81 protein-coding genes, 1 other RNA gene and 1 riboswitch (1 of these 83 only partly in view) are annotated in these 88,674 nt (G+C 72.0%); of the genes, 48 read left to right on the top strand and 34 right to left on the bottom strand.

The features are described 5' to 3' along the window. Positions 1 to 228 precede the first annotated feature (228 nt). The 3 genes from ACIRPT_RS09565 (at position 229) to ACIRPT_RS09555 (ending at position 3,288) form a co-directional block, all read left to right on the top strand. Positions 229 to 996: an SDR family oxidoreductase gene (locus tag ACIRPT_RS09565; protein WP_403824593.1), complete on the top strand. Its 768-nt coding sequence runs from the start codon at positions 229 to 231 to the stop codon at positions 994 to 996. 54 nt (positions 997 to 1,050) lie between these two features. Further along, positions 1,051 to 1,956 carry a PhzF family phenazine biosynthesis protein gene (locus ACIRPT_RS09560; protein ID WP_403824589.1) on the top strand — a complete coding sequence of 302 codons (906 nt, stop codon included), beginning with the start codon at positions 1,051 to 1,053 and terminating at the stop codon, positions 1,954 to 1,956. A gap of 318 nt (positions 1,957 to 2,274) precedes the next feature. Next, positions 2,275 to 3,288: a trypsin-like serine peptidase gene (locus tag ACIRPT_RS09555; RefSeq protein WP_403824586.1), complete on the top strand. Its 1,014-nt coding sequence runs from the start codon at positions 2,275 to 2,277 to the stop codon at positions 3,286 to 3,288. A gap of 84 nt (positions 3,289 to 3,372) precedes the next feature. On the opposite strand, the gene ACIRPT_RS09550 is transcribed toward ACIRPT_RS09555, so the two are convergent. Together ACIRPT_RS09550 and ACIRPT_RS09545 are read right to left on the bottom strand one after the other, a co-directional pair. Further along, positions 3,373 to 3,612, bottom strand: a complete 240-nt coding sequence (locus ACIRPT_RS09550) for a hypothetical protein (protein WP_403824583.1) — start codon at positions 3,610 to 3,612, stop codon at positions 3,373 to 3,375. A gap of 174 nt (positions 3,613 to 3,786) precedes the next feature. Next, positions 3,787 to 4,050: a hypothetical protein gene (locus tag ACIRPT_RS09545; RefSeq protein WP_403824581.1), complete on the bottom strand. Its 264-nt coding sequence runs from the start codon at positions 4,048 to 4,050 to the stop codon at positions 3,787 to 3,789. 710 nt (positions 4,051 to 4,760) lie between these two features. Between ACIRPT_RS09545 and ACIRPT_RS09540 the strand changes: the two genes are divergently transcribed. Beyond that, positions 4,761 to 4,916, top strand: a complete 156-nt coding sequence (locus tag ACIRPT_RS09540) for a hypothetical protein (protein ID WP_403824578.1) — start codon at positions 4,761 to 4,763, stop codon at positions 4,914 to 4,916. An 81-nt stretch (positions 4,917 to 4,997) separates the two neighbouring features. Here the strand turns inward: ACIRPT_RS09540 and ACIRPT_RS09535 are convergent, their stop codons facing one another. After that, positions 4,998 to 5,966, bottom strand: a complete 969-nt coding sequence (locus ACIRPT_RS09535) for an NADP-dependent oxidoreductase (protein ID WP_403824575.1) — start codon at positions 5,964 to 5,966, stop codon at positions 4,998 to 5,000. Between the two features lie 128 nt (positions 5,967 to 6,094). On the opposite strand from ACIRPT_RS09535, the gene ACIRPT_RS09530 reads away from it, so the two are divergent. After that, positions 6,095 to 7,075: a GlxA family transcriptional regulator gene (locus ACIRPT_RS09530; RefSeq protein ID WP_403824572.1), complete on the top strand. Its 981-nt coding sequence runs from the start codon at positions 6,095 to 6,097 to the stop codon at positions 7,073 to 7,075. 145 nt (positions 7,076 to 7,220) lie between these two features. On the opposite strand, the gene rnpB is transcribed toward ACIRPT_RS09530, so the two are convergent. Beyond that, positions 7,221 to 7,632: RNase P RNA component class A (rnpB, locus tag ACIRPT_RS09525), an RNA gene on the bottom strand. A 78-nt stretch (positions 7,633 to 7,710) separates the two neighbouring features. Here rnpB and ACIRPT_RS09520 point away from each other — a divergent pair. Further along, the gene (locus ACIRPT_RS09520) at positions 7,711 to 8,535 is read left to right on the top strand and encodes a MerR family transcriptional regulator (RefSeq protein WP_403824569.1); all 825 of its coding nucleotides are present in this window, start codon (positions 7,711 to 7,713) and stop codon (positions 8,533 to 8,535) included. Then, complete coding sequence (locus ACIRPT_RS09515) at positions 8,532 to 9,164, top strand: hypothetical protein (protein WP_403824566.1); 633 nt, start codon at positions 8,532 to 8,534, stop codon at positions 9,162 to 9,164. Before ACIRPT_RS09520 ends, ACIRPT_RS09515 begins: the two co-directional genes overlap by 4 nt. Here ACIRPT_RS09515 and ACIRPT_RS09510 read toward each other — a convergent pair. After that, complete coding sequence (locus ACIRPT_RS09510) at positions 9,151 to 10,635, bottom strand: RNB domain-containing ribonuclease (protein ID WP_403824563.1); 1,485 nt, start codon at positions 10,633 to 10,635, stop codon at positions 9,151 to 9,153. The genes ACIRPT_RS09515 and ACIRPT_RS09510 overlap by 14 nt on opposite strands. A gap of 235 nt (positions 10,636 to 10,870) precedes the next feature. Between ACIRPT_RS09510 and yaaA the strand changes: the two genes are divergently transcribed. Then, positions 10,871 to 11,668 (top strand): peroxide stress protein YaaA, encoded by a 798-nt coding sequence (gene yaaA, locus ACIRPT_RS09505; RefSeq protein ID WP_403824561.1) that lies wholly within the window; start codon positions 10,871 to 10,873, stop codon positions 11,666 to 11,668. Between the two features lie 80 nt (positions 11,669 to 11,748). Next, on the top strand, positions 11,749 to 12,450 hold the full coding sequence (gene eda, locus ACIRPT_RS09500; protein WP_403824666.1) for a bifunctional 4-hydroxy-2-oxoglutarate aldolase/2-dehydro-3-deoxy-phosphogluconate aldolase: 702 nt from the start codon (positions 11,749 to 11,751) through the stop codon (positions 12,448 to 12,450). A gap of 86 nt (positions 12,451 to 12,536) precedes the next feature. Here the strand turns inward: eda and ACIRPT_RS09495 are convergent, their stop codons facing one another. From ACIRPT_RS09495 to ACIRPT_RS09485, 3 genes are read right to left on the bottom strand one after another with little or no spacing between them, the layout of a single operon-like run. Continuing rightward, the gene (locus tag ACIRPT_RS09495) at positions 12,537 to 13,727 is read right to left on the bottom strand and encodes a bifunctional RNase H/acid phosphatase (protein ID WP_403824558.1); all 1,191 of its coding nucleotides are present in this window, start codon (positions 13,725 to 13,727) and stop codon (positions 12,537 to 12,539) included. Positions 13,728 to 13,730: 3 nt separating this feature from the next. After that, the gene (locus ACIRPT_RS09490; RefSeq protein WP_403824663.1) at positions 13,731 to 14,474 is read right to left on the bottom strand and encodes a zinc ribbon domain-containing protein; all 744 of its coding nucleotides are present in this window, start codon (positions 14,472 to 14,474) and stop codon (positions 13,731 to 13,733) included. Beyond that, a complete protein-coding gene (locus tag ACIRPT_RS09485) occupies positions 14,471 to 15,337 on the bottom strand; it encodes a Nif3-like dinuclear metal center hexameric protein (protein ID WP_403509231.1) in 867 nt (288 codons plus the stop codon). The genes ACIRPT_RS09490 and ACIRPT_RS09485 overlap by 4 nt, the downstream gene beginning before the upstream one ends. A 210-nt stretch (positions 15,338 to 15,547) precedes the next feature. Between ACIRPT_RS09485 and ACIRPT_RS09480 the strand changes: the two genes are divergently transcribed. Together ACIRPT_RS09480 and ACIRPT_RS09475 are read left to right on the top strand one after the other, a co-directional pair. Then, complete coding sequence (locus ACIRPT_RS09480; RefSeq protein ID WP_403824555.1) at positions 15,548 to 16,993, top strand: hypothetical protein; 1,446 nt, start codon at positions 15,548 to 15,550, stop codon at positions 16,991 to 16,993. An 8-nt stretch (positions 16,994 to 17,001) separates the two neighbouring features. Then, on the top strand, positions 17,002 to 17,169 hold the full coding sequence (locus ACIRPT_RS09475; RefSeq protein ID WP_403509226.1) for a hypothetical protein: 168 nt from the start codon (positions 17,002 to 17,004) through the stop codon (positions 17,167 to 17,169). 99 nt (positions 17,170 to 17,268) lie between these two features. Here the strand turns inward: ACIRPT_RS09475 and ACIRPT_RS09470 are convergent, their stop codons facing one another. From ACIRPT_RS09470 to ACIRPT_RS09460, 3 genes are all read right to left on the bottom strand, one after another. Continuing rightward, positions 17,269 to 18,240, bottom strand: a complete 972-nt coding sequence (locus ACIRPT_RS09470) for a 3-oxoacyl-ACP reductase (protein WP_403509224.1) — start codon at positions 18,238 to 18,240, stop codon at positions 17,269 to 17,271. A gap of 107 nt (positions 18,241 to 18,347) precedes the next feature. After that, complete coding sequence (locus ACIRPT_RS09465) at positions 18,348 to 19,433, bottom strand: Zn-dependent alcohol dehydrogenase (protein WP_403824552.1); 1,086 nt, start codon at positions 19,431 to 19,433, stop codon at positions 18,348 to 18,350. A gap of 78 nt (positions 19,434 to 19,511) precedes the next feature. After that, positions 19,512 to 20,387: a MaoC/PaaZ C-terminal domain-containing protein gene (locus tag ACIRPT_RS09460; protein ID WP_403824549.1), complete on the bottom strand. Its 876-nt coding sequence runs from the start codon at positions 20,385 to 20,387 to the stop codon at positions 19,512 to 19,514. Between the two features lie 577 nt (positions 20,388 to 20,964). Between ACIRPT_RS09460 and ACIRPT_RS09455 the strand changes: the two genes are divergently transcribed. The 4 genes from ACIRPT_RS09455 to ACIRPT_RS09440 are packed head-to-tail and all read left to right on the top strand — an operon-like array spanning position 20,965 to position 24,661. Beyond that, positions 20,965 to 21,906 carry an ABC transporter ATP-binding protein gene (locus ACIRPT_RS09455; protein ID WP_403824546.1) on the top strand — a complete coding sequence of 314 codons (942 nt, stop codon included), beginning with the start codon at positions 20,965 to 20,967 and terminating at the stop codon, positions 21,904 to 21,906. Further along, positions 21,906 to 22,634: an ABC transporter permease gene (locus ACIRPT_RS09450; RefSeq protein WP_403824544.1), complete on the top strand. Its 729-nt coding sequence runs from the start codon at positions 21,906 to 21,908 to the stop codon at positions 22,632 to 22,634. Before ACIRPT_RS09455 ends, ACIRPT_RS09450 begins: the two co-directional genes overlap by 1 nt. Positions 22,635 to 22,640: 6 nt before the next feature. Then, positions 22,641 to 24,059, top strand: a complete 1,419-nt coding sequence (locus tag ACIRPT_RS09445) for a sensor histidine kinase (protein ID WP_403824541.1) — start codon at positions 22,641 to 22,643, stop codon at positions 24,057 to 24,059. Further along, positions 24,056 to 24,661 (top strand): response regulator, encoded by a 606-nt coding sequence (locus ACIRPT_RS09440; RefSeq protein ID WP_403824538.1) that lies wholly within the window; start codon positions 24,056 to 24,058, stop codon positions 24,659 to 24,661. Before ACIRPT_RS09445 ends, ACIRPT_RS09440 begins: the two co-directional genes overlap by 4 nt. A gap of 33 nt (positions 24,662 to 24,694) precedes the next feature. Here the strand turns inward: ACIRPT_RS09440 and ACIRPT_RS09435 are convergent, their stop codons facing one another. The 3 genes from ACIRPT_RS09435 to ACIRPT_RS09425 form a co-directional block, all read right to left on the bottom strand. Continuing rightward, positions 24,695 to 26,140: an MFS transporter gene (locus ACIRPT_RS09435; RefSeq protein WP_403824535.1), complete on the bottom strand. Its 1,446-nt coding sequence runs from the start codon at positions 26,138 to 26,140 to the stop codon at positions 24,695 to 24,697. A gap of 325 nt (positions 26,141 to 26,465) precedes the next feature. Then, on the bottom strand, positions 26,466 to 27,659 hold the full coding sequence (locus ACIRPT_RS09430) for a lipid-transfer protein (RefSeq protein WP_403824531.1): 1,194 nt from the start codon (positions 27,657 to 27,659) through the stop codon (positions 26,466 to 26,468). An 86-nt stretch (positions 27,660 to 27,745) separates the two neighbouring features. Beyond that, positions 27,746 to 29,929: an acyl-CoA dehydrogenase gene (locus ACIRPT_RS09425; protein WP_403824528.1), complete on the bottom strand. Its 2,184-nt coding sequence runs from the start codon at positions 29,927 to 29,929 to the stop codon at positions 27,746 to 27,748. 391 nt (positions 29,930 to 30,320) lie between these two features. Here ACIRPT_RS09425 and ACIRPT_RS09420 point away from each other — a divergent pair, with 391 nt between their 5' ends. The 4 genes from ACIRPT_RS09420 (at position 30,321) to ACIRPT_RS09405 (ending at position 34,373) form a co-directional block, all read left to right on the top strand. Next, positions 30,321 to 30,980, top strand: a complete 660-nt coding sequence (locus ACIRPT_RS09420; RefSeq protein WP_403509195.1) for a class I SAM-dependent methyltransferase — start codon at positions 30,321 to 30,323, stop codon at positions 30,978 to 30,980. Between the two features lie 57 nt (positions 30,981 to 31,037). Next, entirely contained in the window at positions 31,038 to 32,018 is a 981-nt protein-coding gene (locus tag ACIRPT_RS09415; RefSeq protein ID WP_403824525.1) for an N-acetylmuramoyl-L-alanine amidase, read from the top strand. A gap of 209 nt (positions 32,019 to 32,227) precedes the next feature. Next, the gene (locus ACIRPT_RS09410) at positions 32,228 to 33,148 is read left to right on the top strand and encodes a hypothetical protein (protein ID WP_403824522.1); all 921 of its coding nucleotides are present in this window, start codon (positions 32,228 to 32,230) and stop codon (positions 33,146 to 33,148) included. 214 nt (positions 33,149 to 33,362) lie between these two features. Then, the gene (locus ACIRPT_RS09405) at positions 33,363 to 34,373 is read left to right on the top strand and encodes an LLM class F420-dependent oxidoreductase (RefSeq protein WP_403824519.1); all 1,011 of its coding nucleotides are present in this window, start codon (positions 33,363 to 33,365) and stop codon (positions 34,371 to 34,373) included. Positions 34,374 to 34,391: 18 nt separating this feature from the next. Here ACIRPT_RS09405 and ACIRPT_RS09400 read toward each other — a convergent pair whose 3' ends face one another. The 5 genes from ACIRPT_RS09400 to ACIRPT_RS09380 form a co-directional block, all read right to left on the bottom strand. Then, positions 34,392 to 35,189 carry a maleylpyruvate isomerase family mycothiol-dependent enzyme gene (locus tag ACIRPT_RS09400; protein WP_403824516.1) on the bottom strand — a complete coding sequence of 266 codons (798 nt, stop codon included), beginning with the start codon at positions 35,187 to 35,189 and terminating at the stop codon, positions 34,392 to 34,394. A 29-nt stretch (positions 35,190 to 35,218) separates the two neighbouring features. Continuing rightward, a complete protein-coding gene (locus ACIRPT_RS09395; RefSeq protein WP_403824660.1) occupies positions 35,219 to 35,785 on the bottom strand; it encodes a hypothetical protein in 567 nt (188 codons plus the stop codon). A 124-nt stretch (positions 35,786 to 35,909) separates the two neighbouring features. Next, positions 35,910 to 36,980 (bottom strand): prenyltransferase/squalene oxidase repeat-containing protein, encoded by a 1,071-nt coding sequence (locus ACIRPT_RS09390; RefSeq protein ID WP_403824514.1) that lies wholly within the window; start codon positions 36,978 to 36,980, stop codon positions 35,910 to 35,912. Then, positions 36,977 to 37,876, bottom strand: a complete 900-nt coding sequence (locus ACIRPT_RS09385; RefSeq protein ID WP_403824511.1) for a class I SAM-dependent methyltransferase — start codon at positions 37,874 to 37,876, stop codon at positions 36,977 to 36,979. The genes ACIRPT_RS09390 and ACIRPT_RS09385 overlap by 4 nt, the downstream gene beginning before the upstream one ends. A 155-nt stretch (positions 37,877 to 38,031) precedes the next feature. Continuing rightward, entirely contained in the window at positions 38,032 to 39,384 is a 1,353-nt protein-coding gene (locus tag ACIRPT_RS09380) for a glycosyltransferase family 4 protein (protein WP_403824508.1), read from the bottom strand. 294 nt (positions 39,385 to 39,678) lie between these two features. Here ACIRPT_RS09380 and ACIRPT_RS09375 point away from each other — a divergent pair, with 294 nt between their 5' ends. Next, positions 39,679 to 40,314, top strand: coding sequence for a TetR family transcriptional regulator (locus ACIRPT_RS09375; RefSeq protein ID WP_403824506.1), 636 nt, complete (start codon positions 39,679 to 39,681; stop codon positions 40,312 to 40,314). 173 nt (positions 40,315 to 40,487) lie between these two features. On the opposite strand, the gene ACIRPT_RS09370 is transcribed toward ACIRPT_RS09375, so the two are convergent. Further along, entirely contained in the window at positions 40,488 to 40,721 is a 234-nt protein-coding gene (locus ACIRPT_RS09370; RefSeq protein ID WP_403509168.1) for a ferredoxin, read from the bottom strand. Beyond that, positions 40,721 to 42,175, bottom strand: a complete 1,455-nt coding sequence (locus tag ACIRPT_RS09365; RefSeq protein WP_403509165.1) for an aldehyde dehydrogenase — start codon at positions 42,173 to 42,175, stop codon at positions 40,721 to 40,723. The genes ACIRPT_RS09370 and ACIRPT_RS09365 overlap by 1 nt, the downstream gene beginning before the upstream one ends. 317 nt (positions 42,176 to 42,492) lie before the next feature. On the opposite strand from ACIRPT_RS09365, the gene ACIRPT_RS09360 reads away from it, so the two are divergent. The 6 genes from ACIRPT_RS09360 (at position 42,493) to ACIRPT_RS09335 (ending at position 50,014) form a co-directional block, all read left to right on the top strand. After that, positions 42,493 to 43,566 carry an MBL fold metallo-hydrolase gene (locus ACIRPT_RS09360; RefSeq protein WP_403824502.1) on the top strand — a complete coding sequence of 358 codons (1,074 nt, stop codon included), beginning with the start codon at positions 42,493 to 42,495 and terminating at the stop codon, positions 43,564 to 43,566. Positions 43,567 to 44,120: 554 nt separating this feature from the next. Beyond that, positions 44,121 to 45,407, top strand: coding sequence for a prenyltransferase/squalene oxidase repeat-containing protein (locus tag ACIRPT_RS09355; RefSeq protein WP_403824500.1), 1,287 nt, complete (start codon positions 44,121 to 44,123; stop codon positions 45,405 to 45,407). A gap of 17 nt (positions 45,408 to 45,424) precedes the next feature. Then, complete coding sequence (locus ACIRPT_RS09350; protein WP_403824657.1) at positions 45,425 to 46,087, top strand: SCO2322 family protein; 663 nt, start codon at positions 45,425 to 45,427, stop codon at positions 46,085 to 46,087. Further along, positions 46,084 to 47,280, top strand: a complete 1,197-nt coding sequence (locus ACIRPT_RS09345) for a CbiQ family ECF transporter T component (RefSeq protein ID WP_403824497.1) — start codon at positions 46,084 to 46,086, stop codon at positions 47,278 to 47,280. The genes ACIRPT_RS09350 and ACIRPT_RS09345 overlap by 4 nt, the downstream gene beginning before the upstream one ends. Then, positions 47,277 to 49,037 carry an ABC transporter ATP-binding protein gene (locus tag ACIRPT_RS09340; protein WP_403824493.1) on the top strand — a complete coding sequence of 587 codons (1,761 nt, stop codon included), beginning with the start codon at positions 47,277 to 47,279 and terminating at the stop codon, positions 49,035 to 49,037. The genes ACIRPT_RS09345 and ACIRPT_RS09340 overlap by 4 nt, the downstream gene beginning before the upstream one ends. Then, positions 49,034 to 50,014: an ECF transporter S component gene (locus ACIRPT_RS09335; protein WP_403824490.1), complete on the top strand. Its 981-nt coding sequence runs from the start codon at positions 49,034 to 49,036 to the stop codon at positions 50,012 to 50,014. Before ACIRPT_RS09340 ends, ACIRPT_RS09335 begins: the two co-directional genes overlap by 4 nt. Positions 50,015 to 50,308: 294 nt before the next feature. Here the strand turns inward: ACIRPT_RS09335 and ACIRPT_RS09330 are convergent, their stop codons facing one another. Beyond that, a complete protein-coding gene (locus ACIRPT_RS09330; protein WP_403824487.1) occupies positions 50,309 to 51,571 on the bottom strand; it encodes an alpha/beta hydrolase family protein in 1,263 nt (420 codons plus the stop codon). Positions 51,572 to 51,847: 276 nt separating this feature from the next. After that, the gene (locus ACIRPT_RS09325) at positions 51,848 to 53,017 is read right to left on the bottom strand and encodes a steroid 3-ketoacyl-CoA thiolase (protein ID WP_403824484.1); all 1,170 of its coding nucleotides are present in this window, start codon (positions 53,015 to 53,017) and stop codon (positions 51,848 to 51,850) included. Positions 53,018 to 53,327: 310 nt separating this feature from the next. Between ACIRPT_RS09325 and ACIRPT_RS09320 the strand changes: the two genes are divergently transcribed. Further along, positions 53,328 to 54,560 (top strand): cytochrome P450, encoded by a 1,233-nt coding sequence (locus ACIRPT_RS09320; protein WP_403824481.1) that lies wholly within the window; start codon positions 53,328 to 53,330, stop codon positions 54,558 to 54,560. 71 nt (positions 54,561 to 54,631) lie between these two features. Here ACIRPT_RS09320 and ACIRPT_RS09315 read toward each other — a convergent pair whose 3' ends face one another. Both ACIRPT_RS09315 and ctaD read right to left on the bottom strand, forming a co-directional pair. After that, positions 54,632 to 54,970: a hypothetical protein gene (locus tag ACIRPT_RS09315; RefSeq protein WP_403824478.1), complete on the bottom strand. Its 339-nt coding sequence runs from the start codon at positions 54,968 to 54,970 to the stop codon at positions 54,632 to 54,634. A gap of 91 nt (positions 54,971 to 55,061) precedes the next feature. Then, positions 55,062 to 56,732 carry a cytochrome c oxidase subunit I gene (gene ctaD / locus ACIRPT_RS09310; RefSeq protein ID WP_403824476.1) on the bottom strand — a complete coding sequence of 557 codons (1,671 nt, stop codon included), beginning with the start codon at positions 56,730 to 56,732 and terminating at the stop codon, positions 55,062 to 55,064. Positions 56,733 to 56,813: 81 nt separating this feature from the next. On the opposite strand from ctaD, the gene ACIRPT_RS09305 reads away from it, so the two are divergent. The 7 genes from ACIRPT_RS09305 (at position 56,814) to ACIRPT_RS09275 (ending at position 65,742) form a co-directional block, all read left to right on the top strand. Beyond that, positions 56,814 to 57,353, top strand: a complete 540-nt coding sequence (locus ACIRPT_RS09305) for an RNA polymerase sigma factor (protein WP_403824473.1) — start codon at positions 56,814 to 56,816, stop codon at positions 57,351 to 57,353. Continuing rightward, positions 57,346 to 58,356, top strand: a complete 1,011-nt coding sequence (locus ACIRPT_RS09300; RefSeq protein WP_403824471.1) for a CU044_5270 family protein — start codon at positions 57,346 to 57,348, stop codon at positions 58,354 to 58,356. The genes ACIRPT_RS09305 and ACIRPT_RS09300 overlap by 8 nt, the downstream gene beginning before the upstream one ends. Positions 58,357 to 58,944: 588 nt before the next feature. Then, positions 58,945 to 60,429, top strand: a complete 1,485-nt coding sequence (gene proP / locus ACIRPT_RS09295) for a glycine betaine/L-proline transporter ProP (RefSeq protein ID WP_403824468.1) — start codon at positions 58,945 to 58,947, stop codon at positions 60,427 to 60,429. 281 nt (positions 60,430 to 60,710) lie between these two features. Further along, positions 60,711 to 61,874, top strand: a complete 1,164-nt coding sequence (locus tag ACIRPT_RS09290; RefSeq protein ID WP_403824465.1) for a DUF2330 domain-containing protein — start codon at positions 60,711 to 60,713, stop codon at positions 61,872 to 61,874. Between the two features lie 77 nt (positions 61,875 to 61,951). Continuing rightward, positions 61,952 to 62,269 carry an antibiotic biosynthesis monooxygenase family protein gene (locus ACIRPT_RS09285; protein WP_403824462.1) on the top strand — a complete coding sequence of 106 codons (318 nt, stop codon included), beginning with the start codon at positions 61,952 to 61,954 and terminating at the stop codon, positions 62,267 to 62,269. Positions 62,270 to 62,840: 571 nt separating this feature from the next. Then, positions 62,841 to 65,075 carry a hemopexin repeat-containing protein gene (locus tag ACIRPT_RS09280; RefSeq protein ID WP_403824459.1) on the top strand — a complete coding sequence of 745 codons (2,235 nt, stop codon included), beginning with the start codon at positions 62,841 to 62,843 and terminating at the stop codon, positions 65,073 to 65,075. Between the two features lie 124 nt (positions 65,076 to 65,199). Continuing rightward, positions 65,200 to 65,742 carry a GNAT family N-acetyltransferase gene (locus tag ACIRPT_RS09275; protein WP_403824457.1) on the top strand — a complete coding sequence of 181 codons (543 nt, stop codon included), beginning with the start codon at positions 65,200 to 65,202 and terminating at the stop codon, positions 65,740 to 65,742. 7 nt (positions 65,743 to 65,749) lie between these two features. On the opposite strand, the gene ACIRPT_RS09270 is transcribed toward ACIRPT_RS09275, so the two are convergent. Beyond that, on the bottom strand, positions 65,750 to 67,825 hold the full coding sequence (locus ACIRPT_RS09270; protein ID WP_403824454.1) for a DHA2 family efflux MFS transporter permease subunit: 2,076 nt from the start codon (positions 67,823 to 67,825) through the stop codon (positions 65,750 to 65,752). A 256-nt stretch (positions 67,826 to 68,081) separates the two neighbouring features. Here ACIRPT_RS09270 and ACIRPT_RS09265 point away from each other — a divergent pair, with 256 nt between their 5' ends. Then, positions 68,082 to 69,044 carry a peptidoglycan-binding protein gene (locus tag ACIRPT_RS09265; RefSeq protein WP_403824451.1) on the top strand — a complete coding sequence of 321 codons (963 nt, stop codon included), beginning with the start codon at positions 68,082 to 68,084 and terminating at the stop codon, positions 69,042 to 69,044. A 241-nt stretch (positions 69,045 to 69,285) separates the two neighbouring features. Continuing rightward, complete coding sequence (locus tag ACIRPT_RS09260; RefSeq protein ID WP_403824448.1) at positions 69,286 to 69,948, top strand: HAD-IA family hydrolase; 663 nt, start codon at positions 69,286 to 69,288, stop codon at positions 69,946 to 69,948. 55 nt (positions 69,949 to 70,003) lie between these two features. On the opposite strand, the gene ACIRPT_RS09255 is transcribed toward ACIRPT_RS09260, so the two are convergent. After that, positions 70,004 to 70,585: a TMEM165/GDT1 family protein gene (locus ACIRPT_RS09255; RefSeq protein ID WP_403511839.1), complete on the bottom strand. Its 582-nt coding sequence runs from the start codon at positions 70,583 to 70,585 to the stop codon at positions 70,004 to 70,006. Between the two features lie 231 nt (positions 70,586 to 70,816). After that, entirely contained in the window at positions 70,817 to 71,575 is a 759-nt protein-coding gene (locus ACIRPT_RS09250; RefSeq protein WP_403512224.1) for an ABC transporter permease, read from the bottom strand. Positions 71,576 to 71,785: 210 nt separating this feature from the next. Between ACIRPT_RS09250 and ACIRPT_RS09245 the strand changes: the two genes are divergently transcribed. From ACIRPT_RS09245 to ACIRPT_RS09225, 5 genes are all read left to right on the top strand, one after another. Further along, positions 71,786 to 72,430 (top strand): HNH endonuclease family protein, encoded by a 645-nt coding sequence (locus ACIRPT_RS09245; protein WP_403824445.1) that lies wholly within the window; start codon positions 71,786 to 71,788, stop codon positions 72,428 to 72,430. Positions 72,431 to 72,681: 251 nt separating this feature from the next. Further along, the gene (locus ACIRPT_RS09240) at positions 72,682 to 74,670 is read left to right on the top strand and encodes an FAD/NAD(P)-binding protein (RefSeq protein ID WP_403824442.1); all 1,989 of its coding nucleotides are present in this window, start codon (positions 72,682 to 72,684) and stop codon (positions 74,668 to 74,670) included. 61 nt (positions 74,671 to 74,731) lie between these two features. After that, positions 74,732 to 75,196, top strand: a complete 465-nt coding sequence (locus ACIRPT_RS09235) for a DoxX family protein (RefSeq protein WP_403824440.1) — start codon at positions 74,732 to 74,734, stop codon at positions 75,194 to 75,196. 235 nt (positions 75,197 to 75,431) lie between these two features. Continuing rightward, positions 75,432 to 76,088 carry a DedA family protein gene (locus tag ACIRPT_RS09230; RefSeq protein WP_403824437.1) on the top strand — a complete coding sequence of 219 codons (657 nt, stop codon included), beginning with the start codon at positions 75,432 to 75,434 and terminating at the stop codon, positions 76,086 to 76,088. Between the two features lie 137 nt (positions 76,089 to 76,225). Further along, entirely contained in the window at positions 76,226 to 76,774 is a 549-nt protein-coding gene (locus tag ACIRPT_RS09225) for a GNAT family N-acetyltransferase (protein ID WP_403824654.1), read from the top strand. A gap of 158 nt (positions 76,775 to 76,932) precedes the next feature. Here ACIRPT_RS09225 and ACIRPT_RS09220 read toward each other — a convergent pair whose 3' ends face one another. Beyond that, positions 76,933 to 77,835, bottom strand: coding sequence for a universal stress protein (locus ACIRPT_RS09220; protein ID WP_403824435.1), 903 nt, complete (start codon positions 77,833 to 77,835; stop codon positions 76,933 to 76,935). Positions 77,836 to 78,029: 194 nt separating this feature from the next. Between ACIRPT_RS09220 and ACIRPT_RS09215 the strand changes: the two genes are divergently transcribed. Beyond that, a complete protein-coding gene (locus ACIRPT_RS09215) occupies positions 78,030 to 79,193 on the top strand; it encodes a methyltransferase (protein ID WP_403824432.1) in 1,164 nt (387 codons plus the stop codon). Positions 79,194 to 79,223: 30 nt separating this feature from the next. On the opposite strand, the gene ACIRPT_RS09210 is transcribed toward ACIRPT_RS09215, so the two are convergent. Continuing rightward, positions 79,224 to 79,817, bottom strand: coding sequence for a TetR/AcrR family transcriptional regulator (locus tag ACIRPT_RS09210; RefSeq protein WP_403824429.1), 594 nt, complete (start codon positions 79,815 to 79,817; stop codon positions 79,224 to 79,226). Between the two features lie 163 nt (positions 79,818 to 79,980). Here ACIRPT_RS09210 and ACIRPT_RS09205 point away from each other — a divergent pair, with 163 nt between their 5' ends. Next, positions 79,981 to 80,466, top strand: coding sequence for a cupin domain-containing protein (locus ACIRPT_RS09205; RefSeq protein ID WP_403824426.1), 486 nt, complete (start codon positions 79,981 to 79,983; stop codon positions 80,464 to 80,466). Between the two features lie 44 nt (positions 80,467 to 80,510). Then, on the top strand, positions 80,511 to 81,167 hold the full coding sequence (locus ACIRPT_RS09200) for a nucleoside/nucleotide kinase family protein (RefSeq protein WP_403824423.1): 657 nt from the start codon (positions 80,511 to 80,513) through the stop codon (positions 81,165 to 81,167). On the opposite strand, the gene ACIRPT_RS09195 is transcribed toward ACIRPT_RS09200, so the two are convergent. Beyond that, positions 81,124 to 81,531, bottom strand: a complete 408-nt coding sequence (locus ACIRPT_RS09195) for a hypothetical protein (protein ID WP_403824420.1) — start codon at positions 81,529 to 81,531, stop codon at positions 81,124 to 81,126. The two genes, ACIRPT_RS09200 and ACIRPT_RS09195, sit on opposite strands and share 44 nt — an antisense overlap. 98 nt (positions 81,532 to 81,629) lie before the next feature. On the opposite strand from ACIRPT_RS09195, the gene ACIRPT_RS09190 reads away from it, so the two are divergent. From ACIRPT_RS09190 to ACIRPT_RS09180, 3 genes are all read left to right on the top strand, one after another. Continuing rightward, on the top strand, positions 81,630 to 82,169 hold the full coding sequence (locus ACIRPT_RS09190) for a MarR family winged helix-turn-helix transcriptional regulator (RefSeq protein ID WP_403824417.1): 540 nt from the start codon (positions 81,630 to 81,632) through the stop codon (positions 82,167 to 82,169). Between the two features lie 106 nt (positions 82,170 to 82,275). Further along, positions 82,276 to 83,124 carry an alpha/beta fold hydrolase gene (locus ACIRPT_RS09185; RefSeq protein WP_403824414.1) on the top strand — a complete coding sequence of 283 codons (849 nt, stop codon included), beginning with the start codon at positions 82,276 to 82,278 and terminating at the stop codon, positions 83,122 to 83,124. Positions 83,125 to 83,173: 49 nt separating this feature from the next. Further along, positions 83,174 to 83,388, top strand: a riboswitch (cobalamin riboswitch). Positions 83,389 to 83,418: 30 nt separating this feature from the next. After that, positions 83,419 to 84,528, top strand: coding sequence for a HoxN/HupN/NixA family nickel/cobalt transporter (locus ACIRPT_RS09180; RefSeq protein WP_403824652.1), 1,110 nt, complete (start codon positions 83,419 to 83,421; stop codon positions 84,526 to 84,528). Between the two features lie 31 nt (positions 84,529 to 84,559). Here ACIRPT_RS09180 and ACIRPT_RS09175 read toward each other — a convergent pair whose 3' ends face one another. From ACIRPT_RS09175 to ACIRPT_RS09165, 3 genes are all read right to left on the bottom strand, one after another. After that, on the bottom strand, positions 84,560 to 85,060 hold the full coding sequence (locus ACIRPT_RS09175) for a VOC family protein (protein ID WP_403824411.1): 501 nt from the start codon (positions 85,058 to 85,060) through the stop codon (positions 84,560 to 84,562). A 154-nt stretch (positions 85,061 to 85,214) separates the two neighbouring features. Beyond that, on the bottom strand, positions 85,215 to 85,766 hold the full coding sequence (locus ACIRPT_RS09170) for a DoxX family membrane protein (protein WP_403824409.1): 552 nt from the start codon (positions 85,764 to 85,766) through the stop codon (positions 85,215 to 85,217). Between the two features lie 222 nt (positions 85,767 to 85,988). Then, entirely contained in the window at positions 85,989 to 86,519 is a 531-nt protein-coding gene (locus ACIRPT_RS09165; RefSeq protein WP_403824406.1) for a hypothetical protein, read from the bottom strand. A gap of 799 nt (positions 86,520 to 87,318) precedes the next feature. Between ACIRPT_RS09165 and ACIRPT_RS09160 the strand changes: the two genes are divergently transcribed. Continuing rightward, a protein-coding gene (locus ACIRPT_RS09160; RefSeq protein ID WP_403824403.1) for a hypothetical protein crosses the window boundary here: on the top strand, positions 87,319 to 88,674 show its 5' portion. It continues 81 nt past the right edge of the window; the window shows 1,356 of its 1,437 coding nt (coding positions 1-1,356); it begins with the start codon at positions 87,319 to 87,321; its stop codon lies beyond the right edge, outside the window.

Raw genomic sequence — 88,674 nt, 5'->3', positions numbered from 1 at the left:
CCCCCACCCACGGGAGGGGACGGACCGTAGCGGCGAAGCCGTGTAGGGCCGTCACCGCACCCGACAAACCCACGCCCGCCGCAGGCGCAACGGCGCACAACCACCCACGGCGGGAAAGCCAAAGACGCGGCCCAGGCAAAGCGCAGCGGAGAGGCGAGACACCACCCGCGACGGGTCAGCCAACGACGTTCGGCCCAGGCCAAGCGCCAGCGATTACGCTGCGGGGCTATGTCACATCACACCCACAACGGCAAGGTGGCCGTTGTCACCGGCGCCGGTTCCGGTATTGGACGGGCGGTTGCGCGGGAACTGATCGCCGCGGGCTGGCATGTCGTTCTGGCCGGGCGGCGACTGGAGGCCCTGAACGCGACGGCCCGGCAGTCCGGGTCCGACGGCCCCGCGGTCGTGCCGGTGCCCACCGACGTCACCCGGCCCGACGAGGTCGACGCCCTTTTCGCCGCCGTCCGCGACCGCTTCGGCCGTCTGGACCTGCTCTTCAACAACGCGGGCACGTTCGGCAAGGCCGGCCCCCTGGAGGAGCTGTCGTACGACGACTGGCGCGCGGTGGTCGACGTCAACCTCACCGGTTCCTTCCTCTGCGCCCAGGCCGCGTTCCGTGCCATGAAGGAGCAGGACCCGCAGGGCGGCCGGATCATCAACAACGGGTCCATCTCGGCCCATGTCCCGCGTCCGCACTCCATCGCCTACACCGCCACCAAGCACGCCATGACGGGCCTGACCAAGTCCCTTTCCCTGGACGGCCGCCCGTACCGGATCGCCTGCGGCCAGATCGACATCGGCAACGCCGCGACCGAGATGACCGGCCGGATGCAGACCGGCATCCTCCAGGCGAACGGCACAACGGCGGTCGAGCCGGTGATGGACGCCGCGGATGTCGCCCGTACGGTGCGGCACATGGCCGAGCTGCCGCTGGAGGCGAATGTCCAGTTCGCGACGGTAATGGCGACCAACATGCCGTACATCGGGCGTGGCTGAGTCCGCCTCCGCCGACGGCGGGAATAGCCGGGCGGAGCGTCGCGTTCCCCCGGCATGACAGAGGACAACGCCACCCAGCACGCCGCCCGGACCGCCCCGGAGGTCCTGCGCTACACCGCCTTCTCGACCAGCCCCGAGGGCGGCAATCCGGCCGGCGTCGTCCTCGACGCCACCGGCCTGGACGACGCCGCGCAGCTCGCCATAGCGGCCGGGCTGGGCTACTCGGAGACGGCGTTCCTCACCCCGCCGCCCGAGGGTCTGGGCGGCGAGCCGGGCCGTGCCTTCACCATTCGCTACTTCAGCCCGCTCGCCGAGGTGGCGTTCTGCGGTCATGCGACGGTCGCCACCGCCGTCGCCCTCGCCGAGCGGATCGGCCCCGGCGACCTGATCTTCGCGACCCAGGCGGGCCCGGTCCCGGTCACCGTCCGCGAGGAGTCCGGCGTCCTCCAGGCCACCCTCACCAGCGTCGAACCCCACGTCAAGGACGTCACCGACGCCGACCTCACCGAGGCCCTGGACGCCCTCGACTGGCCCGCCTCCGACCTCGATGCGGCCCTGCCGCCCCGGATCGCCTTCGCCGGCAACAACCACCTGGTCCTCGCCGCCGCCACCCGCGACCGCCTCGCCAAGCTCGACTACGACTTCGACCGCCTGGCCGCCCTGATGCACCGCCTCGATCTGACCACCCTCCAGTTGGTCTGGCGCGAGTCGGAGTCGGTCTTCCACGTCCGCGACCCGTTCCCGGTGGGCGGCGTCATCGAGGACCCGGCAACGGGCGCCGCCGCGGCCGCGTTCGGCGCGTACGCCAGGGAGTTGGGCCTGGTCGAGGAGCCCGCCACGCTGACGCTGCACCAGGGGCACGACCTGGGACGGCCGGGCCTGCTGACGGTGGAGCTGCGGGCGGGGGACCCGCGGTCGCACGTCAGCGGGACGGCGACGGTTCTCGGGGAGGACGACTGAACGGGGAGCGGGGAGGCGGCCGGAAGCCTTTCGGCCCACGTCCGGACCTGCCCGCCGACCGCATCGCGTAGGGCCGCTCATCACGCCGTCGGGCTCGCCGCGGAGGCCACTGGCTTCCGCGGCGGGCCCGGCCCCCTTCACGGCGCCGGTAACGGCCCTCGCGCGGCCCCTTACCTCACGCGCCTTCCGGTGACACCCTTCTGCATGCGCATGCCATGACTCGGTCGTGGCGGCTGTGCCTGTCGTGCCTCGCATGGCTGCCGTGCCTGTCATGCCCTTCCCTTCCCTTCCCTTCCCTTCCGGCAGAAGGAGTCACGCGTGAGCCGCGCCCCCGGAAACGCCCCCGTCCCCGGAACCCCCCGCAGCCGCCGTATCGCCCGCCCCGCCACCGGCGCCCTGATAGCCCTCGGCACCCTGTTCGCCTCGGGCCTCCAGACCGGTGCCGCCGGCGCCTCCGCGCAGCCCTCCCCCGGCGCCTCCCGGTCCGGCCTCGCCTCCTACTGGACGCCGCAACGGATGCGCGCGGCAACCCCGTTGGACCTGCCACCGCTCACCCCGGGCGCCCTCACCAAGGCCGTGCGCCACGGCGCCGAGCGGCTGGTGAAGCCCACCCGGCCCGCGCCGCCCGGGCTCGAGGCGCTCAAGGGCGTCCTCCCGGGGACCGGCGGGCCCTGGACCGGCGGCGGCGCGCACGTCAAGACCACCGGGCGGGTGTTCTTCACCTACCAGGGCCGCCAGGCTTCCTGCTCCGGCGACGCCGTCACCAGCGCGAACAAGAGCACGGTGATCACGGCGGGGCACTGCGTGAAGCTGGACGGTGCCTGGCACACCAACTGGGTCTTCGTCCCCGGCTACCACGACGGCCAGGCCCCCTACGGGAAATGGGCGGCCGCCAACACGCTCTCCACTCCCCAGTGGACGAAGAGCGAGGACATCAACTACGACGTCGGCGCCGCGGTCGTCGCCCCGCTGGACGGCAAAAAGCTCACCGATGTCGTCGGCGGCCAAGGACTCGCCTTCAACTCCGGCTACCACAAGACGATGTACGCCTTCGGCTTCCCGGCCGCCGCGCCGTACGACGGCAGCAAGCTCATCTACTGCAGCGGCATCACCCTCCAGGACCCGCTGCTGTCCAAGGACCACGGCCTGCCCTGCAACATGACCGGCGGCTCCAGCGGCGGCCCCTGGTTCACCTCGTTCAACGAGTCCACCGGCACCGGTCTGCAGTCCTCGGTGAACAGCTTCACCTACCAGTTCCTGCCGGACACCATGTTCGGCCCGTACTTCGGCGACGACGCCAAGGACCTCTACACCAAGGCCCAGTCGGCCTGATCCGCGGCCGTCGCGCGCGGGGCCGTACGACGCCCGTCGGACCGGGGACCGACCGGCCCGACGCCGGACGGCCCCGCGCCCCGCTCATCCCAGCGGGGCATCCACCCACGCGATCAGCGCCGACAGCGTGACGACGATCGCCACCAGCATGCCGAACACCAGCAACGGCCGCGCGTGGTGGACGAATTGCCGTCCGCGCCCGGCACCCCGCCCGGACGCCCGCGGATGCGCGCGCAGGCCCGCGCCCCGGCCGCCGCTCCGCAGCCCCAGCGCCCAAGCGATCCGCCGTTTCCAATAGACCAGCCGGTAGTAGTGCTTGAGCACCGCATCCCCCGCACGTTTTTTCGAATGAAATCCGTACGAGGGTACTGGCGCCCCCGGACCCGCGGGCCCGACGACGGCAAGCCTGAGCCCGCCGGCGGCCGGTACGGCCATCGGCGGGCTCGACCGCGAGGGAACGGGGCCGCGGCCGTCGGGGCCCGGCCGCGGGCGGGCCGCCTACCAGCCGCCGCCCTGCTCCCCCTGGTCCTCCCACCAGCCGTCGCGGCAGACGCGGCCCTCGGGGTCGCGGTCGCCCTCCGCGTAATCCCCGTACCCCGTCGTCTCACCGTTGGGGCCCTGACCCCAGCTGGTGTAGTAGTACCGGCACCCCTGACCCTGCACCTGCGCCTGCGCCTGCGCCGCCTGAGCGGCGGGCACCGCCGCCAGCCCGGCCCCCAGCACCATCAGCCCGGCAATCGCGGCACGCGTCAGCTTTCCCATGAACCAGCCTTTCCCTGCACCGGTGGCCGGACTTTTCCGTCCGGCGCGAAGAAATTCCGGAGAGGCCGTAAAATCCACCCCACAGAGGGCGGGCACAAGAAATTCATCACCCCCCGCGCGGAAAACCGGACCCCTCCGGAACGCCGTCAGATTAGCCCGCGGCGCGGACGGCGCAGCATTACCCGATCGGACGAGTTTGACCGGCGGCAACATGGAGCATAAAGGGACAAACTAGGCCGTGACCAGGGGCGATGCAGACCGGAAACATCGAGACGAGCGAGCCCCGACGTCGCACTTCCCCCACCCCACCGCCCATTTCACGCCTTTTCTCTCGACGCCGGAACGCACCCCTTCCGCGCCGCGGCCGATATCCCGGGCACCGACACAATTTCCGGTCGCCTCGCTTTCCCGCAACGGCCCGCAACTCCGAAGGAAGGAATGGCGAGGACCCGCAAGGCATCACACGCAGAAAACCCGTCAGCCGACGGAAGCCGAGAACGGACCGGCCCAACACCGCAGCCCCCGCGCGGCAGTTGAGACCACCCCGCGGTGCGGACACCACCCCGGGTGATTTCACAAACGCACAATCACGTAGGGTGGTCCGGTGCGAGGGAGCCCACACCGGCCTTCCGGCGACCAACCTCCGGCCGGTGAGGGCTTCCTGCGTGGAACCCGCTGTCGCTTCTCGCGCTCACGAAAGGGGACTCCCCATGCAGTCTACGGAAGCTCACCCGCCACCCCCGCCCCACGCCGGCCGGTGGCGCGGCTACCGCCGGCTCGCGGCCACCAACTTCGTCCGCGGCGCCTCGTACGCCTGCGGCACGGCGGTCATCGGCCTCGTGACGTGGTGGGTGCAGAACCGCTGACCCACGGGCCCGGCCGCTCCGCTCCCACGACGCGGCCGGGCGCCACCGACGGCACTCCGGCCGCGCCTCCGCGATGGCGGGTCAAGGGGTGACCGAGAGGACGATCTTGCCGGTGGTGCGGCCGGTCTCACCCGACGCATGGGCCCGGTCGGCCTCTTCGAGGGGGAAGACCTCGTCGACGATCACGCGCAGGCGGCCGGCCTCGACCAGGGCGGCGATCTCGCGCAACCCGGCATGGTCGGGCTCGACGAGCATGAACACCGCCCGTACTCCGGCCGCTTCGGCCTCCTTCACGGGGAAGGTGTCGTCCGGCGGCACGATCGAGATCAGCGTGCCGCCCGGCCGCAGCGTGCGCAGGGAGCGGGCCCAGATGGGGCCGCCGAGGGAGTCCAGGACGACATCGACGTCGCGGAGGGTCTCGGCAAAGTCCTGGGTGCGGTAGTCGATCAGCTCGTCGGCGCCCAGCGAGCGCAACAGCTCGTGCTTGGCGGCGCGGGCCGTGCCGATGACGTAGGCGCCGCGGGCCTTGGCGATCTGCACGGCCAGATGGCCGACTCCCCCGGCGGCCGCGTGGATCACCACGCGCTGGCCGGGCCGGACGTTCGCGGTGTCCACCAGGGCCTGCCAGGCGGTCAGCGAGGCCAGCGGCAGGGCGCCGGCCTCGATGTGGGTGAGCCCCTGGGGGCGCGGGGCGAAGTGCCGGGCGGGGGCGGCGACATACTCGGCATAGGCACCCGCCGGGTGCGGGAAGCGCGGCATCCCGAACACCGCGTCGCCGGCCTGAAAGAGCGTCACCCCCTCGCCGGCCGCCTCGACCACCCCGGCGACATCGAAGCCCAGCGTGAACGGCGGCCGGGCGCCATTGGCGAACACGCCCCGCTCGCGGATCTTCCAGTCGGCCGGGTTCACGCCCGCCGCATGCACCCGGACCAGGATCTCGCCCCGGCCCGGGACCGGACGCCGCGCCTTGATGACCTTGAGGACGTCCGGTGCTCCGGCAGCGTCCTGAGAGAGGGCGCGCATGATCGCGGGGGTGGTGGCCTGATCCATGGTGACGTGCTCTTTTCTGCCGATTGTTCCGTGTGGTGTGCGCCCATTTCCTTGGCACGTCCTCACGATGCTCGGGCGGAGGGACCCTCAGTAGTGGCCCGATGGTCAAAGGATGAAAGGATCGGGTCATGCACCGTGTGGGCGTTCTGGCGCTGGATGGCGTGGTCCCCTTCGAACTCGGCATCCCCGCGCGGATCTTCGGCGCCGCCCGCGACACCACGGGCAACCAGCTCTACTCCGTGGCCACATGCAGCGTCGACGGCCGTCCCGTCCGCGCCGAGGCCGACTACCAGCTCACCGTCTCCCACGACGCCTCCCTGCTGGCCACCGTCGACACCGTCGTCATCCCGCCCTCCCATGCGCTGGGCCCCATCCGCGAAGCGGGGCGCCTGCCCGAGACCTTGCGCAAGGCTCTGGCTGCCATCCGCCCCGGAACCCGGATGGTGGCGATCTGCACCGGCACTTACGTGCTGGCCGCTGCCGGACTGCTCGACGGCCGCCCCGCCACCACACACTGGCGCGAAGCCGACCGCCTGCAGCGCATGTTCACCACCGCGCGCATCGACCCCGACGTCCTCTTCGTCGACGACGGCGACATCCTCACCTCCGCCGGGGTGGCCGCCGGCATCGACCTGTGCCTGCACATCGTCCGCCGCGACCACGGCAGCGACATCGCCAACGAGGTCTCCCGCTCCTGCGTCGTGCCGCCCTGGCGCGACGGCGGCCAGGCCCAGTACATCCGGCGCCCCGTCCCCGACCCCACCGCCGCCGGCACCGCCCCCACACAGGCCTGGGTCATGGAACGCCTCGCCGAACCCGTCACCCTGGCCGACATGGCCGCCCACGCCAACGTCAGTGTCCGTACCTTCACCCGCCGCTTCCGGGACGAGGTCGGCACCAGCCCCGGCCAGTGGCTCATCCGCCGGCGCGTCGACCGGGCCCGGCATCTGCTGGAGACCACCGACTGGCCCGTCGACCTGGTCGCCCACCGCGCCGGATTCGGCACCGGCGTCTCCCTGCGCCAGCACCTTCATGCCGCCCTCAAGGTCACACCCCAGGCATACCGCCGCACCTTCCGCCCCACAGCCGCCGACGGTTCGGCGCGCTAGCGCGAGCGGTGCAGTGGCACGCAGCGCCTGCACGGCCGTGCAGGGAAAGGGAAGGTGATGGGGAAGGCGAGAGGAAGGCGAAGAGACCCCGGCGATTCCGGATCATGAAAATGGCCTCCTCCCCGCAGGTCAGAGGCTCAGGCGGCGGACGAGTCGGCCTGTACGCCGGGTTCTGTCTCCCCCGGTCCTTGCGGGCCGAGGGGAGGCGGCCATCCATCTAGGGCTGCCGTTGCCGACAGCCTCGTGCGGTCTACCCGCGGACTCGGGCGGGCAGCCCTCGGTCGTCCGCGCAGAGTCGTCATGCCTTCCGGAATGACGGCCCCTCTTGACCTTGCTCCGGGTGGGGTTTACCTAGCCCTCCGAGTCACCTCGGAGGCTGGTGGTCTCTTACACCACCGTTTCACCCTTACCGGAGGCCGAAGCCTCCGGCGGTCTGTTTTCTGTGGCACTGTCCCGCGGGTCACCCCGGGTGGGCGTTACCCACCACCCTGCCGTGTGGAGCCCGGACGTTCCTCGGGGAGACCAGAAGGTCTCCACGCGGCCGCCCGGCCGGCTCGTCCGCCGTGCCGACCATGCTACCCGGCGCACCGGGACGGCTTGACCTTGTCGCGACGGCAACGTTTCTACTGGGTCCCATGAGGATCGGAGAACTCGCAGGTCTGGTCGGCGTCAGCACCCGCGCCGTGCGGCACTACCACCACCTCGGGCTGCTGCCCGAGCCCGAACGCCGCGCCAACGGCTACCGGGATTACGGGCTGCGGGACGCGGTCGCGCTCGCGCGGCTGCGGCGGCTGACGGAGCTGGGTCTCGGGCTGGACGAGGTGCGGGACGTACTCGCCGACGATTCGGGGCGCGAGCTGCACGAGGTGCTGGCCGAGCTGGATGCGGACCTGGCCCGCCAGGAGGCGGAGATCGGGGCGCGGCGGGCCCGGCTGGCCGCGCTGCGACGGCAGGCGGAGGAGCACGGCGGGCTGCCCGCGGAGGGCCCGGTGTCGGACGAACTGGCCGCGCTCTTCGGGGAGATGGCACGTACGTCGGCCGCGCGTCCGGGTCCGGAGCCCGCGATGGCGGCGAAGGAACGGGAGGTGCTGGCGCTGCTCGAGTCCACAGCGGGCGGCGCGGCGGACGGCGCGGCGGGCAAGCGGATGGTGGAGCTGCTCGGGGAGGCGAGCGCGGCGCCGGGGGCGATGGAGCGGACGTACGAGGTGTACGGGCTGCTCGATGCGCTGGCGGAGGCCGCGCCGGACGATCCCCGGGTGGCAGGGGCCGCGCAGGCGCTCGCCGGCTGCATCCCGGACGCGGTGATCGCCGGGATCGGCGAACAGCAGTGGGTGCGGGCGGGCGGGGAGGGCGCGGCGGCGGCGGAGGGGTTCCTCGCGGCGTACTACGCGCACTTCGCGCCCGCGCAGGCGGAGGCCGTGCGGCAGGCGATCCGGCTGCTGGCGGAGCGTGCGCGGTGAGCCGGGGCGGGGCGCTGCACCGGATGGCCGCCCATGAGGCCCGGTGGCTGGCCGGCCTGGTGTGGTGGGCGGCGCGGCGGCGGATCGGGGTGGGTGCGGGCGAGCGGGCCCTGGCGTACGCGGCGGGGCAGTCGGCGTTCGTGTACGCGCTGACGTTCGTGTGCGGGGTGGAGACCGCCGGGGTGAGCGTGCTGCTCGCGGACCATCCGGTGCCGCATGCGGTGATGCTGGTCGTCGATGTCTACACGGTGCTGATGATGCTGGGGTTCCAGGCGGCGGCGGTCACCCGGCCGCATGTGCTCGGGGCGGACACCGTGCTGCTGCGGGCCGGTGCCCGGATGGAGATACGGGTCCCGCTGGCGGCGATCGTCTCGGTGCGTCAGGAGCTGCGGTCCGCCCACGACGGCAAGGGCGCGGACGGGGCCGTGGCGATGTCCGTCGGCGGGCAGACGTCCGTGACGCTGGAGCTGGCCGAACCGGTCGTTGCCGTACGGCTGTCGGGGCGGCGGGAAGCGGTGCGTACGGTGCGGTTCCACGCCGATGATGCGCGGGGCGCGGCGGCGGCCATCCGGGCGGCGGTCCGGGACCGGTCCGCCGCCGGGGATCCGGCCGCGGTCAGGCAGGGGTGAAGCGGACCGGGGCGCGGCCCGGGTCGGCGGCGGTCAGACGGACCTGGATGCGGTGGCCGAGGGGCAGGTCCGGGCCGTCGGGGGCGGATTCGATGCGGCCGATGACGGCCGGGTCGTAGAGGTGGACGGTGCCCTGGGTGGCGTCCTCCTGCTCGGTCTCGACCACCAGGCCGTCGAAGATCTCGCCCACCCGGTCGTGCAGCAGCGCCGCCTCCACCAGGTCGACGCAGGCCCGCTCGACCCGGTTGGCGTGCTGGGTGCCGGTCTCCATCTCGCGCGGCAGGACGTCCAGCGCGCCGCGGACCCAGTCGGCCGGTGCGGTGCCGGCCGAGGCGGCCAGGCACAGCTCGGAGGTGTAGCGGTCGACGAGTCGTCGCAGCGGCGCGGTGGCGTGCGCGTAGGGGGCGGCGACGGCGGCGTGCTGCGCGGCGGCGGCGGTCGGCGGGGCGCCGTCGAAGGCGGTGTAACCGGCGCCGCGCAGCAGGGTGGTGCACTCCTGGAGGAAGGCCGCGTGGGTGGCGCGGCGCGGGTCGAGGGTGCGGATCAGGGCGGCGTAGGACGTGTGGTGGGGCCAGTCGACACCGAGGGCGCGGGCGGTCAGCCGGAGGCGGGCCACGGAGCCGTCGGGGGCGAGGGGCAGCGTACGGAGGATGCCGGTGCCGGCGGCGAGCATCAGCTCGGCCGCGGCCATGCCGGTGAGCAGGGAGATCTGGGCGTTCCAGCCGTCCGCCGGGAGGGGCGCGCGGTAGGCGAGGGTGTAGCGGCCGCCTCGTTCGACGATCTGCTGCTCGGGGACGTTGAGGGAGATCGCGCCGCGGGCGGTCTCCAGTTCCTCCCGCAGCAGGCCGATCTCGCGGAGCAGGGCGAGCGGTTCCTCGGCGGTCTTGTCGTCGATGACCCGCTGGACTCCCGCGTAGTCGAGCCGGGCGCGGGAGCGGACCAGGGCGCGGCGTACGGAGGTGGCGGTCAGGGCGCCCTGCGCGTCGAGGTCGTGCTGCCACAGGACGGCCGGGCGGTCCTGGTCGGGCAGCAGGCTGGCGGCGCCTTCGCTGAGGGTGTGCGGGTGCAGCGGGACCCGTTCGTCGGGGAAGTAGAGGGTGGCCACGCGGTGGTGCGCCTCGGCGTCGAGGGCGCCGCCGGGGGTGACGAAGGAGGCCACGTCGGCGATGGCGTAGTGGATGCGGAAGCCGCCGCCGGGCCGCCGGGCCAGGAACATGGCCTGGTCGAGGTCGAGGGAGCCGGGCGGGTCGATGGTGAAGAGGGGGAGGTCGGTGGCGTCCTCGAGGGTGTGCTCGGTCGCCACTGCGCCGTCGGCGGCCGGGATGCGCGGGGCACGGGCGGCGCTCTCCGCCTCGGCCTGGGCCGTGGGCGGGAAGTGGTCCGGGATCTCCAGCTGTGCACGCAGGTCATGCAGCGCGGCGCGCAGCGGGGCCTCGGCAGCGTCGGTCACATGCATATGGCGACGGGGCATATAACCGAGCGTATGGCGGCCCGGCGCCCGTGGCGCGGTGTGATCGTCCGCCCAGCGCTCGGGGGCTGCCGGCGCCGTGTGGTCGTCCGCCGTGGGCGGGCGCGTTTCCCGGGTGGGTCCCTTCTCGCCGGTGAGGCCTTTCTCGCCGCTTGAGCGCGTTCTCCGGCCGCGGGCCGCAGGCCATACGCTTTCCCGGGGCCGCACCCCCGCCCGTACCGCCGTGAAGGAGAACACCGTGCTCGTGCTGTTGCCGCCGTCCGAGGGGAAGGCCGCGGGGGATACCGGGCCGACGCTGGACGTGGGATCGCTGTCGCTGCCGGGGCTGAACGCGGCGCGTGAGGCGGTGCTGGAGGAGCTCGTCGAGCTGTGCGCGGCGGATGAGGCCAAGGCCCAGGAAGTGCTCGGGCTCAGCCAGGGACTCAAGGGCGAGATCGCCAAGAACGCCGGGTTGCGGGCGGCGGGGACGCGGCCGGCCGGGGAGATCTACACCGGGGTGCTCTACGACGCCCTGGGGCTGGCTTCCTTGGACGGGCGGGCGCGGCAGCTGGCCGAGGAGTCGCTGCTGGTGTTCTCGGGGCTGTGGGGCGCCGTACGGATCGGCGACCGGATTCCGTCCTACCGCTGCTCTATGGGCGTGAAGCTGCCGGCGCTGGGTGCGCTGGGCGCGTACTGGCGGGCGCCGATGGCCGAGGCGATGCCGGAGGCTGCCGGGGACGGCCTGGTGCTCGATCTGCGGTCGGCGGCGTATGCGACGGCGTGGAAGCCCAAGGGCGAGGTCGCGGGGCGGACCGCCACGGTGCGGGTGCTGCAGTCGAAGATCGTGGACGGGGTCGAGAAGCGCTCGGTGGTCAGCCACTTCAACAAGGCGACCAAGGGCCGGCTGGTCCGGGACCTGCTGAGCGCGGGGCTGCGGCCGGCGGGTCCGGCGGAGCTGGTGGAGGCGCTGCGCGGGCTCGGTTATGCGGTGGAGGCCGAGGCCCCGGCCAAGGGCGGCAAGGCGTGGGCCATCGATGTGATCGTGACGGAGCTGTAGGACGGCCCTATCGCGGCGGCCCACCTCCGAGATTGCAACATGCGCAACGCTCGTTGCGAGGAATGGTCGATGGGCGCACCATGGGCGGCGTGACCAGCGCCGCCTCCACACCCGTGCCCGCCTCCTCCCCCAAGCTCTCCACTCCGGTCGGGCAGGGGGGAATCCCGTCCTCGGTTCTCGGGCTCGCCCCCGTCATCCCGGTCGTCGTGCTGGAGGACGCCGCCGATGCCGTACCGCTCGCCCGCGCGCTCGTCGCGGGCGGGCTGCCGGCGATCGAGGTGACCCTGCGGACGCCCGCCGCGCTGGATGCCGTCCGGGCCATCGCCGACGAGGTCCCGGACGCGGTGGTCGGTGCCGGCACCCTGCTCGCGCCCGAGCATGTCGAGGCGGCCCGCGCGGCCGGTGCCCGCTTCCTGGTCAGTCCCGGCTGGTCGCCGCGGCTGCTGGGTGCGATGAAGGACTCCGGGGTGCCGTTCCTGCCGGGCGTCTCGACGGTCTCGGAGGTGGTGACCCTGCTCGACGAGGGCATCACCGAGCTGAAGTTCTTCCCGGCCGAGGCGGCGGGCGGGGCGCCCTACCTCAAGTCGCTGGCCTCCCCGCTGCCCCGGGCCCGCTTCTGCCCGACGGGCGGGATCACCCTGGCCTCGGCGCCCTCGTACCTGGCCCTGCCGAACGTGGGCTGCGTCGGCGGCACGTGGATGCTCCCGGCCGATGCGCTGGCCGCGAAGGACTGGGGCCGGGTCCGGCAACTCGCCCGGGAGGCGGCACGGTTGGCGGCCTGAGCCGGCAGCGACAGGCGGCCCGTACGGATAAGGGCCCGGGGTGTCGGACGTCCGATACCCCAGGCCCCTTCCCGTATGCGGGACGCCTACCGCAGATGCGCCGTCTCGTTCAGCAGCCGCAACGACGCGTTGCCGTCCGCGTAGTACGCCACCGCCGACAGCGACGCCGCCGACAGCTCCATACGGAACAGCGACTCGGGCGGGGCGCCCAGCGCCAGCCGGACCAGGGTCTTGATCGGCGTGACATGGGTGACCAGCAGGACGGTCTTGCCCGTGTACCGGGCGATCAGCTTGTCGCGGGCGACCGAGACCCGGCGGGCGACCGTGGCGAACGACTCGCCGCCACCGGTGGGTGCCGCCTTGGCGGAGCCGAGCCAGGCGTCGAGGTCCTCGGGGAAGCGCTCGCGCACCTCGGCGAAGGTCAGCCCCTCCCACGCCCCGAAGTCCGTTTCGCGCAGGCCCTCTTCGATACGGACCTCCAGGCCGAGCCGGGCGGCGACCGCCCCGGCCGTCTCCCGGCAGCGCCGCAGCGGGGAGCTGACGACGGCCTGGACCGTGCCCCGGGCGGCGAGCGCGGCGGCGGTGGCCTCGGCCTGGCGGCGGCCGACGGCGGAGAGTTCGGGATCGCCGCCGCCGCTGCCGGAGAACCGCTTCTCGGGGGTCAGCGCGGTCTCGCCGTGCCGGAGCAGGACGAAGGTGGCGGGCACACCGAGGTCGGGGGCGCCCCAGCCGGCCTGCGGGCCCGCCGCCTCTGTCGCCTCGGCGGCCTCAGCGGCCTCCGCGGCTTCGTCGGCGGCCCGCGCGGCGGCGCTGCGGGCGGGCGCGGCGAGCGCCGCCGTGGAGTCGCGGGGCTCCCACTGCTTGCCGTTCTTGCCCGCGTCCATCGCCTCGTTGGCGAGCCGGTCGGCGTGCTTGTTCTTCGCCCGGGGGATCCACTCGTAGGTGACCCGGTCGGGCGGGAAGACCTTTTGCGCCGCGGCGGCCAGCGGCTTCATGTCCGGGTGCTTGATCTTCCAGCGGCCCGACATCTGCTCGACGACGAGCTTGGAGTCCATCCGTACGTGGACGGTGGCCTCGGGGTCCAGGGCGTGCGCGGCGCGCAGCCCGGCCACCAGGCCCTTGTACTCGGCGACGTTGTTGGTCGCCGTGCCGATGAACTCGGCGGCCTCGGCCAGCGCCTCGCCGGTCGCCGGGTCGAGGACCACCGCGCCGTAGCCGGCGGGCCCCGGGTTGCCCCGGGAGCCGCCGTCCGCCTCGACGATGAACTCCGACGCCATGGCCTACAGGCCCGAGTCGGGCGTGCGGACCAGGATGCGGGTGCAGTTCTCACACCGCAGGACGGTGTCGGGGGCGGCCGCCCGCACGTCGTTGACCTCGGTGATGTTGAGCTCCAGGCGGCAGCCCTCGCAGCGGCGCTGGAAGAGGCGGGCCGCGCCGACGCCGCCCTCCTTGGCGCGGATCTTGTCGTAGAGCTTGAGGAGGTCGGCCGGGATGTCGGCGACGGTCAGCTCGCGCTCCTTGGTGACCGTGTCGCGCTCGGCGTCGATCTCGGCGTTTGCGGCGTCCCGGCGGGCGGCGGCGTCATCGACCTTGGCCTGGATGGCCTCGACCCGCGCGGTGAGCTCGGTGACCCGCTCCTGGGCGGCCTCGCGGCGCTCCATGACCTCGAGGACGACGTCCTCCAGGTCGCCCTGCCGCTTGGCGAGCGAGGTCAGTTCGTGCTGGAGGTTCTCCAGGTCCTTGGGGGAGGTGACGGCTCCGGAGTCCAGGCGCTTCTGGTCGCGGGCGGCGCGCTGGCGCACCTGGTCCACGTCCTGCTCGGCCTTGGTCTGCTCGCGGCTGGTGTCGCTCTCCTCGGTCTGCGCGGCGACGAGCAGGTCGCGCTGCTGGGTGAGGTCGGCCTCCAGGGTCTGCAGCTCGGCGAGCTCGGGCAGGTTGTTGCGCCGGTGCGCGAGCTGGGTGAGCCTCACGTCCAGGGCCTGGATGTCGAGGAGGCGGATCTGGTCGGCGGGCGCGGCGTTCAGCGGGGGGCTCCTGTGGTGTTCGTCGGGGCGGTGAAGGGGGCGGACGCCGCGTGGGCGGTCCAGGGGTCGGTGACCGTACGGGAGACATGCGTGCGCAGGCCCCAGCCGTTCCGGTCGGAGACCGCGTCGAGCTGTGCCGCGGCCTGCTCGCACCACGGCCATTCGGTGGCCCAGTGGGCGGCGTCGAGCAGTGCCAGCGGAGTCTGCTGGGTGGCCTCGGAGGCCGGGTGGTGGCGCAGGTCGGCGGTGAGGAAGGCATCCACACCGGCCGCCCGTACGTCGTCGAAGAGGCTGTCGCCGGAGCCGCCGGAGACGGCGACCGTCCGGATCTCGCGGTCCGGGTCGCCGGCCGCCCGGATGCCCTGCGCGGTGGCCGGCAGCCGGGCCGCGGCGTACGAGGCGAAGTCGGCCAGCGTCATCGGGTGCGCCAGCTCGCAGATCCGGCCCAGGCCGCGACGGCCGGCCGGGTCGCTCGCGTCCGGCACCAGCGGGCCGAGGATGCGCAGGTCCAGGGCGCCGGCCAGGGCGTCGGAGACACCGGGGTCGGCGGTGTCGGCGTTGGTGTGCGCGACATGCAGCGCGATGTCGTTCTTGATCAGGGTGTGCACGGCCTTGCCCTTGAAGGTCGAGGCCGCGACCGTCGTCGTACCGCGCAGATAGAGCGGGTGGTGGGTGACGAGGAGGTCGGCGCCGAGCTGCACCGCCTCTTCGACGATTTCCTGGACCGGGTCGACGGCGAACAGCACGCGGCGGACCTCCGCGGAGGGGTCTCCGCAGACCGTGCCGACGGCGTCCCACCCTTCGGCCCGCTCGGGGGGCCAGAGGGCGTCGAGCGCGGTGAGGACTTCAGACAGTACGGGCACGGGTGGAAGGTTACCTCCCGGCTGTGACAGGGCGCGGGGCCGCGGCCCCGGCGGGCACATCATCGGGCCGTCGCCCACGAAGCACAACCACCCCGCCCATGACCGGCGAACCGGACAACCGCCACCCTTATGCGTGAAGTGTGGCAACTCGCGTTGATCGGCCGGAAGTGCGAAAACTACCGTCGCTTCCTGACTGGAGGTGACCACTCGATGACGATCTGTGCCACTGAGGGTGCCACGGCGCTCGGAAGCCCGCACCGCGCGGCGCTGACGATCGCCGCCGACGGCTCGTACGCCGCCCGGCTCGCCCGTCACGACGACGCCGCCGGGAGCCGGTTTCCGGAGCGCTGGACGCTGAGCGGACCCGAGCCGTACGCCGTACCACTGCCCGGCAGCCAGCCGGAGGAGCCGGACAGCGAACTGCTCCCGCTCGCCGACGGCCGGGTACTGATCCTGCGCCGGATCGCCGACCGCTTCGCGCTCTCCCTGCTCTACCCGACGGGCCCCGGGACCGGCGAGCTCCTGCTGGGCACCGTGACGGCACCGGAGCTGACCCTGCTGCCGCCCGCGCCGGGCGGCATGCTCGGCTACGCCCTGGCGCCCGGCGAACGCGGCACCGAGCTGTGGCGGGTGCACGGCGGAGCGCACGGCCCCGAGCGGGTCACCGAGATCCCGGGCCGCTGCACGGGCGGCGTCTGGCTGGATCGCGACGGTCGGCTGCTGGCCCTGGACCAGGAGCTGACGGGCCGGACGAAGACCGTGGTACTCGACCTGGCGCGGGGCGGCGGGGCCAGCCCGCTGCTGCAGATCACCGAGGACAGCAACGACCGCCTCCTGATGGCCGATCCGGACAGCGGACTGCTGCTGCTGAGGTCGGACGCCCCCGGGCACGACCGGATGGGCTGGGGCGTGCTCGGCAGCAGCCTGCCGGTGCGCTTCCCCGAATGCCTGCGTCCGGCGGAAGGTTTCGTCACGCCGTTCGCCGTGCAGCCGGGCCGGATGCCGATGCCGGAGAGCTGCGCGGTGGCGTTCCGGATCGACACCGCGCACGGGCCGCGGCTGGGCGTGTGGCAGCCGTCGGGGCGGCGGTTGCGGCAGCTTCCGGCGCCGGAGGGGTGGCTGGCGGGGACGGGTCTGTGGACGGCGGGCGGCGAGCTTCTGCTGCCCTGCGAGACGGCTGCGCGGCCGTGCGGGGTGGCACGGATGGCCGTACCGCTGGAGCCCGTACCGGGCAGGGTTTCGGCAACAGGGGCTGCGGGGGCGGTCCCGGCCCCACGGACGGCGGAGGACCCGGGTGCGGGTACGGGGCCGGGGTCCGGCTACCCCGTGGAGATCGCGGCGGGGAGCGAGGGCGGGATTGTCCCGGATGCTGGGGATGCCGACATCGGCTCCACACCATCTGCACAACTTCCCGACGGCGGCGCGGAACCGCCCGGCATCCCCGCGCATCCCCACATGTGCAGGCCAGTACCCCTGCAGCAGGCACCCCTGGCGGCCCCGGAGGCCCGGTGGAGCGCTATTTCCCGCCAAGTTAGAATTCCGTCGGGGGCTACGCAGCCGGTTGACCCGGCCACCGACAGTTCCGCTTGGGGCAATCCCCTGCGGTTTCTGGGGGAGGTCCCGACGCGTACAGCTGTAAGCGATCTGACGGAGTGACTCTTTTCATGTCCGAAGCCCGAACCGACACGACCGAAGCGCGCCCCCACGAGGGGTCCGCCCAGGCCGCCGAGGCGGCAAGCTCCGGCAGGCACCGTGGCCCGGCCGCCACGGAGGACAGCCAGGCCGATGTGCATGGCCGGCATCGCCGGGAGAAGCAGATCCAGGGCGCGTGATCGCGCCCGGTCCGGACCGGCGATTTTCCGCCACTCGGACGGACAACGGCAGTGGCCGCCGCCCCTCTTCACGGGGACGGCGGCCACTGCCGTTATGGGTCACCCGTGTTTGAGGCCCAGCACCTCGGCCGCCGCGAACGTCTCGTTCGGCGGGCGCTCCGCGTAGTACGGCGTGAGCACCCCGTCGAGCTCCTCGAAGCTGAAGACGTCCTTCGCGGTGTCGAACTTCGCGGCGATCCTGGGGCGTTCGGCGATGGCCACCATGCCGCCGTGGACGACCAGCAGCTGGCCGTTGACCTTGGCCGCGGCCGGTGAGGCCAGATAGCCGACGAGCGGCGAGACATGCTCGGGGGCGAGCGCGTCCAGCGTGCTCTCCCCCGGCTCCCCGCCGCCCTGGAATGCCGGGATGCCGGCGAAGACGTCCTCGGTCATCCGCGTGCGGGCGCGCGGGCAGATGACATTGGCGGTCACGCCGTACTTGGCCAGCGCCAGCGCCGTGGAGGTGGTGAGCCCGACGATGCCTCCCTTGGCCGCGGCGTAGTTGGGCTGGCCCGCCGAGCCCGCGAGGAATGCCTCTGACGAGGTGTTGACGATCCGCCCGTAGACCGGACCGCCGGCCGCCTTGGAACGTGCGCGCCAGTGGACGGCGGCGAAGTGGGTGGTGTTGAAGTGCCCCTTGAGGTGGACGCGGATGACCGAATCCCATTCGTCCTCGCTCATGGAGAACACCATCCGATCGCGGAGAATGCCCGCGTTATTGACCAGGATGTCCAGTTTCCCGTAGCGGTCGACGGCCAGTTGGACCAGCGCACGGGCCTGCTCGAAGTCGGCGACATCGCCGAGGTGAGCCTCGGCCCGGCCGCCCGCCGCCCGGATCTCGGCGGCCACCTCCTCGGCGGGGGCGGCGGATGCCTCGCCGGTGCCGTCCCGGCCCGGCTGCCCGAAGTCGTTGACGACTACGGCGGCACCGAGACGGGCGAGTTCGAGGGCCTCCGCGCGTCCCAGGCCGCGGCCGGCACCGGTGACGATCGCGGTCAGGCCGTCAAGCGGCAGTGGCAGTGGCTGTGCCATTACTGTCCTCTCCTTGGCAAACGGGGTGCGTCGGATCTCTGGGCTGGTGAGCGGCGTTCCGGTGAGCTGCGGGCCGGCGGCTCAGGGGGCGGCCGGCCCTTCCGGCGTCAGATCTCTATGCAGGTGCGCAGCGCGGTGCCGGAGCGCATCTGGTCGAGGGCGTCGTTGATCTCGGCGAGCTGGACGCGGTGGGTGATCATGCCCTCGAGGTCGATGCGGCCGGCCCGCCACAGGGCGATGGCCCGCTCGTAGGAGCGCAGCACGTCCCCGCCCCCGTAGAGCGAGGGCAGGATCCGCTTCTCGTCGAAGAACAACTCGAACATGTTGACCTGGAAGGTGTCGTCCATCGCGCCCGCGCCGACCACGCACAGGGTGCCGCCGCGCCGGGTCATCTCGTAGGCGGTGCGGGCGGTGGCGGACTTGCCGACCACCTCGAAGACGTAGTCGAAGCCCTCCCCCGCGGTGACGCGCTGCTTGGCGTCGGCGAGTTCGTCGGGGGCGACGGCCTCGGTGGCGCCGAAGCGGAGTGCCGCCTCGCGGCGTGCGGCGACCGGGTCGACGGCGATGATCTGCGCCGCACCGCAGGCCTTCGCGCCCTGGATGGCAGAGATGCCGACGCCGCCGCAGCCGATCACGGCGACGGAGGAAGCGGCCGCCACCTCGGCCGTGTTGATGGCGGCGCCGAGCCCGGTGGTGACGCCGCAGCCGATCAGCGCGGCGATCTCGTACGGGACGTCGTCCGGGATCGGGACCGCGCAGTTGGCGGCGACCACGACCTCCTCGGCGAAGGTGCCGGTCCCGGCGAAGCCGAAGACGTCGGAGGGGCTGCCTCCGGCGCGCTTGAAGTTGGGGGTACCGGCGTTCATGAATCCGGCCAGGCACAGATGCGTCTGGCCGCGCTTGCAGGACGCACAGGTGCCGCAGGCGGGCAGCCAGCACATCAGGACGCGGTCGCCCTGGCTCAGGCCCGTGACGCCGTCGCCGACGTCGAGGATCTCCCCGGCGCCCTCGTGCCCGGGGACGAAGGGCGCGGGCTGCGGCAGGACTCCGTTCATCGCGGAGAGGTCGGAGTGGCACAGCCCGGTGGCCCGCACCCGCATCCTGACCTTGCCGGGGCCGAACCCCACGGCCTCGATGTCGTCGAGGACTTCGAGCTTGTCCTGTCCTGTCTCGTGCTGTACGGCTGCGCGCATGTCACGGCTCCTTCCGGGTTGCGGGCTGCCCCCTGGGGCCGCGGGTCGTCCCCAGGGGTGCGCGGGTTGTCCCCTGGGCTAGCTGTGCTCGACGACCGTGTCCGCCAGGACCGGCGCATCGTCCCGGTCGGCCGCCGTGACCGACACCTGCGTCCGGCCCTCGCCCTCCCACATGCGGATGCGCAGCGTCTCGCCCGGGAAGACGACGCCCGCGAAGCGCGTGGTGTACGAGCGGACGCGCCCGACATCGCCGCCGAGCACGGTGTCCACGACGGCCTTGAGGGTGACGCCGTACGAGCACAGCCCGTGCAGGATCGGCCGGTCGAAGCCGGCGAGCTTGGCGAACTCGGGGTCGGCGTGCAGCGGGTTCCAGTCGCCGGAGAGGCGGTAGAGCAGGGCCTGGTCCTCTCGGATGAGCCGTTCGGTGGTGCGGTCGGGGGCGCGGTCGGGGAGTTCGAGGCGGACGGAGGGGCCGCGGTCGCCGCCGAAGCCGCCCTCGCCACGGACGAAGATCTGGGTGTCGCAGGTCCACAACGGGCCTTCGTCGTCGGCCACTTCGGAGCGCAGCACGATGACGGCCGCTTTCTGCTTGTCGTAGACCGCCGGGACGGTGGAGGTCTGGGTGGCGCGGCCGCGCACCGGGATGGCGCGGTGGACGGTGACGGTCTGGCCGCCGTGCAGGACGGCGGCGAGGTCGACGTCGATACCGGGGGCGGACAGTCCGCCCGCGACCGCCATGCCGCCGCCGGCGACGGTGGCGAAGCTGGGCAGGACCTGCAGGGCGCTCTCGAGGGTGTAGCGCAGTTCGTCGGGGTCGGTGGCGGGATGGGGCTTGTCGGGGGTGGCGGCGCCGGCGCCGATGCCGAGGTGGTAGAGCTGGATGTCCTTGTGGTCCCAGGCGAGTTCGGTGGTCCGCGGCTCGGCGGAAGTGGCCTTGGCGGCGTCGATGGGCATGGGGCGGTCGCTCCTTCACCACGGGGGTGCACGGTGGGAAGACCCCGGCCCGGCCGTCCGCACCGTCGGCCGTGCCGGGGTCGTTTCGGGTCGGCCCGGCGGCGTTCGGCCGGTGTGCCGCCGGGGTGCCGACGACGCCCCGGCAGTGCGCCGACGGCGGGCCGGCGGGCTTCCGCCGGGCGCGGTCGGAGTCCCGTCGGGGTCCGTCGGGCTCCGTCGGAGTCCCGTCGCAGGCCCGTCAGGCTTCCGGCGGGCTTCCGCCCGGCCGGTGCCGGATTGCGGCGGACTCCCGTCGGCACACTTCTAGAACGCGTTCTAGCCGATGGCCTCATATATAGCCCATCCACCCGGCACTCGGAAGACCCCTGACGCGTTGTCAGGCCGGGGGTGGCTGACCAGTGCCCCTGACACGCATTCGGATGCCCCCGACGCGCATCGGGGTGCCCCCGACACGCACTCCGCCCACCGATGACATTTGTCAGGGCCGATCCCACACATTCGAATCTGCCGCCCCGTCGCGACTCTCCGTAATGTCGGGGACAGGAAAACGACGGGGAGGTCGGACATGACGTCGGGCATGACACGAACGGCAGGACCGGTGAACGCGGCACGGGCGACGGGCGCCGCCGCGGCGGTGGGATTCACGGGGGTGACCCGGAGTTACGGCGCGGTCCGTGCCGTTCAGGGGATGGACCTGGAGATCGGCACGGGCGAGACGGTGGCGCTCCTCGGGCGCAACGGCGCCGGGAAGTCCACCGCCATCAATATGCTGCTGGGTCTGCTGCCGCCCAGCTCGGGAACGGTACGGCTGTTCGGCGCCGAGCCCGAAGCGGCGGTGCGGGCGGGCAGAGTGGGCGCGATGCTCCAGGACGGGAAGCCCATTCCAAGGGTCACCGTCCGCGAACTGATCGGCTTCGTCGCCTCGACGTACCCGCACCCCATGGACGTCACCGAGGCCCTGGAGCTGGCGGGCCTGGGCGAATTCGCGGGGCGGCGCGTGGACAAGCTGTCCGGCGGGCAGGCCCAGCGGGTCCGCTTCGCGGTGGCGCTGGCCGGCAATCCGGAGCTGCTGGTGCTCGACGAGCCGACCGCGGCGCTGGACGTCGAGGCGCGCCGCGCCTTCTGGCGCTCGATGCGGGCCTATGCGCGGCGCGGCAACACCATCCTCTTCTCCACGCACTATCTGGAGGAGGCGGACGACAACGCCGACCGGATCGTGGTGATCGACGGCGGCCGGGTGGTGGCCGACGGCAGCGGCGAGGCGATCAAGCGGCGGGCCGGCGGATCGCTGGTGTCGTTCGACCTCGCGGGCGCGCCGTCCGAGCCCCTGCCTGGCCTGCCCGGTGTGAGCTCCGTGGAGATACGGGGCGACCGCGCGCTGCTGCGTACGGCGGACTCCGACGCGACGGTCGTGGCGCTGGCCGGGCTCGGTCTCGTACGCGGCCTGCAGGTCGCCCCCGCCAGCCTGGAGGACGCCTTCCTCACCCTCACGGCCCCGTCCCAGAAGGAGATCGCGTAATGCTCGGCTACATCCGCCTCGAAGTCCGCCGCACGCTCCGCGACAAGAGCTTTGTCATCTTCGGCATCGGGATGCCGGTGCTGATGTATCTGCTGATGACCAACATCGGCGCGGGCCCGGGCGGCGCGGGCATGGAATGGAAGATCGCCTCGATGGTCGGGATGGCCGCGTACGGCGCGCTGGGCGCTTCGATCGGCACGGGTACCGGCGTCGCAGAGGACAAGCACCTGGGCTGGCTGCGGCAGCTGCGCATCACCCCGCTCAGCCCGATACGGGTCGTGGTGGCCCGGGGGCTGACCAGCACGGTGACGGTGCTGCCCGCGATCGCCTCCGTGCTGCTGGTGGGCGCGCTGGTCAACGGCGTCCGGATGCCCGGCTGGCAGTGGGCCGCCCTGACCGTACTGCTGTGGGTGGGCACCGCGCCCTTCACCCTGCTCGGCCTCGGCAACGGCTACCGCCTCTCCTCGCAGTCCACCGGAGTGGTCAACACCGGCTGCATGCTGCTGCTCTCGATCATCGGCGGCCTCTGGTTCCCCGCCGAGCTGTTCCCCGGCTGGCTGCGCTCCCTGTCCTCCTGGACACCGGGCAACCGCTTTGCCGAGCTCGGCCAGAGCGTCACCCAGGGCGGCGCCCCGGGCCTGGACACGGTGGCGGTCCTGGCCGCCTGGCTGGCACTCTTCGGCGGATACGCGGTGTACGCGTACCGTCGGGCCGCACGGACGGTGTGACCGACGATGGCGCAGACCTGGGAAACGACAGTGCACGACACCAAGCAGCAGGCCCCCGGCGGCCAGGACCGAGGCGAGGACGCCGCCGACGGCGCCCCGTCCGTCACGAGAGGCGCGGAGAAGAAGCCGGACAGGGGGCCCGGCAAGTACGCCTTCCTGCCCTGGCTGCTGATGGGCATGGGCGCCTTCTCCAACATCATCCAGGGCAAGTCGGACCACCCCTGGCTGGCGGGCCTGGGCCTGCTCGCCTTCAACTCCCTCTACATCAGCGTCGTCTGGTCGTCGTTCAACCCCCGGCTGCGCGACTCCCGGCGCCCGCTCATCGCCCTGGGTGCGCTGGCCGCCGTCACCTTCGCCATCGCCCTCGGGTTCGGCGGCGACTGGTTCCTGTTCTTCCCGCTGCTGTCGCTGGCCTCCGGCACGGTCCGCGCCCTGCGCGGCAAGAAGCTCGCCGTGTGGCTGATCACGCTCAGCGGTACGGCCGGGTATCTGACCGGCTGGCACGACAGCGGCCAGAGCGCGTTCGGCGTCGGCTACGGCACGTTCCTGTCCGGCATGGTCACCGCCACGGTCCTCAGCCTCTTCGACACCATCCAGGAGCTGAACACCACCCGCCAGGAACTGGCGCGTAGCGCCGTGGAGAAGGAGCGGCTGCGCTTCTCCCGCGATCTGCACGACCTGCTGGGGCACACCCTTTCGGTGGTGGTGGTCAAGGCCGAGGCGGTCCGCCGGCTGGCGCCGCGCAATCTGGAGGCGGCGCTCGGCCAGGCCGCCGATATCGAGGCGGTCGGCCGCCAGGCGCTGACCGAGATCCGCGAGGCGGTCACCGGCTACCGCGAGGGCAGCCTGACCACCGAGCTGGACCGGGCCCGCTCGGTGCTGGAGGCGGCCGGCATCGAGCCCGTCGTACGGCAGGCGGGGCCGCCGCTGCCCACACAGGCCGAAGCGCTGCTGGGCTGGGTGGTCCGCGAGGGCGTCACCAACGCCGTCCGGCACAGCCGCGCCACCCGCTGCGAGATCGACGTACACGCCGACGAGGACCGCGTACGGCTGACGATCACGGACGACGGCCGCGGTCCCGTAAGCTCCGGTGCTGCCCCGGCACACGGCCTGGCCTGGCTGTGGGACCGGGCCGCGGGGCACGGCGGCGAGGCCGGCGGTAACGGCGAGGACGGTATCACCGACGGCGTGGACGGTACGGGCGGCCTCTCCGGCACGGACGGCACCCGCCCCATGAACGAGGCGGCGGGTCCCGGTCGTTCCGGTCCGGTGGGCGGTACGGGCCTGAAGGGGCTGGCCGAGCGGCTGGCCGCGGCGGGCGGCACGCTGCAGAGCGGGTCCGACGGCCGGCGCGGCTTCAAGGTCACGGCCGAACTGCCGGTCGGCACGGGCGATATGGCGGATGCGGAGGAGTTGACCAGGTGATCAAGGTCCTGCTGGCCGAGGACCAGGGAATGATGCGGGGCGCGCTGGCGCTGCTGCTCGACCTGGAGGAGGACATGAAGGTCGTGGCCCAGGTGGCGGCGGGCGATCAGATCGTCCCCGCCGCCCTGGATGCCCGTCCCGACATCGCGCTCCTGGACATCGAACTCCCGGGCTGCAGCGGCCTGGACGCCGCGGCCGACCTGCGCGTTCAGCTGCCGTCCTGCAAGGTGCTGATCGTGACGACCTTCGGCCGCCCCGGCTATCTGCGCCGCGCCATGGAGGCCGGGGCGTCCGGCTTCCTGGTCAAGGACGGCCCCGTGGAGGATCTGGCCGCGGCGATCCGGCGCGTACTGGCCGGGGAACGGGTCATCGACCCCGGCCTCGCCGCGGCGGCCCTGAGCGCCGGGCCCAGCCCGCTCACTCCGCGCGAACGCGATGTTCTCACCGCGGCCGTGGACGGCGCCACGGTCGCCGACATCGCCGGCAAACTCCATCTGTCCCAGGCCACGGTCCGCAACTACCTCTCGGCGGCCATCGGGAAGACCGGGACCCGCAATCGTATGGAGGCGGTACGGGCGGCGCGGCGCAACGGCTGGCTGTAGGGCGGGACCGAGGCCGGGCCGGGGCCGCGCCGCTCAGTTCTGCGCGGCGCCCGCCTGGCGTCGCGGCAGGGCGAGGACCATCAGCAGGATGCTGCCCAGCAGCACCACCGCCCCGACGTGGAAGGCGAGTCCGTAGCCGGCCGCCAGCGCCTCCCGGCCGTGGCCCTCGGCGATCCGGGAAGCGGCGATCGTGGAGAGGACCGAGAGGCCGAGCGCGCCGCCCATCTGCCGGGAGGTGTTGATCAGTCCGGAGACCAGTCCCTGGTCGGCGGGATCGGCGCCGGAGGTGGCGATGGAGGCGACCGGGGTGGCGGTCAGTCCCGCGCCGAGGGCCATCAGGATGCCGGGGCCCAGGATGGTGCCGAGGTAGGTGCCGTCGGCGTCCATGGTGCCCTGCCAGGCCATGCCGCACACGGAGATCACCGCGCCGGTGACGGCCAGGCTCTTGGCGCTCAGCCGCTTCATCAGCCGCGGCCCGATCTTCGAGCCCAGGACGATGGACAGCGAGTGCGGGATGAAGGAGAGCCCCGCTTCGAGCGGCGAATAGGCCAGCACGTTCTGCGCGTAGAGGGAGAGGAAGTACCACATCGAGAACATCGCGGCGCCGGCCAGCATCATCGCCGCGTTCGCGGAGGAGACCGAACGCAGCCGGAAGAGCCCCAGCGGCATCAGCGGGGCCTTGGCGCGCGCCTCGACGGCGATGAAGACGGCGATCACGACGAGCCCGGCGGCCAGCGGCAGCAGCGCGGACGCCGAGGTCCAGCCGTACGTCTCGGTCTGCACGATGCCGTACGCCACGAGGCCGAGGCCGCCGGTCACCAGGAGCGCGCCGGGCACGTCCAGCCGCCGCCCGGAGCCCTGCCGGCTCTCGGTGAGCCACAGCACCGCGCCGATCAGCACCAGCGCCCCGACCGGCACATTGATCAGCAGCACCCAGCGCCACGACAGATATTGGGTGAGCACGCCGCCGACCAGACCGCCCACCGCCCCGCCGCCCGCGCCGACCGCCGTCCAGGTGGCTATGGCCTTCGTACGGGCCGGGCCCGCCGGGAACGACGTCGTCAGAATGGTGAGAGTGGCCGGGGAGAGCACCGCCGCGCCGACACCCTGGATCGTACGGGCCGCGATCAGCTGCCAGGGCTCCTGGGCCAGCCCGCCGGCCAGGCTGGCGATGGTGAAGAGCGCCAGCCCCAGAACGAAGATCCGCTTACGCCCGAAGAGGTCGGCGGCCCGTCCGCCGAGGAGCATGAAGCCCGCGAAGGTGATGACGTAGGCGTTGACGATCCACTGCAGGCCCAGTTCGCTCAGGCCGAGACCGGTCCGCATGGCGGGCAGCGCCACGTTCACTACGGAGACGTCCAGGATGACGATGAACTGCCCGGCGCAGACCAGCAGCATCACCAGCCAGGGCGGTGCGGCCGTGCGGCGCTCGGTTCTGGACAGCGTGGTGGGGGCGGCTATCGGGGGCATGCGGACCATGCTCGCATTCGACGCGTGCACCCTGCATCGGCATATCGGCGCATCCGGCAGCTGCCCGGAGACCTAGGCCGTGAGGCGTAGGCGGGGCGGGCGGCCGGGGTGCGGGGCGGGAGCCCCGTAGGGGGTGGGGGCGGCGGTCCCCTAAGGGTACGGAGGGCCCCTTGCAGACCAACTACCCGCTTCGGCGGCTGAGTTAACGCCATTCGCGGCCCGCTGCACCGACCCCGCGGCGCCCGCCCGCGGCCTCTCAGCCGCCCCCGCGGCCCCGCCGCCGCAGGGGCCCGCGCCCCTCAGCCGCCCCGCCGCGCCCCCGCCGTCCCGCCCCTCACCTCCGGAGCAGCGTCACCACCGCCGCGCCTCCCAGACCGATGTTGTGCGCCAGTCCCACCCGCGCCCCCGGTACCTGGCGCTCCCCCGCCGTCCCCCGTAGCTGCCACGCCAGCTCGGCGGCCTGGGCGAGACCGGTCGCGCCCAGCGGGTGGCCCTTGGAGATCAGGCCGCCGGAGGGGTTGACCACCCAGCGCCCGCCGTACGTCGTGGCGCCGTCGGCGACCAGCTTCCCCGAGTCCCCGTCCGCGCACATGCCCAGCGCCTCGTACGTCAGCAGCTCGTTGATGGAGAAGCAGTCGTGCAGCTCGATGACGTCCACGTCCTCGATGCCCAGTCCGCTCGCCGCGTAGACCTGCCGGGCGGCGGCCCGCGACATCGGCTTGCCGACGACGTCGATGCAGGAGCCGGAGGCGAAGCTGTCGCCGGTGTCGGTGGTCATGGCCTGGGCGACGATCTCCACCGCACGGTCCTCCAGGCCGTGTTCGCGTACGAAGCGCTCGGAGGCGATGACGGCCGCGGCCGCGCCGTCGGAGGTCGGGGAGCACTGGAGTTTGGTCAGCGGCCGGTGGATGGTCTTGGCGGCGAGGATCTCCTCGACCGTGTAGACGTCCTGGAACTGGGCGTGGGGATTGTGCGCGGAGTGCCGGTGGTTCTTGGCGCCGACCGCGGCGAGCTGTTCGGCGGTGGTGCCGTGGCGCTCCATGTGCTCGCGGGCCGCATTGCCGAAGATCTGGGCGGTGGGCGGGGTCATCTCGAAGCCGTGAGCGGCCGCCATCACCCCGTAGTGGCGGGCGACCGGAGACGTGGCGAAGTCACCGCCGTCCGCGCCGCCGCCGAGCGCGCCGCGCTTCATCTTCTCGAAGCCGAGGGCCAGGACGCAGTCGTTGATGCCCGCCTCGACGAACTGGCGCGCCATCATCAGCGCGGTCGAGGCGGTCGCGCAGTTGTTGTTGACGTTGTAGACGGGGATGCCGGTCAGGCCGAGTTCGTACGCGGCGCGCTGCCCGGCCGTCGAGGCCTGGTAGCAGTAGCCGACCGGCACCTGCTCGATGGCCTCGTAGCCGATCCCGGCGTCGGCGAGCGCCTTGCCGCCCGCCTCCTTCGCCATGTCCCAGTACTGCCAGTCGCGGGTCTCGGGCTTCTCGAACTTGGTCATCCCGACACCGACGATGTACGCCTTGCCAGCCATGCAGGTCCTCCTGGAGAGTCACCAATGAGCTGCCGGAGAGAGGGTCACCGGGCGGTCGGAGCAGGGGCGCCCGGAGCGGAAAGCGGTCAGATCAGCGGGCGGGGCTCGGGATCGCGGGGCAGGCCCAGCAGCCGCTCCGCGACGACGTTCAGCTGCACCTGGGTGGTGCCGCCCGCGATGGTCAGACAGCGCGACATCAGGAAGCCGTGCAGCGCCCGCTCGCCGGCTCCCTCGCGCGCCGCGCCGTCCGGGCCGAGGAGCTCCAGCGCCAGCTCGGCGACCTTCTGCTGGTGCGGGGTCTGCACCAGTTTGCGGATGCTGGCGCCGGCGCCCGGTTCCAGGCCCGACACCTGCTGGAGCGTGGTGCGCAGCCCGATGCAGCCCAGGGCGTGCGCCTCGGCGGCCAGTGCGCCCACTCGCGCCCGTACGGCTCCGTCGAGTTCGGCGGAGCGGTCGATGAGCGCCTCCAGCCCGGTGTCGAAGGTCAACTGGTCGGCCATGTGAACGCGTTCGTTGTCGAGGGTGGTGCGGGCGACCTTCCAGCCGTTGTCGACCTCGCCGACCACCGCGTCGGCGGGCAGCAGCACATCGTCGAAATAGACCTCGTTGAAGAGCGCGTCGCCGGTGATCTCCTTCAGCGGGCGGACGTCGATCCCGGGGGTCTTCATGTCGACGAGGAAGAAGGTCAGCCCCTGGTGCTTGGGCGCGTCGGGGTTGGTGCGGGCGAGGAGGATGCCGTGGCTCGACCACTGCGCGGCGGACGTCCACACCTTCTGGCCGTTGATCCGCCAGCCGCCGCCGTCCGTCTTCTCGGCGCGGGTGCGCAGCGAGGCCAGGTCCGAGCCGGCCTCGGGTTCGGAGAACAGCTGGCACCAGAGCAGATCGCCGCGCAGGGAGGGCAGCAGGTAGCGGTCTTTTTGTTCGTCGGTGCCGTGGGCGATGAGCGAGGGGACGACCCAGGTGGCGATGCCCAGGTCGCTGATCCTGACTCCGGCTTCCGCCAGCTCCTGCTGGATGGCCAGTTGCCGGACGGGGGCGGCGCCGAGCCCGTAGGGCTCGGGCAGGTGGGGGGCGGCGTATCCGGTGGGGGCGAGTGCGCGGCGGGCGGCGGCGGGGTCGAGGCCGCGTGCGGCGTCGATGGCGGTACGGGCCTCGGCTCGGTAAGTCGCCGCCTCGGCCGGGAGTTCCAGGCGCAGGGCCCGGCGGGCGCCGTCCGCTCCGTAGCGGGCGGCCCGCAGCCGGTGGGTGTCGCCGCTGCCGAGCAGCTGGCGGGTCACGGTGGCCCGGCGCAGATGGAGATGGGCGTCGTGTTCCCAGGTGAAGCCGATGCCGCCGAGGATCTGGATGCAGTCCTTGGCGCAGGTGAAGGCGGCGTCGAGTGCGGTGGCGGTGGCGAGCGCGGCGACCAGGCCGCGGACCTCGGGGGCCTCGTCCACGGCGCGGGCGGCGTCCCAGACCAGGGCGCGGGCCTGTTCGCCGCGTACGAGCATGTCGGCGCAGAGGTGTTTGACGGCCTGGAACTGGCCGATCGGGCGGCCGAACTGTTCGCGCACGGCGGCGTGTTCGGTGGCGGTGGTCAGCGCCCAGGCGGCGGTGCCGCAGCCCTCGGCGGCGAACAGGATCCCCGCCAGATCGCGGACCAGTGCGCCGTCGAGCGCCAGGAGGCGTTCGGCGGGGACCGTGACGCCGTCCGCGGTCACCTCGGCGGTCGGCCGGGTCGGGTCGGCGCTTTCCTGGACGCGTACGGACAGCGTCGCGGCGTCGACCGCGAGCCAGACCGTGCCCGTGGAGGCCTCCGCGGCCAGCACGATCAGGTCCGCGTCGCCGCCGGCCAGGACCGGGGGCGCGGCGCCGTCCAGGACGTAGCCGTCGGCGCCTTCGACGGCGGTGAGGGAGCCCGCGCCGAGCGCGACGGCGCCGAGGAGGTCACCGGCCGCGAGGGGCCGCACGAGGTCGCGGTGTCCGCCGCGGCGGAGCAGTTCGGCGGTGAGGGTGGTGGGCAGATAGGGGCCCGGGAGTCCGGCGCGGCCCATCTCCTCCAGGACGACGGCGAGGTCGAGGAGTTCGCCGCCGCCTCCTCCGTCCGCCTCGGGCAGATGCAGTCCGAGCAGGCCCTGCGCGGCGAGCCGGTCCCAGTAGGCCGGCCTGCCGTGCCGCCCCGGCGGGGCGTCGAGCAGCTTGCGGATCTCCTCGGGCGGCATGGCCCGCGCGGCCCAGCCGCGCGCCGCCTCGGCCAGGTCACGTTGCTCTTGCGTGATTCCGATGCCCATGGCCGCAGACTAGAACACGTTCCATTCTGACGGAAGGTCAGCTGCACCGCCGTCGGCCGCGCCGTCCGGTTCCCGCAGCCGTTCGCATTCATCAGGAAACGGTCCGGATCCGAACGGGAAACGGTTCGGTGAATTTCCGCCGCGGGCCGCCAATAGCCCCTCCCGCCCCCACGCTCACCCCGCACGCCGCCCGCCCCGAATTTCCGGCATTCGGACATCCGCTAATCGGCCGGCAGGAAATGCGGGCCGCATGCCGATATCCAGAATCGGAATACGACGTTCCGGGTGGGCCTCGATATGCCCGTCCGCCGGGTACCCGCACACGGCGCGCCCCGCCCCGTACGGCAGCATGAGCCACCCGACCCCCGACCGCACCACCAGGAGGAAGCCCATGGCCGCTCCCACGGCTCCGACAGCTCCGCAGCCGGAGATTCTCGCCGCGTTCGAGGCGGCGAAGGGCTTCATGCCCGTGGACGAGGGGCTCGCCCTCTACGCGGCGGCGGCCGAGGCGGCGGCGCTCGGACTGCCGCTGGTGGAGGTCGGCACCTACTGCGGCCGGTCCACGCTCCTGCTCGCGGACGCGGCGCGCGCCGCCGGCGTGGTGGCCGTCACCGTCGACCACCACCGTGGCAGCGAGGAGCAGCAGCCGGGCTGGGAGTACCACGACGCGACGGTCGTCGACCCGGAGGTCGGCCGGATGGACACGCTGCCCACCTTCCGCCGCACCCTGCACGCCGCCGGCCTGGAGGAGCATGTGATCGCCGTGGTGGGCCGGTCCCCGCAGGCCGCGGCCGTCTGGCAGGCGCCGGTCGGCCTGGTGTTCATCGACGGCGGACACACCGACGAGCACGCCACCGCCGACTACGAGGGCTGGGCGCCGCATGTCGCGCCCGACGGCCTGCTGGTCATCCACGACGTCTTCGCGGACCCGGCGGACGGCGGCCAGGCCCCGTACCGCATCTACCGCAGGGCCCTGGAGTCCGGCGCCTTCACCGAGGTCGCGGCGCACCGGTCGCTGCATGTGCTGCGGCGTACCGGTTCCGGCATCTGAGCAGGCCGGAGGGGCGACGGAGGAGCGGCGGGTGCCACGCGGGCTACGATCGCGGACGTGTCGAACGGCAGTACATTCCCCCCGCGCCGCCGCCTGCGCGGCACCACCGCCCTCCTCGTGCTGGCCGCCGTCCTGGTGGTTGCCGGCGCGGGCTATCTCGTCCTCCGGTCGCACAGAGGCGGCGGTGAGCCACCGCGAGCCGCACACCCCGCCCCGAGCACGTCCACCGACGGCAGCGGGACCGGCCATGACGGCGGGAAGGGCGGCAAGGGGGCAGGCAAGGGTGACGGCTCCCATGGCTCCGGCGCCGGCAGCGGCCAGGACAAGGGCCGGGACAAGGGCCGGGGCAAGGGCGATCCGCACGGCAGCCTCAAGGGGAAGACCGTAGTGCTCGACCCCGGCCACAATCCGCGCAACCGCGATCACGGCGGGGAGATCGCCCGGCTGGTGAACATCGGCAACGACCGCAAGGAATGCGACACCACCGGCACCTCCACCGACGCCGGTTACGCCGAGGCATCCTTCACCCTGGACGTCGCCCGCCGGGCCCGCGCGCTCCTCCAGCGCCAGGGCGCCAAGGTCGTCTTCACCCAGGACGGCGACCGCCCCTACGGCCCCTGTGTGAACGAGCGCGCCGCCACCGGCAACACCGCGCACGCCGACGCCGCGGTCTCCATCCACGCGGACGGCGCGGCCGCCGGCGACCGCGGCTTCCATGTCATCCTGCCCGCGCGCGTCACGGCGGGCGCGGCCGACACCTCGGCGATCGTCGCGCCCTCGCGGCAGCTGGGCGAGCGGCTGGCCGGACGGTTCGTTGCGGTCACCGGAAGCGCGCCGTCCAATTACATCGGCGGCGGCACGGGCCTCGACGTACGCTCCGATCTCGGCGGCCTGAACCTCTCCACGGTTCCGAAGGTGTTCATCGAGTGCGGCAATATGCGCGACCCGAAGGACGCCGCGCATTTGACCGACGCCGCCTGGCGGCAAAAGGCGGCGCGCGGGATCACCGAGGGCATTACGGACTTCCTGACAAGCTGACCGGACCCGCGATACCGCCCGCGCGCGGCGCCCCATACGACGCTCATACGGCACCTCATACCGCATTCCGTACAGGAACCGATACCAAGAAGACGGCCCGGCGGATTCGGCGATAGGTTCCCCTTTACGATGGGTCCCTGCCGTGCCTCGCACCGCGCGCGCCAGCGACAGCGTCGACCAGATCCACGAAAACGACAAAGGACCCTTACGTGAACATCCGCTCCCTCACTCGAGGCGACGGCGTGGTGATCGGAGCAGCGGTGTTGCTGTTCATCGCCTCGTTCCTCAAGTTCTACTCCGTGAGCTGCCCCGGAACGTGCAGCTCCGAAGACGACAGGATGCCCAACGGCTGGGAATCCGGCATCTTCCCGGTCCTCCCCTCGATCTTCCTCGCCGGCATCTTCGCCGCCGCGCTGATCGTCTTCGGCCGCGCGCTGGGTGACCGCAAGGTCCTCGGCCTGGAGCTCGGCCAGCTGGGCACCGGGTTCGCCGTGTTCGCCGCCTGGTCCTCGCTGTGGACGCTCTTCGACGGCCCGTTCAGCGGCAGCAGCGGCGGCTACAGCGGCGGCATCGGCATCGGCGGCATCCTCGCCTTCATCGCCCTGCTGGCGATGGCCGGCGCCGCGGTGGCCACCAACCAGGTGCCGGCCCTCAAGGCCGCGCTGGTCCCGGACAAGCCGGCCGGCGGTCCGTCCCCGTACGGCGTGAACCCCAACCCCGGCTACGGCTACCCGGGCGCCCAGCAGCAGGCCCAGCCCGGCCAGGGTTACGGCTACCCGGGCGGCCAGCAGCCGCAGCCCGGCCAGCCCCAGCCCGGCCAGCCCTACGGCCAGCAGCCCCCGGCCGACGCCACGGCGGGCGGCCCGCAGGGCGCGGCCGCTCCCGCGGCCGCCGCTCCGGCGGGTGCCGCCCCCGCGGCCGGCGCCCCGGCCGACTTCGCGCCGTTCTGGTTCGCGGTGCCCGTCGCCCGCCCGCTCTACGGCGAGGACGGCTCCCCGGCGCCGATCGCCGAACTGGCGCCCGGCACCTGGTACCTCGCGGTCGAGCAGCGCGGCCAGGCCCTGATCGCGCAGACCCAGGACGGCCGGCGCGGCGTCCTCCAGGACACCACCGGCATCCAGCGCGGCTGAGACCGGCCACCACCGGACGTACAGCCGGACGCGCAGCGGTCCTTCAGCGGCCCCCCGCCCTTCACGGGCGGGGGGCCGCTGCCGTCTCCGGCGTCCGTCCGACCCGGCCGCCGCCCGTCCGTTGCCATGTCCACGGCCCGGCCGTACAGTTCGCCGGACGCCGCTTTCCTGACGAGCCGTCAGGAAAGCCGGGACCCGGGGAGGGGCGGCCGTTATGCGACTGGGACTGGCGCTGGGCTACTGGGGACGCGGCCCCGACCCCCGGCATCTCGAACTCGCCCGCGAGGCCGAGCGCCTGGGCTATGGCTCGGTGTGGACCGCGGAGGCCTGGGGCTCGGACGCCTTCACCGCGCTGACCTGGATCGCCGCCCACACCTCCCGTATCGAACTCGGCACCGGCATCGCCCAGATGGCCGCCCGCACCCCCACCGCCACCGCCATGCACGCCCTCACCCTCGACCATCTCTCCGGTGGCCGCATGCTGCTGGGCCTGGGGCTGTCGGGGCCACAGGTCGTCGAGGGGTGGTACGGGCGGCCGTTCCCCAAGAGCCCACTGACCGCGACCCGCGAATACGTCGAGGTCATCCGCCAGGCCCTGCGCCGCGAGGGCCCGGTGGAGGTGGACGGCCTCTTCCACGCGCACCCCTACCGCGGCGCGGACGGCACCGGCCTCGGCAAGCCCCTCAAGCCCATCACCCACCCCTTGCGCGCCGATCTGCCGGTCTTCCTGGGCGCGGAGGGCCCCAAGAACATCGCCCAGACGACCCGGATCGCGGACGGCTGGCTGCCGCTGTACTGGTCGCCGCTGCGCACCGACGTCTACCAGGCGTCGCTGGCGGACGCCCCGGACGGCTTCCGTATCGCCCCCATGGCGCGCGCCGTGGTCTGTGACGATGTCGCCGAGGGGCTGCTGCCGGTCAAGGCGATGCTCGGCTTCTACATCGGCGGGATGGGGCACTCCGCCAAGAACTTCCACGCCGACCTGATGGCCCGCATGGGGTACGAGGAGGAGGCGCGGCGGATTCAGCGGCTGTTCCTCGAAGGCCGCAAGGAGGAGGCGGTGCTGGCCGTACCGGATGCCTTCGCGGACGAGATCTCGCTGGTCGGACCGCGCGAACGGATCGCGGAACGACTGGAGTTGTGGCGCCGGGGACCGGTCACCGATCTGCTGGTGACCGCCCCGGATCCGCGGACGCTACGGGTCCTGGCCGAACTCACCTCCTGAGCTGCCGGGTGGGGCGGCTCAGAGCGTCGCCCAGTTCAGCCAACGGTCGAGCAGGCCGCGGTCGCCCAGTACCTCCACGCGGTCGCTGCCGGCGGGCAGCCGGCGGTAGGCCACGCGCAGGACGTCGGTGAGGGGGCCGCGCAGCGCCACGGTCGCCTTTTCGTGGGTGCGGCGGTGGGTGAGCGGATCGCCGGTGAGGTCGACGAACCATTCGGCGTTCAGCTCGGGCGGGGTGTCGGTGGCGTGGAAGTGGATGCTGCGGCCGGGCCCGAACACCTCCGCCGCGCGGTCGGCGCGGCGCTCGGCGAGCACCGGCAGGGCGCACAGCTGGAGCCACTCCTCCAGGCAGTCGGCGGCGACGTCCTGGGGGACCTCGAAGGCGGCGCCGGTGGTGGCCGCGGCGTCGGCCCGGTGCATCAGCGTCTCATGGGTCATCCGGCGGGCCCAGAAGCCCGAACGCTGCACCGGCGCCCAGGTCCATACCTCGGCGTCGGGCCCGGCCTCGCGCAGCGCCGCCACGGTCCGCTCGGCGCCCTCGGCGAACCAGACGGCCAGGGCTTCGCGGTCGGTGCCCCCGGGCCCCTGCCGCACATGGGACTTGAGGCTGACGAACTCGGTGGAGCGGGTGGCGACGATGGTGCCGGCCCAGCGGTGCGCACCGCCGACATGCCGGACGAGGTCGGCCAGCGTCCAGTCGGGGCAGGTCGGCACGGTCGCGGAGAGGTCGGCGTCGCGCAGATGGGACCGGAACCGCTCGGCCTCGGCCAGGAGTTGGTCGCAGTAGCGCTCGTGGGTGAGCGATCCCTGGAGAGTCATGGGCGCACGGTAATGCGCGGCGACCGCCGTCAGCCTCCCAGCTGCATGGCGGACGGGATCTTGTCCGCCACCTCCGCGCCCACGCTCCTGCCCGCTCCCTTGACGTCGTTGATGACGTTCCGGAACGAGCCGACATCGGCGCCGCTCACCTGACCCTTGCGCAGTTTGGTGCCCAGGTTCTTGAGGGAGTCGATACCGCTGGAGAGCGGGGCGACGGCCCTGGAGAGCGACGGGTCGCCCTTGGCGTTGGCCACCGCGGCCTTGAGCCTGTTGTACGTGAACACGCCCGCCAGGCCCGCCTTGACCAGGGCGAAGGTCCGCCCGTTCGCGCCCTTCTTGAACTTTCCGGCCCGGTACGGCTTGACGATCCACCGGTAGGTGGCGCCCGCGGCCAGGCCCGCGTTGGTGAGGAACCGGGCCTTGGCGAACTTCTGGCGCTCGGCGGAGCCGGTGCCGCCCGGCACCTCGGAGGATCCGGTGGTCTTGTTGGGGCCGCAGCCGACCGCACCCAGCGTCAGGGTGCCGGCCAGCAGCAGGGCGAGGGCGGCCCGGCGCAGGGGCGATGGGGCGGAGCTGTGAGGCGGGAAGAGGGACACGGAACGGCCTCCGGCGGGCTCGGTCGACTGCGGACGCACGTCCGCAGCGTGACCCGCCCGCCGGGGGCCCGCCACCTGGAGCCCGCCGAATGGGACGCCGCCCCCAGGGCCCTGGGGGCTGTCCCTAGCGGCAGCAGTCGGGGTCGAGGCCGGCCGGCAGCCGTTCCCCGCCGAAGACCGTGGTGGTCGCCTCGTCGCCGCCCAGGGCGGCCACCGCGAGCAGCAGCGAACCGGCCGTCCAGGAGGTCAGCTCCCGTGGCCAGATCGCATCGTCGTCGAAGACATAGCCCGTCCAGTACATGCCGTCCTCGGCGCGCAGGTGCTGGATCCACTTGAGGATCTGCACCGCCCGGTCCGACTCCCCCATCGCCCACAGCGCCAGCGCCAGTTCGGCGCTCTCGCCGCCGGTGACCCAGGGGTTGGGCAGCACACAGCGCACGCCCAGGCCGGGCACGACGAAGCGTTCCCAGTCCGCGTCGATGCGCTCCTGGGCCTGGGCGCCGCGCAGCGCACCGCCCAGGACGGGGTAGTACCAGTCCATGGAGTAGCGGGCCTTGTCCAGGAACCGTTCGGGGTGGCTGCGTATGGCATGCCCCAGCCGGCCGACGGCCAGTTCCCAGTCGGGCTGCGGCTCCTCGCGCTGTTCGGCGAGCGCGAGCGCGCAGCGCAGCGCCTGGAAGACGGAGGACGAGCCGGTCAGCAGCGCGTCCGTGACCGGGGTGCCGTCGTCCTCGCGCTTCCAGCCGATCTCGCCGCCGGGCTGCTGGAGCTCGAGGACGTACTCGATGGCGGCGTAGACGGCGGGCCACATGCGGTCGAGGAAGGTCTCGTCGCCGGTGGACAGGTAGTGGTGCCAGACACCGACCGCGATGTACGCGCAGAAGTTGGTCTCCCGGCCGCGGTCGGTGGGTGCGTCGGCGTCGCCGTCGGCGTAGGCCGCGTACCAGGAACCGTCCGGGTTCTGATGCCGTACCAGCCAGTCGTACGCCGCCTCGGCGCGCTCGTGCTCGCCGGCCGCGTCCAGGGCCATGGCGGCCTCGGTGTGGTCCCACGGGTCGAGGTGATGGCCGCGGAACCAGGGGATCGCGCCGTCCTCGCGCTGGGTCGCCAGGATGCCCGCGACCGTACGCGCCGCCTGTTCGGCGGTGAGTACCCCCGGCAGCACCAGCCGTTCGGTACGCCCGGGGCTCGTCACTTGGCGGCTCCGGAGGCGGGCTTGGCGGACGGGGCGGCGGCCTTGGCGGGCTTCTTGACGGCGGGCTTGGCCGACTTCGTGGCGGCGGGCTTGGTGGCGGCGGGCTTCGTGGACCTGGCCGCCTTCCTGGCCTTGGGGACCGGCGCGCCGGCGGCCTCGGTGGCCGCGGCGGGCTCCTCGGGCAGATGGGGCTTGGTCGCATAGGCGACGAAGCTCTTGCCGATGACGGGGTTGAGCGCCTGCTCGGCGAGCCGGGTGGCCAGCGGCTTCTTCATGATGTCCCAGACCAGCAGCTTGTGGTACGCCTTCACCGGCAGCGCCTTGTCGTTGTCGACCCCGAAGGCGCACTTGAGCCACCAGTACGGGCTGTGCAGGCCGTGCGCGTGGTGGGTCCCGTACGGCTCGAGCCCCGCCTCCCGCATTTTGCCGAGCAGTTCGTCGCCGCGGTAGATGCGGATATGGCCACCCTCGACCTCGTGGTAGGCGTCGCTGAGCGCCCAGCAGATCTTCTCGGGGCCGTAACGGGGGACGGTGACGGCGATCCGGCCGCCGGGCCGCAGCACGCGGACCATCTCGGCGAGCACGCCCTTGTCGTCCGGGATGTGCTCCATCACCTCGGAGATGATCACGACGTCGAAGCTCTCGTCGGGGAAGGGCAGGGCCAGCGCGTCGCCCTCCATGGCGGTGGCGGAGGCGCCGGCCGGGGCCTCACCGGCCTCCTTCATCGCGGCGAACCACTTGGCGACCTCGCGGATCTCCTCGCCGTTCTGGTCGAGGGCGACGACCTGCGCGCCGCGCCGGTAGCACTCGAAGGCGTGCCGGCCGGCGCCGCAGCCCAGGTCGAGTACGCGGTCGCCCGGGGCGAGCGGGAAACGGGAAAAGTCGACGGTCAGCACGGCGTTCTGCTTTCGTCCGGCGGTAGTTGGGCTGTCGGCGCGTAGCGCCGTCTTCTGGGGGTGGAGGTCGGGCGACGGGCGGGCTGTCGGCGCGTAGCGCCGTCTTCTGGGGGTGGAGGTCGGGCGACGGGCGGGAAGGGCGAGAAGGGGCGGTGTCAGGTGCGGCGGACGGCGGCGGCCCGGCCGCCCTGGAGGGCCATGGCCTCGCGGTAGCGTTCGGCGGTGCCGAGGGCGGCCTGCCGCCAGGTGAAGCGGGCCAGTACGCGTTCCCGGCCGGCCGCGCCGAGGCGGCGGCGCAGGGCGTCGTCGCCCAGGAGGCGCAGCAGCCCTGCGGCGAGCGCGCCGGCGTCGCCCGGCGGCACCGCCAGGCAGGTCTCGCCGTCGGGCCCGGCGACCTCGGGGATGGCGCCGCCGGTGGTGGCCAGCAGGGGCGTCCCGGTGGCCATCGCCTCGGCGGCGGGCAGCGAGAAGCCCTCGTAGAGGGAGGGGACGCAGGCGATCTGGGCGCCGCGCACCAGGTCGACGAGCTCGGCGTCGCTGATGCCCTTGACGAACTCGATGGCGCCGGACAGTCCGAGCCGCTCGATGGCGGCGGCGACCGGCCCGTCGTCGGCGCGCTTGCCGACGACCACGAGGTGCGCCTCGGGGTTCTCGGTACGGACCTTGGCGAGCGCCTCGACGAGGTGGATCAGGCCCTTGAGGGGGACGTCCGCGCTGGAGGTCGTGACGATCCGGCCCGGCACCTCGGGGACGGCCGGGTCGGGCGAGAAGAGGTCGGTGTCGGCGCCGATGTGGACGACGTGGATCCGGCCGGGGTGCACGCCGAGGTCGTCGACGATCTCCTGGCGGGAGGAGCCGGAGACGGTCAGCACGGACGGCAGCCGCCGGGCGACGCGCTTCTGCATCCGGGTGAAGCCGTACCAGCGGCGGACGGAGGCGCGGCGCTTCCAGTCGGCGGCGGCGTTCAGGTCGAGGCGGCGGTCGACGGTGATGGGGTGGTGGATCGTGGTGACCAGCGGGGCGCCGAGCGCGCCGGGGCCGCCGAGCAGGCCGTAGCCGAGGGTCTGGTTGTCGTGGACGACATCGAAGTGGCCGCGGCGGGCGGCGAGATGGCGCCGGGCGCGGAGCGAGAAGGTCAGCGGTTCGGGGAAGCCGCCGGTCCACATCGTGCCGACCTCTAGGGCGTCGATCCAGTCGCGGTACTCGCCGCGCTTCGGCGTGCGGAACGGGTCGGGCTGACGGTAGAGGTCGAGGCTGGGCAGCTCGGTCAGCGTCACCCCGTCGTCGAGGACGGGGTAGGGCTGGGCGCCGATGACCTCGACGGTGTGGCCCAGCCGCGCCAGCTCGCGCGAGAGGTGCCGTACATAGACGCCCTGTCCGCCGCAGAACGGGTTCCCCTTATACGTGAGCATCGCGATGCTCAGGGGGCGGTCGCCGCCCGTCGGGGCGGAGGCCGAGGGGGCCTCTGCCGGGCGGGGCGCGGCTGCCTGGACGGCCTCTGCGGTCACGCTCGGCCCCCTTCTCACTGGACTTTCGCCGGAGCGTAACCGCTGGCGGTAATCTAGAACAAGTTTCAGAACTGTTCGGCCGACCGTCGGCCGGTCGTCGACGGACGAATCGGCCGGTTGCCGCCCGGCAGCCGGTTACCGATCAGTTCAGAAGCTTTGAATCTACCGGCCGAGAACGAAGCCAACAGAGGCGCACCAGGTGATTCGCGCCACGACCCGACCCCCTGCCATGCTGTGCCGATCACAGCACCGGCACTCACCGCATAGCGGACGGAAAGCCACGGAATGGGACACATGACTACGGAATCCAAGGCGGCCGGGGCGGCCGGGCCGACGCTTCCCGCGAGTCCTCCCCTGACCGAGCGTCAGGAGGCCCGGCGCCGCCGCATCCTGCACACCAGCGCCAAGCTGGCCGGCCGTGGCGGCTTCGACGCCGTACAGATGCGGGAGGTCGCCGAGCTCTCGGGCGTCGCGCTCGGCACCCTCTACCGCTACTTCCCCTCCAAGGTGCATCTGCTGGTCGCCACCATGCAGGACCAGCTCCAGCACATGCACGAAACGCTGCGCAAGCGCCCCCCGTCGGAGGAGGACCCGGGCGCGCGGGTCGCCCAGACCCTGATGCGGGCCTTCCGCGCCCTGCAGCGCGAACCGCACCTGGCGGACGCCATGGTGCGCGCCCTGACCTTCGCCGACCGCTCCGTCAGCCCCGAGGTGGACACCGTCTCCCGGCTGACCACCGCGATCATCCTCGACGCGATGGGCCTGGACGGACCGCCCACCCCCGAACAGCTCTCGGCGGTCCGGGTCATCGAGCACACCTGGCACTCGGCGCTGATCACCTGGCTGTCCGGCCGCGCCTCCATCGCCCAGGTCAAGATCGACATCGAGACGGTGTGCCGGCTGATCGGGGTGACGACGCCGGAGGGGTGAGCCGCACCGGAAGGACGAGCGGGAGGCGCCGCCGGGGGGCCGGGGCGTCCCGACGTCCCTCCGCGCGTTCGCCCCGCCGACCGCCCGGGTAGTGGGTCCCGCAAGGGGCCCTCCGTACCCTTACGGGTCCGCCGCCCCCGCCCCCTAGGGGCTCCCGCCCCGCCCCGCGCCCCTCACTCCTCCGGTGGGAACACCGCTTCCCCCGTCTCCGCGACCGTGATCAGGATCGCCTCGACCGGGCATCCCTCCGCCGCCGCCAGCACGCCCTCGGAGGCATCCCCCTCCGGCGCCACCGGATGCGACTGCCGCGCCGAGTCCAGCCAGAAACCGTCCGGCGACGCGCCGACGCACATCCCGGACCCGATGCATACGCTCCGGTCCACCTCCACCCGCCAGCGGTCCCCCATCACGCACCCGCCGGCAGATGGATCATCTTGTGCTCCAGATACTCGCCGAAGCCCTCGGGGCCGAACTCCCGCCCGACCCCGGAGTTCTTGTAGCCGCCGAACGGGCCGAGCATGTCGATGCTGAAGGTGTTCACCGAGTACGTACCGGTGCGCACCCGCCGCGCGATGTCGATGCCGTGCTCGACGTCGGCCGTCCACACCGAGCCGGAGAGCCCGTAGTCGGAGTCGTTGGCGATCCGCACCGCCTCCGCCTCGTCGTCGTACGGCAGCAGGCAGATGACCGGGCCGAAGATCTCCTCGCGGGCGATCCGCATGGAGTTGGCCACCTCGCCGAAGAGGGTCGGCTCGACGTACCAGCCCGTGGCCTGCTCCTTCGGCCGGCCGCCGCCGGTGAGGACCTTGGCGCCCTCCTGCTGGCCGAGCGCGATGTAGTCCAGCGAGCGCTGCTGCTGGCGGCGGGCGACCAGCGGGCCCAGTTCGGTGGCCGGATCCAGCGGGTCGCCGACCTTCAGCGCGGCCGCCGCCGCGGTGAACCGTTCGGCGATCTCGTCGTACCGGCTGCGCGGCGCGAGGATCCGGGTCTGGGCCACACAGGCCTGCCCGTTGATCATCCAGGCGAACGGCACGATGCCGGCCACCGCCGCGTCCAGATCCGCGTCCGGCAGGATGACGGCGGCGGACTTGCCGCCCAGCTCCAGCGTGACGCGGCTGAGGTTGCGGGCCGCGACCTCCATGACGCGCTTGCCCGCCGCCACCGAGCCGGTGAACGACACCTTGTCGACGCCCGGGTGCCCGACCAGGTACTCGCTCACCTCGCGGTCCGCGGGCAGGATCGACAGCACGCCCTCCGGCAGCCCGGCCTCGGTCGCGATCTCCGCGAGGAGGTACGCGTCGAGCGGGGTCTCCGGCGACACCTTCAGCACCGCCGAACAGCCGGCCAGCAGCGCCGGGGCGAGCTTGGCGGCGGCGGTGAACTGCGGGACGTTCCACGGCACCACGGCCGCGACCACCCCGACCGGCTCGCGCCGTACGAGGATCGGGCCCAGCGCCCCGGCCCGCCGCTCCTCGAAGGGGAAGTCGCGGGCCACGGTCAGCGCCGAGTCCCACGCCATCATCGCGGCCAGCGACTGCACCATGACACCGGAGGTCACCGGGGTGCCGTTCTCCGAGCTGATGACCTTGGCGATCTCCTCGCTGCGTACCGCGATGGCGTCCTTGATGCGGGTCACCACCGCGATCCGGTCCTCCAGAGGGGCGTTCGCCCAGACCCCGGACTCGAAGGACGTACGGGCCGCGGCCACCGCACGGTCCACATCGGCCCGCGAGGCGTGCGGGACGCGGCCGATGACCCGTTCGGTGTGCGGCGAGACGACCTCGATCGTGTCGCGGCCGGCCGGGTCGACCAACTCACCGCCTATATAGAGCTTTCCGTGCTCGACGAGGTCGTCGCTCATCGCTGCCGCCTCCCGACGGTTCTGACGGTTGCTGCCCTGATTCCTGCGCCGGTCCTTGGGGTGGTTCTTGGGTTCTTGGCCTGGTTCGTGTGCGGGTTCTTGCGTTGCTCGCTGACGGGGCGGTTTCCGGTCCGAGGTCTCCGTTCCTGACGCCTCATCAGGATTACGGTACGCACAGGAACTGATACCAGTTCTAGTTGACGGAGTCCACGGGGCGGACAGAATCCCAACCCCGGCACCACAAGGGCCACTTCGGGATGCCTTGAAACCAGTTCTAGTTATAGTGAAGTTGTACGGCACACCGAGAGGGGACCGGGATGACGACGCAGGTGACCGACCACCAGGGCGGGGTGTGGAGCATCGCCGTGCCCATCCCGGACAACCCGCTCGGCCACACCCTCGTACACCTCTTGGAGACGGATCGCGGGCCGGTGCTGATCGACACCGGCTGGGACGACCCGGACTCGTGGGACACGCTCGTCGCCGGGGTCACCGCGTGCGGGTTCGCCCTCGCCGACATCCATGGCGTGCTGATCACCCATCACCACCCCGATCACCACGGGCTGTCGGCCAAGGTGCGGGAGGCGTCCGGCGCCTGGATCGCGATGCATGCGGCGGATACGGCCGTGGTCCGGCGCACCCGGGAGGCCGTACCGGGGCAGTGGCTCGACTATCTGCTCGTCAAGCTGACGACGGCGGGCGCACCGGAAGCCCATCTGGCGCCGCTGCGGGAGGCTCGCGCGGGAGGGCGCGGCCGGAAGCTGCCCGGCCGGCGGGCCGCGCTGCCGGACCGGGAGATCGCACCCGGTGAGCTGCTCGATCTGCCGGGGAGGCGAGTGCGCGCCATCTGGACGCCGGGGCATACGCCGGGGCATGTGTGCCTGCATCTGGAGGAGGAGCATCCGGGGGTGGGGGCCTCGTCGGGGGCCGGGGCCTCGGGGCGGGCCGGCGGCTTCGGGCGGCTCTTCTCCGGCGATCATCTTCTGCCCGGCATCACGCCGCACATCGGCCTGTACGAGGACCCGGAGGAAACCTCAGCCACCGACCCCCTGGGCGACTACCTCGACTCCCTGGAGCGGATCGGGCGGCTGGCGCCGGCGGAGGTGCTGCCCGCGCATCAGCATGCGTTCACCGATGCGGAGGGGCGCGTACGCGAGCTCATCGCTCACCATGAGGAGCGGCTGTCCGGATTGAGAGCTCTGCTCCGCGAACCGCGTACCGCCTGGGAACTCGCCGAGTCCATCGAGTGGAACCGCCCCTGGGAACAGATCCCCTACGGCTCCCGCAACATCGCCGTCTCGGAGGCCGAGGCACATCTGCGACGCCTGGTGAAGCTGGGACATGCCGAGATGGTGCCGGGGTCGGACCCCGCGACGTACCTCGCGGTGTAGAGGCAGAGAAGGCAGGCGCGTCACGGCGGTCGGTGCGTCCCGGGTCGCCGGTGACTTCCGTAACAGGCCGAGGGCGCCGGGAGGCCGCGTGCTGCCGTCGGTGCAGCCGTGTGCAGCCGTGTGCAGCCGTGTGCAGCCGCGTGCTGCCGTAGGCGCAAGGGGACGGGCCGGGCGGCGGGGCGTTCGCCGGCGCCGTACGGGAGGCGGGGGCGGCGCGGCCGCCGGTTAGGGTGTGCGGGACAACTTCATCCGTGCCCGATCGGGGGAAGCCGGTGGAAATCCGGCGCTGACCCTCCCCCAAGCTCTCGGCTTCGCCGTCCGAGCCGGAGCACCCGCTGGGGCACGACCAAGGCTCCGCCACCAAGCCGTACTCGACGGCCGGTGCGCGGCACCGTCGAGGTATACGGAGCTGAGCCCGGTGCCACCCCCGCGATCCGCCCTCCGGAGCGCGGGGGCCGGCCGAGCGCGGCTGCGTACCACGTCAGTACCACCACTGCGTACCAGCGCTGCAATCCGACCCGAGAGGCACCGACCCGATGGCCACCATGGCTCCCATGACGCATTCCCTCGCTGTCCTGGCACGCCGCGCCGCCCCGGCGCTGGCCACCGTGGCCCTGCTGGGCGCGGCCGCTGCCCCCGCCGCCTACGCCGCCGACGCCGCCCCGTCCCCGTCGCCGAAGAAGCTGCCGGCCGGGCTGTACGGGACCAAGGACCCGCAGTACGACGGCGTCTGGCGGCAGTCGCTGGCGCTGCTGGCGCAGGACACGATGGGCGTGCGGCCCGCGGCGTCCGGCATCGACTGGCTCACCGGGCAGCAGTGCGCCGACGGTTCGTTCACGGGCTTCCGCGCCGATCCGGGCAAGGCCTGCGACGCGAAGACGATGCGGGACACCAACCAGACCGGCGCCGCGGTGCAGGCGCTGGCCGCGCTCGGCGGGCACGACGACACCGTGAAAAAGGCCGTGAAGTGGCTGAAGTCGGTGCAGAACGAGGACGGCGGCTGGAGCTCGATGCCCGGTTCGCCCAGCGACGCCAACTCCACCTCGGTGGTCATCGGCGCGCTCGTCTCCGTGGACGAGAAGCCCGCGTCCGTGACGGCGAAGAAGAGCGGCAAGAGCCCCTACGATGCGCTGCGGGCCTTCCAGCTGGGCTGTGACGCCAAGGAGGGCGAGCGGGGCGCGTTCGCCTTCCAGCCCAAGGACGGCGAGCTGGCCCCGAACGCCGATGCCACCGCGGCCGCCGCGCTGGGCGCGCTGGGCAAGGGCTTCGTCGTGGCGCCCGCGGGCAAGGACGTCGACGAGCCGGTCGAGGCGTTGGCCTGCAAGGACGGCAAGCCCGGCGCGAAGAGCAGCCCGGCGCGGGCCGCGTCGGCCGCGAGCGCCTACCTCGTCGCGCAGCTGGACAAGAACGGGCAGCACCTGATGTCCGCGATGCCGGGCGCGGAGGCGCAGCCCGACGTCGGCAACACCGCGGATGCGGTCGTCGCGCTGGCGGCCGGTTCGCACGGTGCCGCCGCGCAGAAGCCCCTGAAGTGGCTGGAGAAGAACTCGGCGGACTGGGCCAAGCAGAACGGCCCCGCCGCCTACGCCCAGTTGGTGCTCGCCGCGCGCGCCGCCGGCGCCGACCCGCGATCCTTCGGCGGCACGGACCTGGTGGCCGCACTGAACGCCACCGGCCCCAAGCCTGCGGGCAGCGCGGCGCCGTCGACCGCCCCTGAGAAGGACGCCAAGGGCAGCGACAGCAACGGCATCCCCTGGTGGATCATCGGGGTCGGGCTCGCCTTCGGCGCCGGGATCGGCTTCCTGATCAGCGGCCGTAACAAGAAGAAGAACGAGCTGTGAGACGGGGAAGGAGTCCCCTGCGGCGCGGCAGGTCGGCCGGCGCGCTGCTGCTGGCCGGTGCGGTCACCGGGCTGGCGGCCGCGCCCGCGCAGGCGCAGGAATACCGCTACTGGTCGTTCTGGGACAGCAAGGGCGGCGCCTGGTCGTACGCCTCCGAGGGCCCGGCCACCGCGCGCCCGGCCGACGGCAGCGTCCAGGGGTTCCGGTTCACCGTCAGCGCCGACTCCGCCGCGGCAGGCAAGCCGCGCACGGCCGCCGATTTCGATGCGCTGTGCCAGGGCACGCCCGCCAAGTCCGGCAGCAAGCGGATCGGCATCGTCATCGACTTCGGCACCGCGGCGGACGCGCCCGACGGCGAGACGCCGCCCAAGGCCCGTACGGAGTGCGCCCGGGTGCCCGAGGACGCCTCGGCCGGCGAGGCGCTGGCCGCGGTCGCCAAGCAACTGCGCTACGACCCCAACGCGCTGCTGTGCGCCATCGCCGGCTATCCGAAGTCGGGGTGCGCGGACCAGGTGAGCGGGGCGAAGAAACCCTCCGCGGCGCCGTCTTCGCAGGCGGCGGGGGACGCGCAGGGTGACGGGGACGGCGGCGGCCCGTCCGCCGGGCTGCTCGGCGGCATCGCGGCCGTCGTCGTACTGGGCGCGGCCGCCGTGTGGCAGGCACGCCGCCGGCGCGGATGAGCGCCCCGCAGGCGACCCGCAGCAACGCGCTGCACGCCGGCGCTTGGTGGCTGTGGGCGCTCGGCCTGGCGACCGCGGCCTCGCGTACCACCAATCCGCTGCTGCTCGGGCTGCTGGTCGGGGTGGCCGGCTATGTCGTCGCGGCCCGCCGGACGGACGCGCCCTGGGCCCGCTCCTACGGGGCGTTCGTCAAGCTCGGTCTGCTGGTGATCGTCATCCGGCTGGTCTTCGCCGTGGTCCTCGGCTCGCCGATCCCCGGTACGCACACCCTGGTCACGCTGCCGGAAGTGCCGCTTCCCGACTGGGCGAAGGGGGTGCGGGTCGGTGGCCGGGTCACCGCGGAGGGCCTGGCCTTCGCCTTCTACGACGGGCTGAAGCTGGCCACCCTGCTGATCTGCGTCGGCGCCGCCAACGCGCTCGCCAACCCCGCCCGGCTGCTGAAGTCCCTGCCCGGTGCGCTGTACGAGGCGGGTGTGGCGGTCGTCGTGGCGATGACCTTCGCGCCGAATCTGGTGGCCGACGTCCAGCGGCTGCGGGCTGCCCGGCGGCTGCGCGGGCGGCCCGACCGCGGGTTCAAGGCGCTGCTGCAGGTGGGGCTGCCGGTGCTGGAGGGCGCGCTGGAGCGGTCGGTGGCGCTGGCCGCGGCGATGGATGCGCGCGGTTACGGGCGCAGCGCCCAGGTACCGCCCGCCGTGCGGCACACCACTTCCGTCCTCACGCTCGGCGGGCTGCTCGGTGTTTGCGCCGGCACGTACGGGCTGCTGTCGGACGCCGGCGCCGGGTACGGGCTGCCGCTGCTGCTCGCCGGGCTCGCGGCGGCGCTCGGGGGGCTGTGGCTCGGCGGCCGCCGCTCCGTCCGCACCCGCTACCGGCCCGAACGCTGGGGCCCGCGCGCCTGCCTGGTCGCCGGCTCGGGTATCGCCGTGGCCGCCCTGATGCTCTGGGCGAACGCCTACGCCCCCGCCGCCCTCCATCCGCCCGCCGTCCCCCTGACCGCCCCGGTCCTCCCCCTCTGGCCGGCCGCCTCCCTCCTGCTCGGCCTGCTGCCCGCCTTCGTCGCCCCGATGCCGCCCGGCGCGGGAAGCGGGGCGCGGCTCCGGGGGCGGACGCAACCGCCGCGCGCCGCGGAAACCGGGTCCGTGACCGGGGCGCCGCGCCCCTCCGCCCCGCTCAAGAAGGAGCCCACCCAGTGATCCGGTTCGAGCAGGTCTCGGTCACCTACGGGGACGCCGCCGCGCCCGCCGTCCAGGGCATCGACCTGACCGTCCCCGAGGGCGAACTGTGCCTCCTGGTCGGCCCGTCCGGCGTCGGCAAGTCCACCGTTCTGAACGCCGTCTGCGGGCTCGTACCGCATTTCACCGGCGGCACCCTGCGCGGCCGCGTCACCGTCGACGGCCGTGACACCCGCACCCACAAGCCGCGCGAACTGGCCGATGTCGTCGGCACGGTGGGCCAGGACCCGCTGTCCCACTTCGTCACCGACACCGTCGAGGACGAGCTCGCCTACGGCATGGAATCGCTCGGCCTCGCCCCGGACGTGATGCGCCGCCGCGTCGAGGAAACGCTGGACCTGCTGGGCCTGGCCGATCTGCGCGACCGCGCCATCGCCACGCTCTCCGGCGGCCAGATGCAGCGGGTGGCGATCGGCTCGGTGCTCACCACCCACCCCAAGGTCCTGGTCCTGGACGAGCCGACCTCCGCCCTCGACCCGGCCGCCGCCGAGGAGGTCCTCGCCGTACTCCAGCGGCTGGTCCATGACCTCGGGACGACGGTCCTGCTGGCCGAACACCGGCTGGAACGCGTCGTCCAGTACGCGGACCAGGTCATTCTGCTGCCCGCCCCCGGCGCGGCCCCCGTGATGGGCGATCCCGCCGAGATCATGGCCGTCTCTCCCGTACACCCTCCGGTGGTAGCCCTCGGACGGCTCGCCCACTGGTCCCCTCTGCCGCTGTCCGTACGCGACGCCCGGCGCAAGGCGGCCTCGCTCCGCGAGCGGCTGGCGGGGGTGGCGCCGGAGGGGGTGGCGGGGGCTGGCGGTTCTGGCGGTTCTGCTGACTCTGGAAGTCCTGCCGGTTTTGCCGGTCCTGTGGGGTCTGCCGGTGGGTCCGGGGGTGGGGGCGCGAGGGGGGACGCGGGCGCTGTCGGCTCCTCCGGGGGGCCCTCCCCCCTCCCCCTCCCCACCCCCGCCGCTTCCTCTGTGGTTGTCTCGGGGCTCGGTGTCCGGCGCGGGCGGGTTGATGCCCTGCACCGGGTGGACCTCACGGTTCAACCGGGCGAGACCATCGCGCTGATGGGCCGCAATGGCGCGGGCAAGTCCACGCTTTTGACCACCCTCGTCGGCATGCACGAACCGTCCGCCGGCACGGTCCGCATCGGCGACGTCACCCCGCATCGCACCGGCCCCCGCACGCTCCTCAAGCACGTCGGCCTCGTCCCCCAGGAACCCCGCGACCTCCTCTACGCCGACACCGTCGCCGCCGAATGCACCGCCGCCGACCACGACGCGGCCGCCCCCGCCGGCACCTGCCGCGACCTCGTCACCCGGCTGCTGCCGGACGTTCCGGACTCCGTCCACCCCCGCGACCTGTCCGAAGGCCAACGCCTCGCCCTCGCCCTGGCGGTCGTCCTGACCGCCCGCCCGCCTCTCCTCCTTCTCGACGAGCCCACCCGCGGCCTGGATTACGCCGCGAAGGCCCGCCTGATCGACGTGCTTCGCGCCCTTGCCGCCGAAGGGCACGCCATCGTCCTGGCCACCCATGACGTGGAACTGGCCGCCGAACTCTCCCATCGCGTCGTCATCCTGGCCGACGGCGAAATCGTCGCCGACGGCCCCACCAGCGAGGTCGTGGTCTCCTCCCCCTCCTTCGCCCCTCAGGTCGCCAAGGTCCTCGCCCCCCTCCCCTGGCTGACCGTCCCCCAGGTCGCCCGCGCCCTGGAGGCCACGCCATGACTCCGGCCGCCCCCGACTCCCCCGCCGGACGCGAGCCCCGGGCCGGCTCACCGGACCCCGGACAAAGGCCCGTTGGGCGGGCCGCCGCCGGCCGCCAGACCCGGGCCATACGCCTTGGGCCCCGCTCCGTCGCCGCCCTGGCGCTCACCTCGGCCATCGGCGTGATGGCATTCGGCTGGCCGCTGCTCGCCGACTCCGCCTCCGGGCTCGCCCACTCCAAGGACGCACCCTGGCTGTTCGCCGCGCTGCTGCCGATGCTGCTCGCCGTCGTCGTGGCGACCATCGCCGACAGCGGCCTGGACGCGAAGGCCATCGCCATGCTCGGCGTACTGGCAGCGGCCGGAGCCGCCATGCGCCCACTGGGAGCGGGCACCGCCGGCATCGAGCCGATGTTCTTCCTGATGGTGCTGGCGGGCCGGGTGCTCGGCCCCGGCTTCGGCTTCGTCCTGGGATCCGTGGCGATGTTCGCGTCGGCGCTGCTGACCGGCGGAGTCGGCCCCTGGATGCCCTTCCAGATGCTGACCATGGGCTGGGTGTCCATGGGTGCCGGTCTGCTCCCGGGGGCCATGGAGGCCCCCTCTGCTCATGGCGGTCCCCCCGCTCGCGGGAAGCCGGGAATGAGGGAGAAGCCGAGAGCTTGGCGGAGCCTGCGCGGCCGCCGCGAAATCGCCCTGCTCTCCGCCTACGGAGCGGTCGCCGCCGTCCTCTACGGCCTGATCATGAACCTCCAAGGCTGGCCCTATATCGCCGGGATGACCTCAGGGGTCTCCTTCGTCCCCGGCGATCCGCTGAACGAAAACCTCACCCGCTTCCTCGCCTACTGTCTCGCCACCTCCCTCGGCTGGGACCTCCCCCGAGCCCTGGTCACCGTAATCCTGACCTGCACTCTCGGCGGAACCATCCTCAAGGCCCTGCGCCGGGCCACCCGCCGTGCCGCCTTCGACGCCCCGGCCTCCTTCGCCAGTCAGGCCAAGTGAGCAGAGCGGGCTCGTGATCACTTCGCCTGTCCCGGGCCGTTGGGGACAGGATGGTGGCCCGCGTTCCGGCCGTGCCGCGCGCTCCCCAGCTGTGCCGGCAGGCACGCCGGCGGCCACTGTGCCCGCCACTGCCCTCCTCTACTCGGCCCGCTGAAGATCGTGCCGGGGGGTGTTCCCCGCACACACCCCGCGCACTCGTACTGCCCCCGCTCCCTGCCCCTGCCCCGCAGCTGCGGGGCGGCCTGGGACCGGTTCAGCCCCCTCGCGTTCGCTCCGGACATTCGCTCCAGATGTTCACTCGCCGATGAAGGGGAGAGAGCGGGCTATGGACGGTTCCGAGCGGAGGAAGGAGGTGTAGTGGTTGGCGTCGCGACCCTGGTCGACGACCTTGACCTTGGCGCCGCGGCTCGCCAGTTCCCGTGCGCAGCTGCGTGCGTTGGCTATGGGGACGTCCCGGTCGCCCGTCGCCGTGTAGAGGGTGATGCGTATGTCGCGGTCCGGCGTCCAGTCGCAGGTGCGGTCGTTGGCGTGCAGCACCTGCAGCAGGGCACCGGAAGGGTGCTGGAGTTTTTTGTACCAGGCGTCCGTCAGCAGGTCTTCGAGGCGGCCGGGCAGCTTGCCGGCTATGTCTTCCGCCGGGTGTGCGCCGTCGAAGAGATCTTCCACACGGTCGGCATAGGGGGCGCGGAACACCTCGCTCGGGTCGGCGTAGAGCGGGTGCAGGCGGTTCTGAGCGGTGAGGAAGAAGGAGATGTAGAAGACGGCGGACCGGGGATCGACTCGGCCGTCGAACATGGCGGGGAGTTCGCTGCCGTCGAGGTCGTAGGGGCCGCCTACCGGCGCGAGCACGGCGAGGCGGAAGTGGGGGTCGGCGCCTCGGGCCAGCTCGCGGCCCAGCTCCATGGTGACCTGCCCGCCCTGCGAGAAGCCGGTGACGGAGACTTTGCGGCCGAGCGCCGCGCCCAGCTTCGGGGCGGCGGAGCGGGCCGCGCGGAGCATGTCGAGGGAAGCCGAAGCCGCGGATCGGGCGTCCATGTAGGGGTGGCGGCCGGGGCTCGTACCGAGACCGAGGTAGTCGGGGGCGATGGCGGCGCGGCCCGCTGAGGCGTAGAGCATCGAAACGGTCCGGTCGGGGCCCTCGGATACCGAGGGCGCATAGCCGCGGTAGGCGAGGGTGCCGTGGGCATGGACGACGGTCGGGAGTTGGCGGCCGGCGGCGAGAGGGCGGGAAAGGGGGAGGGCCAGCAGGCCGGATGCGGTGGTCGGGCGGCCGTCCGGTGTGATCGTGCGGTAGGTGAGGCGGTAGGCGGCGACGCCATGCCGTGCGGTGGCCGCATCGAGGCCTGCCTTTTGTGCCTGGGCGATGACTTCGTCGCGGTTCAGGCTGCCGAGCGGGGTGAGGGTGAGTAACGCCCCGCGCCCCGCGTCGCGCCCCGGCACGGCCGTCGCGACATCGGCCGATACCGGCGTCGCGACGGCCGGCGGCGCGGCGAGGGCCGGGGCTGCGGTGAGCGCGGCCAGCGCCATGGCGGCGCCCGCGGCCAGCCCTCGCGACACCCGCCGCGGTGAGGGGCGTCGAGGGGATGGGCGTTGCTGCGATGCGTGTCCCTGTGTGAGGGAGCGACTCCCGCTCGCTGCTGCCGATGTTTTCCGCTGTGTTCTGGTCATGCTTCGACGGTACGAAGGTCGTGCGCGGCGGAGAATGCGGTTTTCCACCCAACTCAGCTGTGGTTTTCCGCAGGTTGGGATGCTGACTCAGGCTGGGACGCCGACTCAGGCAGGCACGTCTCCGCAGGATGGGGATGTCTCCGCCGCAGCCAGGGACGACGTCCCCTACAACCGCTGAATGATCGTTCCCGTCGCGAGGGCGCCGCCCGCGCACATCGTGATCAGGGCGAATTCCTTGTCCGTGCGTTCGAGTTCATGCAGCGCTGTGGTGATGAGGCGGGCGCCGGTGGCTCCGACCGGGTGGCCGAGGGCGATGGCACCGCCGTTCACGTTGACCTTCGCCAGGTCCTGTTCGAAGACCTGGGCCCATGAGAGGACGACGGACGCGAAGGCTTCGTTGATCTCGACGAGGTCGATGTCCTTGAGGGACATGCCGGCCTTGCCGAGCACGGCGCGGGTTGCGTCGATGGGCCCGTCGAGATGGAAGTGCGGATCGGAGCCGACCAGCGCCTGGGCCACGATGCGGGCCCGCGGCCTGAGTTTGAGGGCGCGGGCCATGCGCTTGGAGGCCCACATCACCGCGCTCGCGCCGTCGGAGATCTGTGAGGAGTTGCCCGCGGTGTGCACGGCGGTCGGCATCACGGCCTTGAGGCCGGCCAGCGCTTCCATGGTGGTGTCGCGCAGCCCCTCGTCGCGGTCGACCAGCCGCCACATGCCCTGGCCGGCGGCCTGTTCCTCCTCGGTGGTGGGGACCTGGACGGCGAAGGTTTCGCGCTTGAAGCGCTCCTCGGACCAGGCGTTGGCCGCCCGTTCCTGCGAGATCAGGCCGAGCGAGTCGACGTTCTCGCGGGTCAGTCCGCGGTTGCGGGCGATGCGTTCGGCCGCCTCGAACTGGTTGGGGAGGTCGACGTTCCACTCGTCGGGCCAGGGCTTGCCGGGGCCGTGCTTGGAGCCGCTGCCCAGCGGGACCCGGGACATCGCCTCGACGCCGCAGCCGATGCCGATGTCGATCACGCCGCCCGCGATCATGTTGGCGATCATGTGGTTGGCCTGCTGGGAGGACCCGCACTGGCAGTCGACGGTGGTGGCCGCGGTCTCGTACGGGAGGCCCATCGCGAGCCAGGCGTTGCGGGCGGGGTTCATGGACTGTTCGCCGGCGTGGGTGACGGTGCCGCCGACGATCTGCTCGATGCAGTCGGGCTGGATGGCGGTGCGCGCGAGGAGTTCGCGGTAGGTCTCGCCCAGGAGGTAGGCGGGGTGGAGGTTGGCGAGCGCGCCTCCGCGCTTGCCGATGGGGGTGCGTACGGCTTCGACGATGACGGGTTCCGCGGCCATGACTGACTCGTCCTCTCCTCGCGTCCGCGGGGCGTCCCGGCACCCACGGAAGAAGAACTAGTACGCGTTCTACTTCTACAAACAGTCTTATGAGCCTCACCCCGGCGCGCAAGGGTTGTGCACCACCCTTGTCGGCAACAGGTCTCGTCACACCCCTTGCCACTTGTAGAACTCGTTACTACCTTCACGGCGATCGATATCTGAGACACCGTCAGAATCGTTCAATCGTCCAGGAACCGCCTCGGAGAGACCGCAGAACTGCGCCAGAACAGACAGAACTCTCGGATGCCAGATTGGCCAGGAGTCGCCCATGTCATGCCCAGCGTTGCCCGAAGGGTTCGACTTCACCGACCCCGACGTCTACCAAGCCCGCGTCCCGCTACCGGAGTTCGCGCAGCTGCGGGCGACCGCGCCCGTGTGGTGGAACGCCCAGCCGCACGGCATCGCGGGCTTCGGCGACGACGGCTACTGGGTCGTCACCCGCCACGAGGACGTCAAGGAGGTGTCCACCAAACCGGACGTCTTCTCCGCCAACCTCAACACCTCGATCATCCGCTTCAACGAGTCCATGACCCGCGACCAGATCGACGTCCAGAAGCTGATCATGCTGAACATGGACCCGCCGGAGCACACCCGGGTCCGCCAGATAGTGCAGCGCGGCTTCACCCCGCGCGCCATCCGCGCCCTGGAGGACGCCCTGCGCCACCGGGCGGCGCGGATCGTCGACGAGGCGCGGCAGAAGGGGGCCGGGGACTTCGTCACGGACATCGCCTGCGAACTCCCCCTCCAGGCGATCGCCGAACTCATCGGCATCCCCCAGGACGACCGGGCCCGCATCTTCGACTGGTCGAACAAGATGATCGCGTACGACGATCCCGAACTGGCCATCACCGAAGAGGTCGGCACCAACGCGGCCATGGAGCTGATCTCGTACGCGATGAATCTCGCCGCGGCACGCAAGGAGTGTCCGGCCAAGGACATCGTCAGCCGTCTGGTGGCGGCGGAGGGCGACGGGAATCTCGGTTCCGATGAATTCGGCTTCTTCGTCCTCCTGTTGGCGGTCGCCGGCAACGAGACGACGCGGAACGCGATCACGCACGGTATGCATGCCTTCCTCACCCATCCCGACCAGTGGGAGCTCTACAAGCGCGAGCGCCCCGATACCGCGGCCGAGGAAATAGTGCGGTGGGCCACGCCGGTGGTCTCCTTCCAGCGCACCGCCACCCAGGACACCGAACTGGGCGGCGCAAAAATCAAACAGGGCCAGCGGGTGGGGATCTTCTACTCCTCCGCCAATAACGACCCGGAGGTCTTCGACCACCCGGAAGTCTTCGACATCACCCGCGATCCCAACCCCCATCTGGGATTCGGGGGCGGCGGGCCCCATTTCTGCCTCGGCAAATCCCTGGCGGTGCTCGAGATCAACCTGATCTTCAATGCCATCGCGGACGCCATGCCCGGTATCTCGCTGACGGGCGATCCGCGCCGGCTCCGCTCCGCTTGGCTCAACGGCGTCAAGGAACTGCAGGTGCAGTACGGCTGACGGGGCGCCGACGGGGCCCTGCCGCTTCTTCCGGTCGAGCCCCGGGCGCCCGGCTTCCCGGGGCGCACCGTTCAGCGCGCGGTGAGCCCCGCGGCGACCAGCGCCACCAGGACCGCCACCGCCATCGTTGCGCTGAGGTATGCCGTGATCAGACGCCGCCGCAGGGCCTGGTACGCGCCGTCGTATTCGGTGCGCAGGGCGGCGCTGCGTGCGGCGATGCGCTCCAGGTAGGCCTGGGTGGCGTGGTGCTGGTCCTGGCAATAGCGCCGTTCCACTTCGCTGCGCTGGGTATCGGTGAGCCAGGGCAGGCCCGCGCAGAAGGCGTCGGCCCGAGTGCGGGCCCGTTCTTTTTCCGCTTCCCAGAGCAGATATCCCTCGATCTCGTTGATGACCGCCTCGGTGTCGCTCATCCGCATTCCTCGCCCATCTCTCCTCCGCGTTCTCTGCCCGTCGTTCATCCGCGCTCTCCGTGCCTCGTTCGGCCCAATATCCCGACCCCGCTCATCCGCGCACTCCGCTCTCCACCTCGTGTGCGATCGCCGGGTGATGGAGGTCGAATGCCGGTGATTCGGAGCGAATACGCGGCAGCGCATGGAAGTTGTGCCGTGGCGGCGGGCAGGAGGTCGCCCACTCCAGCGAGCGGCCGTAGCCCCACGGGTCGTCGGATTCGACCTTCTTGCCGTACTTGGCGGTCTTCCAGACGTTGTAGAAGAACGGCAGGATCGACAGGCCCAGCAGGAAGGAGAAGATGCTGGAGACGGTGTTGAGGGTGGTGAATCCGTCGGCGGCCAGATAGTCGGGGATTCGGCGCAGCATTCCGTTGGCACCGAGCCAGTGCTGGACGAGGAAGGTGCCGTGGAAGCCGATGAACAGCGTCCAGAACGTGATCTTGCCGAGGCGCTCGTCGAGCATCTTGCCGGTGAACTTCGGCCACCAGAAGTGGAAGCCGGCGAACATCGCGAAGACGACCGTGCCGAAGACGACGTAGTGGAAGTGCGCCACGACGAAGTACGAGTCGGAGACGTGGAAGTCCATCGGCGGCGAGGCCAGGATGACGCCGGTCAGACCACCGAAGGTGAAGGTGATCAGGAAGCCGACGGTCCAGAGCATCGGCGTCTCGAAGGACAGTGAGCCCTTCCACATCGTGCCGATCCAGTTGAAGAACTTCACACCGGTCGGCACCGCGATCAGGAACGTCATGAAGGAGAAGAACGGCAACAGCACGCCGCCCGTCACATACATGTGGTGCGCCCAGACCGTGACCGAAAGACCGGCGATGGAAATCGTCGCCGCGATCAGACCGATGTAACCGAACATCGGCTTCCGGGAGAAGACCGGAATGACCTCGGAAATGATGCCGAAGAACGGCAGCGCGATGATGTACACCTCTGGATGGCCGAAGAACCAGAAGAGGTGCTGCCAGAGCAATGCTCCGCCATTTGCCGCATCAAATACATGGGCACCGAATTTACGGTCCGCCTCCAGGGCGAACAGCGCGGCGGCCAGGACCGGGAAGGCCAGCAGGACCAGCACACCGGTCAGCAGGACGTTCCACGTGAAGATCGGCATCCGGAACATCGTCATGCCAGGTGCACGCATGCAGATGATCGTGGTGATGAAGTTGACCGAACCGAGGATCGTGCCGAAGCCGGAGAAGGCCAGACCCATGATCCACATATCGGCGCCGATACCGGGGGAATGCACGGCGTCCGCGAGCGGCGCGTAGGCGAACCAGCCGAAATCCGCGGCGCCTTGCGGGGTGAGGAAGCCTCCCACGGCAATGAGGGAGCCGAAGAGATAGAGCCAGTAGGCGAACATGTTCAGCCGGGGAAAGGCGACATCCGGTGCGCCGATCTGCAGCGGCATTATCCAGTTCGCGAACCCGGCGAACAGCGGCGTCGCGAACATCAGCAGCATGATCGTGCCGTGCATCGTGAACGCCTGGTTGAACTGCTCATTGGACATGATCTGGTGCCCGGGGCGGGCCAGTTCGGCGCGCATCAGCAAGGCCAGCAAACCGCCGACGCAGAAAAAGGCGAATGCGGTGACCAGGTAGAGCGTGCCGATGGTCTTGTGGTCGGTGGTCGTGAGCCATTTCAGCGGCAGCCGGGTCCCCGAGGGCCGTTTCCCGGGGGACTTGGGGGAGGTGGGAGTCGTCGTGAGGGCCGTCATGCCCGGTAGGTGTCCGGGACCCCGGAAATATTCACCGGTCCCGGGTGTGAAGATCGGGGCCATGCCGGACACCAACGGTTCATGAGCACGGACGACGCCTTCGCCGATGCCTATCGCGCGCACTACTGGGCGGTCAGCCGCTTTGTTGCGCGGCGGCTGGACGGGCAGGCACACGAGGTCGAGGAAGTGGTGGCGGAGGTCTTCTCCATAGCCTGGAGACGCCGCGCCGAACTTCCCGACGCCCCGCTGCCGTGGCTGTACGGGGTGGCCCGGAACTGTCTGGCCAACACGGTGCGCGGCCTCGGGCGCTACCGGCGGCTGCTGCACCGGATCGGCAATCACGAGGCGGCGCACCGCAAGCAGACGGTGGAGAGTCCGGATGCCGAGCGGCCCGGCTCCTGGGTGCACGACGCGCTGGCCCGCCTTTCGCCCGCCGACCAGGAGGTGCTGCGGCTGACGGCCTGGGAGGAGCTGTCCGTCGAGGAGCTGGCGGTGACCCTGGGGTGCGGGCAGAGCGCGGCGGCCATGCGGCTGCACCGGGCGCGGCGGCGGCTGCGCGCGGAGATCGACCGTAGGCGGATGACCGTGTCCGTACGAGCAGGAGGCCCCGGCCATGAGTGACGAACTGGATCTGCTGCGCGCGGCCAACCCCGCACCGGAGGGCGCAGGCCCCTGGCGGGACCGTCCGCTGCACGCCCGCGCCGAGCGCGGCCTCAACCGGCTGCTGCACAGCCGGCGGACGAAGCGGGCCCGGCGGCGCCTCGTACTGCGGGCCGAAGCGGCGGTGCTCGCCCTCGGAGCCGTGCTCGCGTTCACCTTCTCCGACGCCGGCGCCGCAAAGGCCGTCGCGGTGCCCGTCGCGCTCGCCCCGCGCGCCGGCGCCCACTCCGTATCGCTGGACGAGGTCGCCCGGAGGGCGGAGGCCAGGGCGCGGACGGCCGGTGCCGCGGACGGGCCGCGCCGGGGCAGCCATCTGCAGAGCTGGTATCTGAGCATGGAGGCGGGCCCCGGCGCCGCGCCGCCCGTCACCGTGCCCGAGGAGCGCATTACCCGCTGGCGCGCCGACGGCAGCGGCTCCGAACTCGTCGTGGCCACCGACCCCCGGCATCCCGGGCGCCCGGTGATCGACGACACCGGCGGCAGCTGGCGCACCGTCAATGACGGCAAGGTGCTGCACCGCAAGTCCTATCCGGCGGGCCCGGCGGGCGGGCGGCGCGGCCTCGCCGCCCGCACGAAGCCGCCGGCCGACCCCGAGGCGCTGCGCGAGATGCTCGCGGCGCTGTACGGGGATTCCGGGGCCAGGACGCCGCAACTGCTGCTCGCGCTTTCCTCGTTGCGTCAGGAATGGACGCCGGGGCCGCGGGAGACGGCGGCCGTCGTCCGGCTGCTGGCCGATGCGGAGGGACTGCGTCCGGCGGGGGCGGTCACCGACCGGCTGGGGCGCCGGGGCCAGGCGTATGTCTACGACGGACCGGACGGCGGCATGAACGCCACCCGCCAGATGGTCATCCTCGACCCCCGGAGCGGGCAACTCCTGGGCAGCGAGGTCACCTTCACCAAAGATCTGCCCGACTTCCGGATCAAGGCAGGGGAAGTGCTGTCGTACGAGGCGTGGATGCCGTGAGCCCGCTCCGTATCCGGGAGCGGAACGCCTCCGAGGGTGGATCGCCTCTGGGGGTGGATCACCTCTGGGGATGCGTCACCTCCGGGTGCATCACCCCCGCCCGCCGCTCAGGTGGCGGGACCTGCGCGGATGGCCGATCCTTGAGGGGCGCGACGATCCATCGGCGCGGTGGCGCAGTACGCCGCCGCGCCGTCTTCGTGCCCGCAACCGGTGACCTCACCCATGCGCCCGGTGACAGTAACGGCGCACCCGGTGACATTCGGTGTCACTCGGAGATGGTCTCCACGTTTCCGGCGGCGCGCTCGACGCCGCATTCGCTGCGCCGTGCGTCACACAGCGTGATGGTTGCAGTGAATCGCCGCGAGATGGATCACAGACGAAAGTCCCGTATAAATCCGCCGGCACACGCGTTTGCCCAGCGAGGAGCGGGTATGCGACCGACCGCGCGATCATCCGGGCACTGTCCGTGATGATCCGTTCTGCCCCTATGGTCGACCTTTGCCCGTCATTCCATGGCGGGCTCTGCCCCGTCACCCCACGGCGGGCAATGTCATGCAGTCGTCCAAGAGAGCGCAGGCGAGCGAACACGTGCCGACGCAGTCCCCCGTCGCACCCGGGCCCCTTTCCCACGGCCGCAGCCGTACCGATGCCGCACCAGACCTGGAGAAGCGGGCGTCGGACGAGGTCACGGTCGTCGACCCCGCGATGGTCAAGCGCGCGGTGTCCGCGGCGGCCCTCGGCAATGCGATGGAGTGGTTCGACTTCGGCGTCTACAGCTACATCGCGGTCACCCTCGGACATGTCTTCTTCCCGTCCGGGAACCCGACCGCGCAGCTGCTGTCGACGTTCGGCGCGTTCGCGGCGGCGTTCCTGGTGCGTCCCATCGGCGGCATGGTCTTCGGGCCGCTCGGCGACCGCATCGGGCGGCAGAAGGTCCTCGCGATCACCATGATCATGATGGCGGCGGGCACCTTCGCCATCGGTCTGATCCCCTCGTACGCCACCATCGGCGTGGGGGCGCCCATCCTGCTGCTCGTCGCGCGCCTGGTGCAGGGTTTCTCCACCGGTGGCGAGTACGGCGGCGCGTCCACCTTCATCGCCGAGTACGCGCCCGACAAGAAGCGCGGCTTCCTCGGCAGCTGGCTGGAGTTCGGCACGCTGGCCGGCTACGTCGGCGGCGCCGGCCTGGTCACCTTGATGACCGCACTGCTGTCCACCCACGACCTGAACGCGTGGGGCTGGCGGATTCCGTTCCTGATCGCGGGCCCGATGGGCATCATCGGCCTCTACCTGCGGATGCGCCTCGAGGAGACCCCCGCCTTCGCCCGGCTGGAGAAGGAGGCGCGGACGAAGGAGAAGGAGCGCCGCGAGGCCGAGAAGCGGATCGGCATCCGCGAGATGATCTTCGGTCAGTGGCGGTCGATGCTGCTGTGCGTCGGGCTGGTCCTGGTCTTCAACGTCACCGACTACATGCTGCTGTCGTACATGCCGAGCTATCTGACCTCGGAGCTGAAGTACGACGAGACGCACGGGCTGCTGGTCGTGCTCGGCGTGATGGTCGTGATGATGGGCGTGCAGCCGTTCGCCGGCAAGCTGGCCGACCGCCTCGGCCGCCGGCCGGTCATCGCCGCGGGCTGCGTCGGCTTCCTGGTGCTGTCCGTGCCGGCGCTGCTGCTGATCCGTCAGGGCTCGCTGGCCGCCATCGCGCTCGGCATGGCGGCGCTGGGGCTGCTGCTGGTGTGCTTCACCGCGGCGATGCCCTCCGCGCTGCCCGCGCTCTTCCCGACCAAGGTCCGCTACGGCTCGCTGTCGATCGGCTTCAACATCTCGGTCTCGCTCTTCGGCGGGACGACTCCCCTGGTGGTCACCGCTCTGATCGGGGCGACCGGCAACAAGATGATGCCCGCGTACTACATGATGGCGGCGGCCGTGATCGGTGGCATCGCCGTCTGGCGGATGTCCGAGAGTGCCCGCAAGCCGCTGCCCGGCTCGCCGCCGGCCGTCGAGACGGAGGCCGAGGCCCGCGAGATCGTCCGCGCGTCCCGCCGCGCCGAGGTCGGATCCGCGGCCTGACCGGGCGCTTCCCCGTACGCACGGGGTCCGCTCCCCCGCGCCCCGACGGGCGGTAACCGTCGGGGCCGCGCCCCCAGGAAGGCCGCCGGTTTCCCGGCGGCCTTCGCGTGTCGAGCGGGGCGCACCGCGCGCAGCCGCTGCAGGCCCCCGCCCCGCCGGAACCCGAACTGCGGCCGCCGGAACCCGAAAAGGGGAACCAGCCGTACCGTCCCGCCCGTCTGAATCGCTGCCGATCACATCGACCGGCGAGGAGCGAACGGGGGACGACGGTGAGTGTGGCCATGGAACACCGTGGAGCGCGGCGGCGAAGGGCCGTGCTGGTGGTGCTGATGCTGCTGGCCGTGCAGCTGGTGTCGCTGGCCAGACCGGCGTACGCCTGCGGCTGCGGTGCGATGGTCGTGAACCCGAAGACCACCCTGTCGGTGAACCGGGAGACCTCGGTGGTGCGCTGGGACGGCAGGACCGAACAGATCGTCATGAGCCTGGCGGTGAGCGGGAACGCCCCGGACGCCGCCTGGATCATGCCGGTGCCGCACCGCGCAACGGTAAAGCTCGGCGACTCCGCCCTGTTCAGTGAGCTCGCCGGGATCACCGCGCCGGCCGACAAGGAGCTCTCCTACTTCTGGCCCCACAGCAACGACTGGCCGTTCCGGTGGGGCGGCGGGGACACCGCCGAAGCCCCGATGCCCGGCGCCCGCGCCCCCGGCGTCGGCGTCGTCGGCCGGGAGCGCCTGGGCCCGTTCGATGTGGCCCGGCTGACCGCCACCGACCCCGACGCGCTGCGCGGCTGGCTGAAGTCCCACGGCTTCCGGCTGCCCGACTCCCTCGCGACCGCACTGCGCCCGTACGTGGCGCAGCACTGGGAGTACGTCGCGATCCGGCTGGCCCCCTCCGAGCGCTACGGACATCTGTACGGCACCCTCGATCCGCTGCATCTGTCCTTCGCCAGCGACCGGCTGGTCTATCCCATGCGCCTGTCCCGGCTCGCCAGGACGCCGCAGTCGCTGGGCCTCTACGTCCTGGCGCCGCACCGGATGGAACCGCGCAGCAGCATCGGCGGCGCGAAGCCGGAGGTCTTCTTCGCGGGCCGGATCAAGCCCAAGGGGACCGCGGTCGGTCGTCTCGCGGGCGACGACGGGGCGTTTCTGACCGCCATCGACCAGGGCTTTCCGCAGCCGGAGCGCATCAGCGGCGACCACGAACTGCGGCGGGCGGCCGCCGATACGCCGTATCAGGAGGTCCGTTACACCTATGTGCTGATGAAGGTGGGCGGCATCCCGGCCTGGCTCCTCACGGTGGTCGGGGCGGCGGCGCTGGTGTCGGTGAGCGTGGTCGTGACCGCGCTGGTGCTGCGGCGGCGCAGGCGGCGTCGTGGGCTGCCGTCGCCCGCGGGGCGCGCGCCGCAGGCGGAGGAAGCGTCGTCGCCGGGGTCACCGAACAGCTGAAGCCGCCCGGGTGAGCCCGCCGGCGGCGCCCGGACCTGGTCGGCTTCCGGCGAGCGCCATGCGGCACGATGGTCGGCATGAGCATCGTGAAGATCAACGTACTGACCGTGCCTGACGAGCAGCGGGAGGTCCTGGAGAAGCGCTTCGCCTCCCGCGCCCACTCGGTGGAGAGCTCCGACGGCTTCGAGTGGTTCGAACTTCTCCGCCCGGTCGAAGGAACCGACAACTACCTGGTGTACACGCGGTGGCGTGACGAGGAGTCGTTCCAGGCGTGGATGGAAGGTCCCATGAAGGCGGCGCACCAGGGTGGCGGCGACCGGCCGAAGCCTGCCGCCAGCGGATCTACCTTGTGGTCGTTCGAGGTGGTACAGCAGGCCAAGCCGAAGACCGCCTAGCTTCGGACGCCGTCAGGCCTCGCCGGTATGCGCCGCACACCGACGAAAGTGGCCGGCCGATCTGTACGCACGTTGCTCGTCGCTGCACGTGCGGAATTCGGCCAGGGCCCCGGCTGCCGACGGCGGGCGGCCGAGCAGATGTGCAGGCGCCCCCGGCCTCGTTGGCCGGGGGCGCTGCCGTTGTCCGATCCGTGAAGTCTGCGTGTCCTCGGTGTGGGTGTCCTCCGGCAGCGACGTCCCGATGCCGGGTGCGAGGGGAACGCCTGCAGACACCCATGGCACCGAAGTCGAAAACTTCACGTGTACTCAACACCAGCGCCGATCGGACAGGTGATGCGGCCGACGCGGGCATCGGCCCCGCTGTCCCGCGGGCCAATGTGCTGGGGATGCGCGGCAACCTGGCCTGACCGATGCTGGAGAGGGACATGAGAGGCCTGTGGCCCTCGCATGATCTGCGTTCAGAGCGGCGGGATCGGCCATCCGTCGGTGGAGCCTCAGCACAGTCCGGAGCCGGGCCGTCCGCGCTTTCCGAACTCCCGGGATCGCTCTTCCGTCGTAAGGAGCCGAACCGATGCGCGACGACTTTCGCCTGACACTCCGTGGAGAACCGACCTATCGTCGGGGAGAACCGGTATCTCTCATTTTCGAGATCGAGAACGTGAGCGACACCGATTACAGGCTGCTGGTCTGGAATACGCCCCTCGAGTGCGAGGTCTTCAATTTCCTGGAGGTGCGATGCGGGGACCGCGTCGTCCCCTACGACGGGCGTTTCGTAAGACGCGGAGACCCGTCACCGGATTCCTATCGCACGATAGCCGCCGGTGAAACCATCATCGAAGAGCTCGACATCTCGGAATCCTACGCGCTGGACGAACCCGGCACCTACGACGTCACCCTGCGGGTGAAGTTCGCCGATGCCATCCCGGACGTCGGGATGGCGCTTTCCGCGCGTACCCGTAAGGAACACCGCGGATTCGCCCTCGATCCCGTGACCACACAGTTCGAGCTCCTGCCGGACGGAAGCGCACGCCCCACTGCCGGCGAGCGGGCGCGTCGCGAAGAGCCACAGGACGGGCCCCGGCGGCTCACGGTGGATCCGGCCCAGCGGGACCTCGGGCTGCCGGACTTCCCGCTGCCTCCGGGGTTTGAGGAAGTCTTCGCCGCGGATGCCAACGCCCGCGCCTGGCTGGACGCGGCAATCGCCGAGCTGGCGGGTTGGAGTGGCCGGACGGACAACACTCTCTACACAGAGTGGTTCGGGGCGGACAGCGCCTCCCGGTTCCAGACCGTACGAGACCGCTTCTCCGCGATTCGGGCCTGGATGAACAGGGGCGTCACCTACGATCTGAGCCAGTCCGGCTGTCCGGCTGACTCCCTGGCCTTCACACACTTCGGATCCGACACGGTCTATGTCTGCTCGCTGTTTTTCAGTGCGCCGGCGACCGGTCCCGAGTCGCAGTTCGGGACCTTCGTGCACGAGTGGAGCCATGCAGCCGTCGGTACCGAGGACTTCGTCTACGGGGAGGACGACGCACGTGAGCTCGCTGATACCAGGCCGGACACGGCGCTGAACAACGCGGACAACTTCGCCTACTTCGTCGAGACGCTGTGCCTGCGGATGCTGACGGCTCCCGTCTTCTGGCCCAACGGCTATGTGTATCTGTTCGCCGGCGGCGAGTACTACCGCTACAACCCCTCGACGCAGCGGGTGGATCCCGGCTATCCGAAACCGATCGCCGGCAACTGGCCGGGGCTGTGGGGAGATCGGGTCGACGCGGGCGTGGTGTGGAACAACGGCAAGGCGTACTTCTTCCGTGACCAGCAGTACATGAGCTACAACATCGCCTCGGACAAGGTCGATGCCGGCTACCCGCTGCCCATCGACCCTCACTGGCCGGGGCTGTGGGGAGACCGGGTCGACGCGGGCGTGGTGTGGAACAACGGCAAGGCGTACTTCTTCCGTGACCAGCAGTACATGAGCTACAACATCGCCTCGGACCAAGTCGAGGCCGGCTACCCACTGCCCATCGCCCCCAACTGGCCGGGCCTGTGGGGAGACGGGATCCAGGGCGCGGTGATGTGGAACAACGGCAAGGCATTCTTCTTCCGCGGCTGGCAGTACGCGGGCTACGAAGTCGCCACGGACACGACCGACCCGGCCTATCCACGAGCAATCGCGGAGAACTGGCCCGGACTCTGGAGCGACGGCCATCTCAATGCGGCGATCATGTACAACAACGGAAATGCCTACATCTTCCGCGGAAAGTACTACCGGGCTTACGACGTCGCGCAGGACCGAGTCGTCCACCCCAATTATCCGCTACCCGTCGCCGGCAACTGGCCGGGCCTGTGGGACAGGGTCGACTCGGGAATCCCGTGGACCAACGGCAAGGTGTATTTCTTCCGCGGCACGGAGTTCATGTGCTGGAGCATCGCAGACAACCGCGTGGAACCCGGCTATCCGAAACCGATCGCCGGCAACTGGCCGGGGCTGTGGGGCGATCGGATCGACGCGGCCGTCCTCTGGCCCGACGGACGAGCGTATTTCTTCCGCGGTGCGGAGTACATGCGCTACAACATCACCGCGGACAGAGTGGATGACGGGTACCCGCTGCCCATCGGCCCTCACTGGCCGGGACTGTGGAGCGAGGGGATCGACGCGGGCATCGTGTGGGACAACGGCAAGGCTTACTTCTTCCGCGGTGCGGAGTACATGCGCTACGACATCGCCGCGGACAAGGTGGATGACGGGTACCCGCTGCCCATCGGGTCGAACTGGCCGGGTCTGCCCGGCCGAGCCGCCTGAGGCATCGCTTCTCGGGTGGCTGCATGAGAGTGGATCGGCACGCCACCCGGGAACGAGATGCCCGGCCCCGCCGCACGCCGAAATCGCTTGCGCGCCGCTCCTCGTCCGCGGCAACAATGTCGCCATGCGCGATACCGCCGCCCGCCGGCTCCCCTGGACCGTCTGCGCCGAGCCCTTCGACTCGCCGGACGCCTGGGCGCTGTTGCGGGAGTACTACACCGAGGTCGCCGACCGTTACTACGAGCTGCACGAGGGGCGCCGAGCGACGCCCGAAGAGATCGCGGAGGGGCTGGCGGGGTACCCGAAGGACCATCTGACGCCCCCTGACGGCGTGCTGCTGGTGGCCCGGTGCGGCGAGGCCGCCGCGGGGTGTGCCGGGGTGCGGCTGCTGGACGAGCGGACCGCGGAGCTCAAGCAGCTGTTCGTACGGGTCCCGCACCGGGGCCTGGGCGGCGCGGGCGGGCTGCTGCTGGCCGCCGAGACGGCCGCGGCCGGGATGGGCGCCGAGCGCATCCGGCTGGACACCCGGCTGGATCTGGTGGAGGCGGTCGCGCTCTACCGGCGGCACGGCTTCGTCGAGATCGCGCCGTATCACGACGACGTCTATGCGGAGATCTTCTTCGAGAAGCGGCTGAACGGGCCGGGCGGGCCGGGTCCGCTGGGTTAGGTGGCGGCTACTTGGCCAGGCCCGGCGGTCGCGGCGCGCCGCGCGGTGTGTGGGGTGCGGTCTGGCGGGCGTCGCCGTTGTGCGGCTCCTCCTCGTCCGAGCCGCACAGCTCCGCCGTCAGCTCCCGCACGAGTTCGGTCAGGTCGGTGGGGCGGTCCTTGGTCCACCAGTCACCCAGCAGTTCCGCCAGTGATTCCTGGCGGGCGGCCGAGAGCCGGCCGGCCGCCTCGCGTCCGCGGTCGGTGAGCAGCAGCATCAGCCCGTCGCGTTCGGCCAGGCCGCGTACCTCGATCTGACGGATGCCTTCGGAGATCACGCCGAACGGCACATTGGTGCGCTCGGCGAGCAGCGCCGCCTCCACCGATCCGTAGCGGTAGATGCGCAGCACCAGCCAGCTGGCGGCCGGTTTGAGGTCGAGGCCGGCCCGCGCGGTGATCTTCTCGTAGATGTGCTTGCGGCCCTCCAGGCTGCCCAGTTTGGACAGCGCGCGGGCGCATTCGTCGCGCGAGGACCGCTCGACGGGGTTGGAGGAGAGCACCTCGCTGGTCTCGGGGGCGGTGACGCTGCGGCGCAGCGGCTCCTCCTTGAGGAACCAGGCCAGGGCGAAGGCGACGAGGACGACGGGGACGGCGTAGAGGAAGACGTCGGTGATGGAGACGGAGTAGGCGTTGAGGACGCCGGCGGCCTGGCCGGCGGGGAGCCGGGCGACGGTCCGCGGGTCCTGGGCGATCTTCGCCGGGTCGACTCCGGGCGGCAGTTGCTGCCCGGCGAGGGCCTGGGCGATCCGCGGGCCGAGCCTGCCGGCGAAGATCGTGCCGAAGATGGAGACGCCGAACGAGGCGCCGATGGAGCGGAAGAAGGTGGCGCCGGAGGTGGCGACGCCCAGGTCCTGGTAGGGGACGGCGTTCTGCACGATGAGCACCAGGACCTGCATGACCAGGCCGAGCCCGGCGCCGAAGACGAAGAAGTAGGCGCTCATTTCGGCGACGCTGCTGGCCGGGTCGAGCTGGTGGAGCAGGAGCAGGCCGAGCGCCACGACGCCGGTGCCGGCGATCGGGAAGACCTTGTAGCGGCCGGTGCGGGAGACGATCTGCCCGGAGGCGGTGGACGAGAGCAGCATGCCGAGCACCATCGGCAGCATGTGCACACCGGACATCGTCGGCGAAACCCCCTGCACGACCTGGAGGAACGTCGGCAGGTACGTCATCGAGCCGAACATCGCGAAGCCGATGACGAAGCCGATGACGGCGCAGAGCGTGAACGTGCGCAGGGTGAACAGCCGCAGCGGCAGTACGGGTTCCGCGGCCCGGCGCTCCACCAGGAGGAACGCGCCGAGCAGGAGGACGCCCAGCACCCCGATTCCCACGGTCTGCCAGGAGCTCCAGGGGTACGTCACGCCTCCGAGGGAGGTCATCAGCACGAAGCAGGCGGCGACGGCGGCTATGAGCGCGGTGCCCAGGTAGTCGATCCGGTGCGGGGTGCGGCGGTGCGGGATGTGCAGTACGGCGGCGATGACGGCCAGTGCGACGATGCCGATGGGGACGTTGATGTAGAAGACCCAGCGCCAGCTGAGGTGGTCGACGAACAGCCCGCCCAGCAGCGGCCCGAGGACGCTGGTACCGCCGAAGACGGCGCCGAACAGGCCCTGGTACTTGCCGCGTTCGCGGGGCGGCACGATGTCGCCGACGATCGCCATCGACAGCACGATCAGGCCGCCGCCGCCCAGTCCCTGGAGGGCGCGGAAGGCGATCAGCTGCCCCATGTTCTGCGCGATGCCGCACAGCACCGAGCCGATCAGGAAGATCACGATCGCCATCTGGAACAGCTTCTTGCGGCCGTACTGATCGCCGAGCTTGCCCCACAGCGGGGTCGCGGCCGTGGAGGCCAGGAGGTAGGCGGTGACCACCCAGGAGAGGTGGTCGAGGCCGCCGAGATCGCTGACGATGGTGGGCAGCGCGGTGGCGACGATGGTCTGGTCGAGCGCCGCGATCAGCATGCCGAGCAGCAGCGCGCCGATCGCGACGAGGACCGTCCGCTGGGACTGGCCCTCGCCGGGTATGGCCGCGCCGGTGTCCTGCGCCATGTGCGTCTCCCTCGGTTCGGGCGGCCCTCCCCTCGGCACGGCCGCCCTTCGCGTCCTTCCATCGTGGTGCGTTCCGCCCGAAATGGCCCGCCGAGCGGGGGTACGACCGGAGGGGGCCCATCCGGTAGCCGTGGTCGCCCGGTGGACATCCGGGAGATGCCCGGCGGATGTCCCGGAGTGCCTGTGCAGACCCGGGCGGGCTCTGGATAATCGCTGCCTGTTCGAGGGCTCTACGGCTCCCTGGAGGCGACCGTTCGTGACGGCACAGACCTGCCCGCACTGCTTTGCCCCCGTACGCGGCGACGGGCGGCCGACCTGCCTGTGCGCGGCGGCCGGCGCGGAGGACTTCGATCCGCTGCGCGTCAGGCCGTATGTGTCGTTACCCGGCCAGGACGGGGCCGATGAGGAGCGGGACGCCCCTTTGGGCCGCTCGGGGGAAAGCCCCGACGCCCGCCCTGACATCCGTACGGCAGCGGCCGCCTCCCTGGTCCCCGAGGCGCTGTCCACGGTCCCCAGGCCGCGCCGTTCCGGGCCCACCTCGCGGACGTTCCTGTCGTCCGAGGCGGAGCCGGTCGCCGAGGCCGCCCCGGGAGGGCCGGTCTCCCACGGTGCCTCCGCAGGTCGCGCCGCACCCCGCAAGCGCGGGTTACCGGCCGTACTGGCGGTCGCCGGAGCGGCCGTGGCGGCCACCGCGGTGCTGATCGGCAGCGATGCGCTCTCCGGCGGCGAACGGGACCGGGCCGCGCCGCCCGACCACGGTACGGCCGCCCCCACCGCCGTCTTCCCCACGCGCGGCCCCCGCCCCTCCGAAACCGGCACCCCCTCCGCCCCGCCCCCGCACCGGTCGCCCTCGCAGCGCCCCGGATCCCGTACGGCCCCCCGGGAGACGGTCACGCCGTACCGGACGGCGGCGCCGCGCCCGCCCGCCCCCACCCGCGCCTCCGGCAGCGTCGGCCGCACCCCCAGTGGCCGGCCGAGCTCCGCGCCCACCGGCCCGATCGTGCTGCGCGAGGGGTCCAGCGGCCCGGAGGTGGCGGAGCTGCAGGACCGGCTGCGGCAGCTGGGCCGCTATCCGGGCCTCAATGAGGGGCGGTACGACGCGGACGTACGGAACGCGGTGTCGAGCTATCAGCAGGCGTACGGGGTGAGCGGCGACCAGGACGGCGTGTACGGGGAGCAGACCCGGGTGTCCCTGGAATCACGGACCGACGAGCCGTGAGGGGCGGTTCCGCAGGGGCCGGATCCGTGAGTGCGGGCCCACCGTGACCGGGGGCGGTTGTCCGGACCCCGAACCGTTTTGTATCGTGTAGAAACAAAGTGGTTCCGCCCGCATTCCCTGACCGGCGGGCGGGACCGCTTATGTACCCACGCACGTCTGCACGTCCGCATGCGCGCCTGCATGCACGTCCGCATGCACCTCACGCGTGCCCCCACCGCCCGTAGCGCCCAGGAGCCCGCCGATGACGGCCACCACCACGCTCACCGCCCGCGCCCTGCTGTTGGACATGGACAGCACGATCGTGAACTCCGAGGCCGTCGTCGAGCGCTGCTGGCGCCGCTGGGCGGCCGGGCAGGGCCTGGACGCGGACGAGGTGCTCGAGGTCGTCCACGGGCGGCAGGGCTGGGCCACCATGGCCGCGCTGCTGCCCGACCGCCCGATGGAGCTCAACCTGGCGGACAACCGCCGGATGCTGGCGCAGGAGACCGCCGACGTGGACGGCGTGGTGCCGGTCCCCGGTGCGCCCGCCTTCATGGCCGCCATAGCCCGGCTCCCGCACGCCCTGGTGACCTCCGCCGACACCGCCCTCAGCGATGCCCGGATGGGTGCCGCCGGGCTGCCCATGCCGTCCGTACGGATCACGGCGGAGAGCGTGAGCGCCAGCAAGCCCGACCCGGAGGGTTTCCTCAAGGGCGCCGCAGAACTGGGCCACGCCCCCGAGGACTGCCTCGTCTTCGAGGACTCCGAGGCGGGCATCGCGGCCGGGCGGGCGGCGGGCATGCGGGTCGTCGGGGTCGGCGAGCGCGCCGCCGCCTTCGCGCCCACCGCCCATGTGCGCGACCTCACGCAGATCCGTGTCGAGGCGCAGGCCGACGGCCTGATAGCCCTGCACATCGCGGCCTGACCGTCGGGAGGGCGACCGGTCGTGCGACCGGCCGCCCTCCCGACGGGCCGCCGCCTCAGCCGGCGATCGCCTCGTACAGGCTGAACCCGGCCAGCAGCGCCATCACCCCCGCCGCGACCTTGGTGATCAGCTTGAGCGGTACGTACTTCATCAGCGTGCGGCCGCCCAGGATGCCCAGGCCCGCCACGGCCCACAGGCCCAGGACGGCCCCGACGCCGACCGAGAGAGGGTCGTCGTAACGGGCGGCGAGGTTGGCGGTCATGATCTGCGTCAGATCGCCGAACTCGGCGACCATGATCATCGTGAAGCCCGCCCCGGAGACCTTCCAGAAGCTCTGGTCGGCGGGCTTCGTCACCTCTTCCTCATCGTCGTCCTTCTTGAACAGCAGGACGGCGGCGCCCGCCAGGAACAGCACACCCACCACTGCCTGGACCACGCGGTGCGGGAGCAGGGTGAGCACGCTGCCCGCGGCGATGGCGAGCGCGACATGCACCAGGAAGGCGGCGGCGACGCCGGCGAAGACGTATGAGGCCCGGTAACGGGTGCCGAGCATCAGGCCCGCGAGGGCGGTCTTGTCGGGCAGCTCGGCGAGGAAGATGACGCCGAAAACCACGGCGGCGACGGTGAAGCTGAACACGGGGTGAATACCTCGATCGGTCGGGCCGCGCCAAAGGGGCCCGGAAGAGGGATCGCTTCGGCACGGCAGCGTCAAACACTGCGGCCGAAGGTCTCGCTGGCGCGGTACGGGTTACGTACCGGGCTCCGGGCGCCGGCGCGCCCATCCGTCTGTGCGCGCGGAGCGCGCTCCACCAGGGGTGGTGGTCGGGCGACGGGTGGGAACGCAGTATGTCGACGGTCCGGCGGAGAGCTACTCCCCTTCTGCTGCCGTCAAGGGTACGCGGTGCATCCGTCCGCGCGCGACCAGCTCGAGCACCACCGCGCAGGCCGCCGCCTGCACCGCCAGCAGGGCGACCAGCACGAACAGCTGTACCGCACCGGCCTGTACGGGCGAGGCGCCGCCCAGCAGCATCCCGACGAAGGCCCCGGGGAGTGTGACCAACCCCACCGTCCTGGTCTGGTCCAGCCCCGGCAGCAGCGCGTCCGACGCGGCCGGGCGGGCCACTTCCATCCGCGCGTCCCGGTCCAGCAGCCCGAGCGCGAGGCCCGCCTCGAACTCCCCGCGCCGGCTCTCCAGCTCGTCCAGCGCACGTCGCCCGCCCAGAACGGTGGCCGTCAGCGCCCCGCCGATGAGGATGCCGGTGACGGGGATGAGGGTGAGGCCGCGTGGCGGGAGGAGGCCGGTGAGCAGCAGGAGGCCGACGACCGGGGCCACCCCGGCGGCGATCGGCGCGGCGGCCCACCACCAGGTGCGGTTCTGGGTGATCCGGCGGCCCGCGGTCCGTACCGCCACCGCGAACATCAGCACGAGGAAACACACCAGCCAGGGGAGCGCCCCCACCACCCAGCCGATGAGGTACGAGACGGCGGCCAACTGGGCGGCGGCGCGCAGGCCCGCGACGGCGATGGCCCTGGCATGACCGAGGCGCGCCAGGGACGCGACGGCCACGGCGGCGACCAACAGGACGGCGAGGACGACCCCGAGGGTGACGTTGACCGGCAGCAGCACGCGCTCACTGTAGGGGGGCGCATGCGCGGGGGTGGCCCAACCGGACTGCTCCGACATGCTCATGGCGCTCCGTCAGCGCATTCCGCCAGACCCTTGAACTGACGTGAGCATGTCGCCACTCTGTTACCTGGTGCCCATTCGGTGGAAACCCCACGTCGCCACCATGGGCCCGCACCGAACTCAACTTCCCCCCACTTCAAGGGAGTTCCGATGTCAAAGGTCTACGCGCGTCGCGTGACCATCTCCGCGGGCGCGGCCACCGCGCTGGTCTGCACGCTGATGCTGAGCGGCCAGTCCGCCCAGGCAGCGCCGCCCAGCCCGCCCGACGCCGCCACCGCCCGGACGTACCTCACCCAGATCAAGGAGCAGCCCGAGGGCCCGCAGGACGGGTACAGCCGCGACAAGTTCCCGCACTGGATCGACCAGGGGAAGAACTGCAACACCCGCGAAGTGGTGCTCAAGCGGGACGGCACGGACGTGCAGCAGGACGGCAGCTGTGCGGCGGTGAGCGGCAAGTGGGTCTCCGCGTACGACGGGGCGACCTGGACCAAGGCGTCCGACCTGGACATCGACCATGTCGTACCGCTCTCGGAGGCGTGGAAGTCGGGCGCCGCGCAGTGGACCACAGCGCGTCGCCAGGAGCTCGCCAACGACCTGACGCACTCCCAGCTGATCGCCGTCACCGACAACGTCAACCAGGCCAAGGGCGACCAGGACCCGGCCAAGTGGCTGCCGCCGGAGGCCTCGTTCCACTGTGAGTACGCCCGGATGTGGGTGTGGGTGAAGCACGAGTACGGCATGACCGCGGACTCCGCGGAGAAGGCCGCGCTGAAGAAGATCCTGGACGGCTGCTGAGCCGTCCGGCTGCGCCTCGCGCCCGCCGGCCGGGACCACCGGGCGGCGGGCGCCGCGGCGCGCGGGCGGTGCGGCCGGCATGGGGCTTGGGGCGGTCCGGCGGGTTTTTGCCACCGGTGAGCGGGTTGCCGGGGAAAGCGGTGATGCGGGAGGTTCGGCGCCCGTAGGCCGTCGTCCGCTCGGCGGACGGCCCGCGGATCAGAGGCATTTCTTTTACCGACCCGGGTGCCGCGGCGCGCGGGCGGGCGGTGATGATAGGCCGCATCTTCGCCCCGCCGCTCCAGGGAGTGCCCCTCTTGGCCGCCGACCGCATCGCCGACCACCATGCCCGGCCCGCCATCGCCATCGTGGGCGCGGGGCCCCGCGGCACGAGTGTCCTGGAGCGGATCTGCGCCTCGGCCGCCGAGCTGGCCGCGGACGCCCGCCCGACCGTGCATCTCATCGACCCCGCACCGCCCGGCGCCGGCCAGGTATGGCGTACCGCCCAGTCGCCCGAGCTGTTGATGAACACGGTGGCATCGCAGGTCACGCTGTTCACCGACGAGAGCGTGGCATGCGCGGGGCCGATACGCACCGGGCCGAGCCTGTATGCCTGGGAGGGCTGTGACGTCGGCCCGGACGACTATCCGGGGCGGGCGCTGTACGGCCGCTATCTGGAGTGGTTCCACGGCCAGGTGGTGCGCACCGCCCCGGAAGGGATAACGGTCGTGACGCACGCCGCCCGCGCGGTGCGTCTGACGGAGGCCTCCGACGGCTCCCAGTCGCTGCGTCTGGACGACGGCCGGACGCTGCACGGCCTGGGCGCGGTGGTGCTCGCCCAGGGCCATCTGCCGTCCGCACCCGCTCCGGAGCAGCGGCGGCTCGCCGAGTACGCCGCCGTCCGCGGCCTGCGCTACCTCCCGCCCGCCAATCCCGCCGACCTCGCCCCGGAGCTGTCGGCCCTGGCCCCGGGCCGCCCCGTACTGCTGCGCGGGCTGGGCCTGAACTTCTTCGATCACATGGCGCTGCTGACGACGGCCCGCGGCGGCCGGTTCGTCCGGGGCGCGGAGGGGACGCTGGTCTATCAGCCGTCCGGGCGCGAGCCGCGGCTGTACGCGGGTTCGCGGCGCGGCGTTCCGTACCACGCGCGAGGTGACAACGCCAAGGGCGCGCACGGCCGTCATCTGCCGCTGCTGCTCACGGAGGACGTGATCGCCGGCTTCCGTAAGCGTGCCGACTCCGGTGACCTGCCCGACTTCCTGGCGGAGGTGTGGCCCCTGGTGGCCAAGGAGGTGGAGACGGTCTATTACGAGGCGCTGCTGGCCGGCCGCGGTCCAGGCGGCGCCCCGGGCCGGGAGCGGTTCCGCACGCGCTTCCTGGGCAGCGCGCACCGCAGCCCCGAAGAGGCCGCCGCTCTCGACGCTTTCGGCATCGCGCCGGCCGAACGCTGGGACTGGGACCGGGTCTCCAGCCCGCACGCGGACCGGTATTTCGCCGACCGTGCCGCCTTCCGGGAGTGGCTGCTGGCGCGGCTGCGGCAGGATGTCGCGGACGCCCGTCGCGGCAATGTCGCGGGCCCCGTCAAGGCGGCGCTGGACGTGCTGCGGGATCTGCGCAACGAGCTGCGGCAGATCGTCGACCACGGCGGGCTGCGCGGCGCCTCCCGCCGCGACCACCTGGACCGCTGGTACACCCCGCTCAACGCGTTCTTGTCCATCGGGCCGCCGCGGCGCCGCATAGAGGAGATGGCGGCGCTGATGGAGGCGGGGGTACTGGAGGTGGTCGGGCCCCGCATGGCGGTACGGCTCGGCGCCGCGGACGGCCACGGGCCGGGCTTCACGGCGCATTCGCCGGATGTCCCGGGGTCCGAGGTGACGGCGGCGGCCCTGATAGAGGCGCGGCTGCCGGAGCCGGATCTGCGGCGCACCGCCGATGAGCTGCTGGCCGGCCTGCTGGCCGACGGGGGGTGCCGGCCGCACACGGTGGACGGTTACGAGACGGGCGGGCTGGACGTGTCGCCGAGCCCGTACCGCCTCATCGAGGCCGATGGCAGGCCCCATCCGCGGCGGTTCGCGGTCGGCGTGCCGACGGAGGGGGTGCACTGGGTGACGGCGGCCGGGGCGCGCCCCGGGGTGGGGTCGGTGACCTTGGCCGATACGGACGCGGTGGCGCGGGCGGCGCTCCAGGTGGCGGCGCGGGAGCCGCTGGCGGCGCGGGATTCGGCGGTTCCGACAGAAGTTGAACTTGCAAGTACAGATTAGGCTCGCCTAACCTATGGCTCCAAACGGTTACCTCGTCCCCAGAAACCGTAGGAGACCCCAGATGTCCGCTCCACTCACCGCCTTCACGCAGAGATCGACCCCGCACATACTCGCGCTCTTCCGCGTCGTCGTCGGGCTGCTCTTCGCCTGCCACGGCGCCTCTTCGCTGTTCGGCGTCCTCGGCGGCGCCATGGGCACCGGCGCCACAGTCCCGACGGGCGCCTGGCCCGGCTGGTACGCCGCGGTCATCCAGCTGGCCGGCGGCATCCTCGTGATGGTCGGCCTCAGCACCCGCGCGGCGGCGTTCATCAGCTCCGGCTCGATGGCGTACGCGTACTTCTCCGCCCACCAGGGTTCGGCGCTGTGGCCGATACAGAACGGTGGCGAGGCGTCCGCGATGTTCTCCTGGGCCTTCCTGCTGATCGTTTTCATAGGCCCCGGCGCCTGGTCTCTCGACCGTCTCTTCTTCGGCGACCGCCAGCCCGAGCAGGCGCCGGTCGCGCAGCGCGAGCCCAGCGCCGCCTGACGCCCCCGCCCCGGGACCTCCGCACCCGGGGCACCTTCACGGCCCGTACGGCACCGCTACCGTACGGGCCGTGTCGCGTCGCGGCAGTGCCTCGACGCTCAAGGTACGTGACACATACAACAATTTGCGCCCCAGGTCAGACGGCCGAGAAGGCCAGGCGTACGCTGTATGGCTGTAGAGCCGCCCCTGCCGCACCGAGCGACGTCGCGGCGGGGTCCGGACCGGGAGTGGCGCGTTGTTGGAAAGCCTGGGATCCCTCAGTGGTACCCCCTGGGTGTATGTGATCGTCAGCCTCTCCGTCGTCCTCGATGTCTTTGTGCCGATCCTGCCCAGCGGGGTCCTGGTGATCGCCGCGGCGACCACGGCCGCCGGCACCAGCACCGCAGCCGACGCGGTCGGCTCCGTGCGCGTCGCCACCGCCGTCCACGGTGGGGCTCCCCACCTGGCCGAAATGTTCTCCCTGGTGCTGTGCGCGGCCACCGCCTCCGTGCTCGGCGACATGGTCGCCTACCGCCTGGCCTGGCGCGGCGGCGATCGCTTCGACCGGGCCATCGGACGCTCCCGCCGCCTGTCCGCCGCGCAGGAACGCCTCGGTGCGGCGCTCACCCGCGGGGGCGGCGGCATCGTCGTCCTGGCCCGCTTCGCACCCGCCGGCCGCTCCGTGGTCAGCCTCGGCGCCGGTGTCGCGCACCGTACGGTCCGCGAGTTCCTGCCCTGGTCCGCGCTGGCCGGTCTGGCCTGGGCCGCGTACAGCGTGAGCCTGGGCTACTTCGGCGGCCAGTGGCTCGGCACGTCCTGGGTGGGCCCCGCGCTGTCCGTGCTCGCCCTGTTCGCGGCGGGATCGGCGGCCGTGTTCCTGATGCGGCGGCCGGAGCGCCGGGCGGCTCGCTGACGGCAACGGGCGCGGCGGGCGGCCGACGGAAAACGCGTGGCCCGTTGTCAGACCCCGGTGCGACGATTGTCCGCATGAGCAGTGCGAGTAAGGCGAACGATGCAAGCGGGGCGTACGGCGCGGCCGGCCCGAGCCGCATGAGCGACCCGGCAGCCGGCATCGGCGCCGGGCGGGCCGGCCTCTGGCGGCCCCGCCCCGAGACCGCCGCGGACATACCGGCGGTCCGCCGGGTCAACCTCGCCGCGTTCGAATCGGCGGCGGAGGCGGACCTCGTCGATGCGCTGCGCCGCGACGAGACGGCCTGGCTCCCGGGCCTGTCGTACGTCGCCGACGCCCCGGACGGCACGGTCGCCGCCCATGCCCTGCTGACGCGCTGTTACGTCGACGATGTCCCCGCGGTGGCGCTCGCCCCGTGCGCGGTATCGCCCGAGCACCAGAAGCGGGGTGCGGGCGGTGCGGTCATCCGGGCCCTGCTCCAGGCGGCGCGGGCGGCCGGCGAACGGACCGCGATCGTGCTCGGCCACCCGCCGTACTACCCGCGCTTCGGCTTCCTGCCCGCCGCGTCCCGCTTCGGCATACGGCCCCCGCAGCCGTGGCCCGACGAGGCCTTCATGGCACTGCCCCTGGACGACTCCACGCCCCCGCGCGGCGCGGTCCGCTATCCGGCGGCCTTCGGCATCGACTGACGCGCACCGTCCGGCCGACTCCGGCCGGCCGGCGCCGTGGGCGCGCCTACGGCCTGTCCGATGGGTCGGAGCCGGAAAAGCCGCGGCGTCCGATGCGCTGCACTCGCTGCGCTCGCTCCGTCCCGCGGGCCCGGCCGTGACCCATCGGACAGGCCGCCCTAAGCCTCCGGATCCTCCGGCACGACCGCGATCGGACAGACGGCATGCAGCAGTACGGCATGCGCCACCGTGCCCAGCCGCCGGCCGATCGGCAGCCGGCGCCGGCGCCGCGCGACCACCACGAGATCGCTCTCCCCGGACGCCTCCACCAACTGCCCGGCGGCGTCCGCGTTCCGCAGCTCCACCTGGACGTCGACGTCCGGGTACCGGGCGCGGTGCGGGGCGAGCGCGCCCGCCAGCTCGGCACCGAGCGCCCCCTCGTACTCCCGCTGCGTGGTCGCGTACGCCGTCACATACTCGAAGGCGGGCGGCATCAGCATCGGCCAGGAGTAGCCGGAGACGACCTTGAGCCGGGCGCCGCGGCGGCGCGCCTCAGTGAGCGCGAAGCCGATCGCGCCGGGCTCCTCGGAGGAGGCGTCCACACCGACGGTCACCTGCGGGAGGGGCGGCGGCAACGCCTCACCGTTCTCGCCGCGCTCGGCGCCGCCCCGGTCCGGGCGCGGTACCACCACGACCGGGCAGGCCGACTGGGCGGCGCAGGCCAGGCCGTTGGAGCCGAGCAGCAGGCTGGCGAAGCCGCCGCGCCCGCGGGAGCCCAGTACGAGCAGCTGCGCCTCGGCGCCGAGCGCGGGCAGCTGGGTCTCGGTCAGCCCGCTGAGGCTGCGGAACTGTACGTCCGGCAGGCTCCAGGCCAACGGCTGCGCGCGCAGCTCGTCCAGCACCGGATCCCCGGTTCCGTCGTCGTCGGCGATTCGCGCGGCGGTGACATACGGCCAGACATGGACCACCTGGAGCGACGCGGACCGCAGCCGCGCCGCCTCCCCGGCCCAGCGCAACGCCCGCTCGCTGTCCACCGATCCGTCCACCGCGACAATGACCGGCAGGCTCCCGCTCTCCGCCATGCACGCCCCCATGACGTTCGACGTCTCCGGCGACGGCGCCTCACCCCCGACGCGCCTTTTGTCCTGCTATCTCCATCGTGCGCCCGCGCGGGTGCCGACGACAGCGGACGGAGGTTCCCTCCCGGCACGGAGTAAAGTCGACCGTCCCCCCTGCGCAGGGCGGGGCTCGAACCCCTAACGCAAGGCACATTTCGGTGAACTCTCCGCCGGTCGTCGAATGGACCGAGGCCGACGAGGCCCGCTCCGCCCGTTGGCGTTCCGAGAACGGCTCCCCGCCGCCCCGCCGGATCGTCATCGCCGACGACCGCACGAAGGCCGACGACGCCTACAAGCTCGCCTGCGAGGGCACCGCGCTCCTGTGGCGCGGCGATTTCCACAACGCCCGCCAGCTGCTGACGGCGATGGCCCGCCGCATCGACCGCCGCCCCCGTAAGACGCCCCCCGCCGACGTCACGCAGGCCTTCCATCTGCACCGCGCCGCGCAGAACCAGCGCGCCCGCATCCTGGGCATGCTGCTGATCCCGCTCGATGTGTCGTACGCGGTCCCGCTGCACCGCGCGCCCGACGTCCGCGAGGCCTGCACCAGGGCGTACGGCCCGCCGGCGGCCCCGGAACCCGCGGAGCCCGACGCTCCGGGCACCGCCTCCGTGCTCTCCCTGCGCGAACTGCTCGCCCTCATCGGCGCCAACGAATGGCGCCGCAAGGGCGTCGAGATCCCGGCGCTCGGCGGCGACCGGATCCATCCGCACTACGGCGTCTTCTCACCGGCCCGCGGCGAATACGTCGACCTGGTGGCCGAGGCGCCGCTGCCCGGCCGGGAGCTGGCGTTCGACATCGGCACCGGGACCGGCGTACTGGCCGCGGTGCTGGCACGGCGCGGCGTGCGACGCGTGGTGGGCACCGACCAGGATCCACGTGCGCTGGCGTGCGCCCGCGAGAACACCGAACGGCTGGGTGTCGCCGGGCAGGTGGAGGTGGTCGAGGCCGACCTGTTCCCGGCCGGGCGCGCCCCGCTGGTCGTCTGCAATCCCCCGTGGGTGCCCGCCAAACCGACGTCCCCGGTGGAGCGCGCGGTGTACGACCCGGGCAACCAGATGCTCCACGGCTTCCTGGGTGGCCTGGCGGACCATCTGACACCGGGCGGCGAGGGCTGGCTGATCCTGTCCGACCTGGCGGAACACCTCGGCCTGCGGCCGCGCGCCGAACTCCTCGACGCCTTCGCACGGGGCGGCCTCACGGTCCTGGACCGGCTCGACATCACGCCGCGTCATCCCCGCGCCCGCGATACCTCCGACCCGCTGTACGTCGCCCGCGCGGCCGAGGTCACCTCCCTGTGGCGGCTGGGCGCGGCGGGCTGAGACGGTCGCAGGACCGGCGGGCTCACGGGCTCAGCCCGGGGCCCGCAGCCCCGCGCACGCGTTGCGCACATAGCGGCGCCAGTCCCCGGCGTCGTTACGGATCACCGCGGCCAGCCCGCAGACGATCATCACCACATCCGCGACCTCGGCATCCGCCCGTACGGTGCCCTCCTCCTGGCCACGCGCCAGGAGTTGGGCGGCGACCCCCTCGGCCCGCGCCCGCCCCTCCCCGGTAGGTTCGGTGGACCCGAAGGCCGCCTCGATGGAGGCGGACAGCCCGCGTTCGGCGCTGAGCGCCTCGCCGATGTGCTGGATGTAGGCGGCCAGTCCTTCCGCCGCCTCCGCACACGGCAGACAGGCCGTACGCCCGAACTCCACGATCTCCGCCTGCCGTTGCTCCCCCACGGCGGCGATCAGGGCCGCCCGGCTGGGGAAGTGCCGGTAGACCGTCCCGACACCGACCCCGGCGGCACGGGCGACCTCGGGCATCTGCGCCTCGTCGCCCCGCGCCCGGAACACCTCGCGCGCGGCGTTGAGCACACGGGTGCGGTTGCGCTCGGCATCGGCGCGCGGCCGGCGCTGCGGCGCGGAGGAGGGGGAGGAAGCGGATGAGGAGGCTGTCACACGGCCGATGCTACTGCTAGGCTCATTAAACGGAATCGGATTCCAGTTCCTCTTCTTGCTCTGTTCCGGTCCCGGTTCCGTGTGCGTGGTCCGGTTCATGCCCCTCGCCCGTTCCCGTACACGCCTCCCCCTTCCGCCTCCTCGGAGAGGATCAGCGATCACCATGCGCAACGAGACAGACGAATCCGGGCGGCCCGCGGAGCGCTTCTTCGTGCTGCCGGCCGGGGAACGGCGACCGGGGCGGGCACCCCTCCCGCCGGGCTTTGCCGTCAAGGCCCGCGCGAACGAGACCGAGGGCCGGCTCTCCGTCCTGGAGACCCAGCTCGACATCGACATCCCGCCGCACGTCCACCACGACGCGGACGAATTTCTCTACATCCTCGCGGGCGAGATGGAGGTCGACATCGAGGGCGCAACCCACCGGCTGACTCCCGGTATGTGCACCCTGCTGCCGCACGGCGTACCGCACGCCCTGCGCAACGCCTCCCAGCCACCCGCACGATGCCTGCAGATCTCCTCACCCGGCGGCTGGGAGTCGTTCGTGGAGGACATGTTCGAGGCCGGGCCGGTGGTCATGAAGGACGGGCACCCCGACCTCGGCCGCCTCAATGAGATCGGCGCCAAGTACGGGATGGAGTACCAGGGCTGACCCGCCCCGACGCCGAGCCGCCCATCGGGCACGATGGACACATCATGGATCCCGAGCACCTCCTGTCCCGCGCCCGCCGGCTCGCCGCAGCCGCCCGCCCCGGCCGACGCCGCCTGCTAGGCATCGCGGGCCCGCCCGGCGCCGGCAAGTCCACCCTCGCCGCACACCTGGTGGCGGAGCTGGCGGGCCAGGCGGTGCTCGTCCCGATGGACGGCTTCCATCTCGCCGAGGCGGAGCTGCACCGCCTGGGCCGCATCGGCCGCAAGGGCGCACCCGACACCTTCGATCCCGCCGGGTATGCGGCGCTGCTGACGCGTCTGCGCTCCCCGGAACCCGGCACCGCCGTCTACGCCCCGGCCTTCGACCGCCGTATCGAGGAGCCAGTCGCCGGAAGCATCGCCGTAGCACCCCATGTCCCCCTTGTCGTCACCGAGGGCAATTACCTCCTTCTCGACTCCGCGCCATGGGCCCGCATCCGCGCCCTTCTCGACGAGGTCTGGTACGTCGATTTGGACGCCCCGGAACGCATCCGGCGCCTGGTCGACCGCCATGAGCGCTTCGGCCGCCCGCACGCCGACGCCGAACGCTTCGTTCACGCCTCGGACGAAGCCAACGCCCGCACCGTGGCGGCGACCCGCGACCGCGCCGACCTCATCGTCACCTTCGCCCCCGAAGAAGCCCCCCTCCCCCGGGCCGACTAGGCATCGCCCCCAGCAGACCCACGACGGACAGCGCTCCCCACCCCAACGACACCGCCACCGCTTTCGCCTTCCGCTCGCCTCCCTGCAAGGTCGCGGCGAGCAGCGCGGCGTCCCCGAAATCCGCCGCGATACGCAGATACGCCGCCGTGCGCAGCGCCGGCCCCTCGGGGGCCAGCACCATCGCGAGCCCGCTCGCCGCTTCCCGCCAGCCGAGCGGCCGCAGCGAGGTCCGGGTCGCCCGCTCACTCCGCCCGTCGTCGTCGACGAGCCCCGAGGGCCGAGCCAGCAGATCGGGCAGCACGGCCACCGCCACCCCGTACACCGCGGTAGCCGCCCCCACCGCACGTAGCAAACGCACCGTCATCTTCCGCCCCTCCCACCCTGGATCCTCCGGTCGCCTCGCCACCATCCTTCCTCGCCGAGCCCCTTCCTAAACGACATCTTCGATGTCATCATGACATCATGAGTGTCGTTGAGACGGATGACGGCGACGAGCGGCCGGCTCCCACCGAAGAGCTTCTGTACGACGTGATACGGCGCCTGTGGCCCCTGCACCGCACGATCGTGCGCGCGGTGGAGCGGGAGCTGGAGGGCACGGGCATGACCGCCGGCGAGCACGCCCTGCTCGACGCGCTGCGCAGCGAAGGCCCCCGGACCGTGCCGCAGTTGGCCCGCACCATGGGGCTCGACCGGCAGCCGGTGCAGCGCTGGGTGAACCACGCGGCGGAGCTGGGTCTGGTGGTGACGGCCCCCAACCCCGCACACCGCCGCTCGTCCCTGATCGAGCTCACCCCCGAGGGCGGCGAGGTAATGCGCGGAATCCAGGAGTTCGAGGCCGCCGAGCTGCGTCGCGGCCTGACCGACCTCTCGACGGGCGACGTCAGAACGGCCCTTCGCGTACTCGACCGGCTGGGCGAGGAATTCCGGCGCCTGGCGAACGACTCACGCGTCGCCCCAGGAGATCCGGACAGCAAGGACGACCAGCCCGCAGAGCGCCCATAGCCACGGCACCACCCCAAGACTCCTCACCACCACATTACCCACACCCCTCATATCGCCCATATCAGCCATATCGCCCACATCTCTCACGCAAGGGAGTCCAGAGAGAATGACCCACCCATTCGCCGCGTGGTCCGAGCTCGACAACGGCACCGTGCCGATCAAGGACGGCGAGCTGTTCTACGAAACGGCAGGCGAGGGCCCCGCACTGGTGCTGCTGCACGGCGGCATGCTCGACCAGCACATGTGGGACGAGCAGTTCTCCTGGCTGGTGGGCTCCGGCCACCGCGTGATCCGTTACGACTCCCGCGGCCACGGCCTGTCCTCCACCGTGACCGGGGACTGGGCCAACCACGACGATCTGTGCGCCCTGCTCGACGCCCTCGACGTCCCCAGTGCCATCCTCGTCGGCCTCTCACACGGCTCGCGGATCGCCCTCGACACCGCCATCGCCTACCCGGAGCGGGTCGCCGCCCTGGCGCTCGCCGCACCCGGCGTCAGCGGTCGCCCCTTCACCGACCCGTTCGTCCGGGAGCACATCAAGGAGCAGGTGGCGGCGATCGGCACACCGGACGGCATGGAGCGCTATATCGAGCACTTCCTGCGGATGTGGGTGGACGGCCCCTACCGCCAACCGTCCGCTGTGCACCCCGGGTTGCGCGAGCGGATGCGCGCCTCGGCCGCGGCGACGGTCGAGGTGCACGCCGACGGCGTGGGCGCCGGAATGCCGATGGAGGTCGGCGCCGCCGACCGGCTCTCCGAGATACGGGTGCCGACGGTCGTGTTCGACGGCGACCTCGACAGCAGGGACATAGCCGCCAACGCCCATGCGATCGCCCTCGCCGTCCCGGGCGCCCACCGGGTCCGAATACCGGGCGCGGGCCACATGGTCAACCTGGAGAACGCCTCGCTCTACGACCACGAGCTGCGCGCCTTCCTCTCCGCCCTGACGCCCTGACGCCGCGCGGCCCCAAAGGGCCGTCGTCCCCGCCGCGTGGGGGCGGCGGATAGAGTGGCCGTGCCGTGGTGTTCGGGAAGACCGGTGACGGACCTTGTGGTCCCAGGCCGGAGCGGCCCTCGCCACTGTGATCGGGGAGTTTCCAGCCCTTCCGTATGCGCCTGCGCGCCTACGGCGCCACTGACCGCAGCCCGCGGCCGGGAAGGCGGGCCCGGAAGCGTGCACCTGTAAGCCAGGAGACCGGCCACGGCATCTCACGAACTGATCCACGAGGTGCTGGAGCGTGACCGCCGGATGGCCCTGTCCACCGATACCCCGACCACCCCTGCTTCCGCCGCGTTCCGCTGGCGCCGGCAGGACACCGTCCGTACCGCGGGCCTGATGGCCGTCATAGCCGGACTGCACGTCGTCGCCTTCGGCGTGCTGTTCCTGCTCGTCGTCCCGTACCACTACTCCGTCGGCAGCCAGGTCTTCGGCGTCGGGCTCGGCGTCACGGCGTACACGCTCGGCATGCGGCACGCCTTCGACGCCGACCACATAGCCGCGATCGACAACACCACCCGCAAGCTGATGGCCGACGGCAAGCGCCCGGTCTCGGTGGGCTTCTGGTTCGCCCTGGGCCATTCCAGCGTGGTCGTCGCGATGGCCGCCCTGGTGGCGGGCGGTGCCCAGCTCGCCGGCACGCTCCTCAACGACGAGTCCCGTACCCACCAGGTCCTGGGCACCATCGGCACCACGGTCTCGGGGACGTTCCTCTACGTCATCGCCGCCCTCAACCTCATCGCGCTGGCCGGGATCTGGCGGGTCTTCCGCGGGATGCGCGACGGCCAGTACGACGAGGCCGAGCTGGAGCAGCGACTCGATGCGCGCGGTTTCATGAACCGCATCCTGGGGCGCTTCACCCGCGCGGTCTCCCGGCCAGGCCAGATGTTCCCGCTCGGCTTCCTCTTCGGGCTCGGCTTCGACACCGCGACCGAAGTGACGCTGATGGTGATGGCGGGCAGCGGCGCCGCGGCCGGCCTTCCCTGGTACGCCGTCCTGTGCCTGCCGCTGCTGTTCGCCGCCGGAATGAGCCTGTTCGACACCCTCGACGGCACATTCATGAACTTCGCCTACCAGTGGGCGTTCTCCAACCCGGTGCGCAAGGTCTACTACAACCTCACCATCACGGGCCTGTCGATCGCCGTCGCCTTCTTCATCGGCACCATCGAGCTGGTGACCGTGCTGCACGAAAAGCTGGCCCTCAACGACCCGGTGACCGGCTGGATTTCGGGCCTCGACCTCGACAATGTCGGCTTCGTCATCGTCGGCCTGTTCGTGGTGGTGTGGGCGGCGGCGCTGACGTACTGGCGCCTGTCCGGCGTCGAAAAGCGCTGGGCGGCGCGGGCGGCGTCGGACTCCTAGAGGCCGTACGCCTCCCGCTGCCGCGCGGCGGTCAGGTGGCCGAGCCGGCCGCCGCGCCGGTCATCAGGTCGGGCCCCCAGCGCTCGAGCTCCGCCGCGAGATCGAGCGGGCGCAGCCGGTCCAGCTCGTCCGGGCCGGGCCACTCCTCGCGCGGGACCCGCCACATCACCTCGAACTCGTTGCCGTCCGGGTCCTTGGCGTAGAGGGACTTGGAGACGAGGTGGTCGCTCGCGCCGACCAGGGCGCCGCGCGCCGCGAGCCGCCCCTCGGTCGCGGCGAGTTCGCCGAGGGTGCCGACCTCCCAGGCCAGGTGGTAGAGCCCGGCCCGGCCGGCCTCGGGGCCCGGCGCGTCCGGCCCCACGGCGAACAGCCCCAGGTCATGGTCGTTCAGCGAGCCGGCAGCGCTGAGGAAGGCGGCGCGCCCCGGTATCTCGACATCCAGCGTCAGCCCGAGGGCTTCGGTGTAGAAGGCGACGGATCGCGCCACATCGCGGATATAGAGCACCGCGTGATTGAGACGGCGTACGGACAAGGCTCTCTCCCAACTCCCGCCGTGGCGCCCCCCGGGCGCCACGGTCCGACTACTTCTGCGTTTTCCTGCTTCTGCCTGCAGATGACTGCCTCTGCGAATGCCTGCCGCTGCGAATGCGCCGCTGTGCAGGGGCGCCCCGCGAAGGCGTGCCTGGCTACTTCCGGACCAGCAGCACGCCCCCGGCGGCCACCACGGCGAGCACCAGCGCGACCACGCCGTAGGCGAGCCGGTGGGCGCGCAGCACGGGCAGGAGACGGTCGGCGGCAAAGCGGCCGGGGCCGGCCAGCGCCAGCGCGGCCGCGCCCGCGGTCAGCAACAGCTCGTACTCCACACCCTTGGGCGCGAAGAAGCCGCCGCCCCACTTCACGGCAAGAGCGTTGATCATCGTGCCGACGACCGCCGCGCCCGCGAGCGGCGTGAGCAGCCCGAGCACCAGCCCGAGCCCGCCGAGCGTCTCGCTCACCCCCGCGACCAGGGCCATCGTCTTCCCCGACGGATAGCCGCTCATCGCGAAGAACTGCCCGGTCCCCTCCAGCCCACCGCCCCCGAACCAGCCGAACAGCTTCTGGGCCCCATGAGCGGCCATGGTCAGCCCGAGCGCGAGGCGCAGCAGGAGAAGCCCTGCGTCGTAGCCGTGCGCAGACGGTGCCTGGCGCGTATCCGCGCCGAGGATGGGGGTCTGGAGAGTGCTGAGGGGGGACGTCATAGCGAGCGCTCTTCCCGTGTCGAGGTCGGGGCGGGCCGAACAGTTTGAAGATTTACTTGAAAGTTCAAGTCACCGCCACGACGATACACAGCCACCCCGGGAGGGACAACCACGAACAAGCCACACAACCTCGCGGCGAAGATCATCGAAGGCTCCAGGTCTGGGAGCCCACCAAAATCCCCGCGAATTACCCCAAAGGCACCCGTGGAGGACCAGAGCCCCTTACTCGACGGAGACCGTCACGGCCTGCGCCCGCAACCCCGCCTGCCCGCCCCCGCCCCACCGGACGCACACCTCATCCGGAAGCCGGCGCCCGAAGCCCGCCGCCATCACGAACTGCACGGACCCATCGGGCCGGACCGTGGCGTCCTGCGGGAGGTTGCGCGCACTCACCCCCAGGCCATCGGGGTCGATACGCACCCCGAACGCGGTATCCGAGCCCACATTCCGCAGTACGAACCGATGCCTGCCGCAACGCCGCACCTCCCACCGCACCTCACCACGCCGTCCGACCCAGGACTCGGGCAGCTCCAGCGAGAGCCCCGGCGCCCGCTCACCCAGAACGCGCAGCGCCGCGGCAAGGGCGTCCTCCACCACACTCGCCCGCCGCTCGGCCGCCTCCGCCTGCATATGACTGATCTCGTTGGCTTCCTGGCCGATACGGGCGTTCCGCCGCGAGTCGGTCCAGGCACAGACCGAAATGAGCAGTGTGACAGCTACGCCCGCCCATGTGGCGAAATCTCCTGCTTGCATGCAGGGACCATAGCGAGCACCGGCACCACGAACGGCACGCACGCGCGACGCGGCAGGTACATCTGGGCGGGAAGGGCAATCGAGGCGGGGGGACATCGGGGCGGCATCGCGGGTGCGGGTTCCGGACCCGCCGAGCGCCAGGCCGGTGGCTGCCGCCTGTCGCCACGTGACTCGACAACGCGGAGATCGACACCTTTCACACGTCCCCTTGATTTCAGCGAACCGCCGACACGAGACCCGACAACCCACTACCCCACGCAGATGACCTTGCGATTGCACCGCGGAAAGCGCACCCGCCGCCTGGATCTCCCGCTCAACGCTCCTCACCTTTTGCAGAACGCCCAGCAATTCCACACGAGTTCGACGGGCCCGAATTACCGAACGGCATCGAATCCACCCCAGCCGGAATCTCGCGGAAGTCTCGTCAGCCGGCACCCTGCGTGCTCTCACCCCCGCGGTGGAACTGCGCGCATGCGCCTGCCAGTTAGCCCGTACACAGAGGGGCTGGTGAACGGGTCCCGCCCCGTTGCCCACCGGCCCGGGGGGCGGCGTCGCGGAGCCAGACACAACGCATTGCGGTCGAGTCGACGACCGCATCACCAAAGCGTCAACGCCGGGCCCACTACTCGGGATTACACCCCTCGATGTGATCCAGATCATTCCCCCGGGCCAGGCGCATTGGCGCAGCGGGCGTGGGACCCGTGGCACGATCTTGGCAATCATTACCTGCGAGTAATGCATCGGCCCGAGTGCCAACTCCCTTCGGCCGTCCCCACATCACGCCCCCGAGGAACCAACTGTGCGCAAGACCGCTACCTATGCCGTTTTACCGGCACTGACCGCCGCGTCCCTGCTCGTCGCCGGGTGTTCGGCGGGTTCCTCCGGGCCCTCCGCCGCCGGTTCGGCCGATGGCAAGGAGCCGGTGGCCGCCGCTGCCCGGAACGCTGACCCGCAGCCGCCGCTCGCCGTGGCCTCGGCGCCCACCGGGGCCACGCCCAGCGCGGTGGCGACGCCCAAGTCGGGCGGCGAGCCGGCGGCCAAGTCGTCGCTGAAGGTTGCCGAGTTCGACAAGCGCAGTGGACGGGCCGTCATCTCCGGGCCGACCGCGGCTACTCCACCGAAGAGCAAGGAAGCGACGCCGAAGCCGGCGGCGCCCATTGCCGTTGGGGACGTCATCGCCAGTGCCCCCGCTCCCGGTGCGCCCCAGGGCGTGCTGGCCAAGGTCACCGAGGTGGTGGGAACGACCGGGAAGGGCACCGAGGTCAAGACCACCCGTGCCAACCTCGGCTCCCTGCTGGGCGGCTCCACGGCGAAGGGGCAGGTGCCCGTCGACCCCTCCGCGGTGAAGGTCGAGCCGCTCGCCCCGAAGGTGAAGGTCTCCTGGGCGAAGACCGGCGGGTTGCGCTTCGGGCCCGAGGGCGCGCGGCTGCCGCTCGGCAGCCTGCGGGTCGACGTCAGCGCCGCGCTCCCCACGGTGAAGGGATCGGCCGGCTCCGTCGACGCCTCCGCCTCGGGCTTCGTCCAGCTGGCTCCCGAGGTCGACTTCTCCTACGACGGCAAGGGCCGCGCCTCCGGCACGCCGGGAACGGCGTCCCTGAGCCTGGCCGGCGACTGGTCCTCGCAGTGGGAGCTCAAGGGGCGGGCGGCCGCCTCCACCACGGACGGCAAGCCCCTGCGGGTACCGTTCGCCAAGCTGCATGCCGACCCCGTCATCCAGGTCGGCGCGGTGCCGGTTGTGGTCAACCTCGACCTCACCTGCTACCTCCAGGTCGATGCCGACGGAAAGGTCAGCGTCGACGTCAAGCAGAAGGTCAAGGGCGACTTCCGGGTCGGCGGTTCGTACAACCGGGCCAAGGGCTGGACGCCGATCGCCAAGGCCCGCATGAACGGAACGCCGGTGACGGCGACCGCGACCGCCGCCGGCAAGGTCAAGGCCTCACTCGGCGCCGAAGCCAGTATCGGCCTCTACGGCAGCGTGGGCGTCACCGGCACGGTGGCCCCGTACCTGCGTGCCGAGGTGGCGGGCACGGCCACGGGCGCCTCGGACGGCACGGCTTCGGCGACCGGCAAGTGGGCGGCGTTCGGCGGGGTCGATCTGTCCGGCGCGCTCTGGACGCATCTGGACATCTTCGGCACGCCGATCTTCGAACGGAGC

Source organism: Streptomyces sp. NPDC101227, assembly GCF_044767545.1.
Taxonomy (GTDB): Bacteria; Actinomycetota; Actinomycetes; order Streptomycetales; family Streptomycetaceae; genus Streptomyces.
This window is presented reverse-complemented; position numbering and strand designations above follow the sequence as displayed.

Coding starts and splice junctions, on each gene's coding strand:
- ACIRPT_RS09565 (WP_403824593.1), top strand. CDS start 229: ATGTCACATCACACCCACAACGGCAAGGTGGCCGTTGTCACCGGCGCC.
- ACIRPT_RS09560 (WP_403824589.1), top strand. CDS start 1,051: ATGACAGAGGACAACGCCACCCAGCACGCCGCCCGGACCGCCCCGGAG.
- ACIRPT_RS09545 (WP_403824581.1), bottom strand. CDS start 4,050: ATGGGAAAGCTGACGCGTGCCGCGATTGCCGGGCTGATGGTGCTGGGG.
- ACIRPT_RS09540 (WP_403824578.1), top strand. CDS start 4,761: ATGCAGTCTACGGAAGCTCACCCGCCACCCCCGCCCCACGCCGGCCGG.
- ACIRPT_RS09535 (WP_403824575.1), bottom strand. CDS start 5,966: ATGGATCAGGCCACCACCCCCGCGATCATGCGCGCCCTCTCTCAGGAC.
- ACIRPT_RS09530 (WP_403824572.1), top strand. CDS start 6,095: ATGCACCGTGTGGGCGTTCTGGCGCTGGATGGCGTGGTCCCCTTCGAA.
- ACIRPT_RS09520 (WP_403824569.1), top strand. CDS start 7,711: ATGAGGATCGGAGAACTCGCAGGTCTGGTCGGCGTCAGCACCCGCGCC.
- ACIRPT_RS09510 (WP_403824563.1), bottom strand. CDS start 10,635: ATGCCCCGTCGCCATATGCATGTGACCGACGCTGCCGAGGCCCCGCTG.
- eda (WP_403824666.1), top strand. CDS start 11,749: ATGGGCGGCGTGACCAGCGCCGCCTCCACACCCGTGCCCGCCTCCTCC.
- ACIRPT_RS09495 (WP_403824558.1), bottom strand. CDS start 13,727: ATGGCGTCGGAGTTCATCGTCGAGGCGGACGGCGGCTCCCGGGGCAAC.
- ACIRPT_RS09480 (WP_403824555.1), top strand. CDS start 15,548: ATGACGATCTGTGCCACTGAGGGTGCCACGGCGCTCGGAAGCCCGCAC.
- ACIRPT_RS09475 (WP_403509226.1), top strand. CDS start 17,002: ATGTCCGAAGCCCGAACCGACACGACCGAAGCGCGCCCCCACGAGGGG.
- ACIRPT_RS09470 (WP_403509224.1), bottom strand. CDS start 18,240: ATGGCACAGCCACTGCCACTGCCGCTTGACGGCCTGACCGCGATCGTC.
- ACIRPT_RS09465 (WP_403824552.1), bottom strand. CDS start 19,433: ATGCGCGCAGCCGTACAGCACGAGACAGGACAGGACAAGCTCGAAGTC.
- ACIRPT_RS09460 (WP_403824549.1), bottom strand. CDS start 20,387: ATGCCCATCGACGCCGCCAAGGCCACTTCCGCCGAGCCGCGGACCACC.
- ACIRPT_RS09455 (WP_403824546.1), top strand. CDS start 20,965: ATGACACGAACGGCAGGACCGGTGAACGCGGCACGGGCGACGGGCGCC.
- ACIRPT_RS09450 (WP_403824544.1), top strand. CDS start 21,906: ATGCTCGGCTACATCCGCCTCGAAGTCCGCCGCACGCTCCGCGACAAG.
- ACIRPT_RS09445 (WP_403824541.1), top strand. CDS start 22,641: ATGGCGCAGACCTGGGAAACGACAGTGCACGACACCAAGCAGCAGGCC.
- ACIRPT_RS09435 (WP_403824535.1), bottom strand. CDS start 26,140: ATGGTCCGCATGCCCCCGATAGCCGCCCCCACCACGCTGTCCAGAACC.
- ACIRPT_RS09430 (WP_403824531.1), bottom strand. CDS start 27,659: ATGGCTGGCAAGGCGTACATCGTCGGTGTCGGGATGACCAAGTTCGAG.
- ACIRPT_RS09425 (WP_403824528.1), bottom strand. CDS start 29,929: ATGGGCATCGGAATCACGCAAGAGCAACGTGACCTGGCCGAGGCGGCG.
- ACIRPT_RS09420 (WP_403509195.1), top strand. CDS start 30,321: ATGGCCGCTCCCACGGCTCCGACAGCTCCGCAGCCGGAGATTCTCGCC.
- ACIRPT_RS09405 (WP_403824519.1), top strand. CDS start 33,363: ATGCGACTGGGACTGGCGCTGGGCTACTGGGGACGCGGCCCCGACCCC.
- ACIRPT_RS09400 (WP_403824516.1), bottom strand. CDS start 35,189: ATGACTCTCCAGGGATCGCTCACCCACGAGCGCTACTGCGACCAACTC.
- ACIRPT_RS09375 (WP_403824506.1), top strand. CDS start 39,679: ATGACTACGGAATCCAAGGCGGCCGGGGCGGCCGGGCCGACGCTTCCC.
- ACIRPT_RS09370 (WP_403509168.1), bottom strand. CDS start 40,721: ATGGGGGACCGCTGGCGGGTGGAGGTGGACCGGAGCGTATGCATCGGG.
- ACIRPT_RS09365 (WP_403509165.1), bottom strand. CDS start 42,175: ATGAGCGACGACCTCGTCGAGCACGGAAAGCTCTATATAGGCGGTGAG.
- ACIRPT_RS09360 (WP_403824502.1), top strand. CDS start 42,493: ATGACGACGCAGGTGACCGACCACCAGGGCGGGGTGTGGAGCATCGCC.
- ACIRPT_RS09355 (WP_403824500.1), top strand. CDS start 44,121: ATGACGCATTCCCTCGCTGTCCTGGCACGCCGCGCCGCCCCGGCGCTG.
- ACIRPT_RS09345 (WP_403824497.1), top strand. CDS start 46,084: ATGAGCGCCCCGCAGGCGACCCGCAGCAACGCGCTGCACGCCGGCGCT.
- ACIRPT_RS09335 (WP_403824490.1), top strand. CDS start 49,034: ATGACTCCGGCCGCCCCCGACTCCCCCGCCGGACGCGAGCCCCGGGCC.
- ACIRPT_RS09325 (WP_403824484.1), bottom strand. CDS start 53,017: ATGGCCGCGGAACCCGTCATCGTCGAAGCCGTACGCACCCCCATCGGC.
- ACIRPT_RS09320 (WP_403824481.1), top strand. CDS start 53,328: ATGTCATGCCCAGCGTTGCCCGAAGGGTTCGACTTCACCGACCCCGAC.
- ACIRPT_RS09315 (WP_403824478.1), bottom strand. CDS start 54,970: ATGAGCGACACCGAGGCGGTCATCAACGAGATCGAGGGATATCTGCTC.
- ctaD (WP_403824476.1), bottom strand. CDS start 56,732: ATGACGGCCCTCACGACGACTCCCACCTCCCCCAAGTCCCCCGGGAAA.
- ACIRPT_RS09305 (WP_403824473.1), top strand. CDS start 56,814: ATGAGCACGGACGACGCCTTCGCCGATGCCTATCGCGCGCACTACTGG.
- ACIRPT_RS09300 (WP_403824471.1), top strand. CDS start 57,346: ATGAGTGACGAACTGGATCTGCTGCGCGCGGCCAACCCCGCACCGGAG.
- ACIRPT_RS09290 (WP_403824465.1), top strand. CDS start 60,711: ATGGAACACCGTGGAGCGCGGCGGCGAAGGGCCGTGCTGGTGGTGCTG.
- ACIRPT_RS09285 (WP_403824462.1), top strand. CDS start 61,952: ATGAGCATCGTGAAGATCAACGTACTGACCGTGCCTGACGAGCAGCGG.
- ACIRPT_RS09280 (WP_403824459.1), top strand. CDS start 62,841: ATGCGCGACGACTTTCGCCTGACACTCCGTGGAGAACCGACCTATCGT.
- ACIRPT_RS09275 (WP_403824457.1), top strand. CDS start 65,200: ATGCGCGATACCGCCGCCCGCCGGCTCCCCTGGACCGTCTGCGCCGAG.
- ACIRPT_RS09270 (WP_403824454.1), bottom strand. CDS start 67,825: ATGGCGCAGGACACCGGCGCGGCCATACCCGGCGAGGGCCAGTCCCAG.
- ACIRPT_RS09260 (WP_403824448.1), top strand. CDS start 69,286: ATGACGGCCACCACCACGCTCACCGCCCGCGCCCTGCTGTTGGACATG.
- ACIRPT_RS09245 (WP_403824445.1), top strand. CDS start 71,786: ATGTCAAAGGTCTACGCGCGTCGCGTGACCATCTCCGCGGGCGCGGCC.
- ACIRPT_RS09240 (WP_403824442.1), top strand. CDS start 72,682: ATGATAGGCCGCATCTTCGCCCCGCCGCTCCAGGGAGTGCCCCTCTTG.
- ACIRPT_RS09235 (WP_403824440.1), top strand. CDS start 74,732: ATGTCCGCTCCACTCACCGCCTTCACGCAGAGATCGACCCCGCACATA.
- ACIRPT_RS09225 (WP_403824654.1), top strand. CDS start 76,226: ATGAGCGACCCGGCAGCCGGCATCGGCGCCGGGCGGGCCGGCCTCTGG.
- ACIRPT_RS09220 (WP_403824435.1), bottom strand. CDS start 77,835: ATGGCGGAGAGCGGGAGCCTGCCGGTCATTGTCGCGGTGGACGGATCG.
- ACIRPT_RS09205 (WP_403824426.1), top strand. CDS start 79,981: ATGCGCAACGAGACAGACGAATCCGGGCGGCCCGCGGAGCGCTTCTTC.
- ACIRPT_RS09200 (WP_403824423.1), top strand. CDS start 80,511: ATGGATCCCGAGCACCTCCTGTCCCGCGCCCGCCGGCTCGCCGCAGCC.
- ACIRPT_RS09195 (WP_403824420.1), bottom strand. CDS start 81,531: ATGACGGTGCGTTTGCTACGTGCGGTGGGGGCGGCTACCGCGGTGTAC.
- ACIRPT_RS09190 (WP_403824417.1), top strand. CDS start 81,630: ATGAGTGTCGTTGAGACGGATGACGGCGACGAGCGGCCGGCTCCCACC.
- ACIRPT_RS09185 (WP_403824414.1), top strand. CDS start 82,276: ATGACCCACCCATTCGCCGCGTGGTCCGAGCTCGACAACGGCACCGTG.
- ACIRPT_RS09180 (WP_403824652.1), top strand. CDS start 83,419: ATGGCCCTGTCCACCGATACCCCGACCACCCCTGCTTCCGCCGCGTTC.
- ACIRPT_RS09170 (WP_403824409.1), bottom strand. CDS start 85,766: ATGACGTCCCCCCTCAGCACTCTCCAGACCCCCATCCTCGGCGCGGAT.
- ACIRPT_RS09165 (WP_403824406.1), bottom strand. CDS start 86,519: ATGCAAGCAGGAGATTTCGCCACATGGGCGGGCGTAGCTGTCACACTG.